85 protein-coding genes (1 of these 85 only partly in view) are annotated in these 96,277 nt (G+C 70.1%); 54 read left to right on the top strand and 31 right to left on the bottom strand.

Annotated elements, in window-relative coordinates:
- The first annotated feature begins 180 nt into the window (after window positions 1-180).
- The 3 genes from ACZ7M2_RS00955 to ACZ7M2_RS00945 all read left to right on the top strand — a co-directional run bounded on the left by ACZ7M2_RS00955 (window position 181) and on the right by ACZ7M2_RS00945 (window position 4,244).
- The gene (locus ACZ7M2_RS00955; RefSeq protein WP_471593624.1) at window positions 181-1,449 is read left to right on the top strand and encodes an MFS transporter; all 1,269 of its coding nucleotides are present in this window, start codon (window positions 181-183) and stop codon (window positions 1,447-1,449) included.
- Between the two features lie 72 nt (window positions 1,450-1,521).
- Complete coding sequence (pgi, locus tag ACZ7M2_RS00950; RefSeq protein ID WP_352048596.1) at window positions 1,522-3,174, top strand: glucose-6-phosphate isomerase; 1,653 nt, start codon at window positions 1,522-1,524, stop codon at window positions 3,172-3,174.
- A gap of 182 nt (window positions 3,175-3,356) precedes the next feature.
- Entirely contained in the window at window positions 3,357-4,244 is an 888-nt protein-coding gene (locus ACZ7M2_RS00945) for a hypothetical protein (protein ID WP_471593623.1), read from the top strand.
- Window positions 4,245-4,277: 33 nt separating this feature from the next.
- Here the strand turns inward: ACZ7M2_RS00945 and ACZ7M2_RS00940 are convergent, their stop codons facing one another.
- From ACZ7M2_RS00940 to ACZ7M2_RS00930, 3 genes are read right to left on the bottom strand one after another with little or no spacing between them, the layout of a single operon-like run.
- A complete protein-coding gene (locus ACZ7M2_RS00940; protein ID WP_471593622.1) occupies window positions 4,278-6,569 on the bottom strand; it encodes an FtsX-like permease family protein in 2,292 nt (763 codons plus the stop codon).
- A gap of 5 nt (window positions 6,570-6,574) precedes the next feature.
- Entirely contained in the window at window positions 6,575-7,348 is a 774-nt protein-coding gene (locus tag ACZ7M2_RS00935) for an ABC transporter ATP-binding protein (RefSeq protein ID WP_352048593.1), read from the bottom strand.
- Window positions 7,345-7,860: a PadR family transcriptional regulator gene (locus tag ACZ7M2_RS00930; RefSeq protein ID WP_471593621.1), complete on the bottom strand. Its 516-nt coding sequence runs from the start codon at window positions 7,858-7,860 to the stop codon at window positions 7,345-7,347. Before ACZ7M2_RS00930 ends, ACZ7M2_RS00935 begins: the two co-directional genes overlap by 4 nt.
- A 188-nt stretch (window positions 7,861-8,048) precedes the next feature.
- Between ACZ7M2_RS00930 and ACZ7M2_RS00925 the strand changes: the two genes are divergently transcribed.
- The 5 genes from ACZ7M2_RS00925 (at window position 8,049) to ACZ7M2_RS00905 (ending at window position 14,763) form a co-directional block, all read left to right on the top strand.
- The gene (locus tag ACZ7M2_RS00925; RefSeq protein WP_471593620.1) at window positions 8,049-9,320 is read left to right on the top strand and encodes an ABC transporter substrate-binding protein; all 1,272 of its coding nucleotides are present in this window, start codon (window positions 8,049-8,051) and stop codon (window positions 9,318-9,320) included.
- Window positions 9,321-9,529: 209 nt separating this feature from the next.
- Window positions 9,530-11,167, top strand: coding sequence for a glycoside hydrolase family 13 protein (locus ACZ7M2_RS00920; RefSeq protein ID WP_471593619.1), 1,638 nt, complete (start codon window positions 9,530-9,532; stop codon window positions 11,165-11,167).
- A gap of 70 nt (window positions 11,168-11,237) precedes the next feature.
- Complete coding sequence (locus ACZ7M2_RS00915) at window positions 11,238-12,563, top strand: ABC transporter substrate-binding protein (RefSeq protein WP_471593618.1); 1,326 nt, start codon at window positions 11,238-11,240, stop codon at window positions 12,561-12,563.
- 5 nt (window positions 12,564-12,568) lie between these two features.
- Window positions 12,569-13,927 (top strand): ABC transporter permease, encoded by a 1,359-nt coding sequence (locus tag ACZ7M2_RS00910; protein ID WP_471593617.1) that lies wholly within the window; start codon window positions 12,569-12,571, stop codon window positions 13,925-13,927.
- On the top strand, window positions 13,924-14,763 hold the full coding sequence (locus ACZ7M2_RS00905; protein WP_471593616.1) for a carbohydrate ABC transporter permease: 840 nt from the start codon (window positions 13,924-13,926) through the stop codon (window positions 14,761-14,763). The genes ACZ7M2_RS00910 and ACZ7M2_RS00905 overlap by 4 nt, the downstream gene beginning before the upstream one ends.
- A gap of 67 nt (window positions 14,764-14,830) precedes the next feature.
- Here ACZ7M2_RS00905 and pgl read toward each other — a convergent pair whose 3' ends face one another.
- From pgl to tkt, 5 genes are read right to left on the bottom strand one after another with little or no spacing between them, the layout of a single operon-like run.
- Window positions 14,831-15,613 (bottom strand): 6-phosphogluconolactonase, encoded by a 783-nt coding sequence (gene pgl, locus ACZ7M2_RS00900; RefSeq protein WP_471593615.1) that lies wholly within the window; start codon window positions 15,611-15,613, stop codon window positions 14,831-14,833.
- Window positions 15,610-16,677, bottom strand: a complete 1,068-nt coding sequence (gene opcA, locus ACZ7M2_RS00895; RefSeq protein ID WP_471593614.1) for a glucose-6-phosphate dehydrogenase assembly protein OpcA — start codon at window positions 16,675-16,677, stop codon at window positions 15,610-15,612. The genes pgl and opcA overlap by 4 nt, the downstream gene beginning before the upstream one ends.
- The gene (gene zwf, locus ACZ7M2_RS00890; RefSeq protein ID WP_352048618.1) at window positions 16,674-18,200 is read right to left on the bottom strand and encodes a glucose-6-phosphate dehydrogenase; all 1,527 of its coding nucleotides are present in this window, start codon (window positions 18,198-18,200) and stop codon (window positions 16,674-16,676) included. Before zwf ends, opcA begins: the two co-directional genes overlap by 4 nt.
- A gap of 1 nt (window position 18,201) precedes the next feature.
- Entirely contained in the window at window positions 18,202-19,320 is a 1,119-nt protein-coding gene (tal, locus tag ACZ7M2_RS00885) for a transaldolase (RefSeq protein ID WP_471593613.1), read from the bottom strand.
- Between the two features lie 34 nt (window positions 19,321-19,354).
- Window positions 19,355-21,442 (bottom strand): transketolase, encoded by a 2,088-nt coding sequence (gene tkt, locus ACZ7M2_RS00880; protein WP_471593612.1) that lies wholly within the window; start codon window positions 21,440-21,442, stop codon window positions 19,355-19,357.
- 379 nt (window positions 21,443-21,821) lie between these two features.
- Between tkt and ACZ7M2_RS00875 the strand changes: the two genes are divergently transcribed.
- The 3 genes from ACZ7M2_RS00875 to ACZ7M2_RS00865 all read left to right on the top strand — a co-directional run bounded on the left by ACZ7M2_RS00875 (window position 21,822) and on the right by ACZ7M2_RS00865 (window position 24,544).
- A complete protein-coding gene (locus ACZ7M2_RS00875) occupies window positions 21,822-22,775 on the top strand; it encodes a heme o synthase (protein WP_179436867.1) in 954 nt (317 codons plus the stop codon).
- A gap of 95 nt (window positions 22,776-22,870) precedes the next feature.
- A complete protein-coding gene (locus ACZ7M2_RS00870) occupies window positions 22,871-23,227 on the top strand; it encodes a hypothetical protein (RefSeq protein WP_471593611.1) in 357 nt (118 codons plus the stop codon).
- A 210-nt stretch (window positions 23,228-23,437) separates the two neighbouring features.
- Entirely contained in the window at window positions 23,438-24,544 is a 1,107-nt protein-coding gene (locus ACZ7M2_RS00865) for an amidohydrolase family protein (protein WP_352048581.1), read from the top strand.
- Between the two features lie 2 nt (window positions 24,545-24,546).
- Here ACZ7M2_RS00865 and ACZ7M2_RS00860 read toward each other — a convergent pair whose 3' ends face one another.
- From ACZ7M2_RS00860 to ACZ7M2_RS00845, 4 genes are all read right to left on the bottom strand, one after another.
- Window positions 24,547-25,554, bottom strand: coding sequence for a COX15/CtaA family protein (locus ACZ7M2_RS00860; protein WP_471593610.1), 1,008 nt, complete (start codon window positions 25,552-25,554; stop codon window positions 24,547-24,549).
- A gap of 116 nt (window positions 25,555-25,670) precedes the next feature.
- Window positions 25,671-26,387 (bottom strand): ABC transporter permease, encoded by a 717-nt coding sequence (locus tag ACZ7M2_RS00855; RefSeq protein ID WP_063818556.1) that lies wholly within the window; start codon window positions 26,385-26,387, stop codon window positions 25,671-25,673.
- A gap of 50 nt (window positions 26,388-26,437) precedes the next feature.
- Window positions 26,438-27,361 carry an ABC transporter ATP-binding protein gene (locus tag ACZ7M2_RS00850; protein WP_352048579.1) on the bottom strand — a complete coding sequence of 308 codons (924 nt, stop codon included), beginning with the start codon at window positions 27,359-27,361 and terminating at the stop codon, window positions 26,438-26,440.
- 46 nt (window positions 27,362-27,407) lie between these two features.
- Complete coding sequence (locus ACZ7M2_RS00845; protein ID WP_471593609.1) at window positions 27,408-28,238, bottom strand: AAC(3) family N-acetyltransferase; 831 nt, start codon at window positions 28,236-28,238, stop codon at window positions 27,408-27,410.
- Between the two features lie 161 nt (window positions 28,239-28,399).
- Between ACZ7M2_RS00845 and ACZ7M2_RS00840 the strand changes: the two genes are divergently transcribed.
- The 8 genes from ACZ7M2_RS00840 to ACZ7M2_RS00805 all read left to right on the top strand — a co-directional run bounded on the left by ACZ7M2_RS00840 (window position 28,400) and on the right by ACZ7M2_RS00805 (window position 35,042).
- A complete protein-coding gene (locus ACZ7M2_RS00840) occupies window positions 28,400-29,161 on the top strand; it encodes a helix-turn-helix transcriptional regulator (RefSeq protein ID WP_470054714.1) in 762 nt (253 codons plus the stop codon).
- Window positions 29,158-30,582, top strand: coding sequence for a Fe-S cluster assembly protein SufB (gene sufB / locus ACZ7M2_RS00835; RefSeq protein WP_054235898.1), 1,425 nt, complete (start codon window positions 29,158-29,160; stop codon window positions 30,580-30,582). Before ACZ7M2_RS00840 ends, sufB begins: the two co-directional genes overlap by 4 nt.
- Before the next feature lie 91 nt (window positions 30,583-30,673).
- Window positions 30,674-31,855, top strand: coding sequence for a Fe-S cluster assembly protein SufD (sufD, locus tag ACZ7M2_RS00830; protein ID WP_403693035.1), 1,182 nt, complete (start codon window positions 30,674-30,676; stop codon window positions 31,853-31,855).
- On the top strand, window positions 31,855-32,184 hold the full coding sequence (locus tag ACZ7M2_RS00825; protein WP_054235896.1) for a bifunctional 3-phenylpropionate/cinnamic acid dioxygenase ferredoxin subunit: 330 nt from the start codon (window positions 31,855-31,857) through the stop codon (window positions 32,182-32,184). Before sufD ends, ACZ7M2_RS00825 begins: the two co-directional genes overlap by 1 nt.
- Before the next feature lie 7 nt (window positions 32,185-32,191).
- Window positions 32,192-32,974 (top strand): Fe-S cluster assembly ATPase SufC, encoded by a 783-nt coding sequence (gene sufC, locus ACZ7M2_RS00820; RefSeq protein WP_403693033.1) that lies wholly within the window; start codon window positions 32,192-32,194, stop codon window positions 32,972-32,974.
- On the top strand, window positions 32,971-34,227 hold the full coding sequence (locus ACZ7M2_RS00815) for a cysteine desulfurase (RefSeq protein ID WP_054235894.1): 1,257 nt from the start codon (window positions 32,971-32,973) through the stop codon (window positions 34,225-34,227). The genes sufC and ACZ7M2_RS00815 overlap by 4 nt, the downstream gene beginning before the upstream one ends.
- Window positions 34,228-34,242: 15 nt before the next feature.
- Window positions 34,243-34,707: a Fe-S cluster assembly sulfur transfer protein SufU gene (gene sufU, locus ACZ7M2_RS00810; RefSeq protein WP_352048574.1), complete on the top strand. Its 465-nt coding sequence runs from the start codon at window positions 34,243-34,245 to the stop codon at window positions 34,705-34,707.
- Window positions 34,704-35,042 (top strand): metal-sulfur cluster assembly factor, encoded by a 339-nt coding sequence (locus tag ACZ7M2_RS00805; RefSeq protein ID WP_054235892.1) that lies wholly within the window; start codon window positions 34,704-34,706, stop codon window positions 35,040-35,042. The genes sufU and ACZ7M2_RS00805 overlap by 4 nt, the downstream gene beginning before the upstream one ends.
- 69 nt (window positions 35,043-35,111) lie before the next feature.
- On the opposite strand, the gene ACZ7M2_RS00800 is transcribed toward ACZ7M2_RS00805, so the two are convergent.
- Window positions 35,112-36,086, bottom strand: coding sequence for an AbfB domain-containing protein (locus ACZ7M2_RS00800; protein ID WP_471593608.1), 975 nt, complete (start codon window positions 36,084-36,086; stop codon window positions 35,112-35,114).
- Window positions 36,087-36,369: 283 nt separating this feature from the next.
- Between ACZ7M2_RS00800 and ACZ7M2_RS00795 the strand changes: the two genes are divergently transcribed.
- The 4 genes from ACZ7M2_RS00795 (at window position 36,370) to dapD (ending at window position 39,448) form a co-directional block, all read left to right on the top strand.
- Window positions 36,370-37,374: a sulfotransferase family protein gene (locus ACZ7M2_RS00795; RefSeq protein ID WP_471593607.1), complete on the top strand. Its 1,005-nt coding sequence runs from the start codon at window positions 36,370-36,372 to the stop codon at window positions 37,372-37,374.
- Between the two features lie 64 nt (window positions 37,375-37,438).
- Window positions 37,439-37,759: a DMT family transporter gene (locus tag ACZ7M2_RS00790; protein WP_352048571.1), complete on the top strand. Its 321-nt coding sequence runs from the start codon at window positions 37,439-37,441 to the stop codon at window positions 37,757-37,759.
- Entirely contained in the window at window positions 37,759-38,298 is a 540-nt protein-coding gene (locus tag ACZ7M2_RS00785) for a TetR/AcrR family transcriptional regulator (protein ID WP_450479507.1), read from the top strand. Before ACZ7M2_RS00790 ends, ACZ7M2_RS00785 begins: the two co-directional genes overlap by 1 nt.
- A 148-nt stretch (window positions 38,299-38,446) precedes the next feature.
- Window positions 38,447-39,448 carry a 2,3,4,5-tetrahydropyridine-2,6-dicarboxylate N-succinyltransferase gene (gene dapD / locus ACZ7M2_RS00780; protein ID WP_471593606.1) on the top strand — a complete coding sequence of 334 codons (1,002 nt, stop codon included), beginning with the start codon at window positions 38,447-38,449 and terminating at the stop codon, window positions 39,446-39,448.
- 176 nt (window positions 39,449-39,624) lie between these two features.
- Here the strand turns inward: dapD and ACZ7M2_RS00775 are convergent, their stop codons facing one another.
- On the bottom strand, window positions 39,625-40,101 hold the full coding sequence (locus ACZ7M2_RS00775) for a hypothetical protein (RefSeq protein ID WP_471593605.1): 477 nt from the start codon (window positions 40,099-40,101) through the stop codon (window positions 39,625-39,627).
- 209 nt (window positions 40,102-40,310) lie between these two features.
- Between ACZ7M2_RS00775 and ACZ7M2_RS00770 the strand changes: the two genes are divergently transcribed.
- Complete coding sequence (locus tag ACZ7M2_RS00770; protein WP_471593604.1) at window positions 40,311-40,715, top strand: DUF1330 domain-containing protein; 405 nt, start codon at window positions 40,311-40,313, stop codon at window positions 40,713-40,715.
- Here the strand turns inward: ACZ7M2_RS00770 and helR are convergent.
- Window positions 40,705-42,873 carry an RNA polymerase recycling motor ATPase HelR gene (helR, locus tag ACZ7M2_RS00765; RefSeq protein WP_471593603.1) on the bottom strand — a complete coding sequence of 723 codons (2,169 nt, stop codon included), beginning with the start codon at window positions 42,871-42,873 and terminating at the stop codon, window positions 40,705-40,707. The two genes, ACZ7M2_RS00770 and helR, sit on opposite strands and share 11 nt — an antisense overlap.
- Before the next feature lie 412 nt (window positions 42,874-43,285).
- Between helR and ACZ7M2_RS00760 the strand changes: the two genes are divergently transcribed.
- Together ACZ7M2_RS00760 and ACZ7M2_RS00755 are read left to right on the top strand one after the other, a co-directional pair.
- On the top strand, window positions 43,286-43,846 hold the full coding sequence (locus tag ACZ7M2_RS00760; protein WP_471594493.1) for a SigE family RNA polymerase sigma factor: 561 nt from the start codon (window positions 43,286-43,288) through the stop codon (window positions 43,844-43,846).
- Window positions 43,843-45,045 (top strand): WD40 repeat domain-containing protein, encoded by a 1,203-nt coding sequence (locus tag ACZ7M2_RS00755; RefSeq protein WP_471593602.1) that lies wholly within the window; start codon window positions 43,843-43,845, stop codon window positions 45,043-45,045. The genes ACZ7M2_RS00760 and ACZ7M2_RS00755 overlap by 4 nt, the downstream gene beginning before the upstream one ends.
- Here the strand turns inward: ACZ7M2_RS00755 and dapA are convergent, their stop codons facing one another.
- Window positions 45,046-45,972: a 4-hydroxy-tetrahydrodipicolinate synthase gene (gene dapA / locus ACZ7M2_RS00750; protein WP_471593601.1), complete on the bottom strand. Its 927-nt coding sequence runs from the start codon at window positions 45,970-45,972 to the stop codon at window positions 45,046-45,048.
- 167 nt (window positions 45,973-46,139) lie between these two features.
- Between dapA and ACZ7M2_RS00745 the strand changes: the two genes are divergently transcribed.
- The 4 genes from ACZ7M2_RS00745 to ACZ7M2_RS00730 all read left to right on the top strand — a co-directional run bounded on the left by ACZ7M2_RS00745 (window position 46,140) and on the right by ACZ7M2_RS00730 (window position 48,444).
- A complete protein-coding gene (locus ACZ7M2_RS00745) occupies window positions 46,140-46,286 on the top strand; it encodes a hypothetical protein (RefSeq protein ID WP_471593600.1) in 147 nt (48 codons plus the stop codon).
- Entirely contained in the window at window positions 46,283-46,951 is a 669-nt protein-coding gene (locus ACZ7M2_RS00740) for a hypothetical protein (protein WP_471593599.1), read from the top strand. Before ACZ7M2_RS00745 ends, ACZ7M2_RS00740 begins: the two co-directional genes overlap by 4 nt.
- A gap of 78 nt (window positions 46,952-47,029) precedes the next feature.
- Entirely contained in the window at window positions 47,030-47,689 is a 660-nt protein-coding gene (locus tag ACZ7M2_RS00735) for an ArsR/SmtB family transcription factor (RefSeq protein ID WP_471593598.1), read from the top strand.
- A gap of 20 nt (window positions 47,690-47,709) precedes the next feature.
- On the top strand, window positions 47,710-48,444 hold the full coding sequence (locus ACZ7M2_RS00730) for an SRPBCC family protein (RefSeq protein WP_471593597.1): 735 nt from the start codon (window positions 47,710-47,712) through the stop codon (window positions 48,442-48,444).
- Between the two features lie 91 nt (window positions 48,445-48,535).
- Here the strand turns inward: ACZ7M2_RS00730 and ACZ7M2_RS00725 are convergent, their stop codons facing one another.
- Window positions 48,536-50,362, bottom strand: a complete 1,827-nt coding sequence (locus ACZ7M2_RS00725; protein WP_471593596.1) for an endonuclease/exonuclease/phosphatase family protein — start codon at window positions 50,360-50,362, stop codon at window positions 48,536-48,538.
- A gap of 900 nt (window positions 50,363-51,262) precedes the next feature.
- On the opposite strand from ACZ7M2_RS00725, the gene ACZ7M2_RS00720 reads away from it, so the two are divergent.
- From ACZ7M2_RS00720 to ACZ7M2_RS00700, 5 genes are all read left to right on the top strand, one after another.
- The gene (locus ACZ7M2_RS00720; RefSeq protein ID WP_471593595.1) at window positions 51,263-52,687 is read left to right on the top strand and encodes a hypothetical protein; all 1,425 of its coding nucleotides are present in this window, start codon (window positions 51,263-51,265) and stop codon (window positions 52,685-52,687) included.
- Between the two features lie 806 nt (window positions 52,688-53,493).
- Window positions 53,494-54,945 carry an alkaline phosphatase PhoX gene (locus tag ACZ7M2_RS00715; RefSeq protein WP_403693004.1) on the top strand — a complete coding sequence of 484 codons (1,452 nt, stop codon included), beginning with the start codon at window positions 53,494-53,496 and terminating at the stop codon, window positions 54,943-54,945.
- A gap of 508 nt (window positions 54,946-55,453) precedes the next feature.
- A complete protein-coding gene (locus ACZ7M2_RS00710; RefSeq protein ID WP_471593594.1) occupies window positions 55,454-57,037 on the top strand; it encodes a TROVE domain-containing protein in 1,584 nt (527 codons plus the stop codon).
- Between the two features lie 84 nt (window positions 57,038-57,121).
- Window positions 57,122-57,772, top strand: a complete 651-nt coding sequence (locus ACZ7M2_RS00705) for a GntR family transcriptional regulator (protein WP_060902177.1) — start codon at window positions 57,122-57,124, stop codon at window positions 57,770-57,772.
- Between the two features lie 13 nt (window positions 57,773-57,785).
- Window positions 57,786-58,802, top strand: a complete 1,017-nt coding sequence (locus tag ACZ7M2_RS00700; protein WP_471593593.1) for a 1-aminocyclopropane-1-carboxylate deaminase — start codon at window positions 57,786-57,788, stop codon at window positions 58,800-58,802.
- Window positions 58,803-58,815: 13 nt separating this feature from the next.
- Here ACZ7M2_RS00700 and ACZ7M2_RS00695 read toward each other — a convergent pair whose 3' ends face one another.
- Window positions 58,816-60,267 carry an MFS transporter gene (locus tag ACZ7M2_RS00695; RefSeq protein ID WP_471593592.1) on the bottom strand — a complete coding sequence of 484 codons (1,452 nt, stop codon included), beginning with the start codon at window positions 60,265-60,267 and terminating at the stop codon, window positions 58,816-58,818.
- A gap of 137 nt (window positions 60,268-60,404) precedes the next feature.
- Between ACZ7M2_RS00695 and ACZ7M2_RS00690 the strand changes: the two genes are divergently transcribed.
- Window positions 60,405-60,971, top strand: a complete 567-nt coding sequence (locus ACZ7M2_RS00690; RefSeq protein WP_075026204.1) for a TetR/AcrR family transcriptional regulator — start codon at window positions 60,405-60,407, stop codon at window positions 60,969-60,971.
- 184 nt (window positions 60,972-61,155) lie between these two features.
- Here the strand turns inward: ACZ7M2_RS00690 and ACZ7M2_RS00685 are convergent, their stop codons facing one another.
- The 7 genes from ACZ7M2_RS00685 to ACZ7M2_RS00655 all read right to left on the bottom strand — a co-directional run bounded on the left by ACZ7M2_RS00685 (window position 61,156) and on the right by ACZ7M2_RS00655 (window position 68,627).
- The gene (locus ACZ7M2_RS00685) at window positions 61,156-62,367 is read right to left on the bottom strand and encodes a TerD family protein (protein ID WP_352048615.1); all 1,212 of its coding nucleotides are present in this window, start codon (window positions 62,365-62,367) and stop codon (window positions 61,156-61,158) included.
- A gap of 103 nt (window positions 62,368-62,470) precedes the next feature.
- Window positions 62,471-63,460, bottom strand: coding sequence for a zinc-dependent alcohol dehydrogenase family protein (locus ACZ7M2_RS00680; RefSeq protein WP_352048548.1), 990 nt, complete (start codon window positions 63,458-63,460; stop codon window positions 62,471-62,473).
- Window positions 63,457-64,308: a carbohydrate ABC transporter permease gene (locus ACZ7M2_RS00675; protein ID WP_067364318.1), complete on the bottom strand. Its 852-nt coding sequence runs from the start codon at window positions 64,306-64,308 to the stop codon at window positions 63,457-63,459. Before ACZ7M2_RS00675 ends, ACZ7M2_RS00680 begins: the two co-directional genes overlap by 4 nt.
- Window positions 64,305-65,243, bottom strand: coding sequence for a carbohydrate ABC transporter permease (locus ACZ7M2_RS00670; protein WP_471593591.1), 939 nt, complete (start codon window positions 65,241-65,243; stop codon window positions 64,305-64,307). The genes ACZ7M2_RS00675 and ACZ7M2_RS00670 overlap by 4 nt, the downstream gene beginning before the upstream one ends.
- Window positions 65,240-66,607: an ABC transporter substrate-binding protein gene (locus tag ACZ7M2_RS00665; RefSeq protein ID WP_471593590.1), complete on the bottom strand. Its 1,368-nt coding sequence runs from the start codon at window positions 66,605-66,607 to the stop codon at window positions 65,240-65,242. The genes ACZ7M2_RS00670 and ACZ7M2_RS00665 overlap by 4 nt, the downstream gene beginning before the upstream one ends.
- Before the next feature lie 78 nt (window positions 66,608-66,685).
- Entirely contained in the window at window positions 66,686-67,447 is a 762-nt protein-coding gene (locus tag ACZ7M2_RS00660) for a DeoR/GlpR family DNA-binding transcription regulator (RefSeq protein WP_471593589.1), read from the bottom strand.
- Window positions 67,448-67,802: 355 nt separating this feature from the next.
- Window positions 67,803-68,627, bottom strand: coding sequence for an NAD-dependent epimerase/dehydratase family protein (locus tag ACZ7M2_RS00655; protein ID WP_352048545.1), 825 nt, complete (start codon window positions 68,625-68,627; stop codon window positions 67,803-67,805).
- 253 nt (window positions 68,628-68,880) lie between these two features.
- On the opposite strand from ACZ7M2_RS00655, the gene ACZ7M2_RS00650 reads away from it, so the two are divergent.
- Both ACZ7M2_RS00650 and ACZ7M2_RS00645 read left to right on the top strand, forming a co-directional pair.
- Entirely contained in the window at window positions 68,881-69,879 is a 999-nt protein-coding gene (locus ACZ7M2_RS00650; protein WP_471593588.1) for a 5-dehydro-4-deoxyglucarate dehydratase, read from the top strand.
- Complete coding sequence (locus ACZ7M2_RS00645) at window positions 69,876-71,048, top strand: hypothetical protein (RefSeq protein ID WP_471593587.1); 1,173 nt, start codon at window positions 69,876-69,878, stop codon at window positions 71,046-71,048. Before ACZ7M2_RS00650 ends, ACZ7M2_RS00645 begins: the two co-directional genes overlap by 4 nt.
- A 17-nt stretch (window positions 71,049-71,065) precedes the next feature.
- Here ACZ7M2_RS00645 and ACZ7M2_RS00640 read toward each other — a convergent pair whose 3' ends face one another.
- Window positions 71,066-72,256, bottom strand: a complete 1,191-nt coding sequence (locus tag ACZ7M2_RS00640) for an MFS transporter (protein ID WP_471593586.1) — start codon at window positions 72,254-72,256, stop codon at window positions 71,066-71,068.
- Between the two features lie 180 nt (window positions 72,257-72,436).
- On the opposite strand from ACZ7M2_RS00640, the gene ACZ7M2_RS00635 reads away from it, so the two are divergent.
- The 15 genes from ACZ7M2_RS00635 (at window position 72,437) to ACZ7M2_RS00565 (ending at window position 89,621) form a co-directional block, all read left to right on the top strand.
- On the top strand, window positions 72,437-73,036 hold the full coding sequence (locus ACZ7M2_RS00635; protein WP_471593585.1) for a TIGR03086 family metal-binding protein: 600 nt from the start codon (window positions 72,437-72,439) through the stop codon (window positions 73,034-73,036).
- A gap of 407 nt (window positions 73,037-73,443) precedes the next feature.
- Window positions 73,444-74,100 carry a GntR family transcriptional regulator gene (locus tag ACZ7M2_RS00630; RefSeq protein ID WP_099940729.1) on the top strand — a complete coding sequence of 219 codons (657 nt, stop codon included), beginning with the start codon at window positions 73,444-73,446 and terminating at the stop codon, window positions 74,098-74,100.
- Window positions 74,097-75,005 carry a dihydrodipicolinate synthase family protein gene (locus ACZ7M2_RS00625; RefSeq protein WP_351695886.1) on the top strand — a complete coding sequence of 303 codons (909 nt, stop codon included), beginning with the start codon at window positions 74,097-74,099 and terminating at the stop codon, window positions 75,003-75,005. Before ACZ7M2_RS00630 ends, ACZ7M2_RS00625 begins: the two co-directional genes overlap by 4 nt.
- Complete coding sequence (araD, locus tag ACZ7M2_RS00620; protein WP_471593584.1) at window positions 75,002-76,753, top strand: L-arabinonate dehydratase; 1,752 nt, start codon at window positions 75,002-75,004, stop codon at window positions 76,751-76,753. Before ACZ7M2_RS00625 ends, araD begins: the two co-directional genes overlap by 4 nt.
- A 193-nt stretch (window positions 76,754-76,946) precedes the next feature.
- Window positions 76,947-77,882, top strand: a complete 936-nt coding sequence (locus tag ACZ7M2_RS00615; RefSeq protein WP_075026190.1) for a carbohydrate ABC transporter permease — start codon at window positions 76,947-76,949, stop codon at window positions 77,880-77,882.
- Window positions 77,879-78,781, top strand: a complete 903-nt coding sequence (locus ACZ7M2_RS00610) for a carbohydrate ABC transporter permease (RefSeq protein ID WP_471593583.1) — start codon at window positions 77,879-77,881, stop codon at window positions 78,779-78,781. The genes ACZ7M2_RS00615 and ACZ7M2_RS00610 overlap by 4 nt, the downstream gene beginning before the upstream one ends.
- Complete coding sequence (locus ACZ7M2_RS00605; protein WP_471593582.1) at window positions 78,778-79,983, top strand: Gfo/Idh/MocA family protein; 1,206 nt, start codon at window positions 78,778-78,780, stop codon at window positions 79,981-79,983. The genes ACZ7M2_RS00610 and ACZ7M2_RS00605 overlap by 4 nt, the downstream gene beginning before the upstream one ends.
- Complete coding sequence (locus ACZ7M2_RS00600; protein ID WP_471593581.1) at window positions 79,980-80,834, top strand: DUF6807 domain-containing protein; 855 nt, start codon at window positions 79,980-79,982, stop codon at window positions 80,832-80,834. The genes ACZ7M2_RS00605 and ACZ7M2_RS00600 overlap by 4 nt, the downstream gene beginning before the upstream one ends.
- Window positions 80,834-82,402, top strand: coding sequence for a glycoside hydrolase family 43 protein (locus ACZ7M2_RS00595; protein WP_471593580.1), 1,569 nt, complete (start codon window positions 80,834-80,836; stop codon window positions 82,400-82,402). Before ACZ7M2_RS00600 ends, ACZ7M2_RS00595 begins: the two co-directional genes overlap by 1 nt.
- 45 nt (window positions 82,403-82,447) lie before the next feature.
- Window positions 82,448-83,785, top strand: a complete 1,338-nt coding sequence (locus ACZ7M2_RS00590) for an ABC transporter substrate-binding protein (protein WP_471593579.1) — start codon at window positions 82,448-82,450, stop codon at window positions 83,783-83,785.
- Between the two features lie 117 nt (window positions 83,786-83,902).
- On the top strand, window positions 83,903-84,697 hold the full coding sequence (locus ACZ7M2_RS00585) for a rhamnogalacturonan acetylesterase (RefSeq protein ID WP_471593578.1): 795 nt from the start codon (window positions 83,903-83,905) through the stop codon (window positions 84,695-84,697).
- Window positions 84,698-84,737: 40 nt separating this feature from the next.
- The gene (locus tag ACZ7M2_RS00580) at window positions 84,738-86,072 is read left to right on the top strand and encodes a pectate lyase family protein (protein WP_471593577.1); all 1,335 of its coding nucleotides are present in this window, start codon (window positions 84,738-84,740) and stop codon (window positions 86,070-86,072) included.
- Between the two features lie 165 nt (window positions 86,073-86,237).
- Complete coding sequence (locus ACZ7M2_RS00575) at window positions 86,238-87,395, top strand: pectinesterase family protein (RefSeq protein WP_471593576.1); 1,158 nt, start codon at window positions 86,238-86,240, stop codon at window positions 87,393-87,395.
- Window position 87,396: 1 nt separating this feature from the next.
- The gene (locus ACZ7M2_RS00570) at window positions 87,397-88,413 is read left to right on the top strand and encodes a pectinesterase family protein (RefSeq protein WP_471593575.1); all 1,017 of its coding nucleotides are present in this window, start codon (window positions 87,397-87,399) and stop codon (window positions 88,411-88,413) included.
- Window positions 88,414-88,508: 95 nt separating this feature from the next.
- The gene (locus ACZ7M2_RS00565) at window positions 88,509-89,621 is read left to right on the top strand and encodes a right-handed parallel beta-helix repeat-containing protein (protein ID WP_471593574.1); all 1,113 of its coding nucleotides are present in this window, start codon (window positions 88,509-88,511) and stop codon (window positions 89,619-89,621) included.
- 24 nt (window positions 89,622-89,645) lie between these two features.
- Here the strand turns inward: ACZ7M2_RS00565 and ACZ7M2_RS00560 are convergent, their stop codons facing one another.
- Genes ACZ7M2_RS00560 through ACZ7M2_RS00545 form a run of 4 tightly spaced genes read right to left on the bottom strand, consistent with a single transcriptional unit; the run spans window position 89,646 to window position 95,089 of the window.
- A complete protein-coding gene (locus tag ACZ7M2_RS00560; protein WP_471593573.1) occupies window positions 89,646-89,945 on the bottom strand; it encodes a hypothetical protein in 300 nt (99 codons plus the stop codon).
- Window positions 89,942-90,403, bottom strand: coding sequence for a hypothetical protein (locus ACZ7M2_RS00555; protein ID WP_471593572.1), 462 nt, complete (start codon window positions 90,401-90,403; stop codon window positions 89,942-89,944). The genes ACZ7M2_RS00560 and ACZ7M2_RS00555 overlap by 4 nt, the downstream gene beginning before the upstream one ends.
- A gap of 5 nt (window positions 90,404-90,408) precedes the next feature.
- Window positions 90,409-94,722, bottom strand: coding sequence for a DUF6531 domain-containing protein (locus ACZ7M2_RS00550; RefSeq protein ID WP_471593571.1), 4,314 nt, complete (start codon window positions 94,720-94,722; stop codon window positions 90,409-90,411).
- Window positions 94,712-95,089, bottom strand: a complete 378-nt coding sequence (locus ACZ7M2_RS00545; protein WP_471593570.1) for a hypothetical protein — start codon at window positions 95,087-95,089, stop codon at window positions 94,712-94,714. The genes ACZ7M2_RS00550 and ACZ7M2_RS00545 overlap by 11 nt, the downstream gene beginning before the upstream one ends.
- A 266-nt stretch (window positions 95,090-95,355) precedes the next feature.
- Here ACZ7M2_RS00545 and ACZ7M2_RS00540 point away from each other — a divergent pair, with 266 nt between their 5' ends.
- The gene (locus ACZ7M2_RS00540) at window positions 95,356-96,150 is read left to right on the top strand and encodes an HAD family acid phosphatase (RefSeq protein ID WP_471593569.1); all 795 of its coding nucleotides are present in this window, start codon (window positions 95,356-95,358) and stop codon (window positions 96,148-96,150) included.
- Between the two features lie 14 nt (window positions 96,151-96,164).
- Here ACZ7M2_RS00540 and ACZ7M2_RS00535 read toward each other — a convergent pair whose 3' ends face one another.
- On the bottom strand, window positions 96,165-96,277 hold the end of the coding sequence (locus ACZ7M2_RS00535; RefSeq protein ID WP_471593568.1) for a glycoside hydrolase family 43 protein. Its footprint extends 2,107 nt past the window's final position; the window shows 113 of its 2,220 coding nt (coding positions 2,108-2,220); its start codon lies off the right edge, out of view; it ends in the stop codon at window positions 96,165-96,167.

The raw sequence follows: 96,277 nt of genomic DNA, 5'->3' as shown, positions 1-96,277 counted from the left end.
AAACAGGCCGCGCACCGGGCTCTCGGGCCGGCTGTTTTTCTGCCGCTGCCCCGCACGGGGCCCACCCCCCCGGCCCCCCCCCCCCACGACCCGGTCACGGAGCGTCCGCGGCGCCGTCGCGAGCCGATTGTCAGTGGTGCCCTCTACCGTTCTTGAAGTGGCGGAACCAGAGGGGGCGTTGTGACGACGGTCGAGGCGGCGGGGGTGCGGGCACCCGCGTGGCGCGGGGGATTCGGGCGGCTGTGGAGCGCGGCGGTCGTGTCGCGTTTCGGGGACGCCCTGCGCACCGCCGCGCTCCCGCTGCTCGCCGTGCGGCTCACGGACGATCCGCTCGTCATCGCCTCCGTCACGGCCTGCGGCTACCTCCCCTGGCTCCTCTTCGGGCTGCTGGGCGGCGCGGTCGCGGACCGGGTGGACCAGCGGCGGGCGATGTGGGCCGTCGACACCGTACGCGGCGGGCTGGTGGCCTGCTTCGCCCTCGCCGTGGGGCTCGGCCACGCCACGATCGGCCTGCTGATCGCGCTCGCCTTCGCCCTGACCACCCTCCAGACGCTGTTCGACAACGCGTCCACGGCACTGCTGCCCTCCCTGGTGGGCAAAGAGACACTGGGCAGCGCCAATGCCAGGCTGATGACCGGCCAGCAGCTCGCCGGCGGCTTCCTGGCCGGCCCCTTCGTGCCCCTGCTGCTCACCCTCGGGGCCGCCGCGCCGTTCGCGGCCGACGCGGTCACCTATCTGCTGGCCGCGGCCCTCGTGGCCTCCCTGCGGATCCGGGGGCCCGAGCGGGAGCCCCGGCCCGCCGGGAGCACCCTGTGGGCGGAGGTGGCCGAAGGAGTGCGCACCCTGTGGCGCGACCGGGTGCTGCGCGCGGTCTGCACGGCCACACTGCTGTGCAACATCGGCATGGGCGCCCTGATCGCCACGCTGGTCCTGCACGTGACCGGCTGGCTGCACGCGGGAAACGCGGGCTTCGCGGCCGCGATGACGGCCTACTCGGCCGGATCCCTGGCCGGGGGAGTGCCGGCCCAGTGGATCGCGCGCCGGATCGGGCGGGTACGGAGCCTGCTCCTGTGCGGATGCGTCCAGACGGCGGCCCTTGTACTCCTCGGCACCGTCCGCCACCTGGGTGCACTCCTCGTGGCGATGGCGCTGCTCGGAGTGATGGGCATGGTGTGGAACGTCAACCAGGTCACGCTGATGCAGCAGCGCAGCCCGGCAGCCATGGTGGGCCGCGTCAGCTCCGCGTTCCGCACCGCCTCCACCTCCGGGGCCCCGGTCGGCGCCCTGCTGGGCGGCACCGTGGCGGGTGCCTACGGGCTGAACGGACCCGCGCTGTTCGCGGCCGTCCTCTTCGGGCTCGCCGTCACCTCGCTGATACCCGCGCATCTGCCGGACGTATCTGTTGTTGAGCCGGACGACGGCGCTACGACAGCTCACGTCAAGCCCTGATCAATTAGGTTGGGACCGGCAGTGGGGCGAGGCAAGCAGCAGCACACGCAGGAAAGAAGGCGGAAGCCAGAGATGAACGCAGACAGCCGTGCCAGGCTCAACCAGACGCCCGAGTGGACCGCTCTGGCCAAGCACCGCGAGGAGCTCGCGGAGACCCATCTGCGGGACCTGTTCGCAACCGACCCCGGGCGCGGAACCGGGTACACCCTCCAGGTCGGCGATCTGCACGTCGACTACTCCAAGCACCTGGTCACCGACGAGACGCTGGGGCTGCTGCGCGAGCTGGCGGCGGCGACCGACGTCTTCGGGCTGCGGGACGCCATGTTCCGCGGCGAGAAGATCAACGTCACCGAGAACCGGGCCGTGCTCCACGTGGCGCTGCGTGCCCCGCGCGACGCGGTGATCGAGGTCGACGGGGAGAACGTCGTCCCGGCCGTGCACGCCGTGCTCGACAAGATGGCCGGCTTCGCCGAGCGGGTCCGCTCAGGCGAGTGGACCGGCCACACCGGCAAGCGCATCAAGAACGTCGTGAACATCGGCATCGGCGGCTCCGACCTCGGCCCGGCGATGGCGTACGAGGTGCTGCGCTCCTTCACCGACCGCGACCTCACGGTCCGCTTCGTGTCGAACGTGGACGGCGCCGACCTGCACGAGGCCGTCCGCGACCTCGACCCGGCCGAGACGCTGTTCATCATCGCGTCTAAGACGTTCACCACCATCGAGACGATCACCAACGCGACCTCCGCGCGCAACTGGCTGCTGACCGAGCTGAAGGCCGGTCAGGAGGCCGTGGCCAAGCACTTCGTGGCGCTGTCGACGAACGCAGAGAAGGTCGCCGACTTCGGTATCGACACGGCCAACATGTTCGAGTTCTGGGACTGGGTCGGCGGACGGTACTCGTACGACTCCGCGATCGGTCTGTCCCTGATGATCGCGATCGGGCCGGACCGCTTCCGGGAGATGCTCGACGGGTTCCACCTCGTCGACGAGCACTTCCGCACCGCGCCCGCCGAGACCAATGTGCCGTTGTTGATGGGCCTGTTGGGCATCTGGTACGGCAACTTCCACGACGCCCAGTCGCACGCCGTACTGCCGTACTCGCACTACCTTTCGAAGTTCACGGCGTATCTGCAGCAGTTGGACATGGAGTCCAACGGCAAGTCCGTGGAGCGCGACGGGCACGACGTGGAGTGGGAGACCGGCCCGGTCGTGTGGGGGACGCCCGGCACCAACGGGCAGCACGCCTACTACCAGCTCATCCACCAGGGCACGAAGCTGATCCCGGCGGACTTCATCGGTTTCGCCGAGCCGGTCGCCGATCTGCTGCCGGGCCTGGTCGCCCAGCACGACCTGCTGATGGCGAACTTCTTCGCGCAGACCCAGGCCCTCGCCTTCGGCAAGACGCCCGACGAGGTGCGTGCCGAGGGCGTGGCCGAGGAACTGGTCCCGCACAAGACGTTCAAGGGCAATCACCCGACGACGACGATCCTCGCGAGGAAGCTGTCGCCCTCGGTCCTCGGCCAGTTGGTCGCCCTCTACGAGCACAAGGTGTTCGTCCAGGGCGCGGTCTGGAACATCGACTCCTTCGACCAGTGGGGTGTCGAGCTCGGCAAGGTCCTCGCCAAGCGGGTCGAACCCGCGCTGACCGAGGGTGCGGACGTGCCGGGCCTGGACGAGTCGACGAAGGCGCTCGTCGCGAAGTACCGGGAGCTGCGCGGCCGGTAGGCGCGGACGCGCGTGAGTCGCGGAAAGCGGGCGGTGGGAGTCCGCCCGCTTCCCGTAGACTCCCGGGCGATCATGCGGACGAAGGCTCGGGGGAGCGGAAGTTGACTGGTTCGCGAGGGAGTTAGACGGGCGGCACGCTGACGGCGAGGTCGTTTCTGAGGCCGAAGCGGGTCGCGGAGGCGGTGTTCCATCCGGCGTGGATCCCGGAGGCGGTCGATCCGGGGGTGGAGCGGCTCAAGCGGGTACGGGTTATCGCCGGGGCGGTCGCGGCGGTCGGTGTCTACACCTTCGTGCAAGGCGGGTTCGCCTTCACGGAAATGCTGCAGAACATGCTGACGGCGTCCGCCGTGCTGCTGTTCATCACACCGTTGACCGTCGGGGCGATGCTCTTCGTCTGGCGGCGCACCGGGACGGTCCGGCAGCTGCGGGTGCCGCTCGGCAACTCGTTCAAGCTGCTGCTGGCCTTCGTCGGGTCCATCGTCCTGACCGTGCTGATGTGGTGGCTTGCCGCCGGGGTCGGAGGGTTCGCCCTGGTGCTGGGGCTGGTGGCGATCTGGCTGACCGGGTTCGTCGGCTCGGGTGCGGTGAAGGTGTCCGGCAACTTCTTCGGTACGGCCGCGGTGCATCGGTGTCTGCCGCCGTTGCTCGCCACCGTGACGACGTGGCTGATGGCCCTTCCGGACCTCGCCACGGGGGATCTGCACGGGCTCAGTCTCGGGATGGGGGTTGTCTTCATTCTGGGGGCGCCGGTGACGGTCACGGGGATTGCCGGGCTGGAGATGTACCGGTTGCGCAGGCGGCACGGGATACGGCTGAGGGCGCATCCGGCCACTCTCCCTCCGCCAGTCCCGTCGGCTCCGCCTGCCCCGCCGTACGGGTACATGCCGCCGCAGGGCAACTCGTACGGGCCGGGTCCGGCGTACACGTACAACCAGGGCAACCCCTATGCGCCGGGGCAGCGGAACCCGTACAACCAAGGATCGCGGAACCCCTACAACCAGGGACCGCAGAACCCGTACAACCAAGGACCGCAGAACCCCTACAGCCAGCAGGACCCGCACGGGTTCTGACCGCGCGCGGGTCCCGGGCCCAGGCCACCGCGCTCAGGCCACCGCGCTCAGGGTGTCCGCGAGTCGTCGTCGGGCGGCGCGGCCCGCGGGGAGCGCGGCGAGGGCGGCGGCGCCCAGGACCGCGGCCAGACCGAACAGCGACAGCAGGAGGGGAGACGGCCCCCGGGCGATACCGGCACCGATCCCACTCGACTTCCCCTGGACGTCGATCAGCCAGTGCGCCAGAGGCAGCCCCAGCGCCGTACCCGCGAGGACCGCCGCCAGCGCGGTGCAGGCGGTGGCCGTGACGGTGACCGCCGTGATCTGCCGCGGGGACAGCCCGATGGCCTTGAGCGCCAGCAGATCCCGTTCGCCCTCGCGTACGGTGCCGCCGACCGCGGTCAGCAGCTCAATGAGTCCGATGAGGGCCAGTACGGCGATCAGTCCGACGACGACGCCGCGCAACGGCGAGAGACCGTCGGCCGGGTTGGTCACGGCGTGCACGTCCAGGTGCCCGTGCCCGGCCGCCGTCAGCTCGGCGGCGACCTTGCCCGGGTCGGCGCCGGGGCGCAACTGGAGCTGGTAGAGGGTCGGGCGCAGTTCCGGGTCGTTCTCGCGCAGGGTGTCGAGCGAGGTGGAGATGACGCGGCCGCCGTTCTCCGGCTCGATGCTGCGGCCGACGATGTGCAGGATCTGCGGGCGCGCGCCGACGGTCATCCGCACCCAGTCCCCGACGCGCACATCCAGCAGGTCGAGCAGCCCCTGACCGGCCACCGCCTCGTCGGGCCCGCGGGCCGGGCGGCCCTCGGCCAGCGAGAACGGGTACGGGTCCTGGTGCGTACCGAGCCCGCGCAGTGCGATCGTCGCCGTCTGGCCCGGAACCAGAGCGGCCACCTCGGCGCCCGGGTGCACGGCGGTGAGCTGCGCGTTCCGGGCGAGCAGGGCGCGGGCTGCGGGATCGCCGAGGCTCTCGTCCGGGTGCGCCGTGAGCGCGGCCGCGAGGCCGATCCGCTCGGGTTCGCTGTGGAAGCGGTCGATGGTGGTCCAGGCGCTCAGCGCGACCACGATCAGCAGCAGCGGCAGGGCGAGCCGGGCGACCGTGGCCAGCGAGCGTGGTCGCCGCGGGAAGGCCTGGTGCCAGCCCAGCACGAGCGCGGGGGGCAGTCGCAGTCCGAGCGCCCGGCGGGCCACGCCCGACAGGCGGCCGGCCGGGGGTGCCGCGGCCCGCAGCACCGGCACGGGGGGCACCCGGCCCGCCCGCCACGCGGCGATCCCGGTCGTCGCGCCGATGAAGAGCACCGCGGCCACCGGCACCGCCAAGAGTGCCGCGGTGTGTCCGGGCAGTCCCTGCCAGACACCCAAGGCGTCGCCGAGGCGGCCGGGGATCCGGCTCCCCAGCGCCTGCGTGAGCGTGGCGGCGGCCAGGGCGCCCAGCGACGCGTACACCACGTGCTGGATCAGGAAGATGCGCACCACCTGGCCGGGCGTGAACCCGATCGCCTTCAGTACCGAGATGTCCCGCAGGTGGCCGCGGATACGGGTGCCGATCGCGCCGTGCACGGCGAGCGCGGCGGCGAGGAGCGCGCCGAGGCCGAACAGGCCGAGGACCTGTCCCAGCAGCCGGTTGTCGCCCTGGGCCTCGGCGCGGGCCTGCTGCCAGTTCGACACCTGGGTGACCGCGCCGGAGCCGAGCGTCGTCACCGCGCGCTGCACGGCGTAGTCCGTGTCTCCGGGATCGGTCAGGCGCAGACCGATGATCTGGCCCGTATGCCCGTCCGCGCCCCGCACCGCGGAGGGCAGCGCCCAGACGACCCCTGACCGCTCGCCGGGGCGGTAGCGGGGCTCGGCGCTGTCGGTCACGCCCAGGACGGTCAGGGTGCGTGCGGTGCCGGGCACGGTGAGGGTGTCCCCGGGCTCGGCCCACAGCGCACGGGCGAGGCTTTCCTCCAGGACGACTCCGTCGGGCCGGGCGTGGTCGAGCCAGTGACCGGAGACGAGCAGCGGCCGACCGGTGGCGGGCGGCTCGACGGCGCCGCGCAGTTCGACGGAGGCACGGGTACCGCGTGACTCGACGGTGGCGGACGCGGTGCGGTACGGGCCCGCCACGGACGCGACACCGTCCAGCCGCGCGAGCCGCCCGGCGTCGGCGGACGCGCCGGTGTGGATCCACACATGCGCGCCGTGCGACTGCGTGAAGACGCGCTGCCAGGGGTTCGTCGCGTATCCGAAGAGCGCCGCGGCGAGCAGCAGCGAGGTGACGATTCCCGCGGTGGCGAGCACGATGAACAGTGCCTCGCCCCGGTGCGTGCGCAGATCGGCATGCGCCCAGCGCAGAGTGGCCCGCACGCCGCTCAGTCCCTCAGTTCCAGCACGCCGGATATCCCGGCGCCGCGTGACGGCGTGCCGTCGAGTTCCGCGTCGTCGGCGATGCGGCCGTCGAAGAAGCTGATCACGCGGTCCGCGGCGCTGGCGAGCCGGGCGTCGTGGGTGACGAGCACGATGGTCTGACCGCGCTGGTGGAAGCGAGACAGCAGCCGCATCACCTCGCGGGTGCCCTTGCTGTCCAGGCTGCCCGCGGGTTCGTCGGCCAGCAGCAGGGACGGATGGTTGACCAGCGCCCGGGCCAGGGCGACGCGCTGCTGTTCGCCGCCGGACAGCTCACCCGGCATGCTGCGTCCCTTGCCCGCCAGGCCCAGCTCGGACAGCAGCCGCTCGCGCTCGGCGCGCGCCTGCTTGGGGGAGACCCCGGCGAGCAGGGCGGGCAGCTCCACGTTGTCGGCGACCGACAGGTTGGAGACCAGGTTGAAGAACTGGAAGACGATGCCGATGCGCCGTCGCCGTTCCACCGCCCAGCGCGCCTCGCTGTACGCGTCCGTGCATTCGGCGTCCAGCCAGACGCTGCCGGAGTCGGGCCGCTGGAGGCCGCCGAGGAGGTGCAGCAGCGTGGACTTGCCGGCGCCGGACGGGCCGGTGACGGCCACGAACTCGCCCTGGCGCACGGCAAGATCCACTCCACGCACGGCATACGCCGGGGCGCCCTCGCCGTAGTGGGTCTTGACCAGGCCCTCGGCGCGCAGCAAGGGAGCCGAACCCTCGGCGCGCGGCACAGGAGCGGTGTGGCTCATTCCAGCTCCTCCAGTTCCTCCTGGCAGCGCTCCAGCCAGTCCAGATCGGCCTGAAGGTGCAGCATGGCGCCCTCGATCAGCAGCTGGGAGATGCGGTTGTCCCGGTCCTCGGCCGCGGCGAGCTTCGACAGGTTGCGCATGGTGTTCAGATACTGCCGCCGCTGCCTGTTGATCAGCGCGATCTGGTCGGCCAGGCCGGTCGTCGGGGCGAGCGCGAGTTTCATGAAGAACTCGTCCCGTACCCGAGGCTCGTCCGCCGTCTCCTGGTACCAGGCATGCAGTGCCTCGCGCCCGGTCTCGGTGAGGTGGTAGATCTTCTTGTTGGGCCGGCTCGACTGCTCGACTTCCTCGCCCTCGATCAGTCCCGTCTTCTCGAGGCGGCCGAGCGTGACGTAGATCTGGCCGACGTTGGGCTGAGGGTACGCGGAGCCCAGCAGTTGCTCAAGGTCCTGCTTGAGCTCGTACCCGTGGGCCGGGCCTCGCGCCAGCAGGGCCAGGAGGGGCAGCCGCACCCGTGCTCTCCTCCCCGCGTCCTTGTCATGTGCCGCAGACCGATGTCATACCGATGTCAGGCCGTTGCCCGGTCGATGCGGCCGGAGACCAATGTGTCGCAGGCCCTAGTATCGCCCATACCTAACAGGTATACATGGCCACTGACGCCGGGCGAGGGTGCCCGACGCCGGTGTACAGGGAGGAACCTATGCGGTGGATACGTGCCGCCGGTAGGGGCCTCCTGGTCGCGGCGGTGGTCCTGACCGGTTACGTCGCCTCCGGCACCCCCGCCGACGGGGCGCACGGCGCCGGTCGCGGCCCGCTCACCCTGGCGACCGCGGGGGACCTCACCGGCTATCTGGGGCCACTGCTCGAAGGGTGGAACCGTACCCACCCAGGCGAGAAGGTCACCCTCGTCGAACTCCCGGACTCCGCCGACGAGACGCACGCGCAGATGACGACCGACCTGCGCGGCGGCGGCAGAAGCCGGTTCGACGTCCTCAACATCGACGTCGCCTGGACCTCGGAGTTCGCCGCCGCGGGCTGGATCTCTCCGCTGGACCGCGGCCGCTTCCCGCTCCACAGCTTCCTGCCGCCGGTCGTGAACACGGCGACGTACGACGGAAGGCTGTACGCGGTCCCGTACGTCACCAACGCGGGACTCCTCCTGTACCGCAAGGACGTCCTCGCCAAGGAGGGCGTCGCGCCGCCGCGGACCTGGGCCGAACTGGAGCGACAGGCGAGGACCATCGCCCCGAAGTACGGACTCGACGGCTACGCCGGCCAGTTCCTGCCCTACGAGGGTCTCACCGTGAACGCGGCGGAGGCGGTCTACTCCGCGGGCGGCACGATCCTCGGCGACGAGGGCGAGCGCGTCACCGTGAACTCCGAGGCGGCCCGCGAGGGCATCGGGTTCCTCGCCGACGGCGTGCGCGACGGCTGGATTCCGAAGAAGGCGCTGACGTACAAGGAAGAGGAGTCCAAACAGGCCTTCCAGGACGGCCACCTCCTCTTTCTGCGCAACTGGCCCTACGCCTACGTCGGTGCTTCCGGCAAGGGGTCGGCGGTCGCCGGGAAGGTCGGCGCGGTCCCCCTGCCCGGACCCGACGGACCGGGCACGAGCGTGCTGGGCGGCTCCAACCTGGCCGTCAACACGCATGCGCGGCACCCCGATTCGGCCGCGCGCCTGATCGCGTACCTCACGACCGAGCGGGCGCAGCGCCAGGTCCTCACCAAGGGTGCGCTGCCGCCCGTACGGGCGGCGCTGTACCAGGACCTGGAGCTGATCCGGGAGTTCCCTTATCTGCCCACGCTGCGCGCCAGCGTCCTCGCGGCCGCCCCACGCCCCAAGAGCCCGCGCTACGACCAGGTCAGCCTGGTCGTGCAGGCCGTGGTCCACGATGCGATGACGGGGCACGAGACGCCTTCCGCGGCGGTACGGCGGCTGGCGCGCGAGCTGGCGGCCATCCCGCGCCGCTAGCACCCGGCGATGCCTTGTTGGCGTCCTGCTAGTTACTTGTTAGGTAACGGGAGTGTCCCATCTCCCGATTCTGCGCCCGAAAAGTCTGCATATAACTGACCAACTTCTCGGTCGATGCCGGGTTGATGCTGCCTACTCGTTGACACCCACGCGACGCGCCTACCTAACATGCATGCATAACCGTAGGCACGCACAGACAGGTCCAACGGGTGACCCTCAACACGCACCGCTGGTGGCGCGACGCAGTGATCTATCAGGTGTACGTCCGCAGCTTCCTGGACAGCACCGGTGACGGCATCGGCGATCTCGCCGGGGTTCGCGCGGGCATGCCGTACCTCAAGAAGCTCGGTGTCGACGGCATCTGGCTGAGCCCCTTCTACCCCTCGCCGCAGCACGACCACGGCTACGACGTCGCCGACTACTGCGACGTGGACCCGCTCTTCGGCGACCTCGCCGAGTTCGACCGGCTGATGACCGACGCCCGACGCCTCGGCGTCAAGGTGCTCCTGGACATCGTCCCCAACCACTGCTCCAGTGAGCACCCGTGGTTCCGTGCCGCGCTCGCGGCGGAGCCGGGCAGCGCGGCCCGCGCCCGCTTCCACTTCGCCGACGGACGCGGCCCGGACGGCGCCGAGCCGCCCAACAACTGGCACGCCATGTTCGGCGGACCCGCCTGGTCCCGCGTCACCGAGGCGGACGGCAACCCCGGCCAGTGGTACCTGCACATGTTCACGTCCGAGCAGCCCGACCTGAACTGGCGCAACCCCGAGGTCGGCGCGCACTTCGACCACGTGCTGCGGTTCTGGCTCGACCGGGGCGTCGACGGCTTCCGCATCGACGTCGCCGCCGGCCTCTTCAAGCACCCCGACCTGCCGGACTCGCCCGACCCGGAGGCCGACGCCCGCACCCGCGACTCGGTCAACCCGCTCGCCTGGAACCGGCCCGAGGTGCACGACGTGTGGCGCCACTGGCGGTCCGTCTGCGAGGAGTACACCGGGCGCGACGGCCGCGACCGGCTGCTGGTCGGCGAGGTCTCGGTACCGACGGCCCGCGAACACGCCCAGTACGTACGCCCGGACGAGCTCCACCAGGCCTTCTTCTTCGACCTGCTCAGCGCGCCCTGGAACGCCGACGCCTTCCGCAAGGTCATCTCCGAGGCCATGCAGGACATAGCCGGCACCGGATCGACGGTCACGTGGGTCCTCAACAACCACGACCAGGTCCGCACCGTCACCCGCTACGGCGAGCTCGGCACCGAGGGCAGCGGCCTCGGCACGGCCCGTGCCCGCGCCGCCGCACTGCTGATGCTGGCGCTGCCCGGAGCCGCGTACATCTACCAGGGCGAGGAGCTCGGGCTGCCCGAGGTCGTCGACCTGCCCGACGACGTGCTGACCGACCCGATCTTCCGCCGCACGGGCAGCCGCGCCCGTATCCGCGACGGCTGCCGGGTGCCGCTGCCCTGGTCCGGGCACGCCTCGCCGTTCGGCTTCACCTCGGGCGCCGAGAGCGCCAAGCCGTGGCTGCCGCAGCCCGCCTACTTCGCCGAGTACGCCACCGACCGCGCGCTCGCAGACACCCGCTCCTTCTGGCACCTCTACCGCGACGGGCTCCAGCTGCGCGCCGGACTCCCGCAGCTGGGCGAGGGCGCGCTGCGCTGGCTTCAGGCGCCGCCCGGCGTCCTCGCCTTCGTCCGCGGCGACGGCCTGGTGTGCGCCGTCAACTTCGGTACGGCCCCCACGCCCGCGCCGGTCTCCGGCACCCCCCTGCTGTCCAGCGGCTCCTGCCCGGCCGGCGTGCTGCCCGGCTCGACGGCCGCCTGGTGGATCAGCGACTGCACGAATCCCTGACCGTCCCCTCCTCTGCCTTCCGATCCTCCCGGTTTTTGTCAATTCCCCTGCCCTGAAAGGGACATCAACGATGATGCGACGACGTACGACCCTGCTCGCGAGCTGCACCGCCCTCGCCCTGGCCCTCGGCGCCACCGCCTGCGGAGGCGGGCCCGTAGCCGCCGGAGGCGGCGGCAAGTCGCTCAGCGGCCAGACGATCACCGTGGCCGGTGTCTGGTCCGGCAGCGAGCAGAAGAACTTCCAGAAGGTCCTGGACGCCTTCACCGCGAAGACGGGTGCCAAGACCCAGTTCGTCTCCACCGGCGACAACGTCTCCACGGTCGTCGGCAGCAAGATCGAGGGCGGCAACGCCCCCGACGTGGTGATGGTCCCGCAGGTCGGCGTCCTCCAGCAGTTCGCGAAGGAGGGCTGGCTCAAGCCGCTCTCCAAGACCACCGAACAGTCCGTCGACACCAATTACGCGAGCGTCTGGAAGAAGTACGGCAGCGTCGGCGACACCCTTTACGGCCTGTACTTCAAGGCCGCCCACAAGTCGACCGTCTGGTACAGCCCCGACGCGCTCGACCAGGCGGGAGTCAAGCCGCCGACCACGTACGACGCCATGCTGAAGGCCGGACACACCGTCTCCGACTCGGGCCTCGCCGCCTTCTCCGTCGCCGGACAGGACGGCTGGACGCTCACCGACTGGTTCGAGAACATCTACCTCTCCCAGGCGGGCCCCGAGAAGTACGACGCCCTGGCCGCCCACCAGCTGAAGTGGACCGACCCGACGGTGGTCGAGGCGCTCACCACCCTCGGCAAGCTCTTCAAGGACAAGCAACTGATGGCCGGCGGCCAGAAGGGGGCCCTGAACACGGACTTCCCCGGCTCCGTCGAGAAGGTCTTCGGACCCAAGCCCGAGGCGGGCATGGTCTACGAGGGCGACTTCGTCGCCGGGGTCGCCAAGGACCAGTTCGGCAAGAAGATCGGCCAGGACGCGAACTTCTTCCCCTTCCCCGCGGTCGACGGCGGCAAGGCGCCGGTGGTCAGCGGCGGCGACGCGGCCGTGGTCCTCAAGGACGGCAAGAACCAGAAGGCCGCCATGACGTTCCTGGAGTACCTGGCGACCCCCGAAGCGGCCGCCGTCTGGGCCGGGGCGGGCGGCTTCCTCTCCCCGAACAAGAAGCTCGACCTCGCCTCCTACAGCGACGACATCGCCCGCGAGACCGCCAAGTCCCTGGTCGCCGCCGGGGATTCGGTCCGCTTCGACATGTCCGACCAGGCCCCCGCCGCGTTCGGCGGCACCAAGGGCGCCGGCGAGTGGAAGATCCTCCAGGACTTCCTCCGTGACCCCTCGGACCCGAAGGCGACCGCGGCCGCACTGGAGAAGGCCGCGGCCAAGGCGTACCAGGGCTGATCGCCATGACCGCCACCCTCGTGAAAGAGGCGAGCCCTCCGGCCGTCGGCATGGCCGACCACAGACGGCGCGCCAGGCGCCGCGGCCGGATCATCGCCCTCGTCTTCGTCCTCCCCGCCCTGCTCCTGCTCGGCGCGCTCGTCGTCTATCCAGTGGTCTTCTCCGTGGGGCGCAGCTTCTTCGACGCCTCCGGCAGCCGGTTCGTGGGCGGCGACAACTACACCGAGATGTTCCGCGACCCGGCCACGCTCAAGGCCGTACGCAACAGCGCCATCTGGGTCGTCGTCGCGCCGACGCTGCTCACCGGGCTCGGCCTGGTGCTCGCCGTCCTGGTCGAGAAGATCCGCTGGGCCACCGCGTTCAAGCTGCTGCTGTTCATGCCCATGGCGGTCTCCTTCCTGGCCGCCGGCATCATCTTCCGGCTCGCGTACGACGAGGACCCCGACAAGGGGGTCCTGAACGCCGCCGTGGTCGGCGTCCACGACGCGTTCGAGGGAACCTCGTCCTATCCGACCGCCCGCGCCCGCGACGGCCGAGGCCTCGCCAAGGGCGCCGACGGTTCGTACCGTACGACCGCCTCCGCCTCGCCCGGCGACACGGTCGGCCTCGGTCTCGTCGGCGTCCTGCCCAAGGATCTGCCGAAGGACGCGAAGCCCGCCTACACGGCCGCAGGGCAGAAGGCGGCCCGGGACGAGCTGCGCGGTGTCGTCTACCTGGACTTCACACCCGGCGGGGGAGGGAAACAGGGCCAGGTCGACCGCGGGGAGAGCGGACTGCCCGAGATGAAGGTCGAGGCGGCGCGCGACGGGAGGACGGTCGCGAGCACGACCACCGCGGCCGACGGCTCCTTCCGCTTCCTCGGGTTGGACCCCGGCTCGTACACCGTGCGGCTGCCCGCGTCGAACTTCAGCCCGCCGTACGAGGGTGTGTCCTGGCTCGGTCCGGCGCTGGTCACCCCCGCCATCATCGGCGCGTACCTGTGGATCTGGACCGGCTTCGCCATGGTGCTGATCGGCGCCGGACTCGCCGCCCTGCCGCGCGACGCGCTGGAGGCGGCCCGGATGGACGGCGCCAACGAATGGCAGATCTTCCGCCGGATCACCGTCCCGCTGCTGGCACCCGTGCTCACCGTGGTCTTCGTCACGCTCGTGATCAACGTGATGAAGGTCTTCGACCTCGTCTACATCATCGCGCCCGGCCCCGTGCAGGAGGACGCCACCGTGCTCGCCACCCAGATGTGGCTGGTGTCCTTCGGCGGCGGCAACAACCAGGGCCTGGGCAGCGCACTCGGTGTGCTCCTCCTGCTCCTGGTCGTCCCCGCCATGGTCTTCAACGTCCGCCGCTTCCGAAGGAGTCAACGATGAACGCGCTCAGGCGGGGGCTCGGCAACGGCCTGGTGCAGGCGTTCCTGGTGATCGTCGGCCTGATCTGGGTCACCCCGCTCGCAGGGCTCTTCCTCTCCTCGATGCGCTCGGCGCACGACACCGCCGAAGGAGGCTGGTGGACGGTGCTGACCAGCCCCGGTCAGCTCTCCTTCGACAACTACTCAGCCCTCCTGGGCAATGCGGGGATGACGCGGGCGTTCTGGAACACCGTGCTGATCTCCGTGCCGGCCACCGTCCTCGTCGTGGTGATCGCGGCGCTCGCCGGATACGCCTTCGCCTGGCTGGAGTTTCCCTTCCGGGACACGATCTTCCTGGTCGTGGTGGCGTTGTTGGTGGTGCCGGTCCAGATCGGGCTGCTGCCCGTCGCCAAACTCTTCGGCGCGCTCGGACTGTTCGGCACGATTCCCGGTGTGGTGCTCTTCCACGTCTCCTACGGGCTGCCGTTCGCCATCTTCCTGCTGCGCAACTACTTCGCGGAGATGCCGAAGGAGATGCTGGAGGCCGCCCGGATGGACGGAGGCAGCGAGTGGCGCATCTTCACCCGGCTGGTGCTGCCGGTCGGCCGCCCGGCCCTCGCGAGCCTGGCCATCTTCCAGTTCCTGTGGGTGTGGAACGACATGCTGGTCGCCCTGCTGTTCGCCGACAGTTCCTCGCAGCCGTTGACGGTCGAACTCCAGTCTCAGATACGACAGTTCGGCAGCAATATCGATGTGCTGGCGCCGGGGGCGTTTCTGTCGCTGATCGTTCCGGTGCTGGTGTTCTTCGCGTTCCAGCGGCACTTCGTGCAAGGGGTGATGGCCGGGTCGGTGAAGTGAGGGGCCGCGCCCTCGGGCCCCCGCCACAAGACTGCGCAGTCTCTTGGCGAGGGCCCTGCCCCTGGGCTCAGGCCGAAGCCGGCGGGTACAGCGAGCGCGGCAGCTGGGAGGCCGCCGCCGAGTCCAGGAGCCACAGGGTGCGGGAGCGCCCGTGGGCGCCAGCCGCCGGGGCCTGCACCTCGCCCGCGCCCGAGAGGGCGATCGCCGCGGCCTGCGCCTTGTCCTCGCCGGCCGCCAGCAACCAGACCTCACGGGCGGTACGGATCGCGGGCAGGGTGAGCGTGACCCGGGTCGGCGGGGGCTTGGGGGCGCCGTGCACGCCCACCACCGTCCGCTCCGTCTCACGGACCGCGGGCAGCTCCGGGAAGAGCGAGGCCACGTGGGTGTCCGGGCCGACGCCCAGCATCAGGACGTCGAACGACGGCACGGAAGCGTGGTTCTCGGGGCCCGCGGCCTTCGCGAGCTCGGCCGCGTACGCCTCCGCCGCCGCGTCCACGTCCGTACCGTACGGACCGTCGGACGCGGGCATCGGATGCACGCGCGCGGGGTCCACCGGCACCGAGTCCAGCAGTGCCGCACGGGCCTGGGTGTCGTTGCGGTCCGGATCGCCCTCGGGCAGGAACCGCTCGTCACCCCACCACAGGTCGATGCGGCCCCAGTCGATGGCGTCCCGGGCGGGCGCGGTCGCGAGCGCCGCGAGGAGCCCGTTGCCGTTGCGCCCGCCGGTGAGGACCACCGAGGCGTAGCCGCGCGAGGCCTGCACGTCCACGACCTTGGTGATCAGCCGGGCCGCGGCGGCCTGGGCCATCAGCTCCTTGTCGTGGTGCACGACGAGCTGCGGAGTGTTCACTCGGAGGCCGCCTTCTTCGCAGGGGCCTTCGCGGCGGCTTTCGCGGGGGCCTTCTTCGCGGGTGCCTTGGCGGCGACGGTCTTGACGGCCGCCTTCGCCGTGGCCGGTTCCTCCTCGACGGCGACCGCCCCGGCCGTCGCCCCGTTCAGCCGGTCCACCCCGTACCGCAGCGCCGACGCGTAGGTGTCGTCCGGGTCGAGCCGGCGCAGCTCCTCCGCGATCAGTTCCGAGGTGTCGCGGCGCTTGAGGGCCACCGCACGGTCGGGCTGGCCGTTGATGGAGAGGGTCGCCAGGGTGCCGTCGGCGCGGTCCAGGGCGATCGGGCCGCAGCTCGTCTCCATGCGGACGGCGGTGAGGCCGGGGCCGGAGGACTTGGACCGCTTGACGGGGACGTCCAGTCGGTCCGCGAGCCACATGGCGAGCAGTTCCACGCTCGGGTTGAACTCCTCGCCCTCCACCTCGACCGCGTTCACGTCACAGATGACCTGGTCGAGGGCGGCGGCCAGCATCGAGCGCCAGGGCGTGATGCGGGTCCAGGAGAGGTCGGTGTCCCCGGGGGTGTAGGCGTCGGCACGCGCGTTGAGCTCGCGTACGGGCGCCTCGGCGGCGTAGGTGTCGGTGACGCGGCGCTGGGCCAGCTTTCCGAGTGGGTCGTTGGCCGGGTCGAGCGGCGCGCCCACCGGCCACCAGACGACGACCGGCGCGTCCGGCAGCAGCAGCGGCAGGACGACCGAGTCGGCGTGGTCGGCGACCTCGCCGTACAGCCGCAGCACGACCGTCTCGCCGGTGCCCGCGTCCGCGCCGACCCGCACCTCGGCGTCGATGCGGGACTTCGTGCGGTCTCGGGGCGAGCGGGAGACGCGCTTGATGACCACGAGGGTGCGGGAGGGGTGCTCGCGGGACGCCTCGTTGGCGGCCTTCAGAGCGTCGTAGGCGTTCTCCTCGTCGGTGACGATGACGAGGGTGAGCACCATGCCGACGGCGGGGGTGCCGATGGCGCGGCGGCCCCGCACCAGCGCCTTGTTGATCTTGCTGGCCGTGGTGTCCGTGAGGTCTATCTTCATGGGCGACGCCAGCTCCGTCCGTCTCGCTCGAGCATTTCGTCGGCCTCGACGGGGCCCCACGTGCCCGAGGGGTACTGCGCGGGCTTGCCGTGCTTGTCCCAGTACTGCTCGATCGGGTCGAGGATCTTCCAGGACAGCTCGACCTCCTCCGTACGCGGGAAGAGGTTCGAGTCGCCCAGCAGGACGTCGAGGATCAGTCGCTCGTACGCCTCCGGGCTGGACTCGGTGAACGACTCGCCGTAGGCGAAGTCCATCGAGACGTCCCGGATCTCCATGGAGGTGCCGGGCACCTTGGAGCCGAAGCGGACCGTGACGCCCTCGTCGGGCTGGACGCGGAAGACGATCGCGTTCTGGCCCAGCTCCTCCGTCGCCGTGTGGTCGAACGGGGAGTGCGGGGCGCGCTGGAAGACGACCGCGATCTCGGTGACGCGGCGGCCGAGCCGCTTGCCGGTGCGCAGATAGAAGGGGACGCCCGCCCAGCGGCGGTTGTCGACCTCCACCTTGATCGCGGCGTAGGTGTCGGTCTTCGACTTGGGGTCGATACCGTCTTCCTGGAGGTAGCCGACGGCCTTCTCGCCGCCCTGCCAGCCGGCCGCGTACTGCCCGCGGACGGTGTCGCGGCCCAGGTCCCGGGGGATCCGGACCGCGCCGAGGACCTTGGTCTTCTCGGCGGCGAGGGCGTCCGCGTCGAAGGAGGAGGGTTCCTCCATGGCAGTCAGGGCCATCAGCTGCAGGAGGTGGTTCTGGATGACGTCCCGCGCGGCGCCGATGCCGTCGTAGTAGCCGGCCCGGCCGCCGATCCCGATGTCCTCCGCCATGGTGATCTGCACGTGGTCGACGAAGGACCGGTTCCAGATCGGCTCGAACATCGTGTTGGCGAAGCGGAGCGCCAGGATGTTCTGAACGGTCTCCTTGCCCAGGTAGTGGTCGATGCGGAAGACCTGGTCCGAGGAGAAGACCTCGTGCACGATCGCGTTGAGTTCCTCGGCCGACTTCAGGTCGTGGCCGAAGGGCTTCTCGATGACCGCGCGCCGCCAGGAGCCGTTCGACTGGTCGGCCAGGTGATGCTTCTTCAGCTGCTGGATGACCACCGGGAAGGCGGACGGCGGCACGGAGAGGTAGAAGGCGAAGTTGCCGCCCGTGCCCTGCGCCTTGTCCAGCTCGTCGATCGTGGCGCGCAGCCGCTCGAAGGAGTCGTCGTCGTCGAAGGTGCCCTGGACGAAGCGCATCCCCTGGATGAGCTGCTGCCAGACCTCCTCGCGGAACTCCGTACGGGCGTGTTCCTTGACGGCGTCGTGGACCACCTGGGCGAAGTCCTCGTTCTTCCACTCGCGGCGGGCGAAGCCGACGAGCGAGAAGCCCGGCGGCAGCAGCCCGCGGTTGGCGAGGTCGTACACGGCGGGCATCAGCTTTTTACGTGACAAATCGCCCGTGACGCCGAAGATGACCAGGCCCGACGGCCCCGCGATACGCGGGAGCCGTCGGTCTGCGGGGTCACGCAGCGGGTTGCTGCTTGACAAGATTTCAGCCCTCCGAAGGGGCGAGGCGCTTGAGCTCCGCCTCTGTGGACTTGAGCAGGTCGTTCCAGGACGCCGCGAACTTCTCGACGCCCTCGTCCTCCAGGAGCTGGACCACGTCGTCGTACGAGATCCCGAGCTTCTCGACCGCGTCGAGCTCGGCGCGCGACTGCTCGTACGTACCGGCGATGGTGTTACCGGTGATCGCGCCGTGGTCCTCGGTGGCCTGCAGAGTGGCCTCCGGCATGGTGTTCACCGTGTTCGGCGCCACCAGATCGTCGACGTACAGGGTGTCCTTGTACGCCGGGTCCTTGACGCCGGTCGACGCCCACAGCGGGCGCTGCTTGTTGGCCTGCGCCTTGTCGAGGGCGGCCCAGCGGTCGGAGGAGAAGACCTCCTCGTACGCCTCGTAGGCGAGCCGGGCGTTGGCGAGAGCCGCCTTGCCGCGGGCGGCCTTGGCCTCGGGGGTGCCCAGGGCGTCGAGCCGCTTGTCGATCTCGGTGTCCACGCGGGACACGAAGAAGGACGCCACCGAGTGGATCTTGGAGAGGTCCAGGCCCGCGGCCTTCGCCTTCTCCAGACCCGCCAGGTAGGCGTCCATGACCTCGCGGTAGCGCTCCAGCGAGAAGATCAGCGTGACGTTGACGCTGATGCCCCTGCCGATGACCTCGGTGATCGCGGGCAGGCCCGCCTTGGTCGCCGGGATCTTGATGAGCGTGTTCGGGCGGTCCACCAGCCAGGCCAGCTGCTTGGCCTCGGCGATGGTCGCGCCGGTGTTGTGGGCGAGGCGCGGGTCGACCTCGATGGAGACCCGGCCGTCCTGGCCCTGCGTCGCATCGAAGACCGGGCGCAGGATGTCGGCGGCGTCACGGACGTCCGCCGTCGTGATCATGCGGATGGCCTCGTCGACGGTGACCTTGCGGGCGGCGAGATCGGCGAGCTGCTGCTCGTAGCCGTCACCGCTGCTGATCGCCTTCTGGAAGATCGACGGGTTGGTGGTGACGCCCACGACGTGCTGCTGGTCGATCAGTTCGGCGAGATTGCCGGACGTGATCCGCTTGCGCGACAGGTCGTCCAGCCAGATCGCGACGCCTTCCTCGGAGAGGCGCTTGAGTGCGTCTGTCATGGAAATTGCATCTCCTACGTGTCGTATATCAGCGTCAGCGCTGGGCTGCGGCGATCGATTCCCGGGCGACGTCGGCGACGTGCTCGGCAGTGAAGCCGAATTCACGGAAGAGGACCTTGCCGTCGGCCGAAGCACCGAAGTGCTCCAGCGAAACAATGCGTCCCGCGTCCCCGACGAACCGGTGCCAGGTCAGACCGATACCGGCCTCGATCGAGACGCGCGCCTTCACCGACGGTGGAAGGACGCTGTCCCGGTACCCCTGGTCCTGCTCCTCGAACCACTCCACACACGGCATGGACACGACCCGCGTCGGGACGCCCGCGGCCTGGAGCTGCTCGCGCGCCTCCACCGCCACGTGCACCTCGGAACCGGTGGCGATGAGGATGACCTCCGGCTCGCCACCCTCGGCCTCGAACCGGACGTAACCGCCCTTGACCGTGTTCTCGTCGGCCTCGTACGTCGGCACGCCCTGACGGGTCAGCGCGAGACCGTGCGGGGCGCCCTTGCCGAAGACCTTCGTGTAGCGCTTGAGAATCTCGCGCCAGGTGATCGCGGTCTCGTTGGCGTCCGCGGGACGGACGACGTTGAGGCCGGGGATGGCGCGCAGTGAGGCCAGGTGCTCGACCGGCTGGTGGGTCGGGCCGTCCTCACCGAGACCGATGGAGTCGTGCGTCCACACGTACGTCACCGGCAGGTGCATCAGCGCGGACAGACGCACGGCGTTGCGCATGTAGTCGGAGAACACCAGGAAGGTGCCGCCGTAGACACGGGTGTTGCCGTGCAGCGTGATGCCGTTCATCTCCGCGGCCATGGAGTGCTCGCGGATGCCGAAGTGGATCGTGCGGCCGTACGGGTTCGCGCCCGGCAGCGGGTTGTCGGCCGGCAGGAACGAGGAGTTCGGGTCGATCGTCGTGTTGTTCGAGCCCGCGAGGTCGGCGGAGCCGCCCCACAGCTCGGGGATGACCGCACCGAGAGCCTGCAGCACCTTGCCGGACGCGGCACGGGTGGCGACACCCTTGCCCGCCTCGAACGCCGGGAGCTTCTCCTCCCAGCCGGCCGGCAGCTCGCACGCGGCGATCCGGTCGAACTCGGCGGCACGCTCGGGCTGAGCGGTGCGCCACTCCTGGAAGCCCTTCTCCCACTCGGCCTTCGCCTCACGGCCGCGGTCGAGAGCCTGGCGGGTGTGCGCGAGGACCTCGTCCGCGACGTCGAAGGACTTCTCCGGGTCGAAGCCGAGGACGCGCTTGGTGGCCGCGACCTCGTCCTCGCCGAGCGCCGAGCCGTGCGCTGCCTCGGTGTTCTGCGCGTGCGGAGCGGGCCAGGCGATGATCGAGCGCATCGCGATGAACGACGGCTTGTCCGTCACCTTCTTCGCGGCCTCGATCGCGTTGTAGATGGCGTGCGGGTCGATGTCGCCGTCCGGCTTCGGCGCGACGCGCTGCACGTGCCAGCCGTACGCCTCGTACCGCTTGACGGTGTCCTCGGAGACCGCGGTCTCGGTGTCGCCCTCGATCGAGATGTGGTTGTCGTCCCACAGCAGCACGAGGTTGCCGAGCTTCTGGTGACCGGCCAGGGAGGACGCCTCGTGCGAGATGCCCTCCTGGAGGCAGCCGTCACCGGCGATCGCGTAGATGAAGTGGTCGAAGGGTGACTCGCCCTGCGCCGCGTCCGGGTCGAACAGACCGCGCTCGTAGCGGGCGGCCATCGCCATGCCCACCGCGTTGGCGACACCCTGCCCGAGCGGGCCGGTCGTGGTCTCCACGCCCGGGGTGTGTCCGTACTCCGGGTGGCCCGGGGTACGGGAGCCCCACGTCCGGAAGGACTCCAGATCGTCCAGCTCCAGGCCGAACCCGGCCAGGTAGAGCTGCGTGTAGAGGGTCAGTGACGAGTGGCCCGCGGACAGCACGAAGCGGTCACGTCCGGTCCAGTCGGGATCCGCCGGGTCGTGCCGCATCACCTTCTGAAAGAGGGTGTACGCGGCAGGCGCCAGACTCATGGCCGTACCGGGATGGCCGTTTCCGACCTTCTGTACGGCATCGGCGGCCAGGACGCGGGCGGTGTCGACGGCCCGCTGGTCCAACTCGGTCCACTCGAGGTCTGTGGTGGTCGGCTTGGTGCTCACCCTGGGTCAGGGCTCCTCTCCACATGTCACGCATGTCGAATGCCGGTGCACTGGGCGCCCACCGGCCGTTGTCGAGCCTACCCCCGTAGGTACGTGCGTTTTTTCGAGTCATTCCAGACTGCCGGGACTCTCCGGGATCCGCCTCCCGACTGGTCCGTTCCGTGTTCGGCAACTGAATACGGAACCGCTCGTAAGAGTGCTCAATCGAGCTCCGTCGCGCCCGTCGTGCACGCCCTCCTCCCGCCCCGGTGCGGCCGCTCCCAACACGACCCCACCCCCGCGAAGGCCGAGGTATAGGCAACGTCTACAGTGGCGTGGTACGCGCGAGCCTTTACGGGGAGTTCACACCCGGGGGCTTGCTGGGATGTCTCTGTCAGGGGTGTGCGTGACGGCCGTCGAATCCCGTCCAGCGGGGGTGCTCGGGACGAGCAGCAGCCCAAGCCACCGGCCGTTCGGGGCCCGTGTGAAGGCGTTCGTGGCGCTGACCAAGCCACGAATCATCGAACTGTTGCTGATCACCACCGTTCCGGTGATGTTCCTGGCCCAGCAGGGTGTACCCGACCTCAAGCTGGTCCTGCTCACCTGCCTCGGCGGTTTTCTGTCGGCGGGCGGCGCCAACGCGCTGAACATGTACATCGACCGCGACATCGACGCCCTGATGGAGCGCACCTCGCAGCGCCCGCTGGTCACCGGCATGGTCAGCCCACGCGAGTGCCTGGCCTTCGGGATCACGCTGGCGGTCGTCTCGACCCTGCTGTTCGGGCTGACCGTCAACTGGCTGTCCGCCTGGCTGTCACTCGGAGCGCTCCTTTTCTACGTCGTCGTTTACACGATGATCCTCAAGCGGCGCACCTCCCAGAACATCGTCTGGGGCGGCATCGCCGGCTGCCTCCCGGTGCTCATCGGCTGGTCGTCCGTCACCGACTCCATGTCGTGGGCGCCGGTCATCCTCTTCCTCGTCATGTTCTTCTGGACGCCGCCGCACTACTGGCCGCTGTCCATGAAGGTGAAGGAGGACTACGCGCGCGTGGGCGTGCCGATGCTCCCGGTCGTCGCTTCCAACAAGGTGGTTGCCCGCCAGATCGTCATCTACAGCTGGGTGATGGTCGCGGTGTCGCTGCTGCTCACCCCGCTCGGCTACACGGGCTGGTTCTACACCCTGGTCGCCCTCGGCGCGGGCGGGTTCTGGCTGTGGGAGGCGCACGGTCTGCAGAACCGTGCCAAGGCCGAGGTGACCGGCGGGAAACTCAAGGAGATGCGGCTGTTCCACTGGTCCATCACCTATGTGTCGCTCCTGTTCGTGGCGGTCGCGGTGGACCCCTTCCTGCGCTAGGGCCCGTCCGGCGAATCTTCACGGGCGGGGTACGTGGGCTAAGCCACGTACCCCGCCCGTCGCCGTTTGATCTACCCGTCGGTAGCATCCTGGCCATGGCAGACACGCAGCAGGTTGACGAGACCACCGGCGCCGCCCAGGACGTCAAGGCCGAGCGCAAGGCGGCCAAGCTCGCCCAGCGGATCAACGCCTTCGCCAAGGAGCACGGCGGGACCGAGGGACACGTCGAGTACATCGGACAGCGCGGCGCCCGGATCGTCCTCGTCGGCGCGGATGGTGCCTGGGGGGACGTGGTGGCGCCCACATTCACGATGGCCGAAGAGGCCGTGAAGAAGGCCGGGATCACTGTTCACGAGACGTTCGACGGTGAGTTCGCGGCGAAGGTCAAGACGGGGCCGTACGAGTGGAAGAGGATGGCGGGGATCCAGCTTGGGGCGCCGAGTAACGGCTGACAAAATCTGTTATCTGATATCTGTCACCTGACAGTTGATATCTGTCATCTGATATCGGTCATCTGATTTCCGTCGGCCGTCACTCGTCAGTTGTCATCTGTCGGCTGTCATCCGTCAGCTGTTGGTACGCCTTGCGCTTCACCAACACCTGACGCCCGCCTCACCCGTTAGGACCTGAAGAACGCAACGGTCCAGTCGCGGGGAGTCCGGATGATCGAAACGCCATCCCTGGTGGACCAGTACTGCCACGGCGTACTGAGGACGGAGCTGGGCCTCGGCACCTTCGAGGCCCACCTCGCCAGAACCGAGGGCCCCCCGGCCCCCGGCACCACCTTCTTCGACACCCAGACCGGCTTCGCGGTACGCCGCTGGTGCCCGCCCCTGCTCGGTCTGGAACCGCACTGTCCGCCCGCCCGCTATCTGGCCCGGCGCCGCGAGCTCGGCGTCCTGGAGTCGGGGCGCAGGCTTCTGCGCGGCAGCGGTATCACGACGTACCTCGTCGACACGGGGCTGCCCGGGGACCTGACGGGACCGGGCGAGATGGCCTCGACCGGCGCGGCCCACGCCCATGAGATCGTCCGTCTGGAGCTGCTGGCGGAACAGGTCGCGGACACCTCGGGCACCGTCGAGTCCTTCCTCGCCAATCTTGCCGAGTCCGTCCACGGGGCCGCCGCGAACGCGGTCGCCTTCACGTCGGTCGCGGGGGGACGCCACGGTCTGGCGCTCGCGCCCGAGCCGCCAGGACCGGGAGAGGTGCGGGGCGCGGCGGGCCGCTGGCTCGCGGGCCGCCGGGTGGGCGGGGCGCTGAGCGACCCGGTTCTGCTGCGCCACTTACTGTGGATCGCGGTCGCCTCGGGGCTGCCTCTCCAGCTCCACGCCGGCCTGGGTGAACCCGGTCTGCGCATCGACCGCACCGACCCCGTCCTGCTCACTGACTTCGCCCGTGCCACGGCCGGGCTGGGCACGGATCTCGTCCTCCTGCACGGCTACCCGTACCACCGTCACGCGGCGCACCTCGCCGGGGTCTTCCCGCACGTCTACGCCGATCTGGGTGCCGCGCTGGTGCGTACGGGAGCCCGGGCGGCCGCCGTTCTCTCCGAGATCCTGGAGCTTGCCCCCTTCGGCAAGCTCCTGTTCTCCAGCGGGGCGCACGGTCTGCCCGAACTGCACGTCGTCGGCGCACGCTTGTTCCGTGAGGCGCTGGCCCGGGTGCTGGGCGCCTGGGTCGCCGAGGGTGCCTGGTCGCTGGTGGACGCGCAGCGGGTGGCGGGGCTGATCGCGGCGGGGAACGCGCGGCGGGTGTACGGCGTGGACTGAGGCTACGCGCGCGTGAGCGCCGATTCCGCGGCCGGACCCGGCAGTTCCGCCGCGGCCTCCGGGCGTTCGCGCAGCGACAGCAGGACTCGCAGGGCGCCGATCCACACCAGGCAGGAGCCGAACATGTGGAGGCCGACCAGGGCCTCGGGGAGGTCCGTGAAGTACTGGACGTAGCCGATGACGCCCTGGCCGAGCAGGATCAGGAACAGGTCGCGGGTGCGGTCGAGCGGGCCCTTGGGGGCGTCGACGGCCTTGAGGACGAACCACAGGGCGAAGGTCAGCGTGACCACGATCCAGGCCAGCACGGCGTGCAGCTTGGCGACGGTCTCCCAGTTCACGGCCATGCGTTCGACCTCGCTGGAGTCGCCCGCGTGCGGACCCGCGCCGGTGACCACCGTGCCCACCGCGATCAGCAGGATGGTGGCGACGACCAGGCACCACACGAGCTGCTGCACCGCCTTGCCGACCAGCGGGCGCGGCTCGGCGGAGCCCTCGCGGGTGCGCTGCCACATCACCGTGGCCACGGTGATGAGCGCCGTGGAGAGCAGGAAGTGCGCGGCGACCGTGTAGGGGTTGAGGCCGACCAGGACGACGATGCCGCCGAGGATCGCGTTGCTCATGACGATCCAGAACTGCGCCCAGCCGAGCCGGGTGAGGTCGCGGCGCCAGGGCTTCTCGGAGCGCGCGGCGATGATCGCCCAGCCGACCGCCGCGCACAGGACGTAGGTCAGCATGCGGTTGGTGAACTCGATGACTCCGTGGAAGCCCATCGCGCTCGTCGTGGTGAGGGAGTCGTCGGTGCACTTGGGCCAGGTCGGGCAGCCGAGGCCCGAACCGGTCAGCCGTACGGCGCCGCCGGTGACCACGATGACCACCGACATGACGAGCGCGGCGAGGGCCGCTCGTCGAATCGTCCGGGAGGTCGGGGTCCAGCGTTCGGCGATGAGGGCGAGCGGGTTGCGCGCGAAGGCTACGGCGTCGGCTCGGGTCACGTTTGGCACGCGCACCATCGTAGGCGGCCGCTTGTGCACGCCTTCACGAGGCCCCCGCACCTACGCAAATCGCCACCTCGGTCCGTCTCGGAGGCCCGTACAACCAGAACACCCGGAGCCACTCGCACCCGGAGTCACTCCCAGCGGAAGAACTTGCCCGCCGCTCCCAGGCCCACGACCGCCCACACGGCGAGGATCCCGAGGTCGCCCCACGGCAGGCCCGCCCCGTGCTGGAGCACGTCCCGCAGCCCGTCCGAGAGCGCCGAGACGGGCAGCAGGCCGAGCACGTCCTGGGCGCCCGCCGGGAACTTGTCCATCGGGACGATCACTCCGCCGCCCACGAGGAGCAGCAGGAAGACCAGGTTCGCGGCGGCGAGCGTCGCCTCCGCCTTGAGCGTGCCGGCCATCAGCAGGCCCAGGCCCGAGAAGGCGGCCGTGCCGAGGATCAGCAGGAGCAGGACGGACAGCGGGTTGCCGTGCGGCGACCAGCCCAGGGAGAAGGCGATCGCCGTCAGCAGGACGACCTGGAGGACCTCCGTGACCAGCACGGACGCCGTCTTCGCGGTCATCAGGCCCCAGCGGGGCAGCGGGGAGGCGGCGAGCCGCTTCAGGACCCCGTAGCGCCGCTCGAAGCCGGTGGCGATGGCCTGCCCGGTGAACGCGGTCGACATCACGGCGAGTGCCAGGATGCCGGGGGCCAGGAAGTCGACCGACTTGCCCTTGCCGGTGTCGATGATGTCGACGGAGCTGAACAGGACCAGCAGGAGTGTCGGGATGATCACCGTGAGGAGCAGCTGCTCGCCGTTGCGCAGCAGCATCTTCGTCTCGAGCGCGGCCTGCGCGCCGATCATCCGGGGCAGCGGGGCCGCCCCCGGCTTCGGGGTGTAGGTACCGGCGGTGGTCACGAACGCAGCTCCTTGCCGGTCAGTTCCAAGAACACGTCTTCCAGGGTGTGGCGTTCGACGGAGATCTTCTCCGGCATCACCCCGTGCTGCGCGCACCAGGACGTGACGGTGGCCAGCAGCTGCGGGTCGATCTTGCCGCCCACCCGGTACGAGCCGGGCGTCAGTTCGGCGGCCGTGCAGTCGGCCGGCAGGGCCTTGAGCAGGGAGCCGACGTCGAGCGCGGGACGGCCGGTGAAGCGCAGGGTGTTCTCGGCACCGCCGCGGCACAGTTCTTCGGGGGAGCCCTGCGCGATGACCCTGCCCGCGTCGATGATCGCGACGTCGTCGGCGAGTTGCTCGGCCTCGTCCATGTAGTGCGTGGTGAGGATGACCGAGACGCCGTCGGCGCGCAGATCGCGGACGAGGTCCCAGGTGGCGCGGCGGGCCTGCGGGTCGAGGCCCGCGGTCGGCTCGTCGAGGAAGACCAGTTCGGGGCGGCCGACCACGGCCATCGCGAGCGCCAGGCGCTGCTGCTGGCCGCCCGAGAGCCGCCGGTAGGTCGTGCGGCCGCAGCTGTCGAGGCCGAGCCGTTCGATGAGTGCGTCCACGTCCAGGGGGTGGGCGTGGAGCTTCGCCACATGGCGGAGCATCTCGTCGGCGCGGGCACCGGAGTAGACCCCGCCGGACTGGAGCATCACGCCGATGCGGGAGTGGAGTTCCCCGGACTGTCTCACCGGGTCGAGGCCCAGGACGCGTACCGTGCCGGAATCCGGCTTCCGGTACCCCTCGCAGGTCTCGACCGTGGTCGTCTTGCCGGCCCCGTTGGGGCCCAGTACGGCGGTGATGCCCGCCTCGGCCACCAGGTCGAGGCCGTCCACCGCGGTCTTGTCGCCGTACCGCTTCACCAGGGCCTGGACCTGGACCACGGGCTCGCTTCGCATGAGGCGCAAGTCTAGGGAGCCGGTCGGGTGATCGGTCGGGCGGGGTTCAGGAGGCGGTCCTGGGGACGACCCATTCGTCGCGGGGGCGGTGCAGTGCCAGCCAGCGCTCCGCGTACGCCACCGCGTCGGCCACCGGGAACAGGCGTGCGTCGGCCGCGCCCACGCGGCCCCGTACGACGGGGCGGTCGCGTTCGAAGTCGGAGCCCAGTTCGTCGAAGCGGTCGGAGTCGACGGAGACCTCCGTGACGACCTCCCAGCGGGTCGCTCCCTGCGGGGTGCGCACCGGGCGTCCCACCTCGACGAGCGGGGACGGTATGCGGTATTCGGCGAGGTGGAAGCTGGTGCACGTGTCGTAGCCCGCGCCGAGCAGGAGCACCCGGGCGTCGAGGGTCTCCAGGCGGGCCAGTGGGCTGCGCTCGCCGAGCCGGCAGTCGGGGGCGTGTCCCTCGACGATCTGCGCCGCGCGGGGGCCGAGGGCCGCGAAGGAGGTCTGCGGATGGGCGCTGCGCAGGGCGCCGGGCCAGGTGCGGACGGTCTCCGGGATCACGCCGACCCCGCGGCTGGGCGTCACGAGGGGGTCGTACGCGGGCATCGTCGCCCGAATGGGCGACCACCACTCCTCGGGTACGGGCGGATTGCTCCACAGTGCCGGGTCGGAGACGTCCCCGGACTGGGTGGGGACCACCAGGGTGCCGTCGGGACCCAGCGCGTCGAGCAGTCCCTGGACGACGGCGACGGCGCCGCCGTTGACCCAGCCGAGGGACCTCAGGGAGGTGTGCGCGAGAAGCGTTTCTCCGGGCTGGACGCCCAGCTCCAGAAGGTGCGCGGCGAGGGTCTCGCGTGTGACGAGTGGGCCGGTCGGAGGGGGTGTCGACATGGTTCCCGAGTCTTGCGGAGAGCCGGTCCCGAAGCCAGTGAATTGATCGATCAAAGATCGTTTCCGCAGGTCACCTTAGGTATACCTAAGTGATGTAGCGCACCGCCCGCCTCCGGGGGTGCGGCTTGTCAGGCTCCAGGGAATTACGCAACAATGGCGTTGTGAAAAACGTTGGCGAGGCTCGGGAGACCCCCACGGGGGCCCCTCAGGAGGAACTCGCGACCGGTGAGCGTTCGACGCGCAACCGTGTCGCGCGGTCCATCCTGGACCACGGCCCGTCGACCGTGGCCGACCTCGCGGGGCGGCTGGGCCTGACCCAGGCCGCCGTGCGCCGTCATCTCGACGCACTGGTCGCCGACGACGTGGTGGAAGCACGGGAGCAGCGGGTCTACGGAGCGCGTACGCGCGGCCGTCCCGCCAAGGTGTTCGCCCTGACCGACTGCGGCCGGGACGCCTTCGACCAGTCCTACGACAAGCTCGCCGCGGACGCGATGCGCTGGATCGCGGCGCGCGAGGGCGGGGACGAGGCGGTCGTCGCGTTCGCCCGCGCCCGGATGGCCGCCCAGGCCGAGGCGTACCGCAGGGCCGTCGAGGCCGCCGCGCCGGAGCAGCGCACCGAAGCGTTGGCCAAGGCCTTGAGTGCGGACGGGTACGCTGCTGCAGCGCGTAGCGCACCGGTCGGCGAGCAGCTCTGCCAGCACCACTGCCCGGTCGCTCATGTCGCCGAGCAGTTCCCGCAACTGTGCGAGGCGGAGACCGAGATCTTCTCCCAGCTGCTCGGCACCCATGTGCAGCGGCTGGCCACCATCGCCCACGGCGACGGTGTGTGCACCACGTTCATCCCCAAGATTTCCAAGATTTCCGAATCTGATTTCCCTAGCCACAACGCATCTGCAAGTACCGCCGGGAGGAACCCCGCATGACGCTCCCCATCGAGGAGACTGCCCACCCTGAGCTCGAGGGTCTGGGTACGTACGAATACGGCTGGGCCGACTCCGACGTGGCCGGTGCCTCTGCCAAGCGCGGTATCAACGAGGACGTCGTCCGCGACATCTCCGCGAAGAAGAGCGAGCCGGAGTGGATGACCAAGCTCCGCCTCAAGGGCCTGCGCCTCTTCGAGAAGAAGCCCATGCCCAACTGGGGTTCGGACCTGTCCGGGATCGACTTCGACAACATCAAGTACTTCGTGCGCTCCACGGAGAAGCAGGCGGAGTCCTGGGAGGACCTGCCCGAGGACATCAAGAACACGTACGACAAGCTCGGCATCCCGGAGGCGGAGAAGCAGCGCCTCGTCGCCGGTGTCGCGGCCCAGTACGAGTCCGAGGTCGTCTACCACCAGATCCGCGAGGACCTGGAGGAGCAGGGCGTCATCTTCCTCGACACCGACACCGCCCTCAAGGAGCACCCGGAGCTCTTCAAGGAGTACTTCGGCACCGTCATCCCGGTCGGCGACAACAAGTTCGCGTCGCTGAACACCGCCGTGTGGTCCGGTGGCTCCTTCATCTACGTGCCGAAGGGCGTGCACGTCGAGATCCCGCTCCAGGCCTACTTCCGTATCAACACGGAGAACATGGGCCAGTTCGAGCGGACGCTGATCATCGTCGACGAGGACGCCTACGTCCACTACGTCGAGGGCTGTACGGCGCCGATCTACAAGTCGGACTCCCTGCACTCCGCGGTGGTCGAGATCATCGTGAAGAAGGGCGCCCGCTGCCGCTACACGACCATCCAGAACTGGTCGAACAACGTCTACAACCTGGTCACCAAGCGCGCCGTGGCGTACGAGGGCGCGACCATGGAGTGGATCGACGGCAACATCGGCTCCAAGGTCACCATGAAGTACCCGGCCGTCTACCTGATGGGCGAGCACGCCAAGGGTGAGACCCTCTCCATCGCCTTCGCGGGCGAGGGCCAGCACCAGGACGCGGGCTCCAAGATGGTCCACATGGCGCCCAACACGTCGTCGAACATCGTGTCGAAGTCCGTGGCGCGCGGTGGCGGTCGTACGTCCTACCGCGGTCTGGTCGAGATCGGCGAGGGCGCCCACGGTTCGAAGTCGAACGTGCTGTGCGACGCGCTGCTCGTCGACACCATCTCCCGCTCCGACACCTACCCGTACGTCGACGTCCGTGAGGACGACGTGTCCATGGGCCACGAGGCGACCGTCTCCAAGGTCTCCGAGGACCAGCTCTTCTACCTGATGAGCCGCGGTCTGACGGAGTTCGAGGCGATGGCGATGATCGTGCGCGGCTTCGTCGAGCCGATCGCCAAGGAGCTGCCCATGGAGTACGCGCTTGAACTCAACCGGCTGATCGAGCTGCAGATGGAAGGCGCGGTCGGCTAAGACCCGCCGCCCGGAAAACAGCTGGTGGCCCGCCCCTTCCGGCGGGCCCGAGGATCTCAACCGACGCAGGAAAGAGAGCAGACCGACAGCCATGGCTGAGGCTCAGAACATCCCGGTGGGTTCCACCACCGCCGGACAGATCGCGGTGGCCGCCGAGTCGACCGTCGCCACGCGCATGAGCGCGCCCCCGTCCTTCGACGTGGCGGACTTCCCGGTCCCCCACGGCCGCGAGGAGGAGTGGCGGTTCACCCCGCTGGAGCGCCTGCGCGGGCTGCACGACGGGACCGCGGTGGCGAACGGCGACGGCCTGAAGGTCGACGTGGAGGCGCCCGCGGGCGTCGTCGTGGAGACCGTCGGCCGTGACGACGCGCGCCTCGGCCGGGCGGGCACCCCGGTGGACCGCGTCGCCGCCCAGGCGTACTCCGCGTTCGAGAAGGCCGGCGTGATCACCGTCCCCAAGGAGACGGTGCTCACCGAGCCCATCCGCGTCGCGGTGCACGGCGAGGGCGGGGTCGCCTACGGCCACCAGGTCGTGGAGCTCGGAGCCTTCGCCGAGGCCGTCGTCGTCATCGACCACACCGGTGACGCCGTGCTCGCCGCCAATGTCGACTACATCCTGGGCGACGGCGCCAAGCTCACCGTCGTCTCCGTCCAGGACTGGGACGACAAGGCCGTGCACGTGGGCCAGCACAACGCGCTGATCGGCCGGGACGCCACGTTCAAGTCGTTCGTGGTCACCTTCGGCGGCGACCTCGTGCGCCTGCACCCGCGCGTGGCCTACGCCGGCACCGGTGGTGAGGCCGAGCTGTTCGGTCTGTACTTCACGGACGCGGGCCAGCACCAGGAGCACCGTCTGCTGGTCGACCACAACACCCCGCACTGCAAGTCGAACGTCGCCTACAAGGGCGCGCTCCAGGGCGACGGCGCGCACGCCGTGTGGATCGGTGACGTCCTCATCGAGGCCAAGGCCGAGGGCACGGACACGTACGAGATGAACCGCAACCTGGTTCTGACCGACGGCGCCCGCGTCGACTCCGTGCCGAACCTGGAGATCGAGACCGGCGAGATCGTCGGTGCCGGACACGCCTCCGCGACCGGCCGCTTCGACGACGAGCAGCTCTTCTACCTGATGGCCCGCGGCATCCCCGCCGGCGAGGCCCGCCGACTGGTGGTCCGCGGCTTCTTCGCCGAGCTCGTGCAGCAGATCGGTGTCGACGACATCGAAGAGCGGCTCCTCGTGAAGATCGACGAGGAGCTGGAGGCTTCGGTCTGATGACTGCCTCGTCGACGTTCGTACGCGCCTGTGGGCTGAGCGAGCTGGAGGAGGACACCCCCAAGCGGGTGGAACTCGACGGCACGCCGGTCTCGGTCGTGAAGACCGAGGGGGAGGTGTTCGCGATCAACGACATCTGCTCGCACGCGAACGTCTCGCTCTCCGAGGGCGAGGTGGAGGACTGCCAGATCGAATGCTGGCTGCACGGCTCCGCGTTCGACCTGCGCACCGGCAAGCCGTCCGGCCTTCCCGCGACACGCCCCGTCCCCGTATACCCCGTAAAGATCGAAGGGGACGACGTACTCGTCTCCCTCACCCAGGAGTCCTGAGGAACCCATGGCAACGCTTGAAATCCACGACCTGCACGTCACCGTCGAGGCCGACAACGCCACGAAGGAGATCCTCAAGGGCGTCGACCTGACCGTGAAGCAGGGCGAGACGCACGCCATCATGGGCCCCAACGGCTCCGGCAAGTCGACCCTCGCCTACTCCCTCGCGGGCCACCCGAAGTACACGATCACCGGCGGCACCGTCACCCTCGACGGCGAGGACGTCCTGGAGATGTCCGTCGACGAGCGCGCCCGCGCGGGCCTGTTCCTGGCCATGCAGTACCCGGTCGAGATCCCCGGTGTCTCGGTCTCCAACTTCCTGCGCACCTCCGCCACGGCCGTCCGCGGCGAGGCCCCCAAGCTGCGCACCTGGGTGAAGGAGGTCAAGGAGACCATGGAGCGCCTCTCCATGGACCCCTCCTTCGCCGAGCGCAACGTGAACGAGGGCTTCTCCGGCGGTGAGAAGAAGCGCCACGAGATCCTCCAGCTGGAGCTGCTCAAGCCGAAGATCGCGATCCTCGACGAGACCGACTCGGGCCTGGACGTCGACGCCCTGCGCGTCGTCTCCGAGGGTGTCAACCGCGTCCGCGAGACCGGCGAGGTCGGCACCCTGCTGATCACGCACTACACGCGCATCCTGCGCTACATCAAGCCCGACTTCGTCCATGTCTTCTCCGGCGGCCGCATCGTCGAGTCCGGCGGCGCCGAGCTCGCCGACAAGCTGGAGAACGAGGGCTACGAGGCTTATGCGAAGCATGAAGTCGACACGAAGGGTGGCGCATCCGCGTGACACAGCTGCCGGGCCTCCTCGACACCGAGGCGATCCGCAAGGACTTCCCCATCCTGGACCGTCAGGTCCACGACGGCAGGAAGCTCGTGTACCTGGACAACGCGGCGACCTCGCAGAAGCCGCGCCAGGTGCTGGACGCCCTGAGTGAGTACTACGAGCGCTACAACGCCAACGTCCACCGCGGTGTGCATGTGCTCGCCGAGGAGGCCACGGCGCTGTACGAGGGCGCGCGCGACAAGGTCGCCGCGTTCATCAACGCGCCGAGCCGCGACGAGGTGATCTTCACCAAGAACGCCTCCGAGTCGCTCAACCTCGTGGCCAACATGCTCGGCTGGGCCGACGAGCCCTACCGGGTCGACCACGAGACCGAGATCGTCATCACCGAGATGGAGCACCACTCCAACATCGTGCCGTGGCAGCTGCTGGCGCAGCGCACGGGCGCGAAGCTGAAGTGGTTCGGTCTCACCGACGACGGCCGCCTCGACCTGTCGAACATCAACGAGATCATCACCGAGAAGACGAAGATCGTCTCCTTCGTGCTGGTGTCGAACATCCTGGGCACCGTGAACCCGGTCGAGGCCATAGTCCGCCGCGCCCAGGAGGTCGGCGCGCTGGTCTGCATCGACGCCTCGCAGGCGGCGCCGCACATGCCGCTGGACGTCCAGGCCCTCCAGGCCGACTTCGTGGCCTTCACCGGCCACAAGATGTGCGGTCCGACGGGCATCGGCGTGCTGTGGGGCCGCCAGGAGCTCCTGGAGGACCTGCCTCCGTTCCTCGGCGGCGGCGAGATGATCGAGACGGTGTCGATGCACTCGTCGACGTACGCCCCGGCGCCGCACAAGTTCGAGGCGGGCACCCCGCCGATCGCGCAGGCGGTCGGCCTCGGCGCGGCGATCGACTATCTGAACGCGATCGGCATGGACAAGATCCTCGCCCATGAGCACGCGCTCACCGAGTACGCGGTGAAGCGGCTCGGCGAGGTCCCTGACCTGCGGATCATCGGTCCGACCACGGCCGAGGACCGCGGCGCCGCGATCTCGTTCACCCTGGGTGACATCCACCCGCACGACGTGGGCCAGGTCCTGGACGAGCAGGGCATCGCGGTCCGGGTCGGACACCACTGCGCACGCCCGGTCTGCCTGCGGTACGGAATTCCTGCGACCACGCGAGCGTCGTTCTATCTGTACTCCACGCCGGCCGAGATCGACGCACTGGTGGACGGCCTGGAGCACGTCCGGAACTTCTTCGGCTGAGGGGCTGGCTGAGACGTGAAGCTTGATTCGATGTACCAGGAAGTCATCCTGGACCACTACAAGCACCCCCATGGGCGAGGCTTGCGGGATGGCGATGCCGAGGTGCACCACGTCAACCCGACGTGCGGCGACGAGATCACGCTGCGCGTGAAGTACGACGGCGAGCAGATCGCGGACATCTCGTACGAGGGGCAGGGCTGCTCCATCAGCCAGGCCTCGGCGTCCGTGCTGAACGAGCTCCTCGTCGGCAAGGACGTGTCCGCGGCGCAGAAGATCCAGGAGACCTTCCTGGAGCTGATGCAGTCCAAGGGCAGGATCGAGCCCGACGACGCGATGGAGGAGGTGCTGGAGGACGCGGTCGCGTTCGCCGGTGTCTCCAAGTACCCGGCCCGGGTCAAGTGCGCCCTCCTGAGCTGGATGGCATGGAAGGACGCGACGGCCCAGGCTCTGGGCGAGAGCGCCGAGAGGAAGACGGCATGAGCGAGAACGAGACCCTGACGATGAAGCCGGCCTCGGAGGAAGAAGTCCGTGAGGCGCTGTACGACGTCGTCGACCCCGAGCTGGGCATCGACGTCGTCAACCTCGGCCTGATCTACGGAATCCACATCGACGACGCGAACATCGCGACGATCGACATGACCCTGACGTCCGCGGCCTGCCCGCTCACCGACGTCATCGAGGACCAGGCCAAGTCCGCCACGGACGGCATCGTCAACGAACTGCGCATCAACTGGGTCTGGATGCCGCCGTGGGGCCCGGACAAGATCACGGACGACGGACGTGAGCAGCTTCGAGCGCTCGGGTTCAACGTCTGAGTCCGCGCACACCCTCGCACACGTCTGTGGCCCCCGGCGGTTCGCCGGGGGCCACAGGTGCTCCTGCGTTCAGGACCAGCCGTTCACCACACGGAACGCCGAGTCCGCGCGGAAGAGCTGACTGTTGTCGTCCCTGTCCAGGCGGAGCTGGAAGTTGCGGTGGCGCAGATAGCGGCCCGGGTAGTTGATCGACTCCAGCATGACGCCACCGGTGTACGGGGACGTCCGGGGGCAGAAGGTGGCGTCCTTCCGGAAGAGGTCGGAGCCGTCGTCGCGGTCGGCGCGCAGAAAGAAGTTGCGGTGGCGCAGATAGGCGCCGTCGGCGGTGGCGAAGGAGTAGCAGTTGGAGTTGCCGAGTCCCGCCACCACCTTGAAGCTGGCGTCCTGCTTGGTCGAGCCCGAACTGCCCGAATCCACCGGATCGAGCCGTACGAAGCCGTTGCTCAGATGCCAGTAGCGGTCCGGGTAGTTGACCGACTGGAGCGACTTCCGCGAGGAGACGGGCTTGGACTCGGGAGGCTTGCTGGACGAGGCGGTCTTCGACGGCTCGGTGGTGCCGGCGACGGGCTTGTCGTCGGACCCCTGTTCCGAGGGCCCCGGCGAGGCCGAGTCCGACGCGGTGGAGGTGGAGCCGGAGTGCCGCGGGGAGGACAGGGCGTTCTTGCCTGCCGGGGCCGTGGTGCTGCCGTCGGCCGAGGCGGAGAAGCCGGGTATGAACGGGACGTCGGTGTCGGAGGCGGTGTGGTTCGCCCGGTCCTTCGACGCGGCGTCAGTGTTGCTGTCCAGCACGGCGATCGCGGTCGCGGTGGCGATGAGTACCGCCACCGCGAGTCCGCCGGCCATCCACAGCCGTCGGGTTCCGGGCAGCCGTCCCTCGTCCGGGAACTCCCCGGACTCCCAGGGCACCGGCGGCTCGACGAAGGGAGGCAGTTCCGCAGGGTAGGGAGTGCCTTGGGGGGTGGGGCGCCAGGCGGGTTCCTCCGAAGTGGGCACGGGCTGGTCGGGCCCGGGCTCGGGTTCGGACTCTGGCGTTGTTTCTGGCATGCGCGTTCCTCCAGCGTCGCCCAAGGCGCACGCGGATTCGTCTACTGGTCTCAGCACAAGAGGGGGCGCAGGCACACGGAACGGCGGTAGCCGTGGAAACCCGGTGCGCGACTGGTGAAACAGTAGTGGACTTGGTGACTTCTGAGCAGCCGTTTCCCCACTGATCCCGGTGGCCCCACGGGGATTCATGGGGGTTCGTGGGATTTCATGGGCGTGGTGGCTTCACATTGCATTCTCAGTGTGATCCAAGTCCGGGCTCATCGGGGCGCGACAGCGTGAGGTCGTGTCCGCTTCTGTGCAACCCACCCCCACACGTCCGGTGTTCGTCCTCGGCTGCCCACGCTCGGGAACCACGCTTCTCCAGCTGATGCTGCATGCGCATCCACGGATCGCCCTGCCGCCCGAAACCCGCTTCGTGCTCCCCGCCTACGAAGGAAGGCTGGCGTTCGGCGATCTGGCGGAGCGCGACAACCGGGCCGGGCTCGCGCGCTGGATCACGGGCCGCAGGGAGACCCGCTTCCACGAGCTCGGGCTGGACGCCGGTCGCGTGGCCGAGCGGATCACCGACGGGCCGCCGACCCTCGGTTCGGCCCTCGGGATCGCGCTCCGGGCGTACGCCGAGGAACACGGCAAGGTGCGCTGGGGCGACAAGCGGCCCGCGTACGCCCTGCACGTGGCGGAGATCCTGCGGCTGTTCCCCGACGCGCAGTTCGTCCACCTCGTACGGGACGGCCGGGACTGCGTCGCCTCACTGCTGCGGATGCCCTGGTGGCACCAGGGATTCCATGAGGCCGTGGCCACCTGGGCACAGGTCGTGGACACCACCCGCAAGTACGCGCGCGAACTGGGCCCGGACAGCTGGTACGAACTTCGCTTCGAGGACCTCGTGGCCGATCCCGCGGGTCAACTCCGGGGCGTGTGCGGGTTCCTGGGCGAGGAGTACGCCCCCGGGATGACCGAGCCGCACCGCGTCGCAGGCATGGCCGTACCCGCCCGCAAGACCTGGCACCGGCGCACCCGCGGCGCACTGGACACCTCCCGGGCGGGCACCTGGACCACTGGGCTGACACCCGATCACATACGGCTGAGCGAGGCCGTGTTGGGCGACCGGCTGACCTCGTACGGCTACGAACTCGCCGGGGCCGTCCGCCCCGACCCCGCCGAACTGCTGTGCTACCGACGGGTGGAGGTGCTGCGCCGGGCCGCCCACGCCAAGCGGCGGACGCTCGACCGCCTGGCGCGGGTACGCGAACCGGGGCCGGTGGCCTGCCGGCCGGCTGCGGGGTGAGCTGTGGCGAGGGGCTCGCGCTCCTTGTGTACGCACGTACGCATCGATGCGTACACTCGTACACATGGGATACGCACTGCTCGCCGGAGCCATCGCCTCCGAGGTGGCCGCCACGACCGCCATGAAGTACAGCGAGGGCTTCAGCAGGCTCTGGCCCTCGCTGGTGACCGTCCTCGGATACGTCATCGCCTTCGTGCTGCTCGCGCAGTGCCTCAAGACCGTCCAGGTCGGCACGGCCTACGCGATCTGGGCCGGTGCCGGCACAGCCGTCATCGCCGCGATCGGCATGGTGTTCCTCGGCGAGGCGCTCAACCTCACCAAGGTCGCCGGGATACTGCTGATCATCGGCGGGGTCGTGGTGCTGAACCTCGGCGGGGCCCACTGATGGCGGCGCGCCGCTACGACCCCGAGCGGCGGCAGCGGATCATCGACGCGGCGATCCGGGTCGTGGGCGCCAAGGGACTCGCCGGGCTGAGCCACCGCACCGTCGCCGCCGAGGCCGATGTGCCGCTCGGCTCCACCACGTACCACTTCAAGACCCTCGACGAACTCATGGTCGCCGCGCTGCGCCAGGCGAACGAGGGCTTCGCCAAGGTGATCGCCGCGCGCGGCGCGCTGGAGGACCCCCGAGCCGACCTCGCCGGTGAACTCGCCGGGCTGATGGGGGAGTGGCTCGCGGGCGACCGTACGGGGGTGGAGCTGGAGTACGAGCTCTACCTCGCGGCGCTGCGCCGACCCGCCCTGCGCCCCGTCGCCGCCGAATGGGTCCAGGACCTCGCCGAACCCCTCGCCCGCCGTACCGACCCCGTCACCGCGAGGGCGCTGGTGGCGCTGGTGGACGGAATCTGTCTGCAGGTGCTGCTGACGGGGGCCTCGTACGACGAGGGGTATGCGCGGGAGGTGCTGGGGCGGCTGATCGGCTGAGGGGGAGGGCCGGCGCGGGGGCACGCGCGGGGTGCGAGGGCCGGGTCCTGCCGGGTGTCCCGCGGAGGGGGCGTACGGGGCGCCCGGCACGTGAGATGGCGGGTGTACCGGTTCGCTCGTGCGCCCCGGGCCACGTTAGGTTTCACCCATGACCGACACGACTGCTACTCGCACCACCGGCGCCGTCGCCGCCGGCCTCGCCACCCTCACGGCCGACGGCACCGTCCTCGACACCTGGTTCCCCGCGCCCGAGCTGTCCGCTGTGAATGCCGAGGGCCCCGGCCCGTCCGGCACCGAGCGGCTGTCCGCCGAGCGTGCCGTCGAGCTGCTCGGCGACGGCGCCGCCAAAGCCATCGGGCCCGACGCCCGCCGGGGCGTCGAAGTGGTCGCGGTCCGCACGGTCATCGCCTCACTGGACGAGAAGCCGATCGACGCGCACGACGCCTACCTGCGCCTGCACCTGCTCTCGCACCGCCTCGTGAAGCCGCACGGCCAGAGCCTGGACGGCATCTTCGGTCACCTCGCCAACGTCGCCTGGACCTCGCTCGGCCCGGTCGCGGTGGACGACGTCGAGAAGGTGCGCCTCAACGCCCGCGCCGAGGGCCTGCACCTCCAGGTGACGTCCATCGACAAGTTCCCGCGCATGACCGACTACGTCGCCCCCAAGGGCGTCCGGATCGCCGACGCCGACCGCGTCCGGCTCGGCGCGCACCTCGCCGAGGGCACCACCGTCATGCACGAGGGCTTCGTGAACTTCAACGCGGGCACGCTCGGCACGTCGATGGTCGAGGGCCGCATCTCGGCCGGTGTCGTGGTCGGCGACGGCTCCGACATCGGCGGCGGCGCCTCCACCATGGGCACCCTGTCCGGCGGTGGCAACGTCCGCATCACCATCGGCGAGCGCTGCCTGATCGGCGCCGAGGCGGGCGTCGGTATCGCCCTCGGAGACGAGTGCGTGGTCGAGGCGGGGCTGTACGTCACCGCGGGCACCCGCGTGACCATGCCCGACGGGCAGATCGTCAAGGCCCGGGAGCTGTCCGGTGCGTCGAACATCCTCTTCCGCCGCAACTCGGTGACCGGAACCGTCGAGGCGCGGCCGAACAACGCGGTGTGGGGCGGCCTGAACGAGATTCTGCACAGCCACAACTGATCACGGGTGGCCGTGACCTGCGGCCGCCCCCTCGATCAACGCCCTGACCTGCTGCCGATCTGTCGGCGGCTGTCGACGCTGGTCACCATCGAGCGCCCTTCCACGGCCCCAAGGCGGCCGGGAGGGCGCTCGCTGCCACTCCAGGCACCCGTCTTCATGCCTGCGCCGGCTCGGCCTCAGCAGCGTCGGAGCGGCTCAGCCGGCACTGCACGCGGATCTTTCAACGCCGCGTATGCGCGCTCGACCTCGCCCAGGTACTGCTCCAGGCGGAAGCGAGCCTCCTCGACCACGGTGCCATCGAGGCCCTGGTACATCAGGTCGGACCAGAGGACCGTCTCGCCCCGGAGCCGGACCCGGATGGTCAGCCTGTCCGGCCCTGGCTCGGGCTGCTCCTGGGCCGCCACATCCACCGTGCGCGGCCTGTCCGTCGGACAGAGCGGTCCGCCCGGGCGGAGCAGCCGCCTCGGATCGAGGCCGGCCATTCTGCTGTCGCTGCGCGCGACCACGTCGAGGCCGTCGACGAAGAGGTACGTGTGCACGGCAGCACACGCCGGCGGCCCAGGACACGCGCTGATGAGCAGCGTGCTCGCCGCACCGTCGCTCGGCCCGTCGGGCACGGCGGCCCTCAGCTCGCGCGGCGACCTACGCGGCATCCGCCTGATGTGACGTCATGGGCCGATCCTATCGGCCGCGCCGCACCAGTTCGGAAGAGCGCGTTCCTCGTCGGTCGCCGTCGGATCGGGCATGCGCGCCGGCAGTCCGCGCCGCGGGCGGGGGCCCCTTACCTCTCAGGTCATCGACCGGGGTGCGCCCGCACGCCAGGCTTCCAGCGTACGGAGCCCGGCCGACCGGAAGGACCACCATGCCCGCCTACGCCATTGCTCACCTGCAAGAGGCCGCCCCGCACCCGGAGATCGCCGAGTACATCGAGCGCATCCCCACCACCTTCGAGCCGTACGGCGGACGCTTTCTCGTGCATGCCGCGCAGCACGAGGTGAAGGAGGGCAGTTGGCCCGGGCACGTCGTCGTGATCGGGTTCCCGGGGATCGCCGAAGCGCGGGCCTGGTGGGACTCACCCGCGTACCAGGACATCGCACCCCTGCGGTCGCGGCACATCGACGGCGAGATCATCCTGGTCGAAGGAGTCCCCGAGGATTACGACCCGACCGCCACCGCAAAGGCGATGCGGGCGGCCCTGCCCGCGGAGCAGTCCTCGGGCACTGAGGGTTCGTCATCGGGCGCGGGGAACGGCTCCATCAGCTCGTGAGGACGACGAGTTGCCGGGTCGCCCGGGTCATCGCGACATAGCGGTCGACCGCTCCTTCGATGCCTTCGCCGAACGCCTCCGGGTCGATGAGGACGACCAGGTCGAACTCGAGCCCCTTCGACAGCTCCGGGGTCAGCGAACGGACACGGGACGTCGTCCGGAAGGAGGGATCACCGATGACGCAGGCGATCCCGTCGGCGTGCGTGGCGAGCCAGGTGTCGAGGATCGAACCCAGATCCGCGGCGGATCCGTGGACGACGGGAACGCCGCCGCTGCGGATCGAGGTCGGCACATTGGCGTCCGGGAGCACGGCCCGGATGACCGGCTCGGCCTCCGCCATGATTTCTTCCGGCGTCCGGTAGTTGATGCTCAGGGAGGCCGACTCGATCCGGTCGAGCCCGATCCGCTCGAGCCGTTCCCGCCACGACTCCGTGAATCCGTGCCTGGCCTGGGCGCGGTCCCCGACGATGGTGAAGCTCCGGGACGGGCACCGCAGCATCAGCATCTGCCACTCAGCGTCGGTGAGCTCCTGGGCCTCGTCCACGACGATGTGCGCGAACGGGCCCGCCAGCAGGTCCGGTTCGGTGCCGGGCAGCGCGCTCTCGTCGACCAGGGTGTCGCGCAGGTCCTGTCCGTGCAGCATGCCCAGCGCGCCCTCGCTCTCGTCGATCACGACGTTCTGCAGCAGGCTGTCGATGACGTCGGCCCTGCGCGCGCGTTCGGCGGCCACGGCGGCTTCGTTGCGACGCTTGCGCCGTGCCGCCTCCGGGTCGCCGAGCCGCTGCCGTGCCGCGTCCAGGAACGGCAGGTCGGACACCGTCCAGGCCTGGGCGTCCGCGCGCTGCAGCTTCCGGACCTCGTCGGGGCCGAGCCAGGGTGCGCACGTGCGCAGGTAGGCGGGTACCGACCACAGATCTGACACGAGGTCGGCCGCTTCGAGCAGCGGCCACGCGCGGTTGAAGGCCAGGAGCAGCTCCCTGTTCCGCTGCAGCGACGCGCGGAGCAGGTCGGCCGAGACGTCGTCGTCATGCGCCGAGGCGTCGTCGTGCCTGTCCACCAGAATCGTGAGCAGTTCTTCCCAGACCTGGTCGCGGGCCTCGTTGTGCGGAGTACCGGGTTCCGCCGCTTCGAACGCCATGGCCCAGTCGTCGGCGCTCAGCCAGATGTCGGACCAGTGGGTCGTGACCGTCATCCCCTCGGTGGGCGGCTCCTCGTAGAACCTGACGGCCGTCTCGATCGCCTTCACCAGGTTCGTGGACGACTTCAGGGCGGCCACGTCCGGGTCGGCCTCGATCGTCGCCGCGGCTCCCTCGGCGACGAGGTCCCGCAGGACGCACGTCTGCACGCCCTCCTCTCCGAGGCTGGGCAGGACGTCGGCGACGTACGCCAGGTAGGGCCGGTGCGGACCGACGAACAGTACGCCGCCCCGGCGGTGACCGAGGCGCGGGTCGGAGTGGAGGAGGTAGGCGGAGCGGTGCAGGGCGACGACCGTCTTGCCCGTACCCGGGCCGCCGTCGACGACGAGAGCGCCGCGTGATCCCGCGCGGATGATGGCGTCCTGGTCGGCCTGGATGGTGCCGAGCACGTCCCGCATCCGCCCCGACCGGTCTCCGCCCAGGCTGGCGATGAAGGCGGACTGGTCGTCGAGCGCGGCGTGCCCGGCGAACCCGTCCGAGGTGAACACCTCGTCCCAGTAGTCGCCGATCCGGCCGCGCGTCCAGCGATACCTGCGGCGGCTCGCCAGCCCCATCGGGTTGGCGTGGGTGGCTCCGAAGAACGGCTCGGCGGCAGGGGAGCGCCAGTCGATCAGCAGCCGACGCCCCGTGCTGTCCGTAAGGCCGAGTCGTCCGACGTACACGGGCTCGGGGCTGTCCGCGCCGACCATGTGCCCCAGGCACAGGTCCAGACCGAAGCGACGCAGTGCGCGCAGGCGAGCGGTCAGCCGGTGGATCTCGATGTCCCGGTCCATCGCCTGCCGGCCGAGGCCGCCGGGCGCCCGGCGCGCGGCGTCGAGGCGGTCGGTCAGCTCGGTGATCGACTGCTCCAGGCACTCCGCGAGGGCTGCGAAGTACTGCTCGTCGCCGGAGATCAGTGTCGGGTCGGCCTTGGCACAGAGGCGGTCGGGAAGGTCGAACGCGCTGGTGGTCAGGGGGTTCACGTCGTTGGCTCCGAATGCTGCGAAGGTGAGGTCGCTCGTGACCCTTGCGCGCGGCAAGGCGTGTGGACCGGTGGGTGCGGGTTCTCGTGTGCGGGGTTGTGACGGGGCGGTCCCGTGGGGTTCATGCGGACATGCGGCGCTACCGACTCCTCGTCGATTCCGGCCTCGGCCGGAGATTCTGCGGCACGACGGGGGCCTTGCCGCAAGCCCCCCGGTGCGCTATAAGTTGAGAGTGGCAAGGAGTGGGTCATCACCTCCTTGCCTTTTCTCTTGTCGCCTTTCTCTCTCATCCGCCGTGGAATTGATCGTGGCCCCGGGGCATAGCGGCGGGCGGTCACACGCGTCACAAGGGGGTACAGGGGCGGGCCGTGAGGGCCGTCGGAGCAGACCCTCGGGGAAGACGTAGGTGACGATGGATGCCGAAGCGCAGAAGAGCTTCCGGGATTTCGTGGCGAATCGGTCGTCCACGCTGTTGAGGACGGCCGTGCTGCTCAGCGGCGGCGACCGGCACGCCGCCGAGGATCTGCTGCAGAACGCCCTGATCAAAGCCGCGGGGCGATGGCACCGGATCGACGAACCCGAGGCGTACGTACGGCAGGTCCTGTACCGCCAGCAGGTGAGCCGCTGGCGGCTGAAGTGGCCCCGGCGCGAGTTGAGCGTCGCCGAGCCGCCCGAGGGCGGGTTCCACGACACGGACGCCTCGTCCGCCGCGGAGTTGCGGGTCGTGATGCGGGGGGCGCTGGCCCGGCTCACCGCCCGGCAGCGCATCGTGCTCGTCCTGCGCTACTTCGAGGACCTGCCCGAGGCCGACGTGGCCCGCCTCCTCGGCTGCTCCGTCGGAACCGTACGGTCCACCACCCACCGCTCGCTCGCCCGGCTGCGCGCCCTCGCCCCCGAACTGGCCGCACTCGGCCCGGGCGACGACGAGCGGCCGTCGTCCCGTGACTTCTCGCCGCTGGAGGTGCGCCCGTGAACGTCGACGACCTCGTCCGAGACTCCTTCCACGAGCAGGTCGCGGATCTCGCCCCGCCGCCCGTGGACTTCGCCGACCGGGTACTGGCCGTGCGACGGCGCCGCCGGACCCGCACGATCGTGTCCGCCGCCGTGGCCACCGCCGCGGCGGTCGCCGTCGCCGTCGCGATGCCCGTGCTGGGCACCGGCAAGGACGACGTGCGCCCGGCGAACGTCCTGAACGAGAACGACATCATCGCCCACCCCGGCCAGACCCCACCGCGCGACCTGATCGCGGCCGGGGGAGTCGCGCTGGCCGCGTACTACACCCAGACGAACGTCAAGCTGTCGGCCACGCACCACGCCGACGTCCGCACGTACTGGCTCCTCGACGCGCGCACCCGTACGTACGAGAAGACGAAGTGGTCGTTCGTGGCGGTCGCCCCCGGCCTGCGGACCGCCGCCGTCCTGGAGCGGACACTGCCCGCACAGCGGATCGGTCTGCTCAACCTGCTCACCGGCAAGGTGGAGCGCTGGATTCCGGTCGACCACACCGTCGGAGCGGTCGCGTTCTCGCACGACGGCCGCAAACTCGTCGCGACGACCTACAAGAAGAACCCCGATCTGCATGTCACGCCGAAGGACGATCAGGGCAGCCCCTGGCCGAACTTCCAGGAGCCGGGCCGGACCGGCTTCTACGTCGTCGATGTCGCTTCCGGTGAGGCGGCGTCCTGGAACGAGGTGTCGCCCGGCGACGGCAGTGGCCTCAACGACCGCCAGGACTTCGGCTTCAGCCACGACGGAAACCTGGTCTACACCGGGTTCACCACGACACCGGGCCAGTACTTCTACGACTTCCGGGGCCACCAGGTTCCAGCGCCCGCGAACGAGAAGCACCTGCCCTGGTACGTCGACGCGCGGCTGTCCCCGGACGGCAGGCGCGCCGCGGGCGACTTCGCGGGCGGCGCGAAGAACACCGCCTCCGCGATCCTGGACCCCGTCACCGGCCGGCGGATCACGACCGTACGCGGGCAGGAACTGCTCGCCTGGGTCGACAACAAGCGCCTGATCGCCTGGGACATCACGCCGGGCTCGAACGAGTTCCACAACCGGCTCGTGGTCGTCGCCCCGGGCAGCGGCAAGGAGGTACCGCTGAGCGGATTCCGGGGTGGCCAGGACGGCGCCGCCGGGCGCTGGACACCGGTCTTCGCCAGGCGCTGATCAGGCGGCCGCCAACTCCTCGTACGCCGCCAGCAGTCCGTCGGCCACCTCCCGGCCGGCGGGCCGCAGCGGCGGGCGGACCGGACCCGCGGGCAGGCCGAGCCGGGCGAGCAGGGCCTTGGCCGTGACCGTGCCGGGCAGGCCCGACGACATCATCAACTCGATGAGCGGGACGGCGCGTTGTTGCCGACGGGCCGCCTCCGCCGTGTCCCCCGCCTCGAACGCGTCGAGGATCGCGTGGAAGGCGCCGGGTGCGGCGTTCGCCACCGTGCTGATGTACCCGGTCCCGCCGACCGCCCGCAGCGCGAGCACCTGCTCGTCGCAGCCCGCGTAGTACGCCAACTCCGTGCGGGCCAGCACCTTCTGGGTGCCGAGGAGGTCGTACGCGCAGTCCTTGACGGCCACGATCCGGGGGTGCTCGGCGAGCCGGATCAGGGTGTCGGGCTCGATACGGGTGCCGGTGCGGCCGGGAATGTCGTACAGCGTGAGCGGCAGTCCGGTGGCGTCGGCGATCTCCCGGAAGTGGGCCTCGACGGCGTCCTGCGGAGGCCTGCTGTAATACGGCGTCACGACCAACAGGCCGTCCGCGCCCGCCTTTTCGGCCGCCAGGGCCAGTTCGACGGTGTGCCGCGTGTCGGCGGTGCCAACGCCCGCGACGATCACGGCCCGGTCGCCGACCGCCTCGCGCACGGCGCGTACGAGCGCGGACTTCTCGGCGTCGGTCGTGGTCGGGGACTCGCCCGTGGTGCCGGACAGGACCAGGCCGTCGCAGCCCGCGCGGACCAGCCGGTCGGCGAGCCGCCCCGCCCCGTCGAGGTCGAGCGCGCCCGCGTCGGTGAAGGGCGTGACCATCGCGCAGAGCGCACGGCCGAAGGGAGGGGTGGGGGAAGAAGCGGGGGGAGGGGCGGAGGGGGCCGAGGTCGTCATACGCGTAGTCTCGGCAACTCCACTGTGAAGCTCCACTTAATTCTTCTACGAGGTAAAGGAAAGCGTTGCTACCAGGTGGCCGCTTTCGTGAGGCCCTGGTGCCAACCCGGCCCCTCATGGGTCACCATGGCGGGGACGGAAGTCGACGGCAGATCGCGGGAGGCGTCATGAGGCTGGGCAAGGCACTCGCCACCGGAGTCGCGCAAGAGCGGACTCGCGCGGACGAAGACAATCTCCCACTTCCCGAGGAGCTTCCCGAAGCGGTCGAGGAGCTGGAGACGTCCGCGCCCGAAGAGGTCCCGGTCGCCCGATGAGGCTGCGGCTCCCCGAGGAACGCCCGACGGAGCCGCCGACCGGATACAAGATCGCCCACCCGGTGCTGTCCCAGGACGGCACCCGGGCCGGGTTCACCGGCGTCTCCCTGGGCGGCGCGGTGCCGTACGGAGTGCTGGACGAGGCGCGCTGCGTCTACGGGCTGCGGCACCGGGCGCCACACCGCCGCTGCGACTGCGGCTTCCACTGCGTGCACGACTCGGCCGCGGCCGAGGCCATGCTCTGCACCGCCGAGCACCGGGCGGCCGTCCTCCTGGAGGTCTCCGTCCTCGGCTCCTACATCCGCTTCGAACAGGGGTTCCGCTACGCCCGCCAGCGGGTGCGGAGCGCGACGGTCGGTCCCTGCGCCTGCGGCGCGGTGGCCGCCGCGCTCGGGGACGCGGGCTGGGGGCGCCCCGGCTGGCGCGCCCTCGCGGCGGCCTGCGCGGGCTGCGTACGCGGTCGTACGTCCCTGTCGTTGGCGGGGTTCGCGCGGCTGGCCGGTGACGGGCTGCGGGTCCGCGCCGGGAGCGGGGCCGTGGTCGGGGATCTGCCGGCCGGGCTCGGGGTGTCCGAACTCGTGGCCGAGGCGGCACTGCTGCAGGCCCGGCTGGACTGGTTCCAGACCCAATTGGCACGTCTCGACGAGGGGGGCCCGCAGGGCTGAGTCGCCTTCTCCGACGACTTGTTCTCCGACGACTTGACTCGTCTGGACAAAAAAAGTTTTCGGTGAGACGGTGGAGTCATGTTGGACGTGACCGTGATCGAGGACGCCGAGGCAGCCGCCGTCTCGCTTGACCCCATACGGGCCCGGCTGCTGGCCGAGCTGGCCGCCGGGCCGGCGTCGGCCGCCATGCTGGCCGGAAAGGTCGGACTGCCGCGGCAGAAGGTGAACTACCACCTGAAGGCGCTGGAGCGGCACGGCCTGGTCGAGCTCGCGGGCGAGCGCCGCAAGGGCAATGTCACCGAGCGGCTGATGCGCGCGGCGGCGGCGTCGTACGTCATCTCGCCGCTCGCCCTCGCCGCCGTGCAGCCTGACCCGGACCGCTTCCGGGACCAGCTCTCGGCCCGCTGGCTGCTCGCCGTCGGTGCCCGGCTGGTCCGGGACGTGGGGGCGCTGATCACCGGCGCGGCGAAGGCCCGCAAGCGGCTCGCCACCTACGCGCTCGACGGTGAGGTGACCTTCGCCTCCGCCGCCGACCGGGCCGCGTTCATCGAGGAGCTGACGCAAGGGGTCGGCGCGCTCATCCGCAAGTACCACGACGGGAACGCGGAGGGCGGGCGCGACCACCGGATCGTCGTCGCCGTCCACCCGACGCTCAAGCCGGAAGCCATCGCCAAGCCGGAAGTCACCGCCGAGCCGGAAGCCATCGCGGTGGACTCGACCCCGCCCGGCCAGGACTGAACCACAGGAGAACCATCACCATGTCCAAGGAATTCGAGATCGCCCGCGAGTTCGAGGTCGACGCCACCCCGGAGCAGATGTGGGAGGCGATCACCACCGGTACCGGCGGCTGGCTGTGGCCGATGGAGTTCGAGCCGCGCCAGGGCGGGAGCGGGCCCTTCGGCTCCACGCTCACCAACTGGGACCCGCCGCACCGCCTCACCAGCCTGGTCGAGAACGTCGAGGGCATCACCCAGCAGACCCTCAACCAGATCGACGAGACCATCGAGCCGCGCGACGACGGCCGAGGGTCATGGATGCGGTACGTGCACAGCGGAATCTTCGTCGAGGACTGGGACAACCAGTACGACGGCGCGAGCAAGCACACGGACTTCTACCTGCACACCCTGCGCGAGTACGTGACGCACTTCGCGGGGCGCCCGGTCGCCTTCGCCACCTTCGACGGGCCCGGCGCGTCCACGGCGTCCGACGCCTTCGCCGTCGTCGGGCGGGCGCTCGGCCTCGCGGACGACACGGCCGAGGGTGCGCGGGTGCAGGCACGGGGACCCGAGGGGCAGCTCCTCGACGCCGTGGTCGACTACCGCAACCCGTACTTCATCGGGCTGCGCACCGACAGCGCCCTCATCCGCTTCTTCGGGCGCAATCACTGGGGCGCCCCGGTCGGCATGAGCGTCCACGACTTCGCGTCCGACGCCGACGCCAAGCACAACGAGACGGCCTGGAAGGGCTGGCTGAACGAGACGTTCGCCGCCTGACCTCGGGCAAGGGAAGAGCCCGGCCCCCCGGACGACGGGGCCGGGCTCTTCCCTTTTCGGGGCTGTGGCCTCATCCACAGCCCCTGCAGACCTACGGCCGGAACCGCAGTACCTGCGGGTCGTGGTCGCTGATCTGGTCGGAGAACTCCGAGTTGATGTGCACGCTGTCGTAGTCGAAGTCGCAGCCCCCGCGAATCGACGGGCTGACCAGGATCTGGTCCAGGACCTGCTGGTTGCCCTGGTAGTCGTACGTGTAACGCTCGCTCTTCGGCAGCGACTTGATCGCCGACCAGAGCTCGCCGTCACCCTCGAGGATCTTGGTGGTGTCCGAGAACTCGAAGTCGTTCATGTCGCCGAGGGCGAGCACGTCGGCGTTCTTCTGCGCCTTGAGGATCTCGTTGACGAAGGAGTTCACCGCCGTCGCCTGCAGATGACGCTGGGTCTCCGAGCTGCGGGCCGGGGGCTGGTACTGCGCGGTCAGCCCCTGATCACCGCCCTTGGAGTTGAGGTGGTTGGCGATCACGAAGACCGTCTTGCCACGGAAGACGAACTCGCCGGCCAGCGGCTTGCGGCTGGAAGTCCAGGCCGTGTTGGCCGGGTCGATGCGGCCGGGGGAGGCCGTCAGCTGGGCCTTGCCGTGCACCTTGGTGACACCGACGGCGGTCGTCGAGTCGCCGCCCGCGCGGTCCGTGAAGGAGACCCGCTCCGGGTTGAAGAGGAAGACCTGGCGGATGTTGCCGCCGGGCTCGCCACCGTCCTTGTCGTTGACCGGGTCTATGGAGCGCCAGTCGTACTTCGGGCCGCCCGCCGCGACGATCGCGTCGATCAGCTTGTTCACCGTCTGGTCGGCGGCCACCGTGCCGTCGTCCGTCGCGCCGTTGTTGTCCTGGATCTCCTCCAGGGACACGATGTCGGGCGACTGGAGGTTGTTCACGATCGCGGCCGCGTGGGCGGCGAACGTGCCGTCGCCCGGGTCCAGGTTCTCGACGTTGTACGTCGCCACGGCCAGCTCGCTCCGCGACTGCTTGCGGGTCGTCTCGCGCTTCAGGTCACCCTTCTCCAGGGTGCCCAACTGGCTCGCGACGAGCGTGTAGCCGCCGAACTGGTTGTAGTCGAGCGGGCCCGCGGTGGTGCCGGCGAGCTTGTCGCCGACGTTCGCGACGGGGAAGTCGGCGGTCGAGCCGAGGGACTGGATCTGCAGGCGTCCGGTGTTCTGCGAGGTGTACGCGCCGTAGATCGTGCCGCCGCGGCGGGTGACGTTCTCGTGCGGCTTCACCGTGACCCACAGCTCGCTGTACGGGTCGGTGGCGGTGACCACGCGGGTGTCGGCGACCTGGACGTTCATGCCCTCGAGGGACTCGTAGTAGTCCAGGGCGTACTTGGTCGGCTCCAGGGTGAGCGCGTTGATCGAGCCGCTCGCGGCCGTGTCACCGGCCGGGGTGTAGGCGGCCGGCACGGAACGGCTGTTGATGACCGTGGGCGCGGGGACCGCGTTGCCGGACGACACCACCGTGATCGTCGGCTTGGTGATCTCCGTCAGCGACTGGTTGCCGGAGGAGGCGCCGCCGGGCACGTACTCCGAGACGGTGCCCGTGACGGTGACCGAGTCGCCGACGGCGACCTTCGGGGTGGAGCTGGTGAAGACGAAGACGCCCTCACTCGTGGCCGGGTTGTTGTCCGGGGTCGGGTCCTGGATCCAGAAACCCCGGGACGAACCGTAGGTCCGCAGGGCCGTGACGATGCCCGCCACGTCCGTGACCTTCTGGCCCGCGTAGGGGGACGTCCGGGTGGTGCCCTGGATGTCGTGGATGTGGACGGTGTCCGCGTGGGCGGGTGCGGTCAGCACCACGGCGGAGACGGTGGAACAGACCGCGGCTACGGTCAGCGCGCCGATGCGCGCGGTTCTCTTGCTCGGCAAGGGAATCCCTCCGGGGACTTACATGAGCGCCGGGACGAGGGTGGAACGTGTGGGGTAGCGCGACCTGTGTGCGGGTCGGTGACGCGCGTAGAAGCTGGTGAGACGGGTGCCCCTCTGAACTTCTACGCGCGTCAATCTCGTGTGTGGGAAGGGGAGTTGTCAAGGATGGAGTGATGTACAACTCCTGACAGGGACATGAACCGGGCGGCATGGGTGGAAATCCGTCTAGGCTGAGCCGTCGACGCGGCTTTCCGGTGCGGCGTCCGGATCCTCGGGTCCGGGGGCGGTCCACGGGCGCGCCGGATGTCCTGCGGGGCGATGTCCTTACGGGCTCGGTGGGCGTTCTGCGGGGTTCCGGTGGGCGTCCTGCCGGGTCGGGTGGATGCGCAGCTGGGCCCTGGTGGGCGTCCTGCCCGGGCCGGGTGGATGTGTCGCCGGGCTCGGTTGACGTATTTCCGGGGCAGGCGGGTGTGCTGTCGGCCCTGGTGGGCGTCCTGCCGGGGCTGGGGGCATGCGTTGCCCGGCCCTGGTGGGTGTGCTGCCGGAGCCGGGGGTGTGCCGCCGGGGTGTGGTGGTGATCTGCTGGTTCCGGGGAGTGCGCCGCCGGGGCGCGGTGGTGTGCCGCCGGACCCGGAGGGTGTGCCGCCGGAACCGGGGTGCGTCGGCGGGGCGCGGTGGTGATCCGTCGGATCCGGAGGGTGTGATGCCGGGTCCGGTGGGTGGTCTTCCGGACCCCGGTGGGTGTCACGCTTGTTCCGCTCGTCATGCTTGTTCTGCTTGTACTGCGTTTCCTGCTTGTCATGCTTGGTCGGTCCCGCCGGTCGGGTCGCCCGGTTCCGCTCGTTCGGGCCGTTCGATCCCGCTGTTCGGGTCCTGATTGTTCGGAGGAGAACCCAGCCGATGTCAGAGAGCTCCCCCTTGCCGCCGGTGCGGCTGACTTCCGAAGCGGAGCTGGCGCGGGACGCGCTCGCCACACCGCTGCTCTCCCGTGCCGCACGGCTGGCCCGCTGGGCCGGCCCGGACACGCGGGTCGGCGCCGGGGGCGAACTCGTCGAGGAACAGCTTCCCGGGGCGGCCGACGCGCTCGGGCTCACCGGCGACGACGCGGCGGCGACGGCCAGCGAGGCCTGGCGGGTGGCCGTCGACACCGGGCTCGTCGAGATCGTGGACGAGGAGGAGGGCGCGGTCGCCGCGGGCGCGGACCTCGCGCTGCTCACCTCCGGAGCGCCGCGGGACGTCCTCGGGGTGTGGCTCACCGCGCTGGAGACCGTACTGGCCGACGCGAGCGTGCCCGACCTCGACGACCTCGTCGACGCGGTGGATGGCGGCGGGGAGATCGACTTCTCCACGCTGGACTGGGACCCCGAGGCCGAGGCCGAGTTCCTGGACGGAGTGCTCGGCAATCTGTACCTGCTGACCGTGAGCGAGGGCGGGGCCGGCGAAAGCCCCGTACCGCTGCCGGCCCTCGCCGCGTCCATGATCGTGCCGGACGACATGGGGGAGCCCACCAACGACGTACTGGAGCAGGTGTCGGACGCGATGATGCGGCTCGACGACCAGTTCCGGCTGCTCGAACCCGTCGGCCTCGTCGACTTCCAGCCGGTCGACGAGACCCTGATGGCGGACACCGACGAGGAGTCCCCGGCCGCCGACGACGCCGACGTGTCGCGGTACGGGATGGTACGGCTGACACCCCTCGGTCTGTACGGGCTGCGGGCGCGGCTGCTGGAGTCCGGCCTCACCGCCCCCGCGGTGGGCGACCTGGCGGACAAGGGCGCGGACGCGCTGCTGGACGGCACCGCCGCCTTCCCGCCGACCGCCGCCCGGGCCGAGACCGAGCAGTGGCTGGCCCGGCGTGAACCCCTGCCCGCCGCAAGGGAGTTGCTCGCCGCGGCGCGCGGTGGCGACGGCGGGGCGCCGCTGCGCAGGCTGCACTGTCAGCAGGCGCTCTCGCTCGTCGGCCTGGAGGCCGAGCCCGCGCTGCGCGAGGTCCTCGACGACGCCGAACTGGGCGGACTCGCCCGGGTCTGGCTCTCCGAACACGGTGCCGCCGACGTGCCCCCGCCGTCCGAGGCGATGATCTTCTGGCTCACCATCGACACGATCGCCGCGCAGCTCGCCGCCGAGGGCAACTCCGCCGAGCTGCAGGGGCTGGTCGAGGGCCTCGCCCAGCAGCACGGTGGCTTCTTCGCCGCGGCCTGGCGCGTCGACCACCCGGCCACCCCGGACGTCCTGGAGGCGATGGGCCGCCTCCACCCCGACAAGAAGGTCGCCAAGGAGGCCCGCAAGGCCGCGTTCAAGGCACGTTCGCAACAAGGGGGTTGAGCGGGCCGGAACCGGGCGCGGGGGGCTCCCTTGCCCCCGGCCCCGAGGGGGCGCCCGTTCCTCGGCCCCGGCGGGGGTCCGTTCCTCGGCCCCGGTGGGGGTCCGTTCCTTGGCCCCGGTGGGGGCTTCGCCCGTTCCCCGGCCTCGGGGGGCTTCGCCCGATCCCCGACCCCGGGAGGGGTGCTTCCCTGGCCGCGTTGGGGTTTCGCCTGTTCCCCGGCCCCGAGGGGCGTTCGTTCCCCAGCCCCGGTAGGGGGGCCCGTTCCTTGGCCCCGATGGGGCTTCGCCCATTCCCAGCCCTGGGAGGAGCGCTTCCCCAGCCCTGGGAGGAGCGCTTCCCCAGCCCCGGGGGGAGCGCTTCCCCAGCCCCGGGGGGAGCGCTTCCCTAGCCCCGGGAGGAGTACGGCCCCCCGGCCGCGGCGGGCTTCGCCTATTCCTCGGCCTCGGGAGGGGCGCCCGATCCCCAGCCCCGAGCGGGCGCTCGTACCCCAGTCCCGGTAGGGGGCCCGTTCCCCGCCCCCCGGGGAGGGCTTCCCCCGGCCTCGGAAGGGGTGCCCGTTCCCCGGCCCACGGCGGGGCTGCCCCCGGCCTCGGGAGGGGCGCACGTTACCGGTTCCGGAGGGCTCCGTCGGTTGCCCGGTTCGGAGGGCTTTTGGTTTCTGTGGGCGGGGCCTTACGGATTCATGGAACCGAGTGCGGTGAAGTCGCCCGGTGTTCAACCGGCGTTCAGGCGTGGGCGGGACGGTGTGGCCGCAATGCCCTCGGCCACCCTCCACGGTCATCCTCCACCGTCACGGGAGACACCCATGTCGCTCACCCGCAGGGACTTCGCCGGTCGATCCGCGCTGACCGGCGCCGGTATCGTCCTGGCCGGCAGTGTCGGCGCCCTCGCCACCGCTCCGAACGCCCTCGCGTCCACCGACACCGAGAGCTTGGGGGAGGACGGCAAGCCGACGGACCGGCACGGCGGTGTCGGCTACGGACCGCTGGTCCCCGACCCGAAGGGCCTGCTCGCGCTGCCCGCCGGATTCTCCTACCGCGTCATCACCTACAGCGGCCGTACCAAGCTGGACTCGGGTGAGTTCACGCCGTCCAACCACGACGGCACCTCCACCTTCGACGGGCCGCGCGGCGCCACCCTCCTCGTCAACAACCACGAGCTCAAGGGCCCCCGCGCCAGTTGGAAGTACCCCGTGCCGCTCACCGAGGGCCTGGTCTACGACCCGGCCGCGTCCGGCGGCTGCACGGTCGTCGAGGTGCGCCACGACAAGGTCGCCGAATGGGTCGGCGTCGCGGGCACCTCCACCAACTGCGCGGGCGGCAACACCCCTTGGGGCACCTGGCTCACCTGCGAGGAGACCGAGGACAAGGCCGGCCAGAACGGCATGACCAAGGACCACGGCTACGTCTTCGAGGTCGACCCCGTCGACCGCCGCCGCAACCGGAACCCCAAGCCGATCAAGGCACTCGGCCGGTACGCCCACGAGGCCGTCGTCGTCGACCCCAAGCGCGGCCGCCTCTACCTCACCGAGGACGCCTCGGGCCCCAACGGCCTCCTCTACCGCTGGACGCCCCCGCAGGGCTTCGAGCACGGCCACGGACAGCTCGCCACCCTCGCCGACGACGCCGGCGCCCTCCAGGCCTTCAAGTGCTTCGACTCCGGCGGCCGGTTCATCGACGACCTCTCCCGCGCCACCAAGATCGGCACGGTGTACGGCGTGGACTGGGTCGACGTCCCGGACCGTGACGCGAAGACCGTCTCCGTCCGCAAGCAGTTCACCGACGGCCAGGTCACCCGCGCCCGCAAGCTCGAAGGCATGTGGTGGGGCGACGGCGGCACGTACATCGTCTCCTCGTACGCCCGCGAGGAGAGCCCCGTCCAGCACGACGGCGCCGTCTGGTTCTACGACCCCAAGCGCCGCACCCTGACCCTCAAGGTCCTGCTCGGCGTGAACCCCGACCCGTCCAAGGACGGCGCCTTCGACGGCCCCGACAACATCACCGTCTCCCCCTACGGCGGCCTCGTCATCGCCGAGGACGGCGAGGGCGTCCAGCACCTCTTCGGCGCCACCGACAGCGGCCGTACCTACCCGATCGCCCGCAACGAACTGAACATCGGCACCGAAGCCGAGCCGGCCTACAGCGAGTTCACCGGCGTCACCTTCTCGCCCGACGGCAGGACCCTCTTCGCCAACATCCAGGAGCCCGGCATCATGCTCGCCATCACCGGCCCCTGGAAGCGCCAGAAGCGCGGGTAGTTAATTCAATGGCTCGAACCGCGGCCGCCCTCCTAAAGTGGTGCACGTCCAGGTGCGAAGGCAGGACCTACTTCCACTGATAATGGGGCGGCCGCGGGTTCGAGTCCCGCCACCGGTACAACGCGCCGGTGTAGCTCAGGGGTTAGAGCACCTACGTCGGTTCCGCCGGCCTTGAACTCTGGACACCACAACTTCATGCACCTCCCGGTGCGCGGGCTGCGGCTACTTCTCTCTCAAAGAATCCACGCCGCCGCCGACTTGATCTCGGGAGGCGCAGCTCATGGTGGGTGCCCGGTGCGCAGGCAACGGTTACTTCATTGGATCGGACGGTTGCGGGTTCAAGTCCCGTCATCGACTTCGGGTCGGTGTAGCTCAATTGGGTAGAGCATCTGGCTAAGTCCGTCGCCGACCTCTGAACTCGGGCCCCCTCCATTTGCTGTGCCTCCCTCCGAAACACGACTTCACCGTCGAAGGACGAAGTCGTAGAACGAATTCGGGGGAATTCATCATGTCGCGATTCAACACCAAGGCGGCCAAGGCGCAGCCCACTTCCCGTGTGACGTCGACCGGCCGTGTGCTGCGCACGCACCAGGGCGGCCGCGGCCAGGAGCGCGACGCGCGCTCCGAGCTCTTCCTGCTGGCCATCGCCAACTTCGTGTCGCAGAACACCTTCTACGAGTCCGGCGAGGCCCGCGACGACCGGTTCGCCGCGCTCGTGCGCGAGCTCGCCGTCGCCGACCCCTCGTGGACGGCCGCCCTGCTGGGCTGGCTGCGCGGCGAGGGCAACCTGCGGACGGCCTCGCTCGTGGGCGCCGCCGAGTACGTGAAGGCACGCCTCGACGCGGGCGCCACCGACGGCCCGGCCAACCGCCAGGTCATCGCCTCCGTGCTGCGCCGCCCGGACGAGCCCGGCGAGTTGCTCGCCTACTGGACCTCCCGGTACGGCCGCAACGTGCCCAAGCCCGTCAAGCGGGGCATCGCCGACGCCGTACGGCGGCTCTACGGCGAGAAGTCGCTGCTGAAGTACGACACGGCGGCCAAGGGCTACCGTTTCGGCGACATCCTCAACCTGGTGCACGCGGCGCCCGATCCGGCGAAGCCGTGGCAGGGCGACCTGTTCCAGTACGCCCTCGACCGGCGGCACCACCCGGACACGGCCGTGGTGCCCAAGTCGCTGCCCGTCGTGGTGGCCCACCGCGACCTGATGGCGCTGCGGCCCGCCAAGCGGCGCAAGGTCGTGACCGGCGCGCACGGTGCGCGGCGCCTCGCCGAGGCGGGGATGACCTGGGAGGCGCTGGCCGGCTGGCTCCAGGGCCCGATGGACAAGGAGGCCTGGGAGGCCGTCATTCCGTCCATGGGCGCGATGGCGCTCGTACGCAACCTGCGGAACTTCGACGAGGCGGGAGTGAGCGACGAGGTGGCGGCTCAGGTCGCCGTCAGGATCAGCGACCCGGCGGAGGTGGCACGCTCGCGGCAGTTCCCCTTCCGCTACCTCGCCGCGTACCAGCACGCGCCCTCGCTGCGCTGGTCGTACCCGCTGGAGCAGGCGCTCGGCCACTCGCTGGCCAACGTGCCGGCGCTGCCCGGACGCACGCTCGTGCTCGTCGACCGGTCCGGCTCGATGTTCTACTCGCGACTGTCGGAGCGCTCGGAGCTCAACCGGGCCGACGCGGCGGCGATCTTCGGAACGGCGCTCGCGCTGCGGGCGGCGGACGCGGATCTCGTCGAGTTCGGCACCAGCAGCAAGCGCGTGAAGTTCAAGAGGGGCGAGTCGGTGCTGAAGGTGCTGGAGCGCTTCGGCGACCTCGGCGGCACCAACACGAGCGAGGCGGTGCGCGCGCACTACAGGAAGCACGACCGGGTGCTCATCGTCACCGATGAGCAGGCCACCTACAGCCATTACGGCGACCCGACCGAGCAGGTCCCGGCGCACGTCCCGGTCTACACCTGGAACCTGGCCGGCTACCGGGCGGGCCACGGCCCCTCCGGGAAGGCCAACCGGCACACCTTCGGGGGCCTCTCCGACGCGGCTTTCCGGATGGTCCCCCTGCTGGAGTCGGCGCGGGACGCCGACTGGCCGTGGGCCGGATAGCCGATCGCGCGTGAGTGCGGCCCGTACTTCGGTACGGGCCGCACTCTTGTGCGGAACGGAAACTGATATCTAACATTTCAGTTCATGGAGGCGATACGACCCGTGCGCCGGACCCTGCTGAGGGACCGTGCGTACGAAGCGATACGGGACGCCATCGTGGCCGGTGAGCTCGCACCGGGCGCGGTGGTGCGCGACGCCGGGCTCGCCGAGTTGCTCGGGCTGTCGCGGGCGCCGGTGCGCGAGGCCTTCTCCCGGCTGGTCGACGAGGGGCTGCTGGAGTCCAAGCCGCAGAGCTACACGCGGGTGACCCCTCTGGTGGCCGCTGATGTACGGGACGCGGCGGCCGTGGTCGGCGCCATGCACGAGCTGGCCGCGCGCACGGCGGTGCCCCGGCTCGAAGCGCCGCACATCGAGGTGATGCGCGAGGCCAACGTGCGCTTCGCGGACGCTGTGCGCGCCGGTGACGTGGACGCCGCTTTGACGGCCGACGACGCGTTGCACGACGTACTGGTACGGGTGAGCGGCAATCGTGCCGCCGCTGCCACCGTCGCCCGCTACACCCCGCTGATCCGCCGTCTGGAACGGCGCCGCTTCGGCGAGGGCGGCAACTGCCGTTCGGCGGGCCTGCACGACGAGCTGATAGACGCCTGTGCCGAACGGGACGTGGCCGCCGCCGTCCGCGTCACCGCGGAGATCTGGGGCGCGCTCGAAGACCTGGCCGATGTCGAACCCTGATGCGGGAGGACCCATGTCCCTTTCCTCGTACGAGCGTTACCCCCTGCTCTTCGGGCCCTCGCCCGTGCATCCGCTGGAGCGCCTGACCGATCACCTCGGCGGTGCCTCTCTGTGGGCCAAGCGGGAGGACTGCAACTCCGGTGTCGCCTACGGCGGGAACAAGACCCGCAAGCTGGAGTACCTCGTCGCCGACGCACTCGCCCAGGGCTGCGACACCCTCGTCTCGATCGGTGGCGTGCAGTCCAACCACACCCGCCAGGTCGCGGCCGTCGCCGCCCGCGCCGGGCTCAAGTGCGTGCTCGTACAGGAGAGTTGGGTGGAGTGGCCCGACTCCGTCTACGACAAGGTCGGCAACATCCTCATCAGCCGCCTCGCCGGAGCCGACGTACGGCTCGTGCGGGCCGGGTTCGGGATCGGTTTCAAAGAGAGCTGGGAGCAGGCGCTGCGGGATGTCGAGGAGGGCGGCGGCAAGCCGTATGCCATTCCGGCGGGGGCGTCGGACCATCCACTGGGAGGCCTGGGGTTCGCCGGGTGGGCCTATGAAGTGGCCGAGCAGGAGGCGGAGTTGGACGTCTTCTTCGACACCGTCGTGGTCTGCTCGGTGACCGGGTCGACCCAGGCGGGCATGGTCGCCGGGTTCGCGGCGCTGGAGGAGGCGGGCGGGCGGCCGCGGCGCGTCCTCGGGATCGACGCGTCGGCGGCGCCCGCCCGCACCCGGGAGCAGATCGCGCGGATCGCACACGGCACCGGGCAGCTCATCGGCGTACAGAAGGAGTTGACGGAGGCGGACGTCGAGCTGGACGAGCGGTACCACGCGGGCACGTACGGGATTCCGGACGAGGCCACGCTGGAGGCGATGCGGCTCGCGGCGCGCACCGAGGGGATGGTCACCGACCCCGTCTACGAGGGCAAGTCGATGGCCGGGATGGTGGATCTGGTGGCGCGGGGGGAGATCGGGCGGGAGTCCACCGTGCTCTATGCCCACCTGGGTGGACAGCCGGCGCTGAACGCGTACAGCGCGTTGTTCTAGGTGGTGGGTTTTTTCAGGTGGTGTGCTTCGGCCTGGTGTCGGTGATCACGAACGCCGACACCAGCAGGGCGGTCAGCGCGATCAGCGAGCCGATGCCGAACGCGCGGGCCGCACCCTCGGTGAGGATGTCGGACGGGGAGCCGTGCGCGTGCCGGGCCGCCGTGCCGAAGACCGTGACCAGGATGGAGAGGCCGAGGGTGCCGCCGAGCCACTGCAGGGTCTGCAGCAGGCCGGAGGCGGCGCCCGCCTCCCGTGGCTCGATGCCCGCGAGGATCGTCGCGTTGAGCGGCATGAAACTCAGGCCGACGCCCACGCCCATCAGCACCAGCGGGCCGAACAGGCCGGTGAGGTAGCCGTCGTCGGGTCGCAGCCGCCACAGCCACGCGGCCGCGACGACGAGCAGGGCCATGCCGGTGAGCAGCACCGGTTTGGCGCCGAGCCGCGCGAGCAGCCGGGGCACGAAGCGTACGACCGTGAACATCGCCAGGGTCATGGGCAGGAAGGCGAATCCCGCGCGGAGCGGGCTGTACCCCAGGACCTGCTGGCAGATCAGGGTGAGGAAGTAGAACGCGCCGAACATGCCCGCGGGCAGCAGCAGTACGCCCGCGTAGCCGCCCGCGCGGTTGCGGTTCGCGAACAGGCGCAGCGGCATGATCGGCTGGTCCGCGCGGGACTCGATCAACGTGAAGCCCACCAGCAGCGCCGCCGCCGAACTGAAGCCCAGCAGTGCCTGGGTGTCGGACCAGCCCTCCTCCGAGACGCGGATGAACGCGTACACCAGCGAAGTCATTCCGGCCGTGCCGGCGAGTGCCCCCGCCGCGTCGAACCGGCCCGCGTGGCGCGGGGTCTCGGTGACGAAGCGGGGCAGGGCGACGGCGACCGCGATGCCGATCGGCACGTTGATCAGCAGGGCCCAGCGCCAGGACGCCCAGGAGGTGAGCATGCCGCCGAGGACGAGGCCGATGGAGGCGCCGATGCCCGCCATCGACGCGTAGATGCCCAGGGCGTGGTGGCGGCGCGGGCCGTCGGGGAAGTTCGTGGTGATCAGCGCGAGGGTGCTGGGCGCGGTGAGGGCGGCGCCGACGCCCTGGAGGGCGCGGGCGGTGAGCAGCCAGGCGCTTTCGGTGGCGAGACCGCCGAGCAGGGAGGATCCGGCGAAGAGCAGGACGCCGATGGTCAGGGTGCGGCGGCGGCCCGCGATGTCGCCGACCCGGCCGCCGAGGAGGAGCAGGCCGCCGAAGGCGAGGGTGTACGCGTTGAGCACCCAGGACAGGCCGGTCGGGCTGAAGCGCAGGCCCTTCTGGATGTCGGGCAGTGCGACATTGACGACCGTGGAGTCGACGCCGACCATCAGGTAGGCGGTGACGATGACGAACAGGACGGCGCCGAGCCTGGCGGGTTGGGGTGGTGCGGAGAGAGCGTCGGTGGTGGTGGGTGGTGCGGACGGGGTAGACGAGGTGGACACGGTGTTCTCCCGGTCTGGCGTCCCCGGACGAAGGTGCGTACGGGCAGCACGGACTGCCCGCGAAATAAGCGGGGACTGTCTCCGTTTAACCCTCGCTAAGATACGGAGGGGGTCCCCGGTTCGCAAGGAGTATCTGAATGACGCAGGTCAAGCCCATGCGCGCGGACGCTCGGCGCAACTACGAGCGGTTGCTGAAGGTGGCGGCCGAGGCGTTCGCCGAGCACGGGGAAGGCGCGTCGCTCGACGACATCGCCAAGCGGGCGGGCGTCGGGTCCGGCACGCTGTACCGGCACTTCCCGACGCGGCAGGCGCTGCTGGAGGCGGCGTACGTCGACCGGATCGAGGCGCTCGGGGCGCGAGCCGACGAGATCGCGAAGGAGCTGCCCCCGGGCGAGGCGCTGGCGGAGTGGCTCTACGAGCTGTGCGTCGGCACGATCCAGGTACGAGGAATGAAAGCTCTGCTGGGCTCGGCCGTCACGGACGGCAGCAGGGCCGCGCTCACGGCCTGCGGCACCTCCATGAAGGGGGCGGCGCAGCGGCTGGTCGAGGCGGCGCAGCGGGAGGGGACCCTCCGTCAGGACATCGAGCCGATCGAGGTGCTACGGCTGGCCCACGGGGTTGCCACGGCCTCGGAGCTGGCGAACGGCCAGGGCAAGCAGATCCGCCGGTATCTCTCCCTGCTGACGGACGGGCTGCGGCCGTAGCGGCGGGTTCTTCGGCCGTGCGCTGTCCGCCGGTGGGTGGGTCGGGGCCGTGCGGGTGCGTCCAGCCCGTCGCCGCCGGATCAGACGTTGGGCTTTGGGCGCACCGGCACGGCCCCTCAGGTGTGTGGGCGGCCGCGGGTGTGGGGGACTCGCGCCCCGGTGACGGGCGCGGGGGGCCGCGAGGTCAGAGGGACTGGGCCGCGGGCTTCACCATGCCGCGGACCGTGCGGGACTTCACGAAGTCGCCCATCGCCGTCATCTCCCATTCGCCGGAGAACTGCTTGATCATCTTGGCCATCATCACGCCGGTCTGGGCCTCGGCGTTGGTGAGGTCGAAGCGGACCAGTTCCTCGCCGGTGGCGGCGTCGAGCAGGCGGCAGTACGCCTTGGCGACCTCGGTGAACTTCTGGCCGGAGAAGGAGTTGACCGTGAAGACCAGGCCGGTGACGTCCTGGGGGAGGCGGCCGAGGTCGACCACGATCACCTCGTCGTCACCGCCGCCCTCGCCCGTGAGGTTGTCGCCGGAGTGCTTGATCGCGCCGTTGATGATGGACAGCTTGCCGAAGTAGCAGCTGTCGATGTGGTTGCGCTGCGGGCCGTACGCAATGACCGAGGCGTCCAGGTCGATGTCCTTGCCGCGGTACGCCGGCTCCCAGCCGAGGCCCATCTTGACCTGGGAGAGCAGCGGGCGGCCGCCCTTGACCAGAGAGACGGTCTGGTTCTTCTGGAGGCTGACGCGGCCCTTGTCGAGGTTGATCTTCCCGGCACCGATCGGCGGTGCGGCGGGCGGGGCCGGGGGCGCGGCGGGCGGTGCGGGAGTCACCGCGACCGGCGGGGCCGGAGGTGCCACCGGGGCCTGCACGGGCGGGGCGGGCGCGGCGACGGGGGCGGGCGCCGGGGCCGGTTCCTCCACCGAGACGCCGAAGTCCGTGGCGATGCCCGCGAGGCCGTTCGCGTACCCCTGGCCGACCGCGCGGGCCTTCCAGGCGCCGTTGCGGAGGTAGATCTCCACGACCACCAGTGCCGTCTCGGTGCCGAGCTGCGGGGGCGTGAACGAGCCCAGGACGCTGTTGTCGTCCGCGTTGCGGATCGTGGCCGTCGGTTCGATGCCCTGGAAGGTCTGGCCCGCGGCGTCCGGGCTCGCGGTCACCACGATCTTCTCGATGCCGGGCGGGACGGCGCCGGTGTCGACGGTGATCGCGTCGGGGGCCGCACCGCCGCCCGAGCGGTACGTCACGCCCGGTCCCGTCGGCTGGTTGTAGAAGATGAAGTCGTCGTCGGAGCGCACCTTGCCGTCGGCGGTGAGCAGCAGGCCCGATACGTCGAGCCGCACGGGGGCGGCGACGTCCACCGTCACGCGCGCGGCGGAGAGAGGGATGTTCGAGCCGGGGGTCATAGCTGTCATGACTCGTGAACGAGCGAGACCATTTTGCCGTTCCCTTACCAAGCGGCCAATTGGCCCAGTGCGGAAATCCCCGGCCCGGAACCCCTCCCGTGGACTACGGAACCACCACGATCTTCCTGCCGACCCCGGCCGCGAACTGCTCCAGCGCCTGCGGATACCGTTCCAGCTCGATCCGGTCGCTGATGAAGATCTCCGGGTCGAGCACGCCGGTCGCGAACAGCTCCGCCGCCCGCTCGAAGCTGTGCAACACCGCCATCGAACCGGTGATGGTGATCTCCTGGTTGTAGATGCGGTACGGGTCGATCGTCACGCGGGTGGCGTAGTCGGCGACCCCGAACTGGAGGAACGTGCCCGCCTTGGCCACCCGGTCCAGGCCGTCCTGGATGGCCGCCGCGTTGCCGGTCGCGTCGATGACCACGTCCCAGCCCTGGGGGCGGTCCAGCTCGTCGGCGTTCGCCGCCGACCCCGAGACGCCGAGCGTGCGTGCCGTCTCCAGTCGGGCCGCGTTCAGGTCCACCACGTCCACGCTCGCCGCACCGGTGCGCTTGGCGAGCTCCAGCATCATCAGGCCCATCGTCCCGGAGCCGTAGATCAGGACATGGGAGCCGAGACGGGAGCGCAGGACGTCGTAGCCGCGTACCGCGCAGGAGAGCGGTTCGACGAGGGCGGCGTCCTGGGTGCGGATGTGATCCGGGAGTTTGACGCAGTTGGCGACGGGGGCGGTCGCGTACTGGGCGGCACCCCCGGCGGTCGTCACACCGATCGCGGCCCAGCGCTCGCAGAGGTTGTTGTGGCCCGTACGGCAGTAGCGGCACTCGTAGCAGTAGAGGGAGGGGTCCACCGCCACGCGGTCGCCGATCGAGAGCTCCGTGACCTGGGCGCCGACCCCGACCACCTCGCCGGCGAACTCGTGCCCGGGCACGATCGGCAGCTTCGGCGCGAACTCACCCTGGAGGATGTGCAGGTCCGTGCCGCACAGGCCGCAGGCGGCCACCTCGACGACAACCTCGCGGGGACCCGGCGTCGGGTCCGGGACCTCGGTGACGACGGCGCGGCCCACGGACTCGATGACGGCGGCCTTCATTTGACGGCTCCCAAGGACAGACCCTGGACCAGTTTGTCCTGGGCGGCGAACCCCGCGGCGAGCACCGGCAGGGAGATGACGAGCGACGCGGCGCACACCTTGGCCAGGAACAGGCCCTGGCTGGTGATGAAGCCGGTCAGGAAGACGGGGGCCGTCTCGGCGACCACACCGGTCAGCACGCGGGCGAACAGCAGTTCGTTCCAGCTGAAGATGAAGCAGATCAGGGCCGTGGCCGCGATGCCGGGGAGGGCTATGGGGGCTACGACCCGGGCCAGGATCGTCGGCAGTTTCGCGCCGTCGATCTGGGCCGCCTCGATCACCGCCACCGGTACCTCGGCGAGGAACGACTGCATCATCCACACCGCGATCGGCAGGTTCATGGAGGTGTAGAGGATGACGAGGAGCCAGATGTTGTCCAGCATTCCGGTGTTCTTCGCGAAGAGGTAGATCGGGAGGAGGCCCGCCACCACCGGCAGCATCTTCGTCGACAGGAAGAAGAACAGGACGTCCGTCCACTTCTTCACCGGGCGGATGGAGAGTGCGTACGCCGCCGGGAAGGCCAGCAGGAGGACGCAGAGGGTGGAGACCACCGAGGCCACCGTCGAGTTGAGCAGCGCGGGCCAGGGGCTCGCGCCGCCGCCCGTGCCGAAGAAGTCCCGGTAACCGTCGAGGGTGAGGGCGGCTCCGAAGGACGGCGGGTTGGTCGCCGCGTCCGACTCGGAGTGGAACGACGTGAGGGCCATCCAGGCGATGGGCAGGAAGAACAGCACACCGAGCAGCCAGGCCAGCAGGCCCAGGCCCGTTCCCCGGGCACGCCGGGGTCGTACGCGGATCGTGGTGGCGCTCATGCGCGGGACACCTCCTCGCGGAACAGGGACGAGACCACGCGCAGTGCGAAGGTCGCGATGATGATCGAACCGATGACGACCAGGACGCCCGCGGCGGAGGCGAGGCCGTTCTCGTGGGCCTGGTAGAAGCTCTGGTAGACGGTGTAGGGGAGGTTCGCCGTCCCCAGGCCGCCGGACGTGAGGGTGAAGACCGCGTCGAAGTTCTGGACGATGTAGATCGAGCCCAGCAGGGCGCCCAGTTCGAGGTAGCGGCGCAGGTGGGGGAGGGTGAGGTGGCGGAAGACCTGCCAGTCGCTCGCGCCGTCCACCCGGGCGGCCTCGATCTGCTGGTGGTCGCGGCTCTGCAGGCCGGCCAGGAGGATCAGCATCATGAACGGCGTCCACTGCCAGACCAGGGAGGCCTCGACCGCCAGCAACGGGGTGTTGGAGATCCAGTCCGGCTGGGGGCCGCCCACGTAGTGCAGCAGTCCGTTGAGCAGGCCGTACTCCGGGTTGTACAGCACGTGCTTCCAGAGCAGGGCCGCGGCCACCGGGACCACCAGGAAGGGGGCGATGAGGAGCGTTCTGACGATGCCACGGCCGCGGAACCTGCGGTCCAGGAGCAGGGCCAGCCCCAGGCCGATGACCAGGCTTGCGACGACCACGGCCGCCGTCAGAAGGATCGTCGTCCAGACGGAGTGACGCAGGTCGGGGTCGGTCAGGACGTCCGAGTAGTTGGAGAGGCCGGTGAAGTGGCGGGCCTTGGGGTAGAGCGCGTTCCAGTCGAAGAAGGAGATCACCAGCGTGGCCACGAAGGGGAGCTGGGTCACGGCGACCATGAAGATCAGGGCGGGGAGCAGCGGGGCGCGGGTGGCCCAGGCGCGCAGCCGGTTGGACGGCTTTCCCAGGGTGCGTACGGGAGTGGCGGCCACGGGGGCCGTTGTCGTGGCGGTCATCGTCCCTCGTACTCCTTGGAGATCTTCTCGGCGAGTTTCTGGGACTTCTTCAGGGCCGAGTCGACGGACTGGCGTCCGGCGATGGCCGCGCTGATCTCCTGCGAGACCTTGGTGCCGAGGTCGGTGAATTCGGGGATGCCGACGAACTGGATGCCGGGCGCGGGGCGCGGCTGCACGCCCGGGTCACGCGGCCGGGCGCCCTCGATGGCCTCGCGGGTCATCTCCTGGAAGGCGGCGGCCTCCTTGGTGTACGCGGCGTTCGTGTAGGTGGAGGCGCGCTTGCCGGCCGGCACGTTGGACCAGCCGATCGTGTCCCCGACCAGCTGCTCGTACTGCTTGCTCGAGGCCCAGGAGATGAACTTCCAGGCCTTGTCGGAGTTGTGGGAGGCCTTCTGCAGACCCCAGGCCCAGGTGTAGAGCCAGCCGGAGGACCTGGTCTTCTCGACGGGCGCGGGTACGTAGCCGATCTTGCCCTTGACCGGGGAGTCGGACGCCTCCAGGGAGCCCGCCGCGGAGGTGGCGTCGTACCACATGGCGGTCTTGCCCTGGGTCATGTTGTTGAGGCACTCGGCGAAGCCGGACTGGGCGGCGCCGGACTCGCCGTGCCCCCGTACGAGGTCCACGTAGAACTTCGTCGCCTTCTCGAACTCGGGGGAGTCGAGACGGGCCTTCCAGTCCTTGTCGAACCAGGTGCCGCCGAAGGTGTTCACGACGGTGGTGAGGGGCGCCATGAGCTCGCCCCAGCCGGGCAGGCCGCGCAGACAGATGCCCTTCATGCCGGACTGGGCGCCGTCGGCCTCGGCGGCCAGCTGTCCCACCTGCTCCCAGGTCGGGTGGTCGGGCATCGTCAGGCCCTTCTGGGCGAAGACGTCCTTGCGGTACATCAGGAAGGACGACTCACCGTAGAACGGCTGCCCGTAGAGCTTGCCGTCGGCGGCCGTCAGGGACTGCCGCATGGGGGCGAGGATGTCCTGCTCGTCGTAGCCGCTGTCCTGGCGTACGTAGGAGTCCATGTCGTGCAACCAGCCGTTGCGGGCGTAGATCGGTATCTCGTAGTTGGAGAGCGTGGCGACGTCGTACTGGCCGGCCTGGTTGGCGAAGTCCTGGCTGATCTTGTCGCGGACGTCGTTCTCCGGCAACACGGTGAAGTTCACCTTGATGCCGGTCTCCTTGGTGAAGTGCGCCTTGGTGAGCTTCTGCAGTTCCACCATCTGAGGGTTGTTGACCATCAGGACGTTGATGGAGTCGCCGCCCGACCCCGACCCGCCCGCTCCGACCCAACAGCCGGAGAGCAGCGGGGCGAGCAGCGTCCCTGCGGCGACCGCGGCGAGTGCGCGCGGCCTCCGTCGGCTCTGGGTTCGCATGGATCGCTCCTGGACGTATAGGGAGATAAAGGGCGTTCTTGGGTGTGACTGTGCCCTTGTAGTGGGTGAGTTGGGTTTTCAGACTCGGATGACCTGGGGGCCTTGCAAGGAGTACCGGTGTGCCTCCGACGTCGGAAGCAGGGTGCTTGTGACGATTGCTTCCAGCGCGGTGATCTCTGCGAAGCGGCAGAAGCTGACCGCCCCGAACTTGGTGTGCACGCCCGCGAAGACCGTGCGCCGGGAGGCCCTGATCGCCTGGGCCTTGACCTCGCTGACCGCCGGGTCGGGGGTGGTGAGGCCGTGTTCGCGGGAGATGCCGTTGGCGCCGATGTACGCCAGGTCGATGACGAAGCCGGCGAGCATCCTCGTCGTCCAGTGGTCAACGGTCGCGAGTGTGCCGGGGCGGACCCGGCCGCCGAGCAGCAGGACGCTGGTGTGGTCGGCTTCGGCGAGCGCGCCCGCCGTGGCCAGGGAGGCGGTGACCACGGTCAGTGGCCGGTCCTTGGGGAGTGCCTCGGCGATGAGCTGCGGGGTGAACCCCTCGTCGATGAACACGGTCTCGGCGTCCCCGAGCAGCTCGGCCGCGGCGCTCGCGATCCGGCGCTTCTCGGGTACGTGGCTGGTGGCGCGGAAGGCGAGCGTCGTCTCGAACCCGGCGCTCTCCACGGGATAGGCGCCGCCGTGGGTGCGGCGGACCAGGCCGTGGTCCTCCAGGGCGCGCAGGTCGCGCCGTACGGTCTCCTTGGCGACGCCCAGTTCGGCGGCGAGCGCGGTGACGTCGACCGCGCCGGTACGGCGTGCGGCCCTGACGATCTCCCGCTGGCGTTCTTCCGCGGTCATGGCCGACACCTGCTCCCTGCGTCCTGTGCGTACTGCCCGTTCGGGCCCGGTGTGGGCCTTGGGGGAAGTTCTACAGCGGGTGCGCGGCACTGACCAGGCCTGTTGCGTGACCGATGGTGCCCGGCTGTGACCGTTTGGCGGGGCGGGCGCCCGTGCCGGACCTGGGGCGCAGCGGTGGGCGGGGTGGGATCGGGCAGGGTTCGTGCCCGAACACGGCGGCGGGCGGGCCCGTTCGGTGCCCGCCCGCCCTCTCGCGCCTTTGCCGCAGGGTCGTCTTCCGGCCGCCCGGTCGTCGCTATGGCCGCCGTCCGGTCGTCGATACGGCCGTTTGGTCGTCAGTCCGGTCGGCTGGTCGTCAGTACGGCCAGATCGGCGGATGCGTCGTGAAGTGGCCGCCCAGGTGCGCGTGGTCCGGGTTGGCCGGGTCGAGCTCGCCCTGTTCGGCGACGAGCTTCTCGGCGTACGGCTCGGAGTCGTCGCGCGGCTCGTAGCCCAGCGCCCGGGCGGTCGAGAGGTCCCACCACAGCCGGGTGTTGGCGGAGGAGCCGTAGACGACCGTGTGTCCTACGTCCTCGGCGGTCAGCGCCGCGTGGAAGAGACGGGCGCCGTCCTCGGGGCTCATCCAGACGGAGAGCATGCGCACGCTGGTGGGCTCCGCGAAGCAGGAGCCGATGCGGACCGAGACCGTCTCCAGGCCGTGCTTGTCCCAGTAGAACTGCGCCAGGTCCTCGCCGAAGGACTTGGAGAGCCCGTAGAAGGTGTCCGGGCGGTGCGGGGTGTCGATCGGGATCAGGGCACTGTCGTCGAAGGGGGCCTCGCCCCGGGGGCGCGGGGTGAAGCCGACGGCGTGGTTGGAGGAGGCGAAGACGATGCGTCGTACGCCCTCTTCGCGCGCCGCCTCGTACAGGTTGTACGTCCCCTCGATGTTCGCCTTGAGGATCTTGTCGAAGGAGGCTTCCAGGGAGATGCCCGCGAGGTGGATGATCGCGTCGACGCCCCGCACGGCCTCGCGCAGGGCAGCCTTGTCCGCGAGGTCCGCGGTGAGCGCGTCCGGCTCGCCCTCGACGGGCAGCAGGTCGAGGAGGCGCAGCTCGTAGCCGTAGTCCGGCAGCAGCCCCCGCATCAGGGTGCCGAGTCCGCCGGCGGCGCCGGTGAGCAGAACGGTGCGGGGAGCGGGCATGCGGGTTTCTCCTCACGGCCACGTGAGTGGCCGTATTCGTGTACGGCATTCACATCCATGGACACGCTAAGGAGCCCCGACCTGCTGCGTCAAGTGTCGCGCGGAGGTGGCGAATCCGCTGCTGTGTCGCGGGTTTGCGCGCTTGACCGGCCCCAAGGTCGCGCTTTAGCGTGGTGGCGTTCAGAAATATGGACATGGATCAGAAACATGCACCCGCTGTTGTGTGCGTGAGCACCTGCCCCAGGGAGAGTCCGTGACGTCAGCCCCCCTTGCCGCTCGGCTCAGCGTCCCCAGCGGGCCGCTGTTCTTCCCCGTCACGGCGTACGGCCCCGACGGTGCCCTCGATCTCGACACCTACCGCGCGCACGTGCGGCGCGGCGTCGAGGCGGGTGCCGCCGCCGTCTTCGCCTGCTGCGGCACCGGGGAGTTCCACGCGCTCACGCCCGAGGAGTTCCAGGACTGCGTGCGGGCGGCCGTGGAGGAGACGGCCGGGCGGGTTCCGGTCGTCGCGGGCGCCGGGTACGGGACCGCGCTCGCCGTACGGTTCGCACGCCTCGCCGAGGAGGCCGGGGCCGACGGGCTGCTCGCGATGCCGCCGTATCTGGTGGTGGCGGGGCAGGAGGGGCTCCTGCGGCACTACCGGGAACTCGCCGCCGCCACCTCGCTGGACATCGTGGTCTACCAGCGCGACAACGCCGTGTTCACGCCCGAGACCGTGGTCGAACTCGCCCGCACCGAAGGGATCATCGGCTTCAAGGACGGGGTGGGCGACCTCGACCTGATGCAGCGGATCGTGAGCGCCGTGCGCAGCGAGGTCCCCGGTGACTTCCTGTACTTCAACGGGCTGCCGACCGCCGAGCTGACGGGGCTCGCGTACCGGGGCATCGGCATCACGCTGTACTCGTCGGCGGTCTTCTGCTTCGCACCCGAGATCGCCCTGGCGTTCCACGCGGCGTTCACCTCGGGCGACGACGAGACGGCGAACCGGCTGCTGGACGGCTTCTACCGCCCCTTCGTCGACCTGCGGGCCCACGGCCGCGGATACGCGGTCTCCCTGGTCAAGGCGGGGGTGCGGCTGCGGGGGCTGGACGTGGGTGAGGTACGGCCGCCGCTGCACGAGCCGGCCGAGGACCATGTGAAGCAGCTCGCGCAGCTGATCGAGCGGGGGTACGCGCTGCTGGAGCCGATCGAGGGGCCTGAGGGAGTGCTTGCGGGACCCGAGGGAGAAGGACGGCCGGGGGAGGGCGAGTGAAGGCGTCCGCTTTCGTCTATCCGTGGGACGTCGTCGGGGATCCGGGGGCGGCCGAGCGCATCGCCGGGCTCGGGGTGCGGCAGGCGACGCTCGCCTCCGCGTACCACTCCACGCGCGCGCTGACCCCCCGCCACCCCCGGCACCGGATCGTGACGGCAGCGCACGCCGCCGTCCTGTTCCCCGTCGACGACGCACGGTGGGAGGGCCGCGCGCTGCGGCCGTACGCCGCCGGGGAGTGGGCGCCCGGGGACGCGTACGGGGAGGCGGCCGGCGCGCTCGCGGCGGCCGGCCTTGACGTCCACACCTGGGTGGTCCTCGCGCACAACTCCCGGATGGGTGCCGAGCATCCGTCCACCTCCGTCGTCAACGCCTACGGGGACCGCTATGCCTGGGCGCCGTGCATCGCGCAGGCCGACACACGGGCGTACCTCGTCGACCTCGCGGTGGAGGCGGCGGTGCGGCCCGGGGCGCTGGGTACGGAGCTGGAGTCGCTCGGCTGGTACGGCCTCACGCATCTGCACGCGCACGACAAGATCGGCGGGGTGGGACTCGGGGACGCCGGCCAGTACCTGATGTCGCTGTGCTTCTGCGCGGCCTGCCGGGCGGGGTACGGGGGATACGGGCTCGACCCGGACGGCCTGGCGTCGGCCGTCCGGGAGGCGTTGGAGCCGGTGTGGCGGGGGGACGTGCCGTCGGAGGGCGGCTGGCCGGTGGTCGAGAAGCTGCTCGGGGGTGAGACGGCGGCCGCCACGCGCGTGTGGCGTGAGGGCGTGGCCCGTTCGCTCCAGGAGACGGTGGTCGCGGCGGTGCGGGCGGCGGCGCCGGCCGGCTTCCAGGTGTTGCTGCACGCCGATCCCGTGTCATACCACTGTGGGGCGAACGCCGGGGTCGATCCCGGGCACATTCTGTCCGTGGCGGACGGGGTGGTGGTGCCGTGCACGGGTGGGGTGGGCCCGCTGACGCCGTTCGCGCAACAGGGGCGGGACGCGGCCGTACTGGCCGCCAACTTCACGGTCGTGTCGGGGATGGGAGGCAGTCCGGGCACCTTGGCGGACGACGCGGCGCGGGCGGCTTCGGCGGGCGCGACCGAACTGCGGCTGTATCACGCGGGGTTGGCTTCGGACGGGGATCTGGATGCCGTGCGGGCGGTGTTGACGGGGTCGGCCTGAGTCCGGATCCCGGGGCCCTATGAGCCTCGGGTCGTCCGGCGTCGGAGGAGCGGGGGCAGGGTGAGCAGGCGGGTCAGCCCGAGGGTGAGGAGCAGGGGCCGGTAGTCGACCAGTTCGATCAGGCCCGCGCCGACGGCCAGCCCGAGCGCATTCGGGGCGTACATCAGGGTGTTCGCGGTGGCGGAGGCGCGGCCGAGGAGCGGGGCCGGAGTCTCGCGCTGGACGGCCGTGTACGCGGCGATCAGGACGCAGGGGAGGCCGAAGCCGATGGCCGCGCCGCAGACCAGGGCCACCGCGTCGGACGGGACCGCGCGGAGCGCTACCGCGACCGCCGTGAGCGCGATGCCGTACGCGGCGAAGCGGCGCTCGCCCAGTCGGCGCAGCAGGGGACCCGAGACCAGGCCGATCAGCACCGAGCCGACGCCCTGGGCGACGTAGAGGAGGCCGACGTACGCGGGGGAGTGGCCGAGCCCCTCGGCGACGGCGTAGACCGTGGCGCCGTTGAGGCCCGCGAAGAGCATGGTCGTGGCCGCGGCCAGGATCAGTGGCCGGAGTTCCGGGTGATGCCGGATGTGGCGGATGCCCGCGGCGATCCGGGCCCGCCAGGCCGAGGAATCCGGGACCGGCGGTGCCTCGCGGACCCGCAGCAGTGCGTACAGCCCGGCCGCGAGGGCGAACGTCACGGCGTCCAGGACGGCCACCCTCGCACCGCCGTACACCGCGTACAGGCCCGCCCCGGTCGGCGGGGCCAGGATTTTCATGCCCTCGCCCGCCGTCATGCGCAGGCCGTTGAAGTCGCCGAGGAGGTGCCTGTCGACGGCCGTGGCCACGAGCGCCGACTCCGCCGCGTCATGGACGACGCCCGCCGCCCCGTAGATCAAAAGCACGGTGAAGAGGATCCACAGGCGGTCCCGGGTGGTCACGGCGAACAGCGTCGGCAGGAGTGCGGCCAGGGCCAGGTTCACGGCGATCAGGAGCGGCCTGCGGCGGGTGCGGTCCGCGAGCACGCCGAGGACCGGGCCGACGAGCGTGGGGGCCCAGAGGGCGAACACGCACAGAGCCGCCAGACCGTTCGAGCCCGTCAGGTCCTTGACCCAGATACCTGACACCAGCCACATCGCCGACGAGCCGAAGCCCGAGACCACCACTCCGGTCAGGTACAACCCCGCGTTGCGGTCGCCCAGAACACGCGTCACCGTCCATGTCATGGCAGGTGATCGTGGTGCTAAGGGGGGCGGTCGAGCATTGGGCACCCGACCTATCTCCTCGGCCGGGGAGCGATGAGTTGCGCGCGTGGTTCCGGTCTGCCTGAGGAACGAAGTCACAACAGACGAGCCGTAGAGCTCAAGGGCCGAAGAGCTCAAGGCCGAAGAGCTGGGGAGCAGTGGATGACGGACAACCGGACTTTCGACACCTTCGACCTCGGGCCGCAGGCCCTGATCGTGGCGCGCCTCGTGGCGGAGATGACGCAGGAGCAGCTCGACCGCGATACTCCCTGTCCCGGGCTCGCGGTGCACCACATGCTCGGGCATCTGGGCGGACTGGCCGTCGCCTTCCGTGACGCCGGGCGCAAGGACCTGGGCGTCACGACCGACACCAACCCCGGTTCCGTGGTGCCGGACATCGGGCCCGACTGGCGCGAGACCCTGCCGAAGGCGCTCGACGAGCTCGCCGAGGCCTGGCGCGACCCGGCCGCGTGGACCGGCGAGACCCGTGCGGGCGGGGTGACGCTGCCGGGTGCGGTCGCCGGGGCCGTGGCCGCCGACGAGCTGGTGGTGCACGGCTGGGATCTGGCCCGGGCCACCGGCCACGAGTACGAGCCCGACGAGGTCGCGCTGCGGGCGGCGTACGGCTTCCTCGCCGCCGCGGCCGAGAACTCCGGTCCGGGCGAGGGCGTGTTCGGCCCCGTGGTGCCGGTGCCCGACGATGCGCCCCTCCTCGACCGCGTGATCGGCCTCAGCGGCCGCGACCCCGGCTGGAAGCCGTAGCCCGGCCTCGCCGGCGGCCACGGGTCCCGCCGAAGCGGGCTGCCGGAACGTGGATGTTCGGCACCTTCGCCGAGTTGCAGAGGCATACGGGTTTCTGAAGCGCCGTGTGCGATCTGATCGGGCACGACATCGAGGCGTACGGCCCACGGGCCGAGTACGCACGGGCCGCCGGCCAAGTGTGAGGGGAGAGTTCTCGCGTTCCTCCGCGAGGCGGACACCGACTTGCGTCGCGAAAGCGAACACCGCGCACAGAACGTCCGGCGGCCCGGACCTCCATGGTCACCTCAACTTCTTTTGTTGGAAGCGTTGACGAAATACGGCTGCGCTCCTACCTTCAACGCGTCGTACTTCGTACGTCATATATGAGACGCGATACACGAGATCAGATACAGATCCGAAAGGCGCGCATGACCTCTGTGCCCATTCCGATCCCGTCCCGCACGCAATTCGTGCTGGAGGGGATCAAACACCGCATCCTCACCGGGCAGTTGACCCCGGGACAGGCCCTGGTCGAGACCGAGCTCGCCGCGCAGTTCGGGGTGTCGAAGACGCCCGTGCGCGAGGCGCTCAAGACCCTGGCCGGTACCGGACTCGTCGTGATGAACCAGTACAAGGGCGTCACGGTACGCATGGTGGACGCGGACATGGCGCGCGAGGTGTACGACGTGCGGCTGCTGCTGGAGCCGGAGGCGCTGCGGCGGACCGTACGGCGCCAGGCGTCGCTCGACGCCGCACGCGACGCGCTGACCCGCGCCGACGACGCCTCCGACACCGCCGAACGCTCGCTCTCCAACCGGGAGTTCCACCGCGCCCTGTACGTCTCCTGCGGCAACCCGCTGCTCGGCCGGATGCTCGACGAAGTGCGTGACCAGGCCGCTCTCGTGTCGGCGGTCGCCTGGGCCGCCGACCCGTCCTGGGAGCGCGAGGCCAGCGAGCACCGGGAGATCCTGCGCCTCGCCCTGGACGGTGACGCCGATGGCGCGGCCCGCGCGCTGCACGCCCACATCGAGTCGTTCGTGCGACGGGCCTTCCCCGAGACCCAGGAAGAGGTTGGACAGGAATGACAGCGACGTACGAGACCCAGCGGGCGGCGCTCGCCGAGGTCGTGGCGATCCCCGTGACCCCCTTCACGGAGGACGGGACGATCGACGGCGACACCCACCGGGCCCTGCTGCGTCGGCTGCTCGACGGCGGCATCCGCACCCTCACGCCGAACGGCAACACCGGTGAGTTCTACGCCCTGACCCCCGAAGAGCGGAACCTCGTCAACGAGTTGACGATCGACGAGGCCGGCGACCGCGCCGCCGTCCTGGTCGGCGTCGGACACGACGTGCCGACCGCCGTCGCCTCCGCCCGGCACGCCCGGGAGCTCGGGGCGCAGATGGTGATGGTCCATCAGCCCGTGCACCCCTACGTCTCGGAGGGCGGCTGGGTCGACTACCACCGGGCCATCGCCGAGGCCGTGCCGGAGCTGGGCGTCGTGCCCTACATCCGCAACCCGGTGCTGCCCGGCGCCCGGCTCGCCGACCTCGCCGACGTCTGCCCGAACGTGATCGGCGTGAAGTACGCCGTTCCGGACGCGGCCCGCTTCGCCGCCTTCGCCCGGGACGCGGGGCTCGACCGGTTCGTGTGGGTCGCGGGCCTCGCCGAACCGTACGCGCCGTCCTACTTCTCGGCCGGCGCCACGGGCTTCACCTCGGGCCTCGTGAACGTCGCCCCGGCCGTCTCCCTGAACATGATCGAAGCCCTTCGAGCGGGTGACTACCCGGCCGCCATGAAGGTCTGGGAGCAGATCCGCCGCTTCGAGGAGCTGCGCGCGGCGAACACCTCCGCCAACAACGTCACCGTGGTCAAGGAGGCCCTCGCCTCGCTCGGCCTGTGCCGCCGTGAGGTCCGCCCCCCGAGCAGGGAACTGCCCGAGTCCGAGCGCGCGGAAGTCGCAGCCATCGCCGCGGGGTGGTCCATATGAGCCAGGGCGTAAGGGAGCCGAAGCGCCCTGAGGAGCTCCGGAGCCATCAATGGTACGGCAGCGGCGTCTCGTCGGGTCTGCGCTCCTTCAGCCACCGGGCCCGCACCCGCCAGCTCGGCTACCTTCCCGAGGAGCACCTCGGCAAGCCGGTCATCGCGATCCTGAACACCTGGTCCGACATCAACCCCTGTCACGTCCATCTGCGCGACCGCGCCCAGGCCGTGAAGCGGGGAGTGTGGCAGGCCGGGGGCTTCCCGCTCGAGTTCCCGGTCTCCACCCTCAGCGAGACCTTCCAGAAGCCGACCCCGATGCTCTACCGCAACCTGCTGGCGATGGAGACCGAGGAACTGCTGCGCTCGTATCCCGTCGACGGCGCGGTGCTGATGGGCGGCTGCGACAAGTCCACGCCCGCCCTGCTCATGGGGGCCGCGTCCGTCGACCTGCCGGCCGTCTTCGTGCCCGCCGGGCCCATGCTGCCCGGTCACTGGCGGAACGAGGTCCTCGGCTCCGGCACCGACATGTGGAAGTACTGGGACGACAGGCGCGCCGGACTCATCGGCGACTGCGAGATGACCGAGCTGGAGAGCGGGCTCGCGCGGTCTCCGGGCCACTGCATGACCATGGGTACGGCGTCCACGCTGACGGCCGCCGCCGAGGCGCTGGGGGTGACCGTGCCCGGCGCGTCCAGCATCCCCGCCGTCGACTCCGGGCACGACCGGATGGCGGCCGCGGCGGGCCTCAGGATCGTCGAACTCGTCCGCCGGGACCGGAAGCTGTCCGACATCCTCACCGCGGACGCGTTCGAGGACGCGGTGACGACCGTCCTCGGGCTCGGCGGCTCCACCAACGCCGTGATCCATCTGATCGCCATGGCGGGCCGGGCGGGCGTCACCCTCACGCTCGACGACTTCGACCGGATCGCGCGGACCGTGCCGGTGCTCGCGAACGTCCGGCCCGGCGGCCAGAAGTACCTCATGGAGGACTTCCACTTCGCCGGCGGTCTGCCCGGGTTCCTGTCGCGGATCACCGATCTGCTGCACCTGGACCGGCCGACGGTGTCGTACGACAGCATGCGCGAGCAGCTGGCCGGCGCCCAGGTGCACGACGACGACGTCATCCGCACCCGGCACAACCCGGTCGCGGCCGAGGGCGGAGTCGCCGTACTGCGCGGCAACCTCTGCCCCGACGGCGCCGTCATCAAGCACATCGCCGCCGAGCCGCAGCTGCTCAAGCACACCGGTCCCGCGGTCGTCTTCGACGACTACAAGACCATGCAGCGGACCATCAACGACCCCTCGCTCGGCATCACGGCCGACAGCGTGCTGGTGCTGCGGGGCTCCGGGCCCAAGGGCGGTCCCGGCATGCCGGAGTACGGGATGCTGCCCATCCCCGACCATCTGCTGAAGCAGGGGGTACGGGACATGCTGCGGATCTCCGACGCCCGGATGAGCGGCACGAGTTACGGCGCCTGTGTGCTGCACGTGGCGCCCGAGTCGCACATCGGCGGACCGCTCGCCCTCGTACGCACCGGGGACGCGATCACCCTCGACGTCGAGGCACGGTCGCTCCAGCTCAACGTGAGCGACGCGGAGTTGGAGCGGCGCAGGGCCCAGTGGACGGCGCCGCCCGAACGGTACGAGCGCGGGTACGGGGCGCTCTACAACGAGCAGATCACCCAGGCGGACACCGGCTGCGACTTCGCGTTCCTGGCGCGGCCGGGGAAGGTGCCGGACCCGTACGCGGGCTGAGCGTGCCCGCGAGGGCCACTCTCCCCCGAGCGCCAACGAGCACCATCTGACCACCATCCGATCGACCATCTGACCTCCATTCGATCGATATCTCGAACGGTAGACGGCAAGCGCTTCACCCATGTGTACGTAGCAAGCGCTTCCTGTCGGTACAGCAAGCGTTCCACGGCACCCGCCAGAACGGAGAACAGTCATGGCCCAAGCCGCAGTCGTGGCGAAACAGCCCGCGCCACCCCGGCGGCGCCGTGGCTCGGCGACGCCCCGCAAGCTCCCGTATCTGCTGATCGCCCCGGCGGGCCTGCTGATGCTGGGCTTCATCGCCTACCCGGTCATCAGCGTCTTCTACTACAGCCTGCAGAACTACAACCCCACCAAACCGTGGCGCAACGGCTTCGCGGGCTTCGACAACTTCACCCACGCCTTCACCAGCGACCCCCAGTTCTGGGACACACTCACCTTCAGCGCCAAGTGGGTCTTCGTCGAGGTCGGCCTGCAACTGCTCTTCGGGCTCGCGCTCGCGCTGATCGTCAACCAGACCTTCGTGGGACGGGCCGTCGGCCGCGCGCTGGTCTTCTCGCCCTGGGCCGTCTCCGGCGTGCTGACCTCCGCGATCTGGGTGCTGCTCTACAACTCCCAGACCGGCATCACCCGTTACCTGGCCGACGCGGGCATCGGACAGTACGGCACCAGCTGGCTGTCGGACACCTCCACCGTCTTCCCGGCGGCCGTGGTCGCCGACCTGTGGCGCGGTGTCCCCTTCTTCGCGATCCTGATCCTCGCCGACCTCCAGTCCGTCTCCAAGGACCTGTACGAGGCCGCCGAGGTCGACGGCGCCAGCCGCTTCAAGCAGTTCCTGCACATCACGCTGCCGCACCTGAAGGACGCGATCATCCTGTCCACGCTGCTGCGCGCGGTGTGGGAGTTCAACAACGTCGACCTGCTCTACACGCTGACGGGCGGTGGTCCCGCGGGCGAGACGACGACCCTCCCGCTCTACATCGCCAACACCAGCGTCGACGCCCACAACTTCGGCTACGCGTCCGCCCTCACCACGGTCGCGTTCGTGATTCTGCTGTTCTGTTCGGTCGTCTATCTGCGGCTGAGCAAGTTCGGAGGCGGGGACAAGTGATCACCGAGGACGCCACGATCAGCGCCCCCGCGGCGCCCGCCCCGCCCGCCCAGGAACCCCGGCAGCGCCCGCGAAAGAAGCGCCGCGCCTGGGACGAGGTCCCGCGCTGGCACATCTACCTCCCGCTCTCCCTCTACCTCCTCTTCACCCTGATCCCCTTCTACTGGATCCTGCTCTTCGCGCTCCGCCCGGCCGGCTCGACCTCGCTCGTGCCGTGGCCCATGACCTTCGACCACTTCGACAAGGTGTGGAACGACCGCAGCTTCGGGACCTACTTCCAGAACAGCGTGCTCATCGCAGTCGCCACCCTGGTGATGACGACCCTCGTCGCCCTCGCCGGCGGTTACGCCCTGGCCCGCTTCGACTTCAGGATCAAGCGCGGCTTCATGCTGGCGCTGCTCTGCTCCCAGTTCGTGCCGGGCGCGCTGCTCCTGGTCCCGCTCTTCCAGATCTTCGCCAAGCTCCAGATGATCAACTCGCTGGGCAGCGTCATCATCGCCGAGACGGTCTTCCAGCTGCCGCTGTCGATGATCCTCATCAGCGGGTTCATCAGGAACGTCCCGTACTCGCTCGAAGAGGCCGCCTGGGTCGACGGCTGCGACCGCTTCACCGCCTTCCGGATCGTCGTCCTGCCCCTGCTGCGGCCCGGGCTGATCGCCGTCGGCTCCTTCGCCTTCGTGCACGCCTGGAACCACTTCCTGTTCGCCCTGATGTTCCTCAGCGACCAGAGCAAGCAGACCATCCCCGTCGGACTCAACACGCTGATGAGCTCCGACAGCGTCGACCTGGGCGCGCTCGCCGCGGGCGGCATCATCGCGGCCGTCCCCGTCGTCATCGTCTTCGCCTTCATCCAGAAGTGGCTGATCACCGGGTTCAGCGCGGGGGCGGTGAAGGGATGAGGCCCACCGAGGAATTCCCGTCCAGCACGCTCACCGGACAACTGCCGCTGCCCGTCGTTCTCGCGGGCGCGCGCGGCCACGGCCGTTGGCACCTGGAGAACATCCGCCGGCTCCAGGACAAGGGGCTTCTGCGGCTGGCGGGCATCTGCGAGCTGACCCCGCTCGACGCGGAGGAACTGAACGGGCAGACCGTCGAGCAGTCGGCCGACTTCGGCGCCCTCCTCGACTCCACCGGCGCCGCGATCGCCGTGATCTGCACGCCCATCCCCACCCACACCGACCTGGCGCTGATCGCCGCGGGCAAGGGCGTACACCTGCTCCTGGAGAAGCCGCCCGCGCCGTCGTACGCGGAGTTTTGCCGGATGGCCGACGGGGTCGCCGCGGCCGGGGTCGTCTGCCAGATCGGCTTCCAGTCGCTCGGCTCGCACGCCGTGCCCGCGATCCGGAAGCTGATCGCGCAGGGTGTGATCGGCCAGGTGGCCGGGATCGGCGGGGCGGGCGCCTGGGCACGCGACGAGGCGTACTACCGGCGGGCGCCGTGGGCGGGCAAGCGCCGTCTGAACGGCGTGGACGTGATCGACGGGGCGCTGACCAACCCCCTCGCGCACGCCGTCGCCACCGCCCTCGCGCTCAACGGGTCCACCCGCGCCGAGGACGTCACCGCGATCGAGACGGAGCTGCTGCACGCCAACGACATCGAGTCGGACGACACGTCCTGCGTACGGATCACCACCCCGCGGGGCCGGGTCACCGTCGCCGCCACGCTGTGTGCCGAGCGGCCCGGCGAACCGTACGTCCTGGTGCACGGCACCAGCGGCCGCATCACCTTCTGGTACAAGCAGGACCGCGTGCTGGTGCAGCGGTCGGGACACGGCCCCGAGGAGATCGAGTACGGCCGTACGGACCTGCTGGAGAACCTGGTCGCGCATCTGACGGAGGGCGCCGAACTGCTGGTCGCGCCGGATACGACGGGTGCCTTCATGAAGGTGGTGGAAGCGATCCGGCAGGCGCCGGACCCGCTCGCGCTGCCCGCCGGCGCCTGGGAGCCGCTCACCGAGGAGAACCGCAGGGTCGTGCCCGGCATCGACGCGCTCGTCGCGGCCGCCGCCGACACCCTCGCCCTCTACTCCGAGCTCGGCGCCTCCTGGGCCCGGCCGAACCAGGCCGCGAACAAGGTGGGAAGCGAGGTGAGCACTCCATGAACCACGCGCAGAGCACCGACTCGCTCGTCCTGCGCGTCGCGGGCCGCCCGGTCGGCCGGTACGTCACCCGGCCCGAACTCGCGCCCCGCCTCTCGCCGCGCCCCTACCTCCACCCGGTCACCACCCTGGCCGGCACGGCTGTCACCGAGCTCAGCCCCGCCGACCACACCCACCACCTCGGCGTCGGTGTCGCCGTTCCCGACGTCGAGGGGCACAACTTCTGGGGCGGCCGCACCTACGTCCGCGACCAGGGACCCACCGAGCTGGCCAACCACGGCGCCCAGCGGCACTCCGGATTCCAGCTGCGCGACCCCGACGGCTTCGTGGAGGAGCTGCGCTGGGTGGCCGCGGGCGGCGAGCTGCTGCGCGAGCGCCGCACGGTCGCCGTCACCGAACTCACCGACTCCGCCTGGGCGCTGGACTTCACCTTCTCCCTCACGAACACGACCAAGCACCCCCTGTCGATCGGCAGCCCGGCCACCAACGGGCGGCCCGGAGCGGCCTACGGCGGCTTCTTCTGGCGGGCCCGCAAGGAAGCACGGGCGCCGCGCGTCTTCACCGCCGACACCGAGGGCGAGGAAGCGGTCCACGGGGCCCCCGCCGACTGGCTCGCCCTCGGGGGCGCGGGCTGGACCCTCGTCTTCGCCGGGGCCACCGCGGCGACCCGCCGCGACCCGTGGTTCGTGCGCACCACCGAGTACCCGGGTGTCGGCTCCTGTCTCGCGCACACCGAACGGCTGCCGATCCCGCCCGGGGAGACGGTCGTACGCCGGGTCGTCACGGTCGTCGCGGACGGCACCCTCGGCAGAAGCGAGGCCGCGACGCTGGTACGGAAGGCGGTGAGCCCCTGATGGCGCTGACCTCCGCCGACCTCGGCGACGGCACCTACCGCAACCCGGTCCTCGACGCCGACTGGTCCGACCCCGACCTCCTGTGCGTGGGCGACGACTTCTACCTCACCGCCTCCAGCTTCGGTCGCGTGCCCGGCCTGCCGCTCCTGCACTCCCGCGATCTGGTCAACTGGACGCTCGTCGGACACGCCCTCCAACTCCTCGAACCCGCGAGGGACTTCAGGAAACCCAGGCACGATCGCGGGGTGTGGGCGCCGTCCCTGCGGCACCACGACGACCGCTTCTGGATCTTCTGGGGCGACCCCGACCACGGCATCTTCCAGGTCAACGCCCCGGAGATCCGCGGTCCCTGGACCCGGCCGCATCTGGTCAAGGAGGGCAAGGGACTCATCGACGCCTGCCCGCTGTGGGACGAGGAGACCGGAGAGGCGTATCTCGTACACGCCTGGGCCAAGTCCCGCGCGGGCGTGAAGAACCGGCTCACCGGCCACCGTATGCGCCCCGACGGCACCGGACTCCTCGACGAGGGCAAGGTGATCATCGACGCGGACCGGATCCCGGGCTGGTTCACCCTCGAAGGGCCCAAGGCCTACCGGCACGACGGCTGGTTCTGGATCTTCGCACCCGCCGGGGGAGTGGAGACCGGCTGGCAGGGCGCCTTCCGCTCGCGCGGCTTCTTCGGCCCGTACGAGGAGCGGGTGGTGCTGGAACAGGGGGACACCGAGGTCAACGGCCCCCACCAGGGCGGCTGGGTGCGCACCGGGGCAGGCGAGGACTGGTTCGCGCACTTCCAGCAGCGCGGACCCTACGGACGTGTCGTCCACCTTCAGCCGATGAGCTGGGGCGACGACAACTGGCCGGTGCTCGGTGACAAGGGTGTCCCCGTCGCCGTACACCGCAAGCCCCGACTGCCGCCGCAGCCGCCCTCCGCGCCCGCCACCGACGACGACTTCCCCGGCGGCCGGTTCGGACGGCAGTGGCAGTGGACCGCCAACCGGCAGGACGGCTGGGCGACCCAGCACTCGGGGGACGGGCTGCGGCTGAGCTGCGTACGGACGGTGGACGCGCACGACCTGCGCAGACTGCCGAACGTCCTCACCCAGCGGTTGCCCGGCAGCCCCGCCACCGTCGAGGTGGAGCTGCGCCTCGACAGCGAGGAGCCGGGGGCACGGGCGGGACTCGCGGTGCTCGGCGACGCCTTCAGCTGGATCGGGCTCCAGCGGGAGGCGGACGGGTCGGTGCGGCTCGTGCACCGGTTCGCCGAGCCGGTCGCCATGGGGGCACCTCCCACGCCTTTAGGGCAGTGGGGGAGGGAGCGCGACGCCGCGCATCCGCGAGAGGCGCCCGAGGGGCGGGCCCGGCTGTGGATCGAGAGCGGGGCGGGGGCGCGCTGCCGGTTCTCCTACGACGTCGGGGGCGGCCGGCAGCCCTCCGGCCAGGTCTTCGCCGCCACCCCCTGGCGCTGGGTCGGCGCCCTGCTCGGACTTTTCGCACTCGCGCCCGTCGGCGGGGGACACGCCGGCACGGCCTCGTTCACGCAGTTCCGCATCACCAGTTCCGTCCGCTGACAAGACCCCACAACCCCGTTGGATCCAGAAGAAGAGAGCCGATCAATGAAGATCAACATCCGCAGAACCGGGCGCGCCGCGACGGTCGTCGCCCTGGGCTCCGTGCTCGCGCTCACCGCCACCGCCTGCGGCGACAACGGCAGCGGAGCGGCGGGCGACAAGGGCACCGAGGGCTCCGGCAAGGGCGAGATCACCTTCTGGGACAACAACGGCGGTGTCCGCACCGACATCTGGAAGCAGATCATCGCGGACTTCGAGAAGAAGTACCCGGACATCAAGGTCAAGTACGTCGGCATCCCGGCGGCGAGCGCCCAGTCGAAGTACGACACCGCCATCCAGGGCGGCGGCCTGCCCGACGTCGGCGGTGTGGGCACCGCGATGCTCGCCGAGGTCGCCGTCCAGGGAGCGCTGGAGCCGCTGGACAGCCGGCTCAAGGGGAGCTCGCTGGACGGCAAGCTGAGCCAGAACCTGCTCGACGTCAGCCGGTCCGCGGGCGGCGGTGACGCCCTGTACCAGGTGCCGACCTCCGCCAACAACGGCACGCTGTGGTATCGGACGGACCTGTTCAAGGCGGCGGGAGTGGACGCCCCGACCACCTGGTCGAAGTTCTACGACGCCGCCGACAAGCTCACCGACAAGGGCAAGAACAAGTTCGGCTTCACCATCCGGGGCGGCGAGGGCGCCATCGCGCCGGCCCTCGACGCGGTGTACGGCCAGACCGGCATCACCTCGTTCTGGAACGGCGACAAGACCACCGTCAACGACCCGAAGAACGTCGCCGCCCTCGAGAAGTACATCGCCCTGTACAAGAAGGACACCCCGTCCGCCGACGTCAACAACGACTTCACCAAGATGGTCGCGCAGTGGGACAGCGGCACCATCGGCATGCTCAGCCACAACCTCGGCTCCTACCAGGACCACGTGAAGGCGCTGGGCGCGGAGAAGTTCCGCGGCATCCCGAACCCGACGCAGGACGACGGCACACGCGTGCAGGTGTCCAACCCGGTCGACGGGATGAGCCTGTTCAAGTCCAGCAAGAACAAGGCGGCCGGCTGGAAGTTCATCGAGTTCGCCCTCTCGGCGGCGGAGAACTCCAAGTTCAACGAGTCGGCGGGACAGGTCCCGGCGAACACCGACGCGGCGAAGGACGCGTGGATCCAGAAGGCCGAGCCCACCAAGCTGGCCGCGGAGGCGCTGAACGGGGCCGGCACCAAGATCGTGCAGCTGCCGTACTACCTGCCGGACTGGAACACGATCTCCAAGTCCGACAACGAGCCGAACTTCCAGAAGCTGCTGCTCGGGAAGATGAGCGCGAAGCAGTTCCTGGACACGCTGGCCGACCAGTTGAACAAGGCGCAGGCGGACTGGAAGGCGAACCACTGACAACTCGGGTGGTTCGGCCGGTCTTTGGCTGCGGGGCCGTTGTGGCTGGTCGCGCAGTTCCCCGCGCCCCCGAAGACAGGGGCGCGGGCCCCTCCCCCTGCTGAAAGGCACACGTTCGTGTCCCTTACGCGTAGACAGGTCACCTCGGCGGCTCTTGCCGCCGTTCCCGTCGCCCTTGCGGCGACCGGCACCGCACAGGCCACCCAGCGTCACCGCACCCTCTACATCGCCGGTGACTCCACCGCCGCCCAGAAGTATGCCGACGCCGTGCCGGAGACCGGCTGGGGCATGGCGCTTCCGTTCTTCCTGCGGGAGCACCTGGACGTCGCCAACCACGCCGTGAACGGGCGCAGTTCGAAGAGTTTCGTCGACGAGGGGCGGCTCGACGTCATCCTCGGGGCGATCCGGCCCGGCGACTTCCTGCTCGTCCAGTTCGCCCACAACGACGAGAAGAGCGCCGACCCCACGCGCTACACCGAGCCCTGGACGACGTACCAGGACTACCTGAGGCAGTACATCGACGGGGCGCGCGCCCAGAAGGCGTGCCCGGTCCTCGCCACCCCCGTCGAGCGCCGCAGGTTCGACGCGGACGGCAACGCCGTGCCGACCCACGGCGACTACCCGGCGGCGATGCGTGCCCTCGCCGAGGAGGAGCGCGTGGCGCTGCTCGACATCCAGGCCCTGTCGATCGCCCTGTGGCAGCGACTCGGCGTCGAGGAGACCAAGAAGTACTTCAACTGGACCGCGACCGAGCAGGACAACACCCACTTCAACCCGCCGGGTGCGATCGCCGTGGCCCGTCTCGTCGCGGCCGAGCTGCTGCACCGCCGGGTGCTGGCACACCGGGACGTGCGCCGGCTGGACGAGGAAGTCCCCGAGTCCTGGATCACCTGGCCGGACGCGGCCGCGTAACCCCCTCCCACAGAACCTCCGCCAGAAGGAGAGCCGCACAGTGAACACACAGAGATGGCATGCCCATGTCACAGCAAGGCCGGCGGCGACGGCCCTGCTGGTCGGTTGCACCGCCCTGGCCCTCGCCGTCACCGGCACCACCGCCCAGGCCCAGGCCCGGTCGGGCGACCTCGGCCGACAGACCCTCGCCGCCGGTGACGGCTGGGGCTCGTACGGCACGGGCACCTCCGGTGGTGCGGCGGCCGACGCCGCGCACGTGTACACCGTCACCACCTGGGCCGAGTTCAAGGCCGCGCTGAAGAACGGCGGCACCGCCCCGAAGATCATCCAGGTGAAGGGCACGATCGACGCCAACGCCGAGGGCTGCGACTCCTTCGCCGCGCCGGGCTACGACTTCGACGCCTATCTGCAGAAGTACTCGCCGGAGAACTGGGGATACGGCACCAACCTGGACGCCGAGCCCGACGACAGTCCCGAAGGCCTGCGCCGCGCCTCCGCCGCCAACCAGGACACCGCCATCAAGGCGGAGATCCCCGCCAACACCACCCTCGTCGGCCTCGGCAAGGGCGCGGGGTTCAAGGGCGCCAGCCTCCAGATCAAGGCCGTGGACAACGTCATCGTCCGCAACCTCACCTTCGAGAGCCCGCTCGACTGCTTCCCGCAGTGGGACCCGACCGACACCTCCGTCGGCAACTGGAACTCCGAGTACGACAGCGCGGTGGTGTACGGCTCCACGCACGTCTGGCTGGACCACAACACCTTCACCGACGGGGACCACCCCGACAGCACGCTGCCCACGTACTTCGGCCGGATCTTCGAGCAGCACGACGGCGAGCTGGACATCGTCAAGGGCGCGGACTACGTGACAGCCTCCTGGAACGTCTTCGCCGACCACGACAAGACGATCCTCATCGGCAACAGCGACAGCGCGTCCACCGCGGCGGTCGACCGGGGCCACCTCAAGGTCACCTTCCACCACAACCTGTTCTCGAACCTCGTCGAGCGCGCGCCGCGCGTCCGCTTCGGTCAGGTCGACTCGTACAACAACCACTTCGTCGCGGGCGACGGCTACTCCTACAGCTACGGCATCGGCATGGAGTCCCAACTCGTCGCCGAGCACAACGCGTTCACGCTGCCTGCCGGGGTCAGCGCGGCGACCGTCCTGAAGAAGTGGAAGGAGGCGCCGCTCACCGCGGCGGACAATTACGTGAACGGGGCGGCCACCGATCTGATCGCCGTGCACAACGCGGAGATCCCGGCGGAGACGCTGCAGTCCGGGGCCGGATGGACGCCGACCCTGCGCACGAAGGTCGACTCGCCCAGGGCGGTGCCGCGGATCGTGGACCACGAGGCGGGCGCCGGAAAAATCTGCTGACCAGCTGATCCGGCCGACCGGCTGATCCGGTCGTTCCAGCCCTCCAGGTCAGGCCGGAGCGGCTCCGCACCGCCCGTCATCCAGGGCGTGCCGCTCCGGCCCTTCGTCCCTCCCGCAGAGCCCGCGAGGCCTCTGAGCCGCGCGGCACAGCGAAGGAGCATCGCCATGCTCTCCCGCACCACCACACCCGGCACCACCACACCCGGCCCTGCCGTCCCCGGCCGGAGAACCTTCCTCGTCGCCAGCGCCGGAGCCGCTCTCGCGCTCGGCCTCGCGACTCCCGCACGGGCCCAGGCGCGGCCCCAGGGGAAGTCCCCCTTCGGGCGTTACGGTTCGCCGTCCGCCCGGCTCACCGAGCGGACCCTGTACGTCCACCCCGGCGGCCTCGGCGACCACACCACCGTCCAGGCCGCCGTCAGTGCCGTCAGCGGGGCCGGATACACGCTGGTCGTCGCGCCGGGAACGTACCGCGAGACGGTCGCCGTCGGTGTCGACCGTACGGAGATGACCTGGATCGGCGCCTCCGGGGACCCGCGTGACGTCGTCGTCGTGTACGACAACGCCAACGGCACCCCGAAGCCCGGCGGCGGCACCTACGGGACCACCGGGTCGGCCACCACCACCGTGCAGGCCGACGGGTTCAGCGCCCGCTCGATCACCTTCGCCAACGACTTCCTGCGCGCCGACCACCCCGAGATGACCGGCACCCAGGCGGTCGCCGTCAAGGTGCAGGGCGACCGCTCGGCCTTCGTGGGGTGCCGGTTCCTGGGCCACCAGGACACGCTGTACGCCGACTCGATCGCGCTCGGCACCTTCGCCCGCCAGTACTACCGCGACTGTTACGTCGAAGGTGACGTGGACTTCGTCTTCGGCCGGGCGACCGCCGTCTTCGAGCGCTGCCACTTCCGCACCCTGAACCGCACGGACCTGGCGACCGCCCCGTACGGCTTCGTCTTCGCCCCCTCCACCGCGCTCGCCAACCCGCGCGGCTACCTGGTCGCCCACGGCCGTGTCAGCAGCGAGGCCCCGGACGCGTACTACAAGCTCGCCCGTCCCTGGGTGCCCGGCTCGGACACCACCGCCCGGCCCATGCTGACCGTCCGTGACACCCGCCTGGCCGCCGGGATCGACGCGGTCGCGCCCTACACCAACATGGCGGATGCCTACCCGTGGCAGAGCCAGCGCTTCGCCGAGTACCGGAACACGGGGCCGGGCGCCGTCATCAGCGTCCCGGAGAACCGTCCCCAACTGAGCCCCGGGGAGGCCGAGTCGGCGACCCGGGAGGCGTACCTCGGCGACTGGACACCGTGGAAGGGGTGCTGAGATGCGCCGACGCGCCTTTCTCGCCACGGCCGGTGCGCTCGGCGTCCGCGGCGCGACTCCCGCCTTCGCGGGCGGGCGCCGGGTGCTGCACGTCCGGCCCGGTGACTCCGTCCAGGCCGCCGTCGACGCGGTGACGGGCGCCGGCTGGACGATCGTCGTGCACCCGGGCACGTACCGCGAGGTCGTGAACATCCCCGCCGACAAGGCCGGCCTGACGCTGCTCGGCGCCGGCCGCGACCCGCGCGACGCCGTCATCGTGCACGACCATGCCAACGGCACTCCGAAACCGGACGGCTCCGGAACGTACGGCACCGCGGGCTCCGCCACCTTCACCTCGGCGGCGCCGGGGCTCACCGTGCACGGGCTGACGCTCGCCAACGACTGGCTGCGCGCCGACCACCCGGACATCACCGGGACCCAGGCGGTGGCGGCGTACGTCACCGGGGACCGCTCGTCCTTCATCCACGTCCGCCTGCTGGCACACCAGGACACCCTGTTCGCGGACACGACGGCCCTGACCGCCTTCGACCGCCAGTACTACCGGGACTGCTATATCGAGGGCGACGTCGACTTCGTCTTCGGGCGGGCCACCGCCGTCTTCGAGCGCTGCCACTTCCACACCCTCGACCGGGACGTCGCTTTCACACCCGAGGGGATGGTCTTCGCGCCCTCGACGGCCCGCGCCAACCCGCACGGTTTCCTGGCCCTGCGCGGCCGGGTCACCTCGGGCGCGCAGGACGGTGCGTACAAGATCGCACGGCCGTGGGTGCCGTCGTACGAGACGACGGCCTGGCCGTCCCTGGTCGTACGGGAGACGGAACTCGGCCCCGGCATCGACGCGGTGGCGCCCTACGTCGACATGCGCGAGGCCTACCCCTGGCAGTCCATGCGCTTTCGCGAGTACCGCAACACCGGCCCCGGCGCGGAGATCACCGTGCCGGAGAACCGTCCCCAGCTCACGGACACGGAAGCCGTGTCGCACACGCGTGCGGCGTATCTGGGCGACTGGTGCCCGTGATGTCCCCGACGGGACCACCGAAGAGCGCACCGAAGCAAGCCCCGAAGAAGGTACCGAAGCAGTCCCCCACCGTATCGACGAAAGGACCGCACTCCATGTCTCGTCGAACCGCTCTCGTCCTCGGCGCCGCCCTGGCGCTCGGCGCCGGACTCGCCGTCCTGCCCACCCAGGCCCAGGCGGCGACCGTCGTCGTCAGCACCACGGCCGACCTCACCAGCGCCATCAAGAACGCCACCGCCGGCACCGTCATCCAGGTGCGCGCCGGCACGTACTACCCGACGGCCACCCTCCAGTCGACGGCCAACGGCACCTCGTCGAGCCCTGTCACCCTCCAGGCGTACGGCACGGAGACGGTGAAGATCGACGGCTCGTCGCTGCCCGCCGGGGACTGGATCTTCAAGCTGACCGCCGACTACTGGAACGTCTCCAACCTCACCTTCCAGAACTCCCCGGACAGCGCGGTCGTCTGCCAGTCCTGCACCGGCACGAACTGGAACAACATCAAGACCATCAACGGTGGCGACTCCGGCTTCACGCTGACGGGTGATGGCACCGTCAACAACACGGTCAAGAACATCGACTCGTACGGCAACTACGACGCCGCCACGCACGGCCAGAACGCGGACGGCGTGGCCATCAAGTTCGGCTCCGGCACAGGCAACCTGGTGACCGGGGCCCGGCTGTACAACAACTCGGACGACGGCATCGATCTGTGGTCCTTCTCCTCGCCGGTCACCATCGAGCACACCTGGTCCTTCGGCAACGGCAAGAACCGCTGGGGCGACTCCGCCTTCGAGGGCAACGGCAACGGCTTCAAACTCGGCGGGAACGGCGTGACGGTCGCGCACGTCGTCAACAACTCCGCCGCCTGGGACGACGCGGGCAACGGCTTCACCGAGAACTCCAACACCGGCTCGATCGTCATCAACCGCACCACCGCGTACGCCAACGGCAAGTACGGCTACTACTTCGCCACCAGCTCCGCGAAGCTCGGCAAGAACCTGGCGGTGAGCAACGGCAGCGCGGCGGTCTCCAAGGGGTCCTCGGTCACGTCCGCCGGCAACAACTGGGACTCGGGCGTCTCCACTCCGTCCTTCGTCTCCACGGACGCGTCGACGACGTACAACTCCCGCAAGTCGGACGGCTCGCTGCCCGCGACGACGTTCCTGACGACGGGCAGCACGACGATCGGCGCCACGATGAACTGATCCGGAGGAACTGGTGCGGTGGGCTCAGTTGAGGTGCCACAGGGCGTAGGCAGCGGTCAGCAGCACAAGACCGGCGACCGTGAGAAACACCCCGAGCATCCGGTGGTACCAAGGCTGGGCCCCCATCAGCACCGAACCACTCCTCAGCTGATGCCTGTCGCGGATGTTCGCAGCCCTCCGGACGGCGATCCCGCGCACGTTGAACGCCCAGCTCCCGCCGCACCAGACGGCTGCGAGGCCGCCCAGGGCGAAGAGGGCGATGATCACTGGGGACGGCCCATGCGTTCCGGCAGCGAGATGGTGCATGTTCTCGTTGGCCCTCATGGATTGATGTGTCCCATCAGTCTTGCCAACGCGTCGTCATATCCCGGGGCGTTTCCGGGGAGCAATTCCTTCATCCTGGCGAAGAATTTCGTGCCCGACCGTTGCAGCGCCTCGACGAGTTCTCGCTCGTCGACGGAGGCGGCGCGCTTGATGTCGTCGTAGGTGAGAGAGACGAGAACGAGTCCCCCGCCCAGGCGCTTGAACGAAAGCCTGATCGGCTGATCCGGGAAGTACGTCGCCGCCTCGTCCTCGCGCTTGAGACTCAGCACCATGTCGCCGATATAGGACCAGAGTTCGTCGACATAGTCCCAAAGCTCCTGGTCGAGGATCCGTACGCCGTTGATCGTCAGTTCGATGGCGCCCTCGACGTATGAGGGATCCGAAGGTGCGGAGGTCATGTCCGATACGGGGGTGAATCCTCCTGACTTGGTGCGCAGGTAGGAGGTGATTTCAATCATGTGGCCTATTTCTTGGGGAGAGTTCCGGGATAGAACTGGCCGATATGGCCGTTCTTGATGCCGAGGACGTAATCTACTCCGTTTACTTTTCCTTCTACCTGGTACATGCCCATGGGGCCGCGGGATGTCAGCTTGTCCCGGTTCTGATTCAGGGTCTCGGTGATGGCGTCCTCGACATCCTTGACGGACATCTTTCCGTCGAGGAAGGACTGCTTCTGCTTCACCGAACCGTCCCAGTACTCAGGATGATGCCTTTCCAGGACGTGTGCCAGGTTCTTCTTGTCGAGCATGAACTGATCGCTGCCGAACTGGTATCTCCTGCTCTGCCAGTCCTTGAGCGCGTTCTCCACCTTGCAGGTGAAGAGACCGAGCGGATCGGACTCGACGAGGGGATTCCTCACGTAGGCGTGGTGATCGGGGGAGGGGGCGAGGCCCAGCGGGTCCGAAGAGACGTATCGTCCGGTCTCGGGGTCGTAATAGCGGAAGTGGTTGTAGCTGAGTCCCGTCTCGGGGTCGGCGTACTGGCCGGGGAAGCGTAGCGGGCAGTCCACGGTGGCTTCCTCGTCCGTCGGAGCCGGCAGGCCAGTGCCCCAGAGCGAGGTGCGCCGCTGCCAGACCAGGTCTCCCGACACCGAGACCAACTCCGCTGGGGTGCCCACGAGGTCCGTGACCACGGCGTGGAAGCGGGTCGTGTGCGAAGAGTCGGTCTCTTCGACCAGCCGGGCGAGGAACGACGCGCCGGACTCGACGACGGAGGTCCTGTGTTGCGTCTGGGCGACCGGACGATGGGAACCCGGAGCGTAGTCCCAGGTCGTCACCCTGCCGTCCTGGCAGGTCTGTTCGGCCAGGCGGGTGTCGTCCCAGGAGAAGTCGACGCGATCGGCCTGGGACCCGTCCTCGGCCACGCGGTGTTTGGACACACGGCGGCCCAGTGGGTCGTACGCGTATCGCCATCGCTCGCCGTCCGGCGTGACCGCTTCGGTCAGCCGGTCCTCGGTGTCCCAGACGTATGTCCAGGTGCGCGTCTGCCCGTTGAGGAGCTTGCGCGTCCTGCGGACCAGACGGCCCTGGGCGTCGTGCTCGTAGACGGTGTGCCCTGCGCGGCCAACGAGCGTGCCCTCGAACTCACGGTCACCCGGACAAGCATGGTCGGGCGCCGTCGCCCGGACCGGACCGCCTGCCGCGTCGTAGGCGTAGACCTCACGCCAGCCATGGGCGCGTACGCCCGTGACACGGCCCATGGCGTCCAGGTCGAAGCGGCGCGTGCCGGAGGTGAGCTCGCGTACTTCGACGAGGTCGCCGTCCGCTCGGTAGGCGTAACTGCGGTGCTGGAGAAGACGATCCGCCTCCGACGAGTCCGCCGTCGATGTCAACGACTGCACGGCGAGGTGTCCTGTCGCGCTCCAGCTCTGAGTGAGCGTCGCGGCATCGCCGATCCGGCGCTCGGTCTCGCGACCGACGGCGTCGTACGAGAAGGCTAGCGAACCGGCTGCCGATCGCAGTTCGACGGGGTGGCCCACAGAATCGTAAGTCCATTCGGATACCAGACCGGATGGGGCCACCCGGTGGGTGCACTGCCCGACGGCGTCGTACGTGAACGTCGTCGTGCGCCCGCCCACCGTCTCCGAGAGAATGCGGCCCACCGCGTCCCGATCCAGCACGACCTCGGCGTCCGCGTTGGCGGCGCGAGACATTCTGCCGTCGGGGCCGTACGCGTACGTCGTCACCCCACCCGAGTCGTCGTGCTGCTCCACGACACGGCCCTGCGCGTCCCGTGTGAAGCGCAGTGTTTCGTCAGCACCGTTGGTGCGAGAGACCAGACGGCCTGCCGCGTCGTGCTCGTACGTGAGCGTGCGGCCGTTGAAGTCCGTCTCCGCAACGAGCCGGCCGGCCTGGTCGTAGCGGTACGACCAGGCCAGGCCCTGGGGATTGGTGACCTTGGCCAGGCGCAGCTCGGTGTCGTACGTGAACGTGTACCGTGCGCCGTCCGGATCCGTGCGGCCCGCCAGGAGGTCGAAGTGTGTGGCGGTCTGGTGGGTGGTGTTGCCCACCAGGTCGGTGTGGGTGAGCAGGTTGCCCTCGGCGTCCCAGGCCCAGGACTCGCGGGTGCCGTCGGCGTACTCCCGCCACTCTGGCTTGCCCTCGACGGTCCAGCCCATGCGGGTGGTGCCGCCGAGCGGGTCGGTCACCGCGACGATCCGGCCGAAGGCACCCCGCCGCACGGTCGTCTCGTGCCCCAGCTCGTCGGTGAGCACGACGGGCAGCCCGGCGGCGTTCGAGGTGACCCGGCGTGTGTGGCCGAGCGCGTCCGTGACCACGGCCAGATGGCCCGATGCGTCGTACTCGTACCGCGTTTCGGCACCCGCGGGGTCCACCGTGGACAGCAGGTTGCCGCGGTCGTCGTAGGTATGCCGCCAGGTCGCGCCGCCCGACTCCACGACCTCTGTGGGCAGGCCGAGGAAGTCGTGGGCCGCACGGGTCACCGACGCGTCCGGCAGGGTGATCTCGCTCAGGTGCCCGGCGGCGTCATACACGTGACGGGTCGTCCTTCCCAGCGGATCGGTCACTGCGACGGGCTGGGCACCCCACTCGTCCCACTCCGTGCGCGTGACATGCCCGAGCGGGTCCGTCTCCTCGACGACCAGGCCCTCGGAGTTGTGGCGATGGCTGGAGACGCGACCCAGCGAGTCGCTGTACGTCGTCGTGGACGCCGCGTCGTCGTACGTCAGCGTGCCCGACAGGATGCCGTCGACGCCCTCGGTGCGGACGACCCGGCCGCGCTCGTCGTACTCGTACGAGAACCACGTGCCGTTGCGGTCGGTCCAGCGCGTCATCCGGCCCTGGTCGTCGTAGGTGAACCGGAGCGGCTCGCCGCTGGAGTTGACGACCTCGTTGAGGTTGCCCGACGGGTCGTAGCCGTACCGCATGACGAGCGTGCCCTCGCCCACCGGGCCGTCGGGGCCGTAGCGGGACGGGGCCTCGTCGAGCAGGCGCAGGGCCGTGATGCGGGGGCCCCGGGTGTCGACGGCGAGGTAGTAGCCGCCGGAGTGACGGATGCCGAACGGGATGCCTTCGTCGTCACGCTCGATGTCGATGCGAGCGCCGTTGCGGTCGCTCCAGGAGTCCAGGGGGAGATGGAAGACGCCGAAGGAGCCCGAGGAGAAGGGGGTGCTGAAGGTGCGGACGACTCCGGAGGTGGGGTCGGTGATGGTCATGACGCCGTCGGGCTTGCCGTCCCAGCGCAGTGGCCAGCGCGCCCCTTTCAGAGGGAGGGTCGGCACGTCCGGCTCCGGCACGGGGTAGACGAGCCGCATGCCGTCCGCCGCCGCGAAGACGACCCCCTCGCCGTCGATCTGCACGCACTCGTCGAGGGTGGAGATCCAGGTCGGGCCGAAGCAGACCCCGCCGCGGTAGGAGGAGAGGTGGGTGCGCTGGAAGAGGAGGGGGAGGGAGGCCGGCAGTGTCAGGTCGGTCTGGGACATCAGCATGGCGCCCGTCGCCACGTCGATCGGCTCGCCGACGCACGGCGTGCGGTCCGCGTTGCGCGCGGCGGGTCCCAGTTCGACCAGGTCGGGGCGGAGGGACGGCGGGCGCAGCAGGAGGGGGGTGGTGTCGCTGAACGCGCCCTCCACGCCTGCCTTCAGTACGCCGCTGCCCGCGCCCAGCGCGCCGCCGAAGATCATGCCGTCCTTGGCGGCCTGGTTGACCTCGTCCAGGCTGAAGCCCTGCTGCAGACCGGTGGCCATCTTCAGGGGCTGGGCCACGGCCAGGTCGACGGTGACCGACTCGATGCCGCCGAAGGCCGCCGCGACCAGGGTGCCCGCCGCTATCTCCGCGACGGTGGTGGTGACCGCGACGCCCATGGTGGCGCCGAACTCGATGATGGCGTCGGCCGCCGCGACGGCGGCTCCGGAGGCGAGGCCCGCCGTGAAGAAGGCCAGTGCCACCCCGCCCGCGATCACGGCGGCGTCGATGCCGATCTGCGTCCAGAGTTTGTTGATGGCGTCGTCGATGGCGTCCGCGAACTTGTCCAGGGCCTTCGCCATCGCCCGGGACGACTCCGCCAGGTCGCTCAGCCAGCCGGCGTCCTTGCCCTTGGCGTAGCGGTTCCAGAACTTCTCGAACGCGTCGATCGACTCGCCGGTGTTGTGGTGGATGAGGGAGGACGCACTCGTGTGCACCGGTCCCCGTACGTCGTCGACCGCGTCGGCGAAGGTGCGCCAGGCGGTCGCCGCGGCCCGCAGCGAACCGGAGTTGGCGTCCGGCCACCACAGGCCCAGCTTCAGCAGGATCTTCTTGGCCTCGTCCTCAACGCTCACCGGAACCGTCGCTCCCGGCCTTGTCGGTCCCGGCGGTCTTCACCTCGGTGAACATTCCCGCGATCAGCTGGTCGTTGTCGACGGTGCCGTCCGCCAGGTCGTTCATGGCCTCGTGGATGCTCACCAGGCCGAGTACGAGGGTGCCCGCCGCGCTCTCTATCTTCTTCTGCTGCGGTGAGTAGGCGTCCCCGAACTCCTTGCCCTGTTTGTCGTCGCCCCAGGGTTTTCCCAGGCCGTCCAGGGTGGTGACGAGGGTGGTGAGTGCCTTGCTGAGGTTCTTGGCCCCTTCGTGGAAGTCCGGTGCCGCGCGCTTCAGATCGGCGGTGTGGATGTGCAGGACCATGCCGTTGCCGTTGCCCTCACCCATGCGGCTCTCCCCGTCTGACGCATCGTTCGCATGTGCGTTCCGACCCTAGGAGAACCGGTTCAAGGGACGGTCAAGTGAATGTCATCTCCGGGTAATCCATCACGGACGCACGGCAGTTGCGCCGGCAGGTGGAGTGGTGGGGCCGGTCCCTGTGGGTGAGGTCTCGATCGGATAAAGCCTCCCGCATGGCGTGCGTGATGCGCGTAGACAGTCCCTGACCTGGTGCGGAATGACCTGGTCACCCATCACTCAGATCCGGAGAATCCATGCGGAAGTCCCTCAGAGCGGCAGCCATCGCGGCCGCTTGTGCCGTCGCCGGCGGAGCCCTCTACGGCACGGGCGTCGCCACGGCCGGCCAGTCGACGGCCAACTCGACCCACGAGCCCTACAACATCGGGCTCCTGGTCAAGGACATCGACACCTACTACGGCGCCACGCTCGACAGCAACGGCGTGTACCAGGCGTCCAAGGACAGCCAGTACGCCAAGGACCTGTCGCGCCTGGAGTCGGACGCCAAGCGCTACATCGACAGGGCGGCGCACAAGGCGAAGCACCGGGGCGAGAAGCCCGCGGTCGTCTTCGACATCGACGACACGCTGCTGCTCTCCCTCGACTACGAGAAGAAGACCAACTACACGTACAACTCGGCCTCCTGGGCCGCGTACGTGGCCCGGGCCGACCGTCCGGCGGTCTTCGGCACCCTCGAACTCGTCGCGTACGCCAAGTCCAGGGGCGTCGAGGTCTTCTACAACTCGGGCCTGAAGGAGTCGCAGCGCGTCGACGCGGTCACGAACCTGAAGAAGGTCGGCGCCGACATCAACCTCGACGCCGCCCACATGTTCCTCAAGGACGCGGCCAACCCGCCGGCCTACCTGAGCGCCTGCGCCACGGCCGCCGCCTGGAACTGCACCACCGTGCAGTACAAGTCCGGCACCCGTCAGCACATCGAGTCCCTCGGGTACGACATCGTCGCCAACTTCGGCGACCAGTACTCCGACCTCGACGGAGGCTACGCCGACAAGACGTTCAAGCTTCCGAACCCGACGTACTTCGTCAGCTAGTACTCAGGCAGCACTCAGGACTTGGTCCGCACGGGGCGGATCGACTCCAGGGTCGGCACCACCGGTTCGATCGTTCCGTCGGCCGCGAACTTCATGCGGTCGATCGTGGTCTCCCGGTGCGTGCCGT

The organism is Streptomyces sp. NPDC111507 (genome assembly GCF_055638955.1).
Note: the sequence above shows the minus strand (reverse complement) of the source record. Positions and strands in the feature narration are given on the sequence as shown.

Excerpts from the sequence above, each read along its gene's own strand:
- pgi (WP_352048596.1), top strand. The coding sequence starts at position 1,522 with ATGAACGCAGACAGCCGTGCCAGGCTCAACCAGACGCCCGAGTGGACC.
- ACZ7M2_RS00935 (WP_352048593.1), bottom strand. The coding sequence starts at position 7,348 with ATGAGCCACACCGCTCCTGTGCCGCGCGCCGAGGGTTCGGCTCCCTTG.
- ACZ7M2_RS00925 (WP_471593620.1), top strand. The coding sequence starts at position 8,049 with ATGCGGTGGATACGTGCCGCCGGTAGGGGCCTCCTGGTCGCGGCGGTG.
- ACZ7M2_RS00915 (WP_471593618.1), top strand. The coding sequence starts at position 11,238 with ATGATGCGACGACGTACGACCCTGCTCGCGAGCTGCACCGCCCTCGCC.
- ACZ7M2_RS00910 (WP_471593617.1), top strand. The coding sequence starts at position 12,569 with ATGACCGCCACCCTCGTGAAAGAGGCGAGCCCTCCGGCCGTCGGCATG.
- ACZ7M2_RS00905 (WP_471593616.1), top strand. The coding sequence starts at position 13,924 with ATGAACGCGCTCAGGCGGGGGCTCGGCAACGGCCTGGTGCAGGCGTTC.
- opcA (WP_471593614.1), bottom strand. The coding sequence starts at position 16,677 with ATGAAGATAGACCTCACGGACACCACGGCCAGCAAGATCAACAAGGCG.
- tal (WP_471593613.1), bottom strand. The coding sequence starts at position 19,320 with ATGACAGACGCACTCAAGCGCCTCTCCGAGGAAGGCGTCGCGATCTGG.
- ACZ7M2_RS00870 (WP_471593611.1), top strand. The coding sequence starts at position 22,871 with ATGGCAGACACGCAGCAGGTTGACGAGACCACCGGCGCCGCCCAGGAC.
- ACZ7M2_RS00865 (WP_352048581.1), top strand. The coding sequence starts at position 23,438 with ATGATCGAAACGCCATCCCTGGTGGACCAGTACTGCCACGGCGTACTG.
- ACZ7M2_RS00860 (WP_471593610.1), bottom strand. The coding sequence starts at position 25,554 with ATGGTGCGCGTGCCAAACGTGACCCGAGCCGACGCCGTAGCCTTCGCG.
- ACZ7M2_RS00855 (WP_063818556.1), bottom strand. The coding sequence starts at position 26,387 with ATGATCGGCGCGCAGGCCGCGCTCGAGACGAAGATGCTGCTGCGCAAC.
- ACZ7M2_RS00850 (WP_352048579.1), bottom strand. The coding sequence starts at position 27,361 with ATGCGAAGCGAGCCCGTGGTCCAGGTCCAGGCCCTGGTGAAGCGGTAC.
- ACZ7M2_RS00845 (WP_471593609.1), bottom strand. The coding sequence starts at position 28,238 with ATGTCGACACCCCCTCCGACCGGCCCACTCGTCACACGCGAGACCCTC.
- sufB (WP_054235898.1), top strand. The coding sequence starts at position 29,158 with ATGACGCTCCCCATCGAGGAGACTGCCCACCCTGAGCTCGAGGGTCTG.
- sufD (WP_403693035.1), top strand. The coding sequence starts at position 30,674 with ATGGCTGAGGCTCAGAACATCCCGGTGGGTTCCACCACCGCCGGACAG.
- ACZ7M2_RS00825 (WP_054235896.1), top strand. The coding sequence starts at position 31,855 with ATGACTGCCTCGTCGACGTTCGTACGCGCCTGTGGGCTGAGCGAGCTG.
- sufC (WP_403693033.1), top strand. The coding sequence starts at position 32,192 with ATGGCAACGCTTGAAATCCACGACCTGCACGTCACCGTCGAGGCCGAC.
- ACZ7M2_RS00805 (WP_054235892.1), top strand. The coding sequence starts at position 34,704 with ATGAGCGAGAACGAGACCCTGACGATGAAGCCGGCCTCGGAGGAAGAA.
- ACZ7M2_RS00800 (WP_471593608.1), bottom strand. The coding sequence starts at position 36,086 with ATGCCAGAAACAACGCCAGAGTCCGAACCCGAGCCCGGGCCCGACCAG.
- ACZ7M2_RS00790 (WP_352048571.1), top strand. The coding sequence starts at position 37,439 with ATGGGATACGCACTGCTCGCCGGAGCCATCGCCTCCGAGGTGGCCGCC.
- ACZ7M2_RS00785 (WP_450479507.1), top strand. The coding sequence starts at position 37,759 with ATGGCGGCGCGCCGCTACGACCCCGAGCGGCGGCAGCGGATCATCGAC.
- dapD (WP_471593606.1), top strand. The coding sequence starts at position 38,447 with ATGACCGACACGACTGCTACTCGCACCACCGGCGCCGTCGCCGCCGGC.
- ACZ7M2_RS00775 (WP_471593605.1), bottom strand. The coding sequence starts at position 40,101 with ATGCCGCGTAGGTCGCCGCGCGAGCTGAGGGCCGCCGTGCCCGACGGG.
- ACZ7M2_RS00770 (WP_471593604.1), top strand. The coding sequence starts at position 40,311 with ATGCCCGCCTACGCCATTGCTCACCTGCAAGAGGCCGCCCCGCACCCG.
- ACZ7M2_RS00760 (WP_471594493.1), top strand. The coding sequence starts at position 43,286 with ATGGATGCCGAAGCGCAGAAGAGCTTCCGGGATTTCGTGGCGAATCGG.
- dapA (WP_471593601.1), bottom strand. The coding sequence starts at position 45,972 with ATGACGACCTCGGCCCCCTCCGCCCCTCCCCCCGCTTCTTCCCCCACC.
- ACZ7M2_RS00745 (WP_471593600.1), top strand. The coding sequence starts at position 46,140 with ATGAGGCTGGGCAAGGCACTCGCCACCGGAGTCGCGCAAGAGCGGACT.
- ACZ7M2_RS00740 (WP_471593599.1), top strand. The coding sequence starts at position 46,283 with ATGAGGCTGCGGCTCCCCGAGGAACGCCCGACGGAGCCGCCGACCGGA.
- ACZ7M2_RS00735 (WP_471593598.1), top strand. The coding sequence starts at position 47,030 with ATGTTGGACGTGACCGTGATCGAGGACGCCGAGGCAGCCGCCGTCTCG.
- ACZ7M2_RS00730 (WP_471593597.1), top strand. The coding sequence starts at position 47,710 with ATGTCCAAGGAATTCGAGATCGCCCGCGAGTTCGAGGTCGACGCCACC.
- ACZ7M2_RS00720 (WP_471593595.1), top strand. The coding sequence starts at position 51,263 with ATGTCAGAGAGCTCCCCCTTGCCGCCGGTGCGGCTGACTTCCGAAGCG.
- ACZ7M2_RS00715 (WP_403693004.1), top strand. The coding sequence starts at position 53,494 with ATGTCGCTCACCCGCAGGGACTTCGCCGGTCGATCCGCGCTGACCGGC.
- ACZ7M2_RS00710 (WP_471593594.1), top strand. The coding sequence starts at position 55,454 with ATGTCGCGATTCAACACCAAGGCGGCCAAGGCGCAGCCCACTTCCCGT.
- ACZ7M2_RS00705 (WP_060902177.1), top strand. The coding sequence starts at position 57,122 with ATGGAGGCGATACGACCCGTGCGCCGGACCCTGCTGAGGGACCGTGCG.
- ACZ7M2_RS00700 (WP_471593593.1), top strand. The coding sequence starts at position 57,786 with ATGTCCCTTTCCTCGTACGAGCGTTACCCCCTGCTCTTCGGGCCCTCG.
- ACZ7M2_RS00690 (WP_075026204.1), top strand. The coding sequence starts at position 60,405 with ATGACGCAGGTCAAGCCCATGCGCGCGGACGCTCGGCGCAACTACGAG.
- ACZ7M2_RS00685 (WP_352048615.1), bottom strand. The coding sequence starts at position 62,367 with ATGACCCCCGGCTCGAACATCCCTCTCTCCGCCGCGCGCGTGACGGTG.
- ACZ7M2_RS00680 (WP_352048548.1), bottom strand. The coding sequence starts at position 63,460 with ATGAAGGCCGCCGTCATCGAGTCCGTGGGCCGCGCCGTCGTCACCGAG.
- ACZ7M2_RS00675 (WP_067364318.1), bottom strand. The coding sequence starts at position 64,308 with ATGAGCGCCACCACGATCCGCGTACGACCCCGGCGTGCCCGGGGAACG.
- ACZ7M2_RS00670 (WP_471593591.1), bottom strand. The coding sequence starts at position 65,243 with ATGACCGCCACGACAACGGCCCCCGTGGCCGCCACTCCCGTACGCACC.
- ACZ7M2_RS00665 (WP_471593590.1), bottom strand. The coding sequence starts at position 66,607 with ATGCGAACCCAGAGCCGACGGAGGCCGCGCGCACTCGCCGCGGTCGCC.
- ACZ7M2_RS00660 (WP_471593589.1), bottom strand. The coding sequence starts at position 67,447 with ATGACCGCGGAAGAACGCCAGCGGGAGATCGTCAGGGCCGCACGCCGT.
- ACZ7M2_RS00655 (WP_352048545.1), bottom strand. The coding sequence starts at position 68,627 with ATGCCCGCTCCCCGCACCGTTCTGCTCACCGGCGCCGCCGGCGGACTC.
- ACZ7M2_RS00640 (WP_471593586.1), bottom strand. The coding sequence starts at position 72,256 with ATGACATGGACGGTGACGCGTGTTCTGGGCGACCGCAACGCGGGGTTG.
- ACZ7M2_RS00635 (WP_471593585.1), top strand. The coding sequence starts at position 72,437 with ATGACGGACAACCGGACTTTCGACACCTTCGACCTCGGGCCGCAGGCC.
- ACZ7M2_RS00630 (WP_099940729.1), top strand. The coding sequence starts at position 73,444 with ATGACCTCTGTGCCCATTCCGATCCCGTCCCGCACGCAATTCGTGCTG.
- ACZ7M2_RS00625 (WP_351695886.1), top strand. The coding sequence starts at position 74,097 with ATGACAGCGACGTACGAGACCCAGCGGGCGGCGCTCGCCGAGGTCGTG.
- araD (WP_471593584.1), top strand. The coding sequence starts at position 75,002 with ATGAGCCAGGGCGTAAGGGAGCCGAAGCGCCCTGAGGAGCTCCGGAGC.
- ACZ7M2_RS00615 (WP_075026190.1), top strand. The coding sequence starts at position 76,947 with ATGGCCCAAGCCGCAGTCGTGGCGAAACAGCCCGCGCCACCCCGGCGG.
- ACZ7M2_RS00605 (WP_471593582.1), top strand. The coding sequence starts at position 78,778 with ATGAGGCCCACCGAGGAATTCCCGTCCAGCACGCTCACCGGACAACTG.
- ACZ7M2_RS00600 (WP_471593581.1), top strand. The coding sequence starts at position 79,980 with ATGAACCACGCGCAGAGCACCGACTCGCTCGTCCTGCGCGTCGCGGGC.
- ACZ7M2_RS00595 (WP_471593580.1), top strand. The coding sequence starts at position 80,834 with ATGGCGCTGACCTCCGCCGACCTCGGCGACGGCACCTACCGCAACCCG.
- ACZ7M2_RS00590 (WP_471593579.1), top strand. The coding sequence starts at position 82,448 with ATGAAGATCAACATCCGCAGAACCGGGCGCGCCGCGACGGTCGTCGCC.
- ACZ7M2_RS00575 (WP_471593576.1), top strand. The coding sequence starts at position 86,238 with ATGCTCTCCCGCACCACCACACCCGGCACCACCACACCCGGCCCTGCC.
- ACZ7M2_RS00570 (WP_471593575.1), top strand. The coding sequence starts at position 87,397 with ATGCGCCGACGCGCCTTTCTCGCCACGGCCGGTGCGCTCGGCGTCCGC.
- ACZ7M2_RS00565 (WP_471593574.1), top strand. The coding sequence starts at position 88,509 with ATGTCTCGTCGAACCGCTCTCGTCCTCGGCGCCGCCCTGGCGCTCGGC.
- ACZ7M2_RS00560 (WP_471593573.1), bottom strand. The coding sequence starts at position 89,945 with ATGAGGGCCAACGAGAACATGCACCATCTCGCTGCCGGAACGCATGGG.
- ACZ7M2_RS00555 (WP_471593572.1), bottom strand. The coding sequence starts at position 90,403 with ATGATTGAAATCACCTCCTACCTGCGCACCAAGTCAGGAGGATTCACC.
- ACZ7M2_RS00545 (WP_471593570.1), bottom strand. The coding sequence starts at position 95,089 with ATGGGTGAGGGCAACGGCAACGGCATGGTCCTGCACATCCACACCGCC.
- ACZ7M2_RS00540 (WP_471593569.1), top strand. The coding sequence starts at position 95,356 with ATGCGGAAGTCCCTCAGAGCGGCAGCCATCGCGGCCGCTTGTGCCGTC.